Source organism: Aeromonas sp. S18(2024) (assembly GCF_041402525.1).
In the GTDB taxonomy this organism is placed as follows: Bacteria; Pseudomonadota; Gammaproteobacteria; order Enterobacterales; family Aeromonadaceae; genus Aeromonas; species Aeromonas enteropelogenes.
In genome coordinates this window covers 1-114,938 of the sequence record NZ_JBGLQV010000007.1, presented here as the reverse complement: position 1 = coordinate 114,938, position 114,938 = coordinate 1, and the positions used below count along the sequence as shown (strand labels likewise).

General features: G+C 54.5%; 98 protein-coding genes, 9 tRNA genes and 8 pseudogenes (1 of these 115 running past the window's edge). 56 read left to right on the top strand and 59 right to left on the bottom strand.

Going from position 1 to position 114,938, the window contains the following annotated elements; translation table 11 throughout:
• Positions 1-261, top strand: partial view of a DNA-binding transcriptional regulator OxyR gene (gene oxyR, locus ACB034_RS13420; RefSeq protein ID WP_371173020.1) — the end only. It extends 639 nt beyond the left edge of the window; 261 of the gene's 900 nt are visible here — the last part of the coding sequence; its start codon lies beyond the left edge, outside the window; the stop codon is at positions 259-261.
• A gap of 48 nt (positions 262-309) precedes the next feature.
• On the opposite strand, the gene ACB034_RS13415 is transcribed toward oxyR, so the two are convergent.
• Entirely contained in the window at positions 310-2,772 is a 2,463-nt protein-coding gene (locus ACB034_RS13415) for a penicillin-binding protein 1A (RefSeq protein WP_124239835.1), read from the bottom strand.
• 303 nt (positions 2,773-3,075) lie between these two features.
• Between ACB034_RS13415 and tapM the strand changes: the two genes are divergently transcribed.
• The 19 genes from tapM to ACB034_RS13320 all read left to right on the top strand — a co-directional run bounded on the left by tapM (position 3,076) and on the right by ACB034_RS13320 (position 21,329).
• Complete coding sequence (gene tapM / locus ACB034_RS13410) at positions 3,076-4,140, top strand: PilM family type IVa pilus assembly protein TapM (RefSeq protein WP_042072281.1); 1,065 nt, start codon at positions 3,076-3,078, stop codon at positions 4,138-4,140.
• A complete protein-coding gene (tapN, locus tag ACB034_RS13405; RefSeq protein ID WP_026455955.1) occupies positions 4,128-4,703 on the top strand; it encodes a PilN family type IV pilus biogenesis protein TapN in 576 nt (191 codons plus the stop codon). The genes tapM and tapN overlap by 13 nt, the downstream gene beginning before the upstream one ends.
• Positions 4,700-5,296: a PilO family type IV pilus biogenesis protein TapO gene (gene tapO / locus ACB034_RS13400; protein ID WP_026455954.1), complete on the top strand. Its 597-nt coding sequence runs from the start codon at positions 4,700-4,702 to the stop codon at positions 5,294-5,296. Before tapN ends, tapO begins: the two co-directional genes overlap by 4 nt.
• On the top strand, positions 5,296-5,829 hold the full coding sequence (locus tag ACB034_RS13395; RefSeq protein WP_042072277.1) for a pilus assembly protein PilP: 534 nt from the start codon (positions 5,296-5,298) through the stop codon (positions 5,827-5,829). Before tapO ends, ACB034_RS13395 begins: the two co-directional genes overlap by 1 nt.
• A gap of 16 nt (positions 5,830-5,845) precedes the next feature.
• The gene (locus ACB034_RS13390; protein ID WP_216992869.1) at positions 5,846-8,041 is read left to right on the top strand and encodes a type IV pilus secretin PilQ; all 2,196 of its coding nucleotides are present in this window, start codon (positions 5,846-5,848) and stop codon (positions 8,039-8,041) included.
• Between the two features lie 191 nt (positions 8,042-8,232).
• Complete coding sequence (gene aroK / locus ACB034_RS13385; protein WP_042025672.1) at positions 8,233-8,751, top strand: shikimate kinase AroK; 519 nt, start codon at positions 8,233-8,235, stop codon at positions 8,749-8,751.
• A 14-nt stretch (positions 8,752-8,765) separates the two neighbouring features.
• A complete protein-coding gene (gene aroB / locus ACB034_RS13380) occupies positions 8,766-9,845 on the top strand; it encodes a 3-dehydroquinate synthase (protein WP_042025671.1) in 1,080 nt (359 codons plus the stop codon).
• Positions 9,838-11,397, top strand: coding sequence for an SPOR domain-containing protein (locus ACB034_RS13375; RefSeq protein ID WP_371173019.1), 1,560 nt, complete (start codon positions 9,838-9,840; stop codon positions 11,395-11,397). The genes aroB and ACB034_RS13375 overlap by 8 nt, the downstream gene beginning before the upstream one ends.
• Before the next feature lie 70 nt (positions 11,398-11,467).
• Positions 11,468-12,340: a Dam family site-specific DNA-(adenine-N6)-methyltransferase gene (locus ACB034_RS13370; protein ID WP_371173018.1), complete on the top strand. Its 873-nt coding sequence runs from the start codon at positions 11,468-11,470 to the stop codon at positions 12,338-12,340.
• 183 nt (positions 12,341-12,523) lie between these two features.
• Complete coding sequence (rpe, locus tag ACB034_RS13365; RefSeq protein WP_371173017.1) at positions 12,524-13,198, top strand: ribulose-phosphate 3-epimerase; 675 nt, start codon at positions 12,524-12,526, stop codon at positions 13,196-13,198.
• Positions 13,185-13,853 carry a phosphoglycolate phosphatase gene (locus ACB034_RS13360; RefSeq protein ID WP_371173016.1) on the top strand — a complete coding sequence of 223 codons (669 nt, stop codon included), beginning with the start codon at positions 13,185-13,187 and terminating at the stop codon, positions 13,851-13,853. Before rpe ends, ACB034_RS13360 begins: the two co-directional genes overlap by 14 nt.
• A 42-nt stretch (positions 13,854-13,895) precedes the next feature.
• The gene (trpS, locus tag ACB034_RS13355; protein WP_371173015.1) at positions 13,896-14,900 is read left to right on the top strand and encodes a tryptophan--tRNA ligase; all 1,005 of its coding nucleotides are present in this window, start codon (positions 13,896-13,898) and stop codon (positions 14,898-14,900) included.
• Positions 14,901-15,020: 120 nt separating this feature from the next.
• Positions 15,021-15,236, top strand: a complete 216-nt coding sequence (locus ACB034_RS13350) for a hypothetical protein (protein WP_026455946.1) — start codon at positions 15,021-15,023, stop codon at positions 15,234-15,236.
• Positions 15,237-15,257: 21 nt separating this feature from the next.
• Positions 15,258-15,839, top strand: coding sequence for an aminodeoxychorismate synthase component II (locus ACB034_RS13345; RefSeq protein ID WP_371173014.1), 582 nt, complete (start codon positions 15,258-15,260; stop codon positions 15,837-15,839).
• 276 nt (positions 15,840-16,115) lie between these two features.
• Positions 16,116-17,333: an aspartate aminotransferase family protein gene (locus ACB034_RS13340; RefSeq protein WP_371173013.1), complete on the top strand. Its 1,218-nt coding sequence runs from the start codon at positions 16,116-16,118 to the stop codon at positions 17,331-17,333.
• A 75-nt stretch (positions 17,334-17,408) separates the two neighbouring features.
• Positions 17,409-18,428, top strand: a complete 1,020-nt coding sequence (gene astA / locus ACB034_RS13335) for an arginine N-succinyltransferase (RefSeq protein ID WP_124239825.1) — start codon at positions 17,409-17,411, stop codon at positions 18,426-18,428.
• Positions 18,429-18,498: 70 nt separating this feature from the next.
• Positions 18,499-19,968, top strand: a complete 1,470-nt coding sequence (gene astD, locus ACB034_RS13330; protein WP_371173012.1) for a succinylglutamate-semialdehyde dehydrogenase — start codon at positions 18,499-18,501, stop codon at positions 19,966-19,968.
• Between the two features lie 64 nt (positions 19,969-20,032).
• The gene (locus ACB034_RS13325) at positions 20,033-20,830 is read left to right on the top strand and encodes a DUF1338 domain-containing protein (RefSeq protein WP_201940365.1); all 798 of its coding nucleotides are present in this window, start codon (positions 20,033-20,035) and stop codon (positions 20,828-20,830) included.
• Between the two features lie 238 nt (positions 20,831-21,068).
• A complete protein-coding gene (locus tag ACB034_RS13320) occupies positions 21,069-21,329 on the top strand; it encodes a hypothetical protein (RefSeq protein ID WP_371173011.1) in 261 nt (86 codons plus the stop codon).
• A 64-nt stretch (positions 21,330-21,393) separates the two neighbouring features.
• Here ACB034_RS13320 and ACB034_RS13315 read toward each other — a convergent pair whose 3' ends face one another.
• Positions 21,394-21,990, bottom strand: coding sequence for an HAD family phosphatase (locus ACB034_RS13315; protein ID WP_042072264.1), 597 nt, complete (start codon positions 21,988-21,990; stop codon positions 21,394-21,396).
• A gap of 168 nt (positions 21,991-22,158) precedes the next feature.
• Here ACB034_RS13315 and ACB034_RS13310 point away from each other — a divergent pair, with 168 nt between their 5' ends.
• Positions 22,159-23,523: an MDR family MFS transporter gene (locus tag ACB034_RS13310; protein ID WP_371173010.1), complete on the top strand. Its 1,365-nt coding sequence runs from the start codon at positions 22,159-22,161 to the stop codon at positions 23,521-23,523.
• Positions 23,524-23,585: 62 nt separating this feature from the next.
• Here the strand turns inward: ACB034_RS13310 and ACB034_RS13305 are convergent, their stop codons facing one another.
• The 3 genes from ACB034_RS13305 to ACB034_RS13295 all read right to left on the bottom strand — a co-directional run bounded on the left by ACB034_RS13305 (position 23,586) and on the right by ACB034_RS13295 (position 27,033).
• Positions 23,586-24,725, bottom strand: coding sequence for an MFS transporter (locus ACB034_RS13305; RefSeq protein ID WP_371173009.1), 1,140 nt, complete (start codon positions 24,723-24,725; stop codon positions 23,586-23,588).
• A gap of 12 nt (positions 24,726-24,737) precedes the next feature.
• Positions 24,738-26,285 carry an ABC-F family ATP-binding cassette domain-containing protein gene (locus tag ACB034_RS13300; protein ID WP_371173008.1) on the bottom strand — a complete coding sequence of 516 codons (1,548 nt, stop codon included), beginning with the start codon at positions 26,283-26,285 and terminating at the stop codon, positions 24,738-24,740.
• 427 nt (positions 26,286-26,712) lie between these two features.
• Positions 26,713-27,033 (bottom strand): DUF1622 domain-containing protein, encoded by a 321-nt coding sequence (locus ACB034_RS13295; protein WP_371173075.1) that lies wholly within the window; start codon positions 27,031-27,033, stop codon positions 26,713-26,715.
• 233 nt (positions 27,034-27,266) lie between these two features.
• On the opposite strand from ACB034_RS13295, the gene ACB034_RS13290 reads away from it, so the two are divergent.
• On the top strand, positions 27,267-28,940 hold the full coding sequence (locus tag ACB034_RS13290) for an Hsp70 family protein (RefSeq protein WP_371173007.1): 1,674 nt from the start codon (positions 27,267-27,269) through the stop codon (positions 28,938-28,940).
• On the opposite strand, the gene ACB034_RS13285 is transcribed toward ACB034_RS13290, so the two are convergent.
• The 7 genes from ACB034_RS13285 to pnuC all read right to left on the bottom strand — a co-directional run bounded on the left by ACB034_RS13285 (position 28,937) and on the right by pnuC (position 36,123).
• On the bottom strand, positions 28,937-31,708 hold the full coding sequence (locus ACB034_RS13285) for a J domain-containing protein (protein WP_371173006.1): 2,772 nt from the start codon (positions 31,706-31,708) through the stop codon (positions 28,937-28,939). The two genes, ACB034_RS13290 and ACB034_RS13285, sit on opposite strands and share 4 nt — an antisense overlap.
• 3 nt (positions 31,709-31,711) lie before the next feature.
• Positions 31,712-32,461 (bottom strand): DUF1266 domain-containing protein, encoded by a 750-nt coding sequence (locus ACB034_RS13280; RefSeq protein ID WP_329602401.1) that lies wholly within the window; start codon positions 32,459-32,461, stop codon positions 31,712-31,714.
• 75 nt (positions 32,462-32,536) lie between these two features.
• Positions 32,537-33,457 (bottom strand): alpha/beta hydrolase, encoded by a 921-nt coding sequence (locus ACB034_RS13275; protein ID WP_371173005.1) that lies wholly within the window; start codon positions 33,455-33,457, stop codon positions 32,537-32,539.
• A gap of 86 nt (positions 33,458-33,543) precedes the next feature.
• Entirely contained in the window at positions 33,544-33,870 is a 327-nt protein-coding gene (gene yqfB, locus ACB034_RS13270) for a N(4)-acetylcytidine aminohydrolase (RefSeq protein ID WP_371173004.1), read from the bottom strand.
• 31 nt (positions 33,871-33,901) lie between these two features.
• The gene (locus ACB034_RS13265; protein ID WP_042025642.1) at positions 33,902-34,573 is read right to left on the bottom strand and encodes a Crp/Fnr family transcriptional regulator; all 672 of its coding nucleotides are present in this window, start codon (positions 34,571-34,573) and stop codon (positions 33,902-33,904) included.
• Positions 34,574-34,677: 104 nt separating this feature from the next.
• Positions 34,678-35,403 carry a nucleoside phosphorylase gene (locus ACB034_RS13260; protein WP_371173003.1) on the bottom strand — a complete coding sequence of 242 codons (726 nt, stop codon included), beginning with the start codon at positions 35,401-35,403 and terminating at the stop codon, positions 34,678-34,680.
• A 3-nt stretch (positions 35,404-35,406) separates the two neighbouring features.
• On the bottom strand, positions 35,407-36,123 hold the full coding sequence (pnuC, locus tag ACB034_RS13255; protein ID WP_042025640.1) for a nicotinamide riboside transporter PnuC: 717 nt from the start codon (positions 36,121-36,123) through the stop codon (positions 35,407-35,409).
• Positions 36,124-36,383: 260 nt separating this feature from the next.
• Between pnuC and ACB034_RS13250 the strand changes: the two genes are divergently transcribed.
• Positions 36,384-38,216 carry an SLC13 family permease gene (locus tag ACB034_RS13250; protein ID WP_224211245.1) on the top strand — a complete coding sequence of 611 codons (1,833 nt, stop codon included), beginning with the start codon at positions 36,384-36,386 and terminating at the stop codon, positions 38,214-38,216.
• A 345-nt stretch (positions 38,217-38,561) separates the two neighbouring features.
• On the opposite strand, the gene ACB034_RS13245 is transcribed toward ACB034_RS13250, so the two are convergent.
• From ACB034_RS13245 to lolB, 16 genes and pseudogenes are all read right to left on the bottom strand, one after another.
• Positions 38,562-38,644 (bottom strand) — tRNA-Leu (locus ACB034_RS13245).
• A gap of 38 nt (positions 38,645-38,682) precedes the next feature.
• A complete protein-coding gene (locus ACB034_RS13240) occupies positions 38,683-40,566 on the bottom strand; it encodes a reverse transcriptase domain-containing protein (protein WP_371173002.1) in 1,884 nt (627 codons plus the stop codon).
• A gap of 512 nt (positions 40,567-41,078) precedes the next feature.
• A tRNA-Met gene (locus ACB034_RS13235) sits at positions 41,079-41,155 on the bottom strand.
• A gap of 39 nt (positions 41,156-41,194) precedes the next feature.
• Positions 41,195-41,269, bottom strand: a tRNA-Gln gene (locus tag ACB034_RS13230).
• Between the two features lie 44 nt (positions 41,270-41,313).
• Positions 41,314-41,390, bottom strand: a tRNA-Met gene (locus ACB034_RS13225).
• A gap of 39 nt (positions 41,391-41,429) precedes the next feature.
• Positions 41,430-41,504 (bottom strand) — tRNA-Gln (locus ACB034_RS13220).
• Between the two features lie 41 nt (positions 41,505-41,545).
• Positions 41,546-41,620: transfer RNA gene (locus ACB034_RS13215), tRNA-Gln, on the bottom strand.
• Positions 41,621-41,661: 41 nt separating this feature from the next.
• Positions 41,662-41,736: transfer RNA gene (locus ACB034_RS13210), tRNA-Gln, on the bottom strand.
• A gap of 8 nt (positions 41,737-41,744) precedes the next feature.
• Positions 41,745-41,821 (bottom strand) — tRNA-Met (locus ACB034_RS13205).
• 712 nt (positions 41,822-42,533) lie between these two features.
• Positions 42,534-43,625, bottom strand: a complete 1,092-nt coding sequence (gene ychF / locus ACB034_RS13200) for a redox-regulated ATPase YchF (RefSeq protein WP_026457962.1) — start codon at positions 43,623-43,625, stop codon at positions 42,534-42,536.
• A gap of 60 nt (positions 43,626-43,685) precedes the next feature.
• Positions 43,686-44,276: an aminoacyl-tRNA hydrolase gene (gene pth / locus ACB034_RS13195; protein WP_026457963.1), complete on the bottom strand. Its 591-nt coding sequence runs from the start codon at positions 44,274-44,276 to the stop codon at positions 43,686-43,688.
• A gap of 201 nt (positions 44,277-44,477) precedes the next feature.
• Entirely contained in the window at positions 44,478-46,466 is a 1,989-nt protein-coding gene (locus tag ACB034_RS13190) for a bifunctional UDP-sugar hydrolase/5'-nucleotidase (protein WP_371173001.1), read from the bottom strand.
• 101 nt (positions 46,467-46,567) lie between these two features.
• The gene (locus ACB034_RS13185) at positions 46,568-47,515 is read right to left on the bottom strand and encodes a ribose-phosphate pyrophosphokinase (protein WP_026457470.1); all 948 of its coding nucleotides are present in this window, start codon (positions 47,513-47,515) and stop codon (positions 46,568-46,570) included.
• A 171-nt stretch (positions 47,516-47,686) separates the two neighbouring features.
• Positions 47,687-47,761: transfer RNA gene (locus tag ACB034_RS13180), tRNA-Gln, on the bottom strand.
• Positions 47,741-48,611: pseudogene (ispE, locus tag ACB034_RS13175) on the bottom strand (4-(cytidine 5'-diphospho)-2-C-methyl-D-erythritol kinase). The gene ACB034_RS13180 and the pseudogene ispE overlap by 21 nt, the downstream one beginning before the upstream one ends.
• Positions 48,611-49,189 carry a lipoprotein insertase outer membrane protein LolB gene (gene lolB / locus ACB034_RS13170; RefSeq protein ID WP_061475596.1) on the bottom strand — a complete coding sequence of 193 codons (579 nt, stop codon included), beginning with the start codon at positions 49,187-49,189 and terminating at the stop codon, positions 48,611-48,613. The pseudogene ispE and the gene lolB overlap by 1 nt, the downstream one beginning before the upstream one ends.
• A 126-nt stretch (positions 49,190-49,315) precedes the next feature.
• On the opposite strand from lolB, the gene hemA reads away from it, so the two are divergent.
• From hemA to kdsA, 6 genes are all read left to right on the top strand, one after another.
• On the top strand, positions 49,316-50,575 hold the full coding sequence (hemA, locus tag ACB034_RS13165) for a glutamyl-tRNA reductase (protein WP_042025634.1): 1,260 nt from the start codon (positions 49,316-49,318) through the stop codon (positions 50,573-50,575).
• Positions 50,576-50,626: 51 nt separating this feature from the next.
• On the top strand, positions 50,627-51,715 hold the full coding sequence (gene prfA, locus ACB034_RS13160; RefSeq protein WP_026456914.1) for a peptide chain release factor 1: 1,089 nt from the start codon (positions 50,627-50,629) through the stop codon (positions 51,713-51,715).
• 61 nt (positions 51,716-51,776) lie between these two features.
• The gene (prmC, locus tag ACB034_RS13155) at positions 51,777-52,628 is read left to right on the top strand and encodes a peptide chain release factor N(5)-glutamine methyltransferase (RefSeq protein WP_371143403.1); all 852 of its coding nucleotides are present in this window, start codon (positions 51,777-51,779) and stop codon (positions 52,626-52,628) included.
• Between the two features lie 58 nt (positions 52,629-52,686).
• Positions 52,687-53,070, top strand: a complete 384-nt coding sequence (locus ACB034_RS13150; protein ID WP_371173000.1) for a SirB2 family protein — start codon at positions 52,687-52,689, stop codon at positions 53,068-53,070.
• A 12-nt stretch (positions 53,071-53,082) separates the two neighbouring features.
• Positions 53,083-53,883: a SirB1 family protein gene (locus tag ACB034_RS13145; RefSeq protein WP_225633138.1), complete on the top strand. Its 801-nt coding sequence runs from the start codon at positions 53,083-53,085 to the stop codon at positions 53,881-53,883.
• Between the two features lie 73 nt (positions 53,884-53,956).
• Positions 53,957-54,811 carry a 3-deoxy-8-phosphooctulonate synthase gene (kdsA, locus tag ACB034_RS13140; protein ID WP_042025631.1) on the top strand — a complete coding sequence of 285 codons (855 nt, stop codon included), beginning with the start codon at positions 53,957-53,959 and terminating at the stop codon, positions 54,809-54,811.
• Positions 54,812-54,950: 139 nt separating this feature from the next.
• Here kdsA and grcA read toward each other — a convergent pair whose 3' ends face one another.
• Positions 54,951-55,331, bottom strand: coding sequence for an autonomous glycyl radical cofactor GrcA (gene grcA / locus ACB034_RS13135; RefSeq protein WP_042025630.1), 381 nt, complete (start codon positions 55,329-55,331; stop codon positions 54,951-54,953).
• A gap of 567 nt (positions 55,332-55,898) precedes the next feature.
• Between grcA and ung the strand changes: the two genes are divergently transcribed.
• Entirely contained in the window at positions 55,899-56,567 is a 669-nt protein-coding gene (gene ung, locus ACB034_RS13130; RefSeq protein ID WP_042025629.1) for a uracil-DNA glycosylase, read from the top strand.
• Positions 56,568-56,646: 79 nt separating this feature from the next.
• On the top strand, positions 56,647-57,198 hold the full coding sequence (locus ACB034_RS13125) for a hemerythrin domain-containing protein (protein WP_042025628.1): 552 nt from the start codon (positions 56,647-56,649) through the stop codon (positions 57,196-57,198).
• 82 nt (positions 57,199-57,280) lie between these two features.
• Here ACB034_RS13125 and ygjK read toward each other — a convergent pair whose 3' ends face one another.
• The 4 genes from ygjK to ACB034_RS13105 form a co-directional block, all read right to left on the bottom strand.
• Complete coding sequence (gene ygjK / locus ACB034_RS13120; protein WP_371172999.1) at positions 57,281-59,761, bottom strand: alpha-glucosidase; 2,481 nt, start codon at positions 59,759-59,761, stop codon at positions 57,281-57,283.
• A 196-nt stretch (positions 59,762-59,957) separates the two neighbouring features.
• Positions 59,958-60,758 carry a helix-turn-helix transcriptional regulator gene (locus ACB034_RS13115; RefSeq protein WP_371172998.1) on the bottom strand — a complete coding sequence of 267 codons (801 nt, stop codon included), beginning with the start codon at positions 60,756-60,758 and terminating at the stop codon, positions 59,958-59,960.
• An 11-nt stretch (positions 60,759-60,769) separates the two neighbouring features.
• On the bottom strand, positions 60,770-61,306 hold the full coding sequence (locus tag ACB034_RS13110; protein WP_338611903.1) for a YbhB/YbcL family Raf kinase inhibitor-like protein: 537 nt from the start codon (positions 61,304-61,306) through the stop codon (positions 60,770-60,772).
• Between the two features lie 198 nt (positions 61,307-61,504).
• Positions 61,505-62,761, bottom strand: coding sequence for an adenylosuccinate synthetase (locus ACB034_RS13105; protein WP_042072231.1), 1,257 nt, complete (start codon positions 62,759-62,761; stop codon positions 61,505-61,507).
• Positions 62,762-62,932: 171 nt separating this feature from the next.
• Here ACB034_RS13105 and ACB034_RS13100 point away from each other — a divergent pair, with 171 nt between their 5' ends.
• Positions 62,933-63,865, top strand: coding sequence for a LysR family transcriptional regulator (locus ACB034_RS13100; RefSeq protein WP_061475593.1), 933 nt, complete (start codon positions 62,933-62,935; stop codon positions 63,863-63,865).
• Positions 63,866-63,930: 65 nt separating this feature from the next.
• Here the strand turns inward: ACB034_RS13100 and ACB034_RS13095 are convergent, their stop codons facing one another.
• The gene (locus ACB034_RS13095; RefSeq protein ID WP_371172997.1) at positions 63,931-65,217 is read right to left on the bottom strand and encodes a TAXI family TRAP transporter solute-binding subunit; all 1,287 of its coding nucleotides are present in this window, start codon (positions 65,215-65,217) and stop codon (positions 63,931-63,933) included.
• A gap of 65 nt (positions 65,218-65,282) precedes the next feature.
• Positions 65,283-66,428, bottom strand: a complete 1,146-nt coding sequence (locus ACB034_RS13090) for a MalY/PatB family protein (RefSeq protein ID WP_371172996.1) — start codon at positions 66,426-66,428, stop codon at positions 65,283-65,285.
• Between the two features lie 184 nt (positions 66,429-66,612).
• On the opposite strand from ACB034_RS13090, the gene ACB034_RS13085 reads away from it, so the two are divergent.
• A complete protein-coding gene (locus tag ACB034_RS13085; protein WP_371172995.1) occupies positions 66,613-67,785 on the top strand; it encodes an MFS transporter in 1,173 nt (390 codons plus the stop codon).
• A 4-nt stretch (positions 67,786-67,789) separates the two neighbouring features.
• On the opposite strand, the gene ACB034_RS13080 is transcribed toward ACB034_RS13085, so the two are convergent.
• Complete coding sequence (locus ACB034_RS13080; RefSeq protein ID WP_026457839.1) at positions 67,790-68,680, bottom strand: LysR family transcriptional regulator; 891 nt, start codon at positions 68,678-68,680, stop codon at positions 67,790-67,792.
• 107 nt (positions 68,681-68,787) lie between these two features.
• Positions 68,788-69,543, bottom strand: a complete 756-nt coding sequence (locus tag ACB034_RS13075) for a YciK family oxidoreductase (protein ID WP_124240363.1) — start codon at positions 69,541-69,543, stop codon at positions 68,788-68,790.
• Between the two features lie 221 nt (positions 69,544-69,764).
• Here ACB034_RS13075 and sohB point away from each other — a divergent pair, with 221 nt between their 5' ends.
• Together sohB and ACB034_RS13065 are read left to right on the top strand one after the other, a co-directional pair.
• A complete protein-coding gene (gene sohB / locus ACB034_RS13070) occupies positions 69,765-70,772 on the top strand; it encodes a protease SohB (protein ID WP_201976888.1) in 1,008 nt (335 codons plus the stop codon).
• Between the two features lie 192 nt (positions 70,773-70,964).
• Positions 70,965-72,188 (top strand): MFS transporter, encoded by a 1,224-nt coding sequence (locus ACB034_RS13065; RefSeq protein WP_371172994.1) that lies wholly within the window; start codon positions 70,965-70,967, stop codon positions 72,186-72,188.
• Between the two features lie 4 nt (positions 72,189-72,192).
• Here ACB034_RS13065 and ACB034_RS13060 read toward each other — a convergent pair whose 3' ends face one another.
• Both ACB034_RS13060 and ACB034_RS13055 read right to left on the bottom strand, forming a co-directional pair.
• Positions 72,193-73,275, bottom strand: coding sequence for a protoglobin domain-containing protein (locus tag ACB034_RS13060; RefSeq protein ID WP_338611909.1), 1,083 nt, complete (start codon positions 73,273-73,275; stop codon positions 72,193-72,195).
• A gap of 181 nt (positions 73,276-73,456) precedes the next feature.
• Entirely contained in the window at positions 73,457-73,810 is a 354-nt protein-coding gene (locus ACB034_RS13055; protein WP_371172993.1) for a DsrE/DsrF/TusD sulfur relay family protein, read from the bottom strand.
• Between the two features lie 162 nt (positions 73,811-73,972).
• Here ACB034_RS13055 and ACB034_RS13050 point away from each other — a divergent pair, with 162 nt between their 5' ends.
• Positions 73,973-74,368 (top strand): DUF1090 domain-containing protein, encoded by a 396-nt coding sequence (locus ACB034_RS13050; protein WP_371172992.1) that lies wholly within the window; start codon positions 73,973-73,975, stop codon positions 74,366-74,368.
• A gap of 56 nt (positions 74,369-74,424) precedes the next feature.
• On the opposite strand, the pseudogene ACB034_RS13045 reads toward ACB034_RS13050, so the two are convergent.
• The 4 genes and pseudogenes from ACB034_RS13045 to ACB034_RS13030 all read right to left on the bottom strand — a co-directional run.
• Positions 74,425-74,490: pseudogene (locus ACB034_RS13045) on the bottom strand (ferredoxin); the annotation flags it as partial.
• Between the two features lie 150 nt (positions 74,491-74,640).
• Positions 74,641-74,889: a YfhL family 4Fe-4S dicluster ferredoxin gene (locus ACB034_RS13040; protein ID WP_017787727.1), complete on the bottom strand. Its 249-nt coding sequence runs from the start codon at positions 74,887-74,889 to the stop codon at positions 74,641-74,643.
• A 1-nt stretch (position 74,890) separates the two neighbouring features.
• Positions 74,891-76,255 carry a tRNA 5-hydroxyuridine modification protein YegQ gene (gene yegQ / locus ACB034_RS13035; protein ID WP_042024772.1) on the bottom strand — a complete coding sequence of 455 codons (1,365 nt, stop codon included), beginning with the start codon at positions 76,253-76,255 and terminating at the stop codon, positions 74,891-74,893.
• A gap of 230 nt (positions 76,256-76,485) precedes the next feature.
• Positions 76,486-76,599 (bottom strand): annotated as a pseudogene (locus ACB034_RS13030) (IS5/IS1182 family transposase); the annotation flags it as partial.
• A 90-nt stretch (positions 76,600-76,689) separates the two neighbouring features.
• Between ACB034_RS13030 and ACB034_RS13025 the strand changes: the two are divergent.
• From ACB034_RS13025 to ACB034_RS13015, 3 genes and pseudogenes are all read left to right on the top strand, one after another.
• Positions 76,690-77,715 carry an IS630 family transposase gene (locus tag ACB034_RS13025; RefSeq protein WP_371173074.1) on the top strand — a complete coding sequence of 342 codons (1,026 nt, stop codon included), beginning with the start codon at positions 76,690-76,692 and terminating at the stop codon, positions 77,713-77,715.
• A gap of 427 nt (positions 77,716-78,142) precedes the next feature.
• Positions 78,143-78,512: pseudogene (locus tag ACB034_RS13020) on the top strand (hypothetical protein); the annotation flags it as partial.
• A 257-nt stretch (positions 78,513-78,769) separates the two neighbouring features.
• Positions 78,770-79,768, top strand: a complete 999-nt coding sequence (locus ACB034_RS13015) for a DUF2860 family protein (protein WP_371172991.1) — start codon at positions 78,770-78,772, stop codon at positions 79,766-79,768.
• A 53-nt stretch (positions 79,769-79,821) separates the two neighbouring features.
• Here ACB034_RS13015 and ACB034_RS13010 read toward each other — a convergent pair.
• Positions 79,822-80,045: pseudogene (locus tag ACB034_RS13010) on the bottom strand (transposase); the annotation flags it as partial.
• A gap of 442 nt (positions 80,046-80,487) precedes the next feature.
• On the opposite strand from ACB034_RS13010, the pseudogene ACB034_RS13005 reads away from it, so the two are divergent.
• Both ACB034_RS13005 and ACB034_RS13000 read left to right on the top strand, forming a co-directional pair.
• A pseudogene (locus tag ACB034_RS13005) lies at positions 80,488-80,945 on the top strand (transposase); the annotation flags it as partial.
• 181 nt (positions 80,946-81,126) lie between these two features.
• Entirely contained in the window at positions 81,127-81,492 is a 366-nt protein-coding gene (locus ACB034_RS13000; protein ID WP_371172990.1) for a hypothetical protein, read from the top strand.
• 171 nt (positions 81,493-81,663) lie between these two features.
• Here ACB034_RS13000 and ACB034_RS12995 read toward each other — a convergent pair.
• Positions 81,664-82,266, bottom strand: a pseudogene (locus tag ACB034_RS12995) (IS630 family transposase); the annotation flags it as partial.
• Between the two features lie 472 nt (positions 82,267-82,738).
• Between ACB034_RS12995 and ACB034_RS12990 the strand changes: the two are divergent.
• A complete protein-coding gene (locus ACB034_RS12990) occupies positions 82,739-83,161 on the top strand; it encodes an ion channel (RefSeq protein WP_371172989.1) in 423 nt (140 codons plus the stop codon).
• Positions 83,162-83,428: 267 nt separating this feature from the next.
• On the opposite strand, the gene ACB034_RS12985 is transcribed toward ACB034_RS12990, so the two are convergent.
• The 3 genes from ACB034_RS12985 to ACB034_RS12975 form a co-directional block, all read right to left on the bottom strand.
• The gene (locus ACB034_RS12985; RefSeq protein ID WP_371172988.1) at positions 83,429-84,337 is read right to left on the bottom strand and encodes a helix-turn-helix domain-containing protein; all 909 of its coding nucleotides are present in this window, start codon (positions 84,335-84,337) and stop codon (positions 83,429-83,431) included.
• A gap of 208 nt (positions 84,338-84,545) precedes the next feature.
• Positions 84,546-84,830 (bottom strand): YgiW/YdeI family stress tolerance OB fold protein, encoded by a 285-nt coding sequence (locus ACB034_RS12980; protein WP_371172987.1) that lies wholly within the window; start codon positions 84,828-84,830, stop codon positions 84,546-84,548.
• 285 nt (positions 84,831-85,115) lie between these two features.
• On the bottom strand, positions 85,116-86,033 hold the full coding sequence (locus ACB034_RS12975; protein ID WP_371172986.1) for an IS5 family transposase: 918 nt from the start codon (positions 86,031-86,033) through the stop codon (positions 85,116-85,118).
• A gap of 289 nt (positions 86,034-86,322) precedes the next feature.
• On the opposite strand from ACB034_RS12975, the gene ACB034_RS12970 reads away from it, so the two are divergent.
• From ACB034_RS12970 to ACB034_RS12945, 6 genes and pseudogenes are all read left to right on the top strand, one after another.
• On the top strand, positions 86,323-86,817 hold the full coding sequence (locus tag ACB034_RS12970; protein WP_371172985.1) for a hypothetical protein: 495 nt from the start codon (positions 86,323-86,325) through the stop codon (positions 86,815-86,817).
• A 31-nt stretch (positions 86,818-86,848) separates the two neighbouring features.
• On the top strand, positions 86,849-87,955 hold the full coding sequence (locus ACB034_RS12965) for an HlyD family secretion protein (protein ID WP_371172984.1): 1,107 nt from the start codon (positions 86,849-86,851) through the stop codon (positions 87,953-87,955).
• Complete coding sequence (locus ACB034_RS12960) at positions 87,945-88,964, top strand: DUF2955 domain-containing protein (RefSeq protein ID WP_371172983.1); 1,020 nt, start codon at positions 87,945-87,947, stop codon at positions 88,962-88,964. Before ACB034_RS12965 ends, ACB034_RS12960 begins: the two co-directional genes overlap by 11 nt.
• 636 nt (positions 88,965-89,600) lie before the next feature.
• Positions 89,601-91,043: a GGDEF domain-containing protein gene (locus ACB034_RS12955; protein WP_371172982.1), complete on the top strand. Its 1,443-nt coding sequence runs from the start codon at positions 89,601-89,603 to the stop codon at positions 91,041-91,043.
• Between the two features lie 551 nt (positions 91,044-91,594).
• Positions 91,595-91,828, top strand: a pseudogene (locus ACB034_RS12950) (DUF4172 domain-containing protein); the annotation flags it as partial.
• Between the two features lie 66 nt (positions 91,829-91,894).
• Complete coding sequence (locus ACB034_RS12945; RefSeq protein ID WP_371173073.1) at positions 91,895-92,722, top strand: Fic family protein; 828 nt, start codon at positions 91,895-91,897, stop codon at positions 92,720-92,722.
• Between the two features lie 75 nt (positions 92,723-92,797).
• Here ACB034_RS12945 and ACB034_RS12940 read toward each other — a convergent pair whose 3' ends face one another.
• From ACB034_RS12940 to ACB034_RS12930, 3 genes are all read right to left on the bottom strand, one after another.
• A complete protein-coding gene (locus ACB034_RS12940) occupies positions 92,798-93,058 on the bottom strand; it encodes a hypothetical protein (protein ID WP_371172981.1) in 261 nt (86 codons plus the stop codon).
• 61 nt (positions 93,059-93,119) lie between these two features.
• Positions 93,120-93,527 (bottom strand): H-NS family nucleoid-associated regulatory protein, encoded by a 408-nt coding sequence (locus tag ACB034_RS12935; protein WP_371172980.1) that lies wholly within the window; start codon positions 93,525-93,527, stop codon positions 93,120-93,122.
• A 350-nt stretch (positions 93,528-93,877) separates the two neighbouring features.
• Positions 93,878-94,177, bottom strand: a complete 300-nt coding sequence (locus tag ACB034_RS12930) for a hypothetical protein (RefSeq protein ID WP_241324500.1) — start codon at positions 94,175-94,177, stop codon at positions 93,878-93,880.
• Between the two features lie 513 nt (positions 94,178-94,690).
• On the opposite strand from ACB034_RS12930, the gene ACB034_RS12925 reads away from it, so the two are divergent.
• Entirely contained in the window at positions 94,691-95,143 is a 453-nt protein-coding gene (locus ACB034_RS12925) for an antitoxin Xre/MbcA/ParS toxin-binding domain-containing protein (RefSeq protein WP_371172979.1), read from the top strand.
• Positions 95,144-95,516: 373 nt separating this feature from the next.
• Here ACB034_RS12925 and ACB034_RS12920 read toward each other — a convergent pair whose 3' ends face one another.
• Entirely contained in the window at positions 95,517-97,082 is a 1,566-nt protein-coding gene (locus tag ACB034_RS12920) for a diguanylate cyclase (RefSeq protein ID WP_371172978.1), read from the bottom strand.
• 837 nt (positions 97,083-97,919) lie between these two features.
• On the opposite strand from ACB034_RS12920, the gene ACB034_RS12915 reads away from it, so the two are divergent.
• The 3 genes from ACB034_RS12915 (at position 97,920) to ACB034_RS12905 (ending at position 101,037) form a co-directional block, all read left to right on the top strand.
• Positions 97,920-98,879, top strand: coding sequence for a sensor domain-containing diguanylate cyclase (locus ACB034_RS12915; protein ID WP_227095792.1), 960 nt, complete (start codon positions 97,920-97,922; stop codon positions 98,877-98,879).
• A gap of 188 nt (positions 98,880-99,067) precedes the next feature.
• Positions 99,068-99,820: a hypothetical protein gene (locus ACB034_RS12910; RefSeq protein ID WP_371172977.1), complete on the top strand. Its 753-nt coding sequence runs from the start codon at positions 99,068-99,070 to the stop codon at positions 99,818-99,820.
• A gap of 257 nt (positions 99,821-100,077) precedes the next feature.
• Positions 100,078-101,037 (top strand): sensor domain-containing diguanylate cyclase, encoded by a 960-nt coding sequence (locus ACB034_RS12905; protein ID WP_227095791.1) that lies wholly within the window; start codon positions 100,078-100,080, stop codon positions 101,035-101,037.
• 113 nt (positions 101,038-101,150) lie between these two features.
• Here ACB034_RS12905 and ACB034_RS12900 read toward each other — a convergent pair whose 3' ends face one another.
• Both ACB034_RS12900 and norR read right to left on the bottom strand, forming a co-directional pair.
• Positions 101,151-101,813: a response regulator gene (locus tag ACB034_RS12900; RefSeq protein ID WP_371172976.1), complete on the bottom strand. Its 663-nt coding sequence runs from the start codon at positions 101,811-101,813 to the stop codon at positions 101,151-101,153.
• A 124-nt stretch (positions 101,814-101,937) separates the two neighbouring features.
• Positions 101,938-103,464: a nitric oxide reductase transcriptional regulator NorR gene (norR, locus tag ACB034_RS12895; protein WP_371172975.1), complete on the bottom strand. Its 1,527-nt coding sequence runs from the start codon at positions 103,462-103,464 to the stop codon at positions 101,938-101,940.
• 170 nt (positions 103,465-103,634) lie between these two features.
• On the opposite strand from norR, the gene norV reads away from it, so the two are divergent.
• From norV to ACB034_RS12875, 4 genes are all read left to right on the top strand, one after another.
• Positions 103,635-105,116 carry an anaerobic nitric oxide reductase flavorubredoxin gene (norV, locus tag ACB034_RS12890; protein WP_371172974.1) on the top strand — a complete coding sequence of 494 codons (1,482 nt, stop codon included), beginning with the start codon at positions 103,635-103,637 and terminating at the stop codon, positions 105,114-105,116.
• Positions 105,113-106,282: an NADH:flavorubredoxin reductase NorW gene (gene norW, locus ACB034_RS12885; protein WP_371172973.1), complete on the top strand. Its 1,170-nt coding sequence runs from the start codon at positions 105,113-105,115 to the stop codon at positions 106,280-106,282. Before norV ends, norW begins: the two co-directional genes overlap by 4 nt.
• A gap of 62 nt (positions 106,283-106,344) precedes the next feature.
• Complete coding sequence (locus ACB034_RS12880; protein ID WP_075112420.1) at positions 106,345-106,686, top strand: DUF1971 domain-containing protein; 342 nt, start codon at positions 106,345-106,347, stop codon at positions 106,684-106,686.
• 108 nt (positions 106,687-106,794) lie between these two features.
• A complete protein-coding gene (locus ACB034_RS12875; protein ID WP_371172972.1) occupies positions 106,795-108,012 on the top strand; it encodes a 4Fe-4S binding protein in 1,218 nt (405 codons plus the stop codon).
• A gap of 139 nt (positions 108,013-108,151) precedes the next feature.
• Here the strand turns inward: ACB034_RS12875 and ACB034_RS12870 are convergent, their stop codons facing one another.
• The 5 genes from ACB034_RS12870 to ACB034_RS12850 all read right to left on the bottom strand — a co-directional run bounded on the left by ACB034_RS12870 (position 108,152) and on the right by ACB034_RS12850 (position 113,898).
• The gene (locus ACB034_RS12870; protein ID WP_371172971.1) at positions 108,152-109,012 is read right to left on the bottom strand and encodes a TIGR02285 family protein; all 861 of its coding nucleotides are present in this window, start codon (positions 109,010-109,012) and stop codon (positions 108,152-108,154) included.
• Positions 109,013-109,362: 350 nt separating this feature from the next.
• On the bottom strand, positions 109,363-110,688 hold the full coding sequence (locus ACB034_RS12865) for a hypothetical protein (protein ID WP_335855959.1): 1,326 nt from the start codon (positions 110,686-110,688) through the stop codon (positions 109,363-109,365).
• Between the two features lie 603 nt (positions 110,689-111,291).
• Positions 111,292-111,981: a hypothetical protein gene (locus ACB034_RS12860; RefSeq protein WP_371172970.1), complete on the bottom strand. Its 690-nt coding sequence runs from the start codon at positions 111,979-111,981 to the stop codon at positions 111,292-111,294.
• A 29-nt stretch (positions 111,982-112,010) separates the two neighbouring features.
• Complete coding sequence (locus ACB034_RS12855; protein ID WP_371172969.1) at positions 112,011-113,495, bottom strand: relaxase/mobilization nuclease domain-containing protein; 1,485 nt, start codon at positions 113,493-113,495, stop codon at positions 112,011-112,013.
• Positions 113,485-113,898 (bottom strand): hypothetical protein, encoded by a 414-nt coding sequence (locus ACB034_RS12850; protein ID WP_069555994.1) that lies wholly within the window; start codon positions 113,896-113,898, stop codon positions 113,485-113,487. The genes ACB034_RS12855 and ACB034_RS12850 overlap by 11 nt, the downstream gene beginning before the upstream one ends.
• Positions 113,899-114,938: the final 1,040 nt, after the last annotated feature.

Genomic DNA, 114,938 nt, shown 5'->3' with positions numbered 1-114,938 from the left:
GGCGAGGATCAGCGCTTCAAGGGTACCAGTCTCGAAACCTTGCGCAATATGGTAGCAGCGGGTAGTGGCATGACCCTGATCCCGCAACTGGCGGTACCGCCCAATCATGATGAGGGTGGGGTAAGTTACCGCCCGGTGATAGAGCCTGTGCCCGGGCGAACCATCGCCATGCTCTATCGCCATTACTCGGTACGCCGGCCTTGTTTCAACGAGCTGGCCGCCCGCATCATCAAATTGATGGCTGGGCAGTTGACCAAATAAAAAAAACCGGCAGCCAAGGCTGCCGGCTCTGTTTTTGCTATGCGGGGATCAGAAGATATCGTCGGTCGAGACGGGGCCTTCGCTGTTTGTGTTGTCACCACCATAGACCTGGTTGCCGTCCGAGCTGGGAGAGGCATAACGGGTCGGTTCTGTCCCCTCCTTGAAGTACTCATTCGTACCGCCACCAGCGGCCAGCAGGCCGGTTTCGCTGTCGATCCTGACCGTCATAATCCCCTCTGGCACAGGCATCTTGTGCTCGGGTACTCCCTTGAGGGCGACTTTCATGAAGTCGATCCACATGGGTTGGGCAGTACCGCCCCCGAACTCACCACGGCCAAGGCTGCGCTGATGGTTGTCAAAACCGATCCAGGAGGTGGCCACCAGCTCAGGGGTATAGCCGGAAAACCAGGCATCCCTGGATTCGTTGGTGGTCCCCGTCTTGCCGGAAATATCGTGACGTTTGAGGTCACGGGCAGCACGCCAGCCGGTACCACGCCAGCCATTGCCACCCCAGATGGCGCTCGTCAGGGTGTCGGTGATGAGGAACGCGCTCTCGGCACTGATGGTGTGGGGTGCCAGCATGGGGGCAAGGGGCGCCGGATGAGCGTCAGAGCCGGGCTGTTGTGTTGGCTGCGACTCGGGCAGCAGCGCTGCTTGTTGTTCGCAATCGGCACAGGCAATCACGGGGTTGGCCTGATAGAGGATGTGTTCCTGGCTGTCGGTCACCTTGTCGATAAAGTAGGGGGTGACCAGGAAGCCGCCGTTTGCCAGCACAGAGTAACCGCGCACCACCTCGAGCGGAGTAAATTCGGCAGCACCCAGTGCCAGCGACTCATGCGGGGAGATGAAGTCACGCGGGAAGCCGAATCGGGTCAGCCCGTCGATGTAGGTATCCAGGCCAATGGCACGCATCAGGCGTACTGACATGACGTTCTTGGACTTGGCCAGCCCTATGCGAAGGGGGGTGGGGCCTTCATAGATGGCGGGCGAGTTTTTCGGTTGCCACATGGGGCCCTTGGACGGATCCCACTGGTTGATCGGGGCATCGTTGATCAGGGAGGCCAGGGTATAGCCGTGCTCCAGCGCTGTGGCGTACAGGAACGGCTTGATGTTGGAACCGATCTGGCGGCGTGCCTGATCGACCCGGTTGAACTTGGACAGCTCGAAGCTGAAGCCACCGACCACGGCCTCCAGGGCGCCATTTTTCGGGTTCATGGCGACCAGTGCCCCGTTGACGTCCGGGATCTGCGCCAGCAGCAGCTCTTCGCCCTGCTCGCGCACCCAGATCTGGGCACCCACTTTCAGGACATCACGAGCCGATTTCGGTAGATAGCTCTGGCGATCGTCGGTGATAAAGGAGCGAGCCCACTTGATGCCATTCCAGCCAAGCTCTGCCTCCTTGCCATTTTTCAATACCAGGGTGGCATTGCGATCCCCGAGCTTGGTCACCACAGCGGCCATCAGCGGCTCGTAGGTGGGCTGCTTGGCAAGGTGTGCCACTATCTGCTCATAATCCCAGGCCGGTTCACCCGCTTTCCACAACTGTGCAGCCGGGCCGCGATAGCCGTGGCGCATGTCGTAGTCAAAGACGCCGTCGATCAATGCCTGTTTGGCTGCCCGCTGACGCTCCGCGCTGACCGTGGTGTAGACATGCAGACCCATGGTGTAGGCATCTTCGCCAAACTGTTCCACCATCTTCTGGCGAACCATTTCACCGAGATAGGGAGCGTTCAGGGTCACCTCGGCGCCGTGATAACGAGCCTTGATCGGCATCTGGGATGCTTCATCAAACTGGGCACGAGTGATCTTGCCAGTCTCCAGCATCCGGCCCAGCACCACGTTGCGGCGAGCAAAGGCACGCTCGGGAGAGCGGATGGGGTTCAGCATGGAGGGCGCCTTGGGCAGACCGGCAATGATGGCGATCTCGTCCAGCCCCAGATCCTTGACCTCTTTGCCAAAGTAGACCTGAGCCGCAGCCCCGACCCCGAAGGAGCGGTAACCGAGGGGGATCTTGTTGAGGTAGAGCTCGAGGATCTCGTCCTTGGTGAGGTTCTGCTCGATCCGCCAGGCCAGGAACACTTCCTTGATCTTGCGAACGAGCGTCTTCTCGTTGCTGAGGAAGAAGTTGCGGGCTACCTGCTGGGTAATGGTACTGGCACCTTGGCGAGCCTGGCCCGAAATGGCCCAGACAGAAGCAGCACGGATGATGCCAATCGGGTCAATCCCCGGGTGCTCATAGAAACGGGCATCTTCGGTTGCCAGCACGGCATCGATCATCTGCTGGGGGATTTCGTCAAGGCGCAAGGGAATACGACGAATTTCGCCATATTGGGAGATCAATTCACCATCGCGGCTGTAGACCCGCATCGGGGTCGCCAGCTTGACGTCACGCAGGGCGGTGACATCGGGCAATTGGGGTTTGATATAGAAATAGATGCCGATGAGGCTGGCAACACCCAGCACTGCACCCAGCATCATGACAATAAACAGGCGAACGAGCCATTTCAGCATGGAAGAACTACCAATCGTCTTAAAATTAGCCAACGGGCGCAGAGTATAGCCCTTTTGCCATCTGGAATTCGAGGTTTTCCTGTGGCCAGCGACCCACCTAAGAAGGGAGGCGAGAGGTTAGCATTACGGGGAACAATAACCAAGAATGGGATCCCCTCGGTCAGAAAGCGAGGTGGGTCACTTTTCGGTATAAACTTTATGACATTGATACTTAGAGCATTTAGGATTAATCAACCCGTCCTCTTGTGACGAGTGTCCTACACTCAATTCGGGAACAGAACCCCATAACGCATGGATGTGTATATGTTTGGGCTATTTAGCAAAGGCTCCCTCCTCCCCTTGGTGGGCGTTGATTTTGGCAATCAGACCATCAAGGCCGTCACAATCAGCGGACGTCCCGGCAAACTGCACATAGATGCGGTGGCCGATATCGTTACCCCGAAAGGGACTTTGGTCGATTATCAGCTGCAGGATATCGAGCGGGTCAGCCAATCCCTCAAAAACCTCAAACGCCAGCTCTCGGGCCACAGCGACTATGCCGCCACGGCGGTGACGGGCTCCAACGTCATCACCAAGGTGATCCAGATTGATGCCAGCCTGAGTGATAAAGAGCTGGAAAATCAGGTTCAGCTGGAGGCCGAACAGATCATCCCCTTTCCCCTTGATGAAGTGAGCCTCGATTTCGAGGTGCTGGGCACTACCAGCAACAATGAAGATCGCCAGGATGTGCTGCTCAGTGCAGCCCGCACCGAGAGCGTCAATGGCCGGGTCAGCGCCCTTGCCGAGGCCGGTATTGTCGTCAAGGTCGTCGATGTGGGAGCCCATGCGTTGGGGCGTGCCGTGTTGGCCTGCTTGCCTGAGTTGAAGGAGAGCGATCGGCCGGTCGGGGTGATCGATATCGGTGCCAGCGCCATGACCTTCGCCGCTTTGGTCAAGGGGGAGGTGATCTACTCCCGTCTGCAGAACTTCGGTGGGGATCAATACAGTCAGGCGCTCTCCTCTTTTTATGGGATGGCGCTGGATGAGGCGGAGCAGGCCAAGATCAAGGGAACCCTGCCGGTCGACCACGAACTCGATGTACTGATGCCTCATATCAATGCGCTGCTGCAACAGGTTCGTCGCAATATCCAGCTGTTTTGCAGCTCTTCCGGTTATCGCGAGATTTCGAAGCTGGTGCTGACCGGTGGGGGCAGCCTGCTGCCGGGTCTGTCACTACAGGTGCAGGAAGAGGCCAATTGCGAGGTGTTGCACCCGGATCTGTTTGCCATGTTTGGCAAACCCAAAGGGGAAGCCGAAGCGACCCACGGCGCTAAATATATGACGGCATTCGGGTTGGCTCTGAGGAGTTTCACGCCATGTCAAATATAAACCTGCTGCCATGGCGTGAAGCCAGGGCCCAGCGGCAGAAGAAAGAGTTTGGCGCCCTGCTGGGGGCATTTGTGCTGGTGACGGTGGCATTGGGATTTGGCGCCGACTGGTTGGTCAATCGTCAGGTCAGTGCCCAGCAACAGCGCAATCAGCGACTGGTGCAGGAGATGGCTATCCTGGATGCCCAGTTGGGCGAGATCCGCTTGCTCAAGGAGCGCCGCAAGGAGTTGATCGACCGGATGCAGTTGATCGAACAGCTGCAGATGCGCCGCAACCTGCCCGTCCGCCTTTTTAATCAGTTGCCCTCCCTGGTGCCCAACGGGGTTTACCTCAACACGCTCTCCATGCAGAACAACATCATCGATGTGAATGGCAAGACCGAGGCCTATGGTCGGGTTGCCAGCATGATGCGCCGTATCGATGGCTCGGGTTGGCTGAGCCAGTCGAAGATCAGCACTATTTTTGCGGCGGATGTCGCCCCCGTATCCCTGAGTCAATTCTCCATGATGTTTCTGGTGGCCAAGGCCTCCGCGACTGACGATGCGGCCAAGGAGGGCAAATGAATCTTCAGCAATTGAACGAGCTGGATATCAATGACATCGCCAGCTGGCCGAAATGGGCCAAAGGGATCTTCATCTTTTTTTGCTGTGCGTTGACGGGAGGCGCCCTCTATTACTATGTGATCGCCAATTCGCTGACCCTGCTGACTCAGGAGACCGACAAGGAGACCGAGCTGAAAGCCCAGTTTGAAAGCAAGGCGATGCTGGCGGCAAACCTGGGTGCCTACAAGGAACAAATGGTGACGCTCGAGCAGATGGTCGATACCCAGCTCAAGCAACTGCCCAATACCCATGAAGTGGCGGGCTTGCTGGACGATATCAGCTTTATCGCCACCGACAACGGTTTGAAACTCAACCGGATCAACTGGGAACCCGAGGTCAAGCATGAGTTCTCGACCGAGCTTCCCATGCGTATCGAAGTGGTGGGCAGTTACCACGAGATCGGCAAGTTCACCGCGGACATGGCGGCCTTGCCCCGTATCGTCATTCTCGACTCCTTTACCCTGGGACAAAACAAGGATGCAGGGGATCTGATCTCGATGTCGATGCTGGCCAAGACCTACAAGTACAACGGCAAGACAGGGGAGGCGAAGTAATGAGACGCATCTGCTGGTTGTTGCCTGCCTTGCTGCTGGCTGCCTGTGGTGGCCAGGAGGACATGGATGCTTATGTGGCTCAGACCAAGGCACGCCCTCCCGTCCCTATCGAGCCTCTGCCAGAACTCAAACCCTTTTCTCCCATGGCATACCAGCAGCGTGAGCTGCGCAGCCCCTTCATGGCACCGCAGCCGGAGGCGGCTGGCGGGGGGGACAACAGTGCCAAACTGCAACCGGATTGTGCGCTGGTGGTGAAGGATCGTGAAAAGGAGATGCTGGAAAATTACTCCCTTGCCAGTTTGTCGATGCAGGGTTCTTTGGGCAAAACAGGGCAATTGTGGGCTCTGATCCGTACGCCGGATGGTCAATCGGTACGGGTAGGCCTCAACCAATATATGGGTCTGGATCAGGGGCGCATTATCAAGATCTCCGATACAGCGGTGGATTTGCTGGAAACCATTCCGGATGGGAAGGGGTGCTGGGTAACAAGAGAAACCCAGTTGGCCATGGCCAATATGCAAGAAAAACAATAATCAGGGACGAACAGCAATGAAAACAACAAGAGAGTGTGTAACCAAAGTGGCTCTGCTGTTTTGTGCCAGTGCCTTCTTCGGCCAGGCCTGGGCGGTGGCAACCCTGCAGGAAGTGAAGGTGAATCCCTTGCTTGCAGACCAGTTGCAACTGGAACTCAGTTTTAGCGAGCCTGTCAGCGGCTTTACCGATCGCCTCTCCTACCAACCCAACCAGCTGTTGCTGCATGTGCCCGGTGCGGTGGGTGCATTGAAAGTGAACCCCTTGCCGATCCAGCGCCAGGGGGTTGACAGCATCAAGGTGGAAGGCAAGGGCGCCGGGCTCGACATCAAGATTGCTCTCGATCAGCTGGCGCCCTATCAGGTCAGGCAGCAAGGCAGCAAGTTGCTGGTGTCGCTGGGGGAAGGGGCATCTTCCTCCTCTCTTGGCAGCAATGACAGTGCATTGTTGGCACCCGCAGTCACCGCTTCGACGCCCGCTTCCTCCCCGTCGGCACTCATCAATACCCAGGTGGTCGCCAAGTCGATGCCGGCGACAGCGCCGGTGGCTGCCCCGACAGCCTCCAAACCCGTGCTCAACAGTTATCAGAGCAACGGCGGCGGAGCCTATTTCAACTCGGTGACCGGTGTTGATTTTCGCCGCGGCAAGGATGGCCAGGGTGAGTTTCTGGTGACGCTGGACAACAGCTCGGCGGCCGTGGATGTGAGCAGCCGGGGCCAGACGGTACTGGCCAAATTCCACGGCACCCGGGTGCCGGATGGCTTGCTCAATCTCATCAATGTGCAGGATTTCGCGACGCCGGTCTCCCAGGTGGAGGTATCGCGTCAGGGCAACGATACCCTGTTTGAGCTGTCGGTGAATGGCCAGTTTGACTATCGCTACGATCAGGCTGACAAGCTCTTCATCATCGAGGTGAAAAAGCGCGCAGCTACCGCTGCCAAGCAGTATCAGGGCAAGCCCATCTCCTTGAACTTCCAGGATATCCCCGTTCGTACCGTGTTGCAGTTGATCGCCGATTTCAACAATCTCAACCTGGTAACGACCGATTCGGTCGGGGGCAACATCACCCTGCGGTTGGATGGCGTGCCCTGGGAGCAGGCCCTCGACATCATTCTGAAAGTGCGGGGGCTGGACAAGCGGCTGGATAACAACATCCTGCTGGTGGCTCCTGCCGACGAGATTGCGACCCGGGAGAAACAGCAGCTTGAGAGCCGAAATCAGGTGGCGGATCTTGCCCCGCTCTACACCGAATATCTGCAGATCAACTACGCCAAGGCATCCGAGGTGGCTGCCCTGCTGTCATCCGACAGTACCAAGCTGCTCTCCCCCCGTGGCGCCGTGAGCGTGGATGAGCGCACCAACGTGTTGGTGGTCAAGGATACGGCGGATGTGATCAGCAGCATCAAGCGGATGCTCGACATTCTCGACATTCCGGTCAAGCAGGTGGTGATCGAAGCCCGCATGGTGACCATAGATGATGGCTTTGACGAGGCCCTCGGGGTGCGCTGGGGGGTAACCAAGAACGACGGGCACGGCAACAGCACCTCGGGCAGCATCGAAGGCAATGATAGCTCCGGCAACGATAACGGTGTGTCGGCCATCACCAGACCCGGCGCCGATGACAGGTTGAACGTCAATCTGCCGGTGACCAATGCGGCCGGTACCCTGGCCTTCCAGGTTGCCCGTTTGGCCAATGGTACTCTGCTGGATCTCGAGCTCTCTGCTCTTGAAAAAGAGAGCAAGGCCGAGATCATCGCAAGCCCCCGGGTTACCACGGCCAACCAGAAACCGGCGCTGATCGAGCAGGGTACCGAGATCCCCTATGTGGAATCCTCCTCCAGCGGGGCGACCTCTGTCACCTTCAAGAAGGCGGTGCTGAGTCTGAAAGTGACGCCGCAGATCACCCCTGACAACCGTGTCATTCTCGATCTGACCGTGACCCAGGATACCAAGGGTGAAACCGTGCCGACCGGTACCGGCGATGCCGTCTCCATCAACGCCCAGTCCATCACCACTCAGGTGCTGGTCAACAATGGCGAGACGCTTGTGCTCGGCGGCATCTATCAGCAGACCATCAAGAGCGATGTGACCAAGGTGCCGTTGCTGGGGGATATCCCGGGGTTGGGGGCGCTGTTTCGCAAGACCACCAGCGAAAACAAAAAGCGCGAGCTGCTGATTTTCGTGACGCCCAAGATAGTGACCGACGCTTTCTGAAGGCTTTACATGTGAAGGTAAAACACATATAACCTTACGCCCCAATGAGGCTGGGGCGTAAGGGCTGCGGTTGCCAGTCCTGATTTCTATTGAGATAATCCCCCTCCTGATCCATCGCAAGATAAGGTTCATAGGTACCCCGATCCAGCATTTATCGGGGTCGTACAGTTTGTAATTACTAACGAAAAGACATGGCTGAGAAACGCAATATTTTCCTGATAGGTCCCATGGGTGCGGGCAAGAGCACCATAGGTAGACATCTGGCAGAACAACTGCATATGGAGTTTTTCGACTCAGATCATGAGATTGAGCGCCGCAGTGGTGCTGATATCAGCTGGGTGTTCGATGTTGAAGGCGAAGAGGGTTTCCGTATTCGCGAAGAGAAGGTGATCGGCGAGCTGTCGGAGCAGCAGGGTATCGTGCTGGCGACCGGTGGCGGTGCCATCAAGAGCCGCGAAACCCGCAACAAGTTGTCTGCCCGCGGGATCGTGGTCTATCTCGAAACCACTATCGAAAAGCAGCTGGCGCGCACCCAGCGTGACAAGCGTCGCCCCCTGCTGCAGACCGAAGAGCCGGCACGTGAAGTGCTCGAGCGTCTGGCAAAAGAGCGCAATGCCCTGTATGAAGAGGTGGCCGATTTTGTGGTGCACACCGACGACCAGAGCGCCAAAATCGTTGCCAATCAAATCGTAAAACTGATCGGTATGTAATCTAGAGGACGTCCATGGAACGGTTGAAGGTCGAACTGGGTGAACGCAGCTATCCCATCGAGATAGCCGCAGGCTTGTTGCAGCGCCCCGAGGTGCTGGCATCGGCCATCAAGGGCAAGCGGGTGATGATAGTGACCAATACGGTCGTCGCCCCTCTCTATCTTGAACGGGTCAGCGCCCTGCTGTCGGATTTTCAGGTAGAACACCTGATCCTGCCAGATGGCGAGGCCTACAAGAACCTGGCGACCTTTGAGCAGATCATGTCTGCTCTGCTTGAAACCAACCATGGGCGTGATACTACGCTGATCGCCCTGGGGGGCGGTGTGATAGGGGATGTGGTGGGCTTTGCGGCAGCAAGCTATCAACGTGGCATTCCTTTTATCCAGATCCCGACCACACTTCTCTCCCAGGTTGACTCCTCCGTCGGCGGCAAGACCGCCGTCAATCATCCCCTCGGCAAGAACATGATCGGGGCTTTCTATCAGCCCAGACAGGTCATCATCGACACCGAGTGCCTGAGCACCCTGCCTGCGCGTGAATTTGCCGCCGGAATGGCCGAGGTGATCAAGTACGGCATCATTTGGGATGCCGAGTTCTTCAGCTGGCTGGAGCAGAACATGACCCGTCTGCAACGGCTGGACCCTGCCGCCCTCTCCTATGCCATCAAACGCTGCTGCGAAATCAAGGCCGATGTGGTCGGGCAGGACGAGACCGAGCAGGGGGTACGTGCACTGCTCAATCTGGGTCATACCTTTGGCCATGCCATCGAGGCCGAACAGGGCTATGGCAACTGGCTCCATGGCGAGGCCGTTGCGGCCGGCACCATGCTGGCGGCAGACACTGCGCTGGCCAGGGGGGAGATGACCGAATCACAGGTGGCACGCGTTCGCGCCTTGCTGCTGGCGGCCAATCTGCCCATCAAGGCCCCGGCAGAGATGGATTTTGCCGCCTTCATTCGCCATATGCGCCGCGACAAGAAGGTCCTCGAAGGCAAGCTGCGCCTGGTATTGCCGGTGGGTATCGGCCATGCACAGGTGGTGGCCGATGTCTCTGATGCCGAATTGTTGGCGGTGATCGAGTCTGGACGTGACTAATAATAAGCTGCTTAAGCTTCCTTCCCAGCGGCAGCTGGTTGACCGGCTGCTGCATCTGATTGAATTCAATCACCCTTTCATTTTTCTCTCCGGTAAACCGGGCAGTGGTCGCGGCACTCTGTGCGAGACCCTGATCAGCCAGTTGCCGGAAAAGGTACGTGTCGTCAGCCTGATTGGCACGCCGGCCATGAAGATGGCGGATGTGCGTCAGCTGCTGCTGCCCCAGGTGGTGGCCCGTCCCCTGTTTAATCCTCAGGATGCGCTGGCAGACAGCTTCTTTCGCATGCTGGAGGGGGCCAAGCCGGCGACCCTGCTGCTGATCATCGAACGGGCCGATGAGCTGCCCGCCGACGTGCTGGGCGAGCTGTGGGCCATCAGTCGTCACAACGATACTCTGGCAGCGCCGCACCAGCTGGCCATCCTGGTCTCGGGCAGTGACATCTGGTGTCGTAGTCAGCGGCCACTGCTCAAGGGACGCGCCATGCCGCCCCTCGAGCTGGAGGTCCAGCCTCTGAGTCCGCCGGAGCAACGCATCTTCTTGTACGAGAAGGCCAAGGAGCTCAAGATCCCGACAGCCCTCTTGCCCAAAGTGAAAGTGGAAGAGATCCTGACAACGGCAAGTGGACACCCGTCCACCATCATGCAGTTACTGGAGGATATCATGACCGACAGAAGGCCCAAGAAGCGTCAGGCAGAGCTGCCTGTCAAAAAGGTTGCCCTCTCTATTGCCGCGCTGGCGGCTGGCCTGCTGGCCCTGAGCTATTTGCTGCCGGCCCTGTTTGGTGGTGACACCTCCACCACCCCTCAGGAATCGACTCAAACGACGGCCCTGCCGCCTCCGGTTCCGGGCGATTCTCCCGTCACCACGGGTGGCGCTGATGACGGAGCCGCCAAGGGACAAGATGATGGCGCAGCTACGAATCCCAACTCCGTGGTCAAGGATTGGCAGCCGGAGGCGAAAGTGCTGCCCAAGTCGGTAGAGAGTGATACCGTCACTACCGAGTCCACCAACTATGAAGGGCGCCGGGTGGTGATCTCCGATGAAGTCGTCCAGAAGTTGATGACGGATCCCGGCGTGAGCGGTGCCCTGCCGACCGAGGTGGTCGACGAGCTGACCGGCAAGAGCACAGTAGCCAGCGGCGCCGTTGCCAGCGCGGCAAGCGGCGCACAGCAAAAGCCTGTCAAGGCAGCCGAGCCTTCGGCCACTACGAGCCAACCGGCCGTTCAGCCGGCGGCTGTGCCGGCTCCCAAGGTGGCCCTGACCCCGGTGGCGACCCTGAACAAGAAGGCACGCAACCACTACAGCATCCAGCTGATGGGGGCGAGCAACACCAAGGCGGTGGATCAGTTTGTTGCCGAACATGGTTTGTCCGGCAAGGTCTGGGTTTATCAGACCCAGTTCCGCGGCAGCCCCTGGTTTGTGGTGCTGCAGGGGGACTACGCGACCCTGACCCAGGCCAAGAGCGCGATCCGCAAGCTGTCGCCAGCCCTGCTGAAAGGGCAACCCTGGCCCAAGTCGTTTGCTCAGGTACAAAAAGAGCTGAAGCAATAGCCTTGATACCGGATAAGGGGGTAGAATCATCCCCCTTTTTGGGTCTTGCCTTCTTACACACCGGATTTCCATGAAGAAAACACGCGCTTTTTTAAAATGGGCCGGGGGAAAATACTCCCTGGTTGAAGAGATCGCCGAGCGCTTGCCGGCCGGGCGTGTGTTGCTGGAGCCCTTCGTCGGGGCCGGGTCCGTGTTTCTCAACACCGACTACGACGCCTATGTGCTCAACGACATCAATCCGGATCTGATCAGTCTCTACAATCATCTCAAGCTGACGCCGGATCATTTTATCGACGAGGCGCGCAAGCTCTTTGTAGCTGAACACAACCACAAGGCGGCCTATTACCGGCTGCGCACCCAGTTCAACCACACCGAAGACACCTTCGAGCGGGCGTTGCTGTTCCTGTTCCTCAACCGTCACGGTTTCAATGGCCTGTGTCGCTACAACAAGAAGGGCGGTTTCAACGTGCCTTTCGGTTCCTACAAGAAGCCCTATTTCCCGGAGAAGGAGCTGTGGGCCTTCGCCGAAAAGGCGCAGAAGGCGACCTTCATCTGCGAAAGCTACGCCGATGCCATCAAGCGGGCTGAGGAGGATTGGGTGATCTACTGTGATCCCCCTTATGTCCCTCTCTCCACTACCGCTAGCTTTACCAGTTATGCCGCCTGCGGTTTTACTCTGGACGATCAGGTGGTGCTGTCGCAGTTAGCTCGACAAACTGCTGCTGAGAAAGGGGTTCCCGTACTTATCAGTAATCACGACATGAAGTTGACCAGAGATCTTTATCGTGGTGCTAGGTTCGACGAGATCCTGGTCAAGCGCACCATCAGCCGCAACGGCGGTACCCGCAACAAGGTGGCCGAACTGCTGGCGCTCTATCCGCCCGGCATCGAGCCTGAGCAGGGGTATTACCCAAGCGACAGCGAGCTGCTGCCGCTGAGCTGATAAAACGGCGCCCGAGGGCGCCGTTTTTTGTTGGCGTTTTGTCATCCACCAGGGTGGCATTGGGATCGTGGAGGGGGTGGCGGGAAGGATTGCCCCCTTTCTCGGCCTTTCGAGTCGTTTTCACCGGATATTTACGCTAAAATTGCGCCGTTTTTTCTCCCTGGCTGCCAATGGATGATGCTGATGAAAGACTTTCTGATTGCCCCCTCGATCCTCTCCGCCGATTTCGCCCGTCTGGGTGACGATGTTGCCAAGGTGCTGGCTGCCGGTGCCGACGTGGTTCACTTCGACGTGATGGACAACCACTATGTGCCGAACCTGACTATCGGCCCCATGGTCTGTCAGGCCCTGCGCGACTACGGCATCGAGGCTCCCATCGACGTCCATCTGATGGTCAAGCCGGTGGATCGCATCATTCCCGATTTCGCCAAGGCCGGGGCTTCCCTCATCACCTTCCACCCGGAAGCCTCCGATCACGTTGACCGCTCCCTCGGTCTCATCAAGGAGCAGGGCTGCCAGGCTGGCCTGGTGCTCAACCCGGCCACCTCTCTCTCCTACCTCGAGTATGTGATGGACAAGCTGGACGTGATCCTGCTGATGTCGGTCAACCCGGGCTTCGGTGGCCAGAGCTTCATCCCCGGTACCCTCGACAAGCTGCGCCAGGTGCGCCGCCTGATCGACGAGAGCGGCCGTGACATCCGCCTCGAGATTGACGGCGGGGTGAAGGTCGACAACATCCGCGAGATCGCCGAGGCCGGTGCCGACATGTTCGTGGCCGGTTCCGCCATCTTCGGCAAGCCGGACTACAAGGCCGTTATCGATCAGATGCGTGCGGAGCTTGCTGATGTCCGTCGTTAATCGTGAATTTGATCTGGTGCTGTTCGATCTGGATGGCACCCTCATCGACAGTGCCGCCCAGCTGGCACTGGCGGTCAACCGTACTCTGGCCGACCTGGAGCTGGCCGAGGCCGACGAGGCGCTGGTGCGCACCTGGGTCGGCAACGGTGCCGACAAGCTGATCCAGCGGGCGCTTGCCCATTGCGAAGCCGATCCGACGCTGTTTGCCAAGGCCCGTGCCCTGTTTGACGGTCACTATCAGGCTTGCCTGCTGCAAGGACTGGACATGTATGAGGGGGTGGAGCAGAGCCTGCGCCGCCTGCAGAAACTGGGTTACCGCCAGGCGGTGGTAACCAACAAACCGAGCCAGTTCGTGCAGCCCATTCTCGATGCCCTCGGCATTGCCGATTGCTTCGCTCTCTGGCTTGGCGGCAACTGCGTTCCCCAGAAGAAACCCAATCCGGAGCCCCTGCTGCACGCCTGCCACGAACTGGGGGTGAGCCCGGCTCGCACCCTGATGGTGGGCGACTCCGAAAATGACGTGCTGGCTGCCAAGGCGGCCGGCATGAAGGTAGTGGGGCTCACCTACGGCTACAACTATGGCCGCCCTATCGCCGATTCCCATCCTGACTGGGTATGCGAGCAGTTTGCACAGCTCGATGCACTTTTGGTCTAATAGCGCAGCTGGGCTGGCTGAATAACAAGGATTACTACTCTCATGACTAAACCTATCGTATTGAGCGGCGCACAGCCCTCTGGCCAACTGACTATCGGCAACTACATGGGAGCCCTGCGTCAGTGGGTCAACATGCAGGATGAGTACGATTGCCTCTACTGCATCGTCGACCTGCACGCCATCACTACCCGTCAGGATCCGGTGGCACTGCGCAAGGCCTGTCTCGATGCCGCCGCCCTCTATCTGGCGGTGGGGATCGATCCCAAGAAGAGCACCGTTTTCATCCAGTCCCACGTACCGCAGCACGCCGAGCTGGGCTGGATCCTCAACTGCTACACCCAGATGGGTGAGCTGTCGCGCATGACCCAGTTCAAGGACAAGTCCGCCCGTTTCGAGAACAACGTCAACGTCGGTCTGTTTGGCTATCCGGTGCTGATGGCGGCCGACATCCTGCTCTATCAGGCCAATCAGGTGCCGGTCGGCAATGACCAGAAGCAGCACCTGGAGCTGACCCGCGACATCTGCACCCGTTTCAACAACCTGTACGGCGAGGTGTTCACCATGCCGGAGCCTTTCATTCCGAACGAAGGGGCGCGGGTGATGAGCCTGCAGGATCCGACCAAGAAGATGTCCAAGTCAGACGACAACGAGGCCAACTTCATCGGCTTGCTGGAAGACCCCAAGCAGATCGTCAAGAAGATCAAGCGTGCGGTCACCGACTCCGATGATCCTGCCGTGGTGCGTTTCGATCCGGAGAACAAACCAGGCGTCTCCAACCTGCTGACCCTGATGTCCGGGGTGACCGGCCGCTCCATCCCGGAGCTGGAACAGCACTTCGAAGGCAAGATGTACGGTCACCTCAAGACCGAAACCGCCGAGGCCGTGGTGGCCTTGCTGGAGCCCATCCAGGCCCGTTTCCACGAACTGCGTCAGGATGAGACTCATCTGATTGCTATTTTGGCGGAAGGCGCACAAAAGGCGCGCGAAAGAGCTGAAAAAACCCTGACCAGCGTATATGATGTAGTCGGCTTCGTTCCTCGAGCCTGACATACTGGGAAGGTGTAGTAGAAGAGAGCTGGGTATTTGCCTAGCTTTCTTTATTTTCCCTGCTGTTAATTGTTTAATTATTTCCCTTTTTCAACCCGGGTTATTTCCCCAAGAGCAAGTATGTCCGTTCAATCAAATGTCTCCGTTGAAGAGCTGAGTGACAAGGGTCACTGGCTGCGTAAATTCCGCAAGGCTAAAAACCTCAATACCCTGCAACTGATGGTTTCCAATGCCATCGACAAGCATCACAAAACTCCCGCCATTGCTGCCGCCATCTATCTGGCCGAATGCCAGCGTGAACGGGAAATGGAACAGGGTCGTTTTCTCGACCGTTAATTCTCGGCCACTGGTTATCACATGCTGTTATTGATCGATAACTACGACTCCTTTACCTGGAACCTGGTGCAATATTTTGGCGCCCTGGGACAAGAAGTAGTGGTCAGGCGTAATGATGAGCTGACTCTGACCGACATTACGCAATTATCTCCCCGCTATCTGGTTATTTCTCCCGGCCCCTGCACGCCCAACGAGGCGGGTATTTCCCTCGCCGCTATTACCCATTTTTCCGGCCGATTGCCCATTCTCGGTGTCTGCCTTGGTCACCAGTCCCTGGCACAGGCGTTTGGTGCCCGCGTGGTGCGAGCCCGTCAGGTGATGCATGGCAAGACCTCGCTCATTCGCCATCGGGGCGAGGGGGTCTTCAAGGGGCTCAAGGATCCGCTGCGGGTGACCCGCTATCACTCGCTGGTGGTAGAGCAGGCAACGCTGCCCGATTGCTTCGAGATCACCGCTTGGAGCGATCATGCCGATGGCTCGTTTGACGAGATCATGGGGCTGCGCCACAAGACGCTTGATGTCGAAGGAGTACAGTTCCATCCGGAGAGCATTTTGAGTGAGCAAGGCCATCAGTTACTGGCCAATTTTCTCGCTCGTTCGTAAAAATTCGTGATCGCCCTCTCAGAATCGAGAGAAGGCAAAAAAAATTTCCCTGATAGTTTATTCACTGCCCCTCCTGCCCAAATTATCTCTTGCCAAGCCCCCTTGATACGTTATGCAATGCGGTTGCCTAAAATCTCAAGGCTAATCGAAGATTGTTCCCCATAGTCCGTTTTGTTACAGACTTTTTACTTTATTTCTGTGATAATCCCGTCACGTTTACACGGATTTAACTTTTGAGCGGTGGATTATTCTGCTGCCAGTTCGAAGGAGAGCTATATGTCAGAGTTGTTGGCAGTGACACGTGAAGTGTTTGATGAAGTGATGGTTCCCAACTATGCGCCGGCCAAGATCATCCCGGTGCGTGGTGAGGGGTCGCGTGTCTGGGATCAGGAAGGCCGTGAATATATCGACTTTGCCGGCGGTATCGCGGTCAATGGCCTGGGTCATTGTCATCCCAAGCTGGTCGACGCCCTGAAAACCCAGGGCGAGAAGCTGTGGCATCTCTCCAACGTGATGACCAACGAGCCGGCCCTGCGTCTGGCCAAGAAGCTGGTCGCCGCCACGTTTGCCGACAAGGTCTACTTCTGCAACTCGGGCGCCGAGGCCAACGAGGCGGCCCTCAAGCTGGCCCGTCGTTACGCCATCGAGAAGTTTGGTCCCCACAAGACCCAGATCATCGCCTTCCATCAGGGTTTCCACGGTCGTACCTTCTTTACCGTGAGCGTGGGTGGCCAGGCCGCCTACTCCGACGGTTTCGGTCCCAAGCCTGCCGACATCACCCATGTGACCTACAACAATCTGGAAGAGCTGGCAGCCGTCATCTCCGACAATACCTGCGCCGTGGTTATGGAGCCGCTGCAAGGTGAGGGTGGCATCATTCGTCCCACCGACGAATTTGCCAAAGGGGTGCGCGAGCTGTGCGACAAGCACAATGCACTGCTGGTTTACGATGAGGTGCAGTCCGGTGTCGGTCGTACCGGTGAGCTCTACGCCTATATGGGCCTGGGCGTGACGCCGGACATCCTCACCAGCGCCAAGGCCCTTGGCGGCGGCTTCCCCATCGGCGCCATGCTGACCACTACCGAGATCGCCTCCCACCTGAAAGTGGGTACTCACGGCTCTACCTACGGCGGCAACCCGCTGGCCTGTGCCGTCGCCGAGGCGGTACTCGACGTGGTCAATACCCCGGAAGTGCTGAGCGGTATCAAGCAGCGCGAGCAGCTGTTCCGCGAAGGCCTCGAAGCCATCAATGTCAAGTACCGTTGCTTTAGCGAAGTACGTGGCCAGGGCCTGCTGCTGGGCGCCGTGCTGAACGAAGACTACAAGGGGCGCTCCCGCGATTTCCTGCTGGCCTCCATCGATCAGGGACTGATGGCGCTGGTCGCAGGGACCAACGTGGTGCGTTTCACTCCGTCTCTGGTGATCCCGGAAGCGGACATCAAGGAAGGGTTGGCCCGCTTTGAGAAGGCGGTTGCCCAGGTGGTTAACGCCTGATCCAAATTGAGGTGGGGAGTCCTCCCGGCTGGAGCCGGGGCCCCACCTGTCGTCAATGAAAGGGAGTTGTCATTTATGTTGGTTATCCGTCCCATCGAGCAAAAAGATTTTGCCGGGCTCAAGACCTGCGCCGTCGAGTCCGGCACCGGTATGACCTCGTTGCCCGTCAACGATGAGTTATTGCAGCGCAAGATCGATGCCTCGACCCAGACTTTTTCGGACAAACCGGCGGGCAAGGGGGATTGCCTCTACTTCTTCGTGGCCGAGGATCTGGAGACCGGCGAGATGGTCGGTACCTGTGCCATCGACGCCGCGGTCGGCCTGTCCCAGCCGTTTTACAACTATCACATCGGCAAGGTGGTGCACTCTTCCCCCAAGCTCGGTGTCTACAACGTGGTGGAGACCCTCACCCTCTCCAACGACTACACCGGCAATTCCGAGCTCTGCACCCTGTTTCTGCGTGAATGCGCCCGCGAGGGGCTCAATGGCCGCCTGCTCTCCAAGCACCGTTTCCTGTTCATGGCCGAGCACCCCGAATTGTTTGACGAAACCGTCTTCGCCGAGATGCGCGGCGTTTCGGACAGCGATGGCCACAGCCCCTTCTACGAGTGGCTGCAGACCCACTTCTTCTCGATGGATTTCCCTACCGTCGACTATCTGACCGGTATCGGCAAGAAGCGCTTCATCGCCGAGCTGATGCCCAAGTACCCCATCTACGTCAACTTGCTGAGCAAGGAGGCGCGTGCCGTCATCGGCCAGACTCACGAGAAGACCCGCCCGGCCATCAAGATGCTGCAGGACGAGGGGTTTGTGAACCGTGGCTACGTCGACATCTTCGACGCGGGCCCGGCGGTGGAGTGCGAGCTGAAGAACATCCGCAGTGTGCGCCGCAGCCAGAAGCTGCGCGTGCTGATCGGCGAGCCCATCGGTGGTCACCCTTACCTCCTTTGCAACACCCGCTTCGAGCAATACCGCGCCTGCTACGGCAATATCCGGGTCGATCACGACAAGCAGGAAGCCATCATTCCACCCAAGATGGCGGCGGCCCTCAAGGTGCAGGATGGCGACATGGTGCGAGCAGTCGATCTCGACTGATCCGGCTGGCGGCAATACCGAATATGAAACAGGCAGCCTCGGCTGCCTGCACACCACAGGGAGTGAATGGATGAGTCATTTAGTGCAGTTTATCGATGGCCAGTGGCTGGCCGGTGAAGGCAAGCCGTTCGAATCAAGGGATCCGGCCAAGAATGAAGTGATATGGCAAGGGGAGGCCGCCAGCCCGGCCCAAGTGGATGCCGCCGTCAAGGCCGCCCGCACCGCCTTCTACCATTGGTCTGATCTGAGCCTTGAGGCGCGTCTGGACGTTGTGCGCCGCTATGCCGACCTGCTCGGTGAGCACAAAGAAGCACTGGCGCTGACCATCGCCCGCGAAACCGGCAAGCCGCTGTGGGAGACCCGCACCGAAGTGGCCGCCATGCAGGGCAAGATCGCCATCTCCATCCGCGCCCATGACGAGCGCACCGGCACGGTCGAGAATCCCATGCCGGGTGCCAAGGCCTTCGTGCGCCACAAGCCTCACGGCGTAGTCGCCGTGTTCGGCCCCTACAACTTCCCGGGCCATCTGCCCAACGGTCATATCGTTCCGGCGCTGATCGCCGGCAACACAGTCGTGTTCAAACCCTCCGAGCTGACCCCCATGGTGGCCGAGGCCATGGTCGAGGTGTGGCAGGAGGCGGGGCTGCCCAAGGGCGTGCTCAACCTGGTGCAGGGTGAGGTCGAGACCGGCAAGGCGCTGGCGGGCAACCCCGGCATCGACGGTCTCTTCTTTACCGGTTCTTCCCGCACCGGCCACCTGCTCCATCAACAGTTTGCCGGCCAACCCGGCAAGATCCTGGCCCTCGAGATGGGCGGCAACAACCCGCTGATCGTGAAAGACGTGAGCGACATCGACGGTGCCGTCCATGCCATCGTGCAATCCGCCTTCATCACCTCCGGCCAGCGCTGCACCTGCTCGCGCCGCCTGTTTGTCGAGCGCGGTGAGCGGGGCGATGCCTTGGTCAAGCGGTTGGTGGATGTCGTCGGCCAGATCAGGGTCGGTCACTACGATGATGCGACTCAACCCTTTATGGGCGCCATGATCAGCGAGAAGGCGGCGCTGGGCATGGTGTCGGCACAAGCCAACCTGCAAGCGCTGGGGGGCGAGAGCCTGCTCACCCTCAAGCACCTGGAAGCGGGTACCGGTTTTGTCTCCCCGGGCATCATAGACGTCACCGGCGTCGCCGCACTGCCGGATGAAGAGTACTTCGGCCCGCTGCTGCAGCTCATTCGTTACGACGACTTCGATGCCGCCATCGATCAAGGGAACGCCACCAGTTTCGGCCTCTCGGCCGGCCTGCTTGGCGACAAGGAAGCGGACTGGCAGCACTTCTTCAAGCGCATCCGCGCCGGCATCGTCAACTGGAACAAGCCCATCACAGGCGCCTCCAGTGCCGCCCCGTTCGGCGGGATCGGAGCCTCCGGCAACCACAGGGCAAGCGCCTACTACGCCGCCGACTACTGTGCGTATCCGGTGGCCTCCGTCGAAGACAGCAAGGCGAGCATGCCGGAGCAGCTGTCCCCCGGCCTGACTTTCTGACAATAACGAAAAAGGGGCACCCTTTGGGTGCCCCTGTCTGTACCCGCAATCAAAGGAAAGAGAGATGCAAAAGGATATCGATACCCTGTTCAGTCATCTGTGGGACAACTACATCAAGGTGACGCCAAGCGCCCTCAAGGTGCACGCCCTGCTGGGTGGCGGCGAGCCCATCATCAACGACCACGTGGCGTTTCGCACCTACAACCTGCCCAAGCTGGGGCTGGAGAAGCTGGCGGCCCACTTCCTGGCGCTCGGTTACGAGCAGAAGGGGGAGTATGAGTTCAAGGCCAAGAAGCTCTACGCCAAGCACTTCGAGCATAAGGATCCGGATGCTCCCAAGGTGTTCATCAGCGAGCTGAAGGTGGAGGAGCTCTCCGAAGGCGCTCAGGCCATCATTCACAAGCTGGTGGATCAGGTGCCCGACCATCTGACAGACACCCATGCCTTCCTCTATGCCGGTGCCCCCTGGCAGGTCTCCTGGGCCGACTACCAGACCCTGCTGGCGGAGAGCGAGTACGCCGCCTGGATGGCTGCCTGGGGTTATCGAGCCAACCACTTCACGGTCAATATCAATCAGCTCAAAGAGTTCGACACCATTCAGCAGGTGAATGGGGCGCTGAAAGCAGCCGGTTTCGTGCTGAACAGCGTGGGTGGCGAAGTGAAAGGGGACCCGCAGGTGATGCTGGAGCAATCCTCCACCATGGCGGATAAGGCCGAGGTGGCCTTCAGCGACGGTGTACACACCATCCCGAGCTGCTTCTACGAATTTGCCCTGCGTTACCCGCAGGCCGACGGCACCCTCTACCCGGGTTTCGTCGAGGCGTCGGCCGACAAGATTTTCGAATCCACCAACGCCATGTAACGACGCTCTCGTCGCCCATGCGGCGATAGCCAGAGTGACATAAGCAACGCCTCCTTTCAGGAGGCGTTTTTGTTGCTGGCGATAGAATGGGGACAGTTGTCGAGAATGGGAGAGAGGGAAAGGCTCCTGCAAGTATGTCCATTTTGTTGGCCAAATTGTGAAGGGGATCACCAATTGCGTCCCGGGCAGGGATGGGAAAAGGGGTAGAATGGCGCTTTCTTTTTAGGGGGGTCGTTCGATGCCTTACTATCATTTTTTCAAGCAAGGTCAGGCTCTTACCTATCTCGATGCCAATGCGCCCAGCTATGGTGACGAGCGTGGCCAGCTGATTGAACAGGGTTTTGCCCCCCTCGCGGCCCCTACCTTTGCCGACAGTCCGGCAGCCGCCCTGGCGCAACTGCAAAGTCAGGAGGAGATGGAGAACGCACCCGGGGCACATGACGACTTTTATGTGGCCAACTCGCACCCTGCTACCATAACCGGCGTGTCGGGAGTCTGATCCCGCCTTCCCGGCCAACCGCCGCTCTTTTCCTCGCTTGTGGGGAAAGTTCGCTCAATCTGTACTATCGCGGATCCGGCTCTCCCTCAATCACCAGCATGGTTTCCATCCCTGCCGCCTTGCCGGCTTCGATCCCGATCCGGGTGTCCTCAAAGACCAGGCAGTTGGCCGGATTGACCCCAAGTTGTCTGGCCACCTCCAGGAAGGTGTCCGGATGTGGCTTGTGGTTACTCACATCATCGGCGCTCACCACCACCTGGATATAGGCATCAAGCCCGGTGCTCTTTAAGATCGACTCCGCCTGATTGCGCGGCGACCCTGTGCCAATGCCCATAGGTATCTTGCCGTGGCATTGCCGGACCAGCTCCCACATGGCAGGAAAGACGCTGACCCGGTCGATCTGTTCCAGATAGAGAGCAATCTTGCGCCGGGCGAAGGCCTCGACGTCGACCGTCAGCCCCTGCTGCTCGGCCAGCATGGCGATGATCTTGCGGGTCGGAATGCCACCATACTGGTAGAGCTGAGCGCGCTCGAAGGGGATGCCGAATTCGGCGCAGGTGAGCGCCCAGGCGTCCAGATGCAGGGGCATGGAGTCCACCAGGGTGCCATCCATGTCGAAGATCAGGGCGTCGTAATGAGCAAAGCTGTCGTAGGCATGCATGGTGGTTCCTCGGAGCAAATGGGGCAGACTAGCAGATTGGGTGCGGCATGAGTGGGATCTGCTTCATGGTTGTGCGGGGGAGGGCCATTTTTGTCCTCTTGCTGATTTGTGTGACAATGATCTGCCCGTGATAGGCCGAGTTGGCCAGCCTGAATAGCGAGTCGTTCCATGTCCCCAAAAACCATCTTCTCAAGCGTGGCGCTGGTGATCGCCCTGGGCTCACTGGAAAAGAGCATAGTCACCACGCCGCTGCCCATGATAGGCGCCGAGCTGAACGCCGGTGCCGCTCTCACCTGGGTGGTCACCGCCTACTTGCTGGCTGCCACCGCAGTGCTCCCTCTCTATGGCAAGCTGAGCGATCAGTTCGGCCGGGTGAGAATGCTCAACATCGGTATTGGACTGTTTCTGACAGGTTCCGTCGCCTGTGCACTGGCCCAGGATCTGCCGACCTTGCTGGCTGCGCGAGTGCTGCAGGGGATGGGAGGAGGGGGGCTGATTGCGCTCGCCTTCACCGTCATCGCCGACACCATACCGCCGCGGGAGGTGGGCAAGTATCAGGGTTATATCTCGATGGTCTATGCGATTTCGAGCATCGCCGGGCCCCTGCTCGGCGGCTATTTTACCGAGCAGCTGAGCTGGCGCTGGATCTTCTGGATTAACCTGCCTCTGGGGGTGCTCGCCCTCTGGCTCATCAACCGCAACCTCAAGCAGCTCAATGTGCGTCGCCACAGCCGCTTCGACTGGAAGGGGGCGGGCCTGCTCATCACGGTCACCACCCTGACTCTGTTGCTGCTGTCGCCCGAAACCGCCCTGCCCGCCATCTGGCTGGCCGCCGCCCTGGTGCTCGCCCTGTTGTTGCTGATCCTGATCGAACGCCGTGCCCACGACCCCATACTGCCGGCCCATCTGGCGCGGCTGCCCGGTTATCTGGTGAGCGTGCTGCTGGCGATGCTCTCTCAGCTGCTGATGTTCGCCATGCTGGTCTATCTGCCCCTCCAGATGCAGTGGCAAAAGGGGATGAGTGCCAGCGAGAGCGGGGTGAGCCTGGTGATCTTCATGGTTTGCATCACCGTCGGGGCCTTCGTCGGTGGCAAGCTCATTAGTCACACCGGCCGCTACAAGCGCTTCGTGGTGATCGGGTTTGCCCTGGCGGCGCTGGCTCTGTGGCAAATCCACTTCGACGCCTGGGTCAGGCTGGCCCTCGGCTTTGCGGGTTTGGGATTGGGACTGGTGCTGCCCGCCCTCTCGGTGGTGGTGCAAAATGCCCTGCCACGGGAGGATCGCGGCATCGGCATGTCGTTGTTCAACTTTGGCCGGGAGCTGGGGGGCGCGGTCGGGGTTGCCATCTGCGCCGTGCTGTTCCATTCCGCCCTGCCAACGGGCACCAGCCACAATCTGGCCAGCCTGAGCCCGACCGTGCTGGCCCCGGGTTTCAGCACCACCTATATCGGCATGGCGCTGATCGCCAGCGCCGCACTGCTCATCACGCTACTGGCCCTCAAACGCCACGAGCTGGCCGGCATGCACGCCTGATGGCAAGGCAATAGATAAAAAGGGCTCCCGCGGGAGCCCTCTTGTCATTGTGCCTGTTGTACTCAGCCCGGCAGCCGCACCGGGCGCAGGGCGAGGATGGCCCCGCCAAACAGCAGCAGGGCCAGCAGGGCCATGGCCATGGGGCCGGCGCTGTAGGCAAAGCCGGCGACGGCGGACCAGAGAGCCACCCCGAGGTGCATCAGGGTCATGGCCAGCGACATCAACATGCCGCGCTGGGCCGGGGCGAGCTGGGCGATGTAACCCTGCAGCGCCGGCGAGCCGATGCCGCCGGCCAGCGCCCACAGGCCCAGCGGCAGGGCGAGGCTGGCCAAGCTGCCGGCCGGATAGAGGTAGAAGAAGGCGCTGACCAGGGCGCACACCACCAGGGCGCCGCGCATCAGGGGACGGCCGCTCTCCACATAGCCGGCCAGGCGCGGCATCAGCACGTTGCCGACCACGCTGATAACGCCAAGGGCGCCATAGAGCAGCCCCACCGACCAGACGGGCAGCCCCTGGCTGTCGTGCAGGTGCTGGCCGACCAGGTTGAACAGGCCGATGCCGCCCCCCAGTCCCAATCCCATGGCGAGCAGGGCGCCGAGTGCCCCCGGAATGGCCAGCACCGAGCCTTGCGGCGCGGGTTGCGAGCCGCTCCCATGCACCTGCGGCGTGCGCGCCGTGAGCCAGGCCAAGGCCGCCGCCACGGCCCAGGCGCAGAGGCCGAGCACGATGAAGGGGGTGCGCCAGCTGCTGAGCTGGGCCAGCAGGGCGCCCACCGCCGGGCTCGAGATCATGCCGAGGGTGAGTCCCGACTGCACCCAGGCGATGCGCTTCATGGCGTCGGCCGGTGCCCCGTCTGCCGCCATGGCGAAGGCGATGGGGAGCATGCCGGCGCTGGCCAGCCCGGTGATCACTCGGGTCGCCAGCCCAACCTCGAAGTTCGCCACCAGGCCGGTGGCCACCGAGGCGGCGCCAAACAGCAGGGAGGCCGGCAGCATCACCCGCAGCCGGCCGTGGCGATCCGACAGGCCGCCGAGCAGGGGGGCGATGAGGGCCAGCGCCACGCTGTAGGCGGTGATGAACAGGGTCACCCGCTCCGGGGCGACGCCTAGCTCGGCGCCGATGGGGGCGAGCAGGGGGCCCAGCATCAGCTCATCGGCCCCGACCAGAAATGCAATCAAAAACAGCAGTACTTTCAGTAACATAATTTTTATTCCTTAAGCTTGGGTCGACACGGCGGCGAACTGCTGGATGTCCACCACCCGATCCGGCCAGTCGGCCACAAAGGCCGGCTCGTGGCAGACGGCGAGCACGCTGCCCGGGTAGTCGCACAGTGCCTGGCGCAGGGCGGCCTTGGTGCCGGCATCCAGGTGGGTGGTCGGCTCATCCAATATCAGCAGATGAGTGGGCTGCAGCGCCAGTCGGCACAGCTTGACCCGGGTCTGCTCACCGCCGCTCAGGGCACTGATGGGCTGGATGGCCAGCTTGCCGCCGATGCCAAGGCGCGCCAGCTGCTGACGGGCGCCCTTGTCATCCAGCCCGGGGGCGGCCGCCTTGACCAGAGCCAGCGGGGTGGCCGCGGGATCGGGCCAGTGCAACGCCTGCTCGAAGTAACCCGACTTGAGGCCGGGGGCCAGGGCCAGTTCACCGGCGAGCGGGGCGAGGCGGCCGGTCAGGGTGTTGAGCAGGGTCGACTTGCCGATGCCGTTGAAGCCGGCGATCACCACCTTCTCGCCGCGGCGCAGCTGCAGGCTGAGCGGCACCAGCAGGGGCTGGTGGTAGCCGATCTCCAGCTCGCTCGCGGTCAGCAGCTGCGGGTGGCCCCCCTGGGCGGCGCGAAAGCTGAGGGTGACCGGTTTGGCCTGCTCGGGGGGCGCCAGGCGCTCGATGCGCGCCAGCTGCTTCTTGCGGCCGTTGGCGATGCTGGCGTTGACCCCGGCCCCGTTCTTGGCGATGAACTGCTCGAGCCTGTCGATCTGCCGCTGCTGGGCCTGGTATTGACGGACGTGCAGCGCCTCGGCGGCGCCCTTCTGGGCCAGCGCCTGGTCGAGGTTGCCGCGATAGGTGTGGATCTGCTGGCGGTCGATGTCGGCGATGGCGGTGGCGATGCGATTGACGAAGGCACGGTCGTGGGAGACTACCAGGAAGGCGCCGGGGAAGCGCTCCAGGTAGCCTGCCAGCCAGTCGACGTGGGCTGTGTCCAGATAGTTGGTCGGCTCGTCGAGCAGCAGCACCTCCGGCGCGCGCAGCAGCAGGCCGGCCAGCATCACCTTGTGGCGCTGGCCGCCGCTTACATTGGCGAGCAGGGTCTGCATGCCGAGCTGGGTCAGGCCGAGGCCGGCCGCCACCTCGTCGATACGCGGATCCAGCCGGTAAAAACCCTGGCTCTCCAGGTGCGCCTGCAGATCGGCCGCCCGGGCCAGCTGTCGCGGCCCCAGTTCGGGGTCGGCGTAGAGGGCCAGCATCTCGGCTTCCGCCTCATAGAGATCGGCGAACACCGACTGCAGGTAGCCCCGCAGGGTGAGGTGGCCATCCCGCGCGGCGTGCTGGTCGAGATAGCCCGCCTTGATGCCGGGCTGCCAGAGGATGTCGCCGCCGTCTGGCAGACGTTCCCCCTGGATCAGCTGGAGCAGGGTGCTCTTGCCGGCGCCGTTGTGGCCGGTGAGGCAGACATGCTCGCCGGCGTTGAGACGAAAGCCCGCCTGCTGGTACAGGGTCTTGTCGCCGATGTGATAGGTCAGGTTGTGGATAGTGAGCACACTCATGGTTGTAACATCCATAAAAAACGGGGGGCAGGTACGCGACGTACCGGCCCCCCGTATCAGCAAGGTGAAACGCTGCCAAATGGCAGAGACAAAAAGGCCGGCGATGAAGTATCTCGCCGGCCTGTGTCTCCTGTTTTCATCAGATGCGGGGCGGCCTCCCAAAGAGAGGGCATTCGCGCAGCTGATGAAGATTCAGTCGATGGGCTCCGGGCAACACTTCATCGTGTTAGTGCACGGAGCACAGCCTCCTGACCGAGCATTTGAACAGGATGTACAACATTGAAAAGCGGTCCAACAAAAATTCTGGTCGCAAAATACCCAGCTTGCGCCCGTGCGTCAACCCGTGAGTTTTTTTGCCGCCAGGTTCGGGGTGGCAAGGCTTACCGCCAGCGCCAGGCTTCATCCCGACAACCGACGCGCCGCCATGTCAGGCTTTCTGCTGCTCGCGCTGCTCCTCGAGTTCCTTGCCGAGGAAGTAGTTGAGAAAGGTGCGGATCACCGCGATCACCGCCAGACGGATCAGCTCCTCCTGGCTTGGGGCTATGGTGGTGGCCAGGATGTCGGCGGCGAGCTGGAACTCCAGCGCCAGAATGAGCCAGCTGCCGAAACAGAGGCGAATGCGGGGAAAGCCGGGTTCATGATCCCGCTGGCGCAGGGCCAGCAGCAGGGTCTTGCCAAGGCCGATGACCACGCAGGCCACCGAGATAAGTTCGAGGGAAAACTGAACCAGCTCCACGCCGTGCAGCATGCCCTCCTTCCACTGGGCTAACGCCAACCAGTCTGTCACTTGGCATCCTCCTGATAAAAACGAGTCCCATGTTATTAACATATTGATCCATAAAGGCCAAATGCGTGCGGCTCGGAAATGGACAATGAGGATGAGCAAAAGGGCTCAAAGATAGAGTTCCACTTGACTGCGAACAATATCCATCGCGACAATCCAGATTCTGAAATGGACTCAACATACGTAGAGGTATCGTCATGACAGCGGTTCCGACGCCGGCCATCGGCATCGATCTGGGGACAACCAACAGCGCGATTGCCGTGTGGCGAGATGGCAAGGCTCACCTCATTCCCAATGCCCATGGTGAGGAGCTGACGCCATCGATCGTCTGTATCGGTGAGGACGATACCCTGCTGGTGGGCCAGGCAGCGGCCACCCGCCTGCTGACTCATCCCTCCAATACCGCCTCCCACTTCAAGCGATTTCTCGGCAGCGAGCGGCGCTACCGGTTGGGCAAGGAGCAGTACAATCCGACCGAATTGTGCGCCTTGATACTGGGTAGTCTGAAGGCGGATGCCGAGGCCTGGCTTGGCCACGGGGTACGCGAGGTGGTCATCTCGGTGCCGGCCTATTTTGGCGATCAGCAGCGCAAGCAGGTTCGGCTGGCGGCCGAGCTGGCCGGGCTCGATGCCGTGCGCCTTATCAATGAGCCGACGGCAGCCGCCATGGCTTACAGCCTGCACGAGCAACACAGCCACCGCTTTCTGGTGTTTGACCTGGGGGGCGGCACCTTCGACGTGACCGTGGTGGAGTATCAGGATGGCATCATGGAGGTACGCGCCTCGGCGGGGGACAACCGGCTCGGTGGCGAGGACTTTACCCAGGATCTGGTCGATGCGGTGCTTGGCAGGCTCGACACAGATCGCGGCGAACTGACGCTCTCCCAACTCGGGCAAGTTTATCTGGCCTGCGAGCGGGCCAAACGTCATCGCAGTGGTAGCGGCCTTGAGGTCGAGCTTGGTGCGGAGTGGAACCGGACGTTCGGTTTCTCCGAAAGCGAGCTGGCCGACATCTGGCGCGAGACCCTCAACCGGCTGCGCAAGCCGCTGAGCCAGGCGCTCTCCGATGCGCGCCTGCGGCCCGACGAGGTCGACGAACTGATTTTTGTCGGTGGGGCGAGCCGCCAGAGCGAGGTGCAGCAAACGGCGGTGCGCCTGCTTGGTCGCTTTGGCTGCCACGAACTGGATCCGGATCGGGTGGTCGCCATGGGGGCTGCCATCCAGGCAGCCTGCCGCCTGCGCGACAGCGCGGTGGAAGAGCTCATCATGACCGACGTCTGCCCCTTCACGCTGGGTATCGCAGTCAGCCAGGGTGACCAGCATGGTATCTTCAGTCCCATCCTGGAGCGCAATATAGTGGTGCCGGCCTCACGGGTAGAGCGCTACCGCAGTGGCCACGAACAGCAGAGCTCGGTGTGCATCAGCATCTATCAGGGGGAGCGGTTCTGGGTGCGGGACAACCTGCATGTGGACGATCTCGAGATCCCGCTGCCGACCGGCAAGGGCATTCAGGAAGTGGACGTGCGCTTTAGCTACGACATCAACGGCATGCTGGAGGTGGACGTGACCCTGGTGAGTTCGGGTGAGCAGTTCCAGAAGGTGATAGACCGAAGTCCGGCTGGCGTGACCGAAGAGGGCAAGCGGGAGAGTCGCGAGCGGCTCGCACGCCTCAAGCAGCATCCGCGCGATGCGTTGCCCAATCTGACCCTGAGCGAGCGATTACAGCAACTCTATGAAGAGAGCATCGGTGACGAGCGTCGCCAGGTCGAACAGTGGCTGCTGCAGTTTGAACGGGTCCTGGCCAGCCAGGACCCGCAAGTCATCAACTCGTTCCGCCAGCAGATGAACAAACTGCTCAAGCAGTGGCACTAGTCGAGGATGTCGCTCAGCGACATCCTGCCCTGCTTGTAGAACTCCTTGGGCCAGCCACGGCGCAGTGCGCCCGGTCTTAGCCGGCCGCTCATGACGAGGTGGCCGAGCCACAGGGGGACCGCCAGCCAGGCGCTGTTGATGTAGAACGCGATGGCTAGCCAGATCAGGCTCCAGATCAGATAGTTCCGACTGGTACGCGGACGTGTCTGGGCTCGGCAGATATGCCACATCAGATAGAGATTCATGAACAGCATCGCCGCCATATCCAGACCGAGGGAATAATATTCCACCCAGTAGGGTGAGCCGGAGGCGAGGACTTCGCGCAGGGATGGTTCCAGTGGAAACACGAAGTAGGGCAGGATGGCGGACAGTATGCTGACGAACATCAGCTGTGCACCGCTTTGTAGCCTGAAACGCTTTCTGGCGTGTGCCCTGTCATGTTCAAGCTGGGCGTTGAGCTTGTCCTCCAGATAGCCCTGCACCAGAGAGCGCACCTCCTGCTGGGCTGGCGTTAGGTCGTCCCGTTGCTTGTAAAGCGGGTCGAGCTGACGGGCCTGAAAGCCATTTCTGCCAAAATCATGAGCCAGCATGGCCAGGGCATAACAGACGGGATAGACAAACTTGGCCGCCGCTTCGTTCGGGTGGTGTTTCTCAAGTTCTTCCAGCGTGGTGATATTGTCGGGGTCCTGTTGCAGGTAAGCGTAAATCAGCGACTCTTCGGCGTAGGGGTAGACTTCCAATGCCAACCCCTGTGCCTGGCGCAGTTTTTCGAGCCGTTCGCGCAGTGGTGTCAAAATGTAGCCATAGGCCTCGTTGCTTGCCTTGTGGCTGAGCAGCAGGTTCCACAGCACTATGGTGCAGGCCAGATCCGGTTCGTTATCCAGTCGTCGGTCGATCAGGGCTGCCAGGGCGGGCAGTTCGTTCAAGCGGGCGCGTTCGAGAAGCGCCTCGTCGCCGACATCGGAGCGTTTGAGGAGTTCGGTCTGGTTGCGCAGCTCCAGCGACAACACGTACTGCTTCGGCCAGCGGGCGCAGGCGTCCATGATGGCAGCCTGGTATAGGGTGGGCTGGGCACAGAGACGCAGGAGGGTGGAGAGCGGCGTGTCCTCCTGACTGGCCGGCAGTGAGCCCATCGACTGGCGAATGGCGTCGAGATGCTGTTTCGGCGTCCAGGGCCGGGCATAGTAGAACTGCGCCCAGCGAAAACAGCCGGGCCAGCTCTCGCCCTGCCAGGCATCGCTGAGCACCGTATCGCTGTAGTAGCGTTGATGGGAGAGACGGGCGCCCAGATGCATCCCCTGCATCATCCGCTCATCCCATCCTTCATTGTTGGCGCGCTGGGCGATGGCCTTGAACCAGGCGTCGGGCAGCAGCGGATAGCGGCGCAGGCACTCGAGCCACTGCTCCGGCGTGGCGCAGGCAATCTGCTCGGCACTGGGGGGCGCGATACTCAGCCAGTCATCGCTGCCATAGCGGGCAAGCAGTGTGTCAAGCAGGGGCAGTGCTGGCCGCTCGGCCAGTTTGCGGTGAGCGTGGCGTTGCAGCAGGCGTGCGAGGTACCGCCAGCCGCCCTCGGCCTCGGCCAGCTCGGGCTGTGTCAGTGCCGCTTCCAGTGCCTGCCAGGTGCCGTATTCGCTGTGCCACCAGAGGCGGGCCAGGGCACCACGTGTGCCGGGTAGCGCGTCCAGCGCCAGGGCGGTGAGCGGCATATTGTCAAACCCCAGCATCTGGTCGTGCAGCCACTCTTCCACGGGGTCCGGTTGCTGCCAAGGCAGCATCAGCCACTGGGGCTCCCAATAGGCGCTGCGCGAAGTGGGCCACTTCTGGGCGGTGGCAAATGCCTGCAGCCAGCGGGACAGCGCCTGATCGCTGCCCAGGTGCCACTGGATAAGGTGATTGGCGAGCAGCGCCTCGTGGTCTTTTTCTTCCAGTGCCTCGGCAACCTGCATCACCAGCTGTTCCTTGCCGCAGCGCAGGCTGGCGTCGGAGAGCAGGTGCCAGTCATCTTCGCTGAGGTGATCCTGCTCGAGCAGAGCCAGGGTGAGCGCAAGACGGTGGGTGGCATCACCGTCAGTACCGGCGGCATGGAGCGCGCGCAACTGCAGCCGGAGCAGATCCGGGTGGTCACCGACGATGGGCAGGGCATAGTGATAAATGAGCCCCAGCACGCTGTTGCGATCGCCGGCCTCGAGCGATAGCAGCAGTGGCTGATAGAAGGCCAGCACGGCGCGCTGACGGGCGTGGTCCAGGGTGGCAAGCCACTCCAGAGGGGCTGCCAGCGGCGCCTGACGCCACCAGTCGAGAAATTCCCCCTTCTTTTGCATGTCGCCGGCGAGGCGCAGCAGTGACGCCCAGTCGAGGGCTTGCCAGAGCCGCTCGATCACCGGTGCCGGCAACCATTGCCATTGAAAGATGCGTTGCAGTACCTCGTCCGACAGCTGGCTCTGCTGGACCAGCGAAAGCGATTGCAGCGATGTCTGCCACTTATCCCACTCGGTCATGACAAAGCGCCGGCTGGCATCGCCAAGCAGTTCAAGCAGGGCGGTCAGTTCAGCGGCGTCGGCCGGACGAACCAGCTCGGTCTGTGGCTTCGAGGCGTCACTCATGGCTGGACGCGGCCGGCTGGCCTCTTCATAAGCCTCACGCAGCAGGCGGAAGCCTTCGGGATCGTCTTCCGGGTGGCAGTCACGCAATTTGATATGGTAGGCGCGCTTGATGGCGGCCAGATCGTCGGTCTCTTGAAGCCCGAGTCGTTGCCAGATATCCATGATTTATTCCTGCGGCTCGCTGTTGAAGAGGTCAATGAGGCTTTGGGGCTGCTCTATGTCGGGTAGGGGTACCTCGTACCAGCTCTGCCCGTGGATCGGGTTCTCCTTATCCCTGAGCGCATCGGCCAGCATTGTCCTCATCTCCCTGGCAATCCAGCCGTGCAGCAGAGCCTGGGCGGCTTGCTCCGGCTCCCCCTCTTCATGACTGAATTTCCATAGGCAGCGGCCGGCATACCAGGCCTGGGTGTACTGTTCCCAGGAGCCATAACGCCGGCGGGCCTGATGGGCGAGGTGGTTGTGGATAAAGCCGAACTCTTCCTCGCTTACCCAACCTAATCTAAGTCCTTCCCGAGTCAGATAGGATGCGCGCCCATAGTCCCACGCCTGCACACCATGAGGGCCGATATAGGGGGCGGTACGAGCCACGAAGTCGAGTGAGGCGCGGTGACGCGGCGAGGTTGCGCGCTCTCGCATGGCTTGCCACTGGCTTGGTTGCAGGCAGTGAAAGGCGCCGTACTCCTCGAGCATGAGATGCCCGTGACAGTCGCCAAAGGCCAGCTGACGGACCTGCCGGTGCAAGTCGAGACGATTCTCAATGCCCCAGTCCTCTGCGAGTGTATCGGGCTCTTCGAGCCCCTCTCGCAGGGAGGTGGGCTTGAGGTATTCCCGCCACTCGGTCTGGAAGGCGATCTGCGGTGAGGTCAAAGTCAGCCACCATCTTTCGTGGGGAGCAAGGTTGGCACTATTAAGCATGGTCGGAAGCCAGTCGCGTTTGGAACAAGTTGTAGACTATAAAGTCGGACCAAAATGGATGCAATTGCAGCTGTTTTATAACTCCTTTATCAGTGCCGCGAGCCGGGCGATAAGTTGGCGAGCCGCCGGACTGACTCCTGCCAGCTGGAAGAAACCATGAATCACTCCGAGTTGCCGTTGGCAAGTGGCGCTCACTCCTGCTTGCAGCAGCTTGCGATAGAGGGCCTCTCCTTCGTCCCGCAGGGGATCGTATTCGGCGGTCACTATATGGGTCGGTGGCAGACCTTGAAGGGCAGGGTAGTGGAGCGGACTCGCCTGCGGATCGCTGGCGGGCAGTTTGCCCAGATAGGCCTGAAAACCGCTTAACAGCATGTCGCGGGTGATGAGGTAGTGGTCACCGAATTGGCGATAGCTTTCGCTCTCTCCCAGGGCATCGAGCATCGGATAGATGAGGATCTGGGCGGCCGGCAACGGGGCGCCTCTCTTCTTGAGGCGCAAGGTGGTCACGAGGGCAAGATGGCCGCCTGCACTGTCCCCGGCGAGCACGATGCGGTTCGGGTCTCCCTGCCACTTTGTGATATCCCCCATGATGGCAAGGGTTGCCGCCAAGGCATCATCATGGGCGGCCGGATAGGTATGCTCGGGGGCGAGGCGGGTGTGTATGGCAAACACCAGCGCATTGGCCCGGTTGCACAACATCCGCATCTGGCGGTCGTGGGTTTCGAACTCTCCACTGACAAAGCAGCCGCCATGAAAGTAGATCAGCGCAGGAGAAGGGGAGCGTGAGGGAGCGACGGGCTGATAGAGGCGGATGGCATAATGCTCTGTCTGCCACTCCTCAATGTTGCCTACTTCCTCCCGCTCACCACCCAGTTCGGCAGAGGCGAGGTAGCCTGCCCGCCTCTCTTCCCAGCTCAGATCACTTGCTTTGGGGCAACCCGCTGCAATGAAGTCTGCCACCATGGCCGCAATGGCCGGTTCAAGTTGTTTCTCCATGATGCATAATACCTGTATATAAAAACAGGCATTGTGCGCTTCCTATTCGGGAGCACAAGCGAAGCGGCATGCGGCGGTTCACAAAATCAGGTTTCAACCAGTTTGAATTCAATCACATAGAGTGGCGGCAGCGCGGGATAGATGACGCGGATCACCTCTTTCAGTTCGGCCAGGGTCATGTTCTCCTGGCGGGCGTGTTCCTCGCTCAGGGCGTCGAAGGCCACCGGCGTGACCGACAGTACCTCTATGGTGCCAAACGGCTGGTGCTCCGGGTTGGTGAAAAGAGCGAGGCGCTGGCCCGGTTGCCAGCCCGCTTCGCTCTCGTCGCGGATGGTGATGGTCTTGCGGCCCGCCTGGATATCGGCCACGAAACGGCTGAAGAAGGTGAACTCGGGGTAGCTGGAAACAGACATGGTGACTCCGATGGTGAGTAACAAATAAAGGTCAGAGGTCGAGATAGGCACGCAGCTTGTCGAGATCGGCGATGGCGGGGCCGTCGGGCCCCTCGCTCAGGATCCCCTGCTCGATCAGCTCCTTGAGAGCGCGGCGATAGACCCGCTCCGTGGTGCCGAAACGCGCCGCCTCACGGGCCCGTTTGCGCGACCCCAGCATGGGGGTGCGCTGGCGCTCGCGCCATAGCTCGAAGGCGATGTTGTAGGCGATGGGGTGCAGCAAGCGGCTGGTGGTGATCTCCAGGGTATCCAGGTAGTCACTGGCCAGGGCCGAAGCGAAGAAAAGGGTCAGTGCGGGTTCATCCAGCAGCCGCTGGGCCAGCTTGTGAGCGCAGATCACGCTGGCATCCAGCTCGGTCTCGGCCACCACGCTCCACTGCACCGGGGTGGCGCTGAAGAACTCCATCTCGCCGAAGATCTGGTGATGGCAGGCGATTTCCCCGAGCTGGAAGATGCGCCCCGAGTGCACAGTGCTGTTGAGGGAGACTCGCCCACTCTCCACCAGATAGAGGCATTCGCTCTGCTCCCCCTGGCACATGATGGGTTCCCCCGGCAGATAGCGGCGCAGATGCAGGCTGCACTCGGCCAGCGCCGCGGCAAAGCGGGGTTCGAGGGCCTTGAGTTCGGCGTGAAAGCGCCCGATGGGGTAGGGCTGTCGCTGCATGGCAAACCTGATGAACCGGATGAAGGGGCATGAGGCTAGCAAGAGCGCGGGCCGGATACCAGCCCGCGTCAGGCGGGATGTGCCGCAGTTAACGGTTTGCGGCGTTATTGCACCAGTGCCTCGAGGGCGGCGGTGGCGGCGAGCCGCTCGGCAGCCATCATGGCCTGCTCGGCGCTGGCGTAGTCGCCCACCCCCTGCTGCACATCCTGTTCGAACGGTACCACGTTGCAGAGCACGGCGGCGACCCGCACCTGGCGAAAGCGCCCCACCGTCAGGAGCGATGCGGTCTCCATGTCGGCGCCGAGCACGCCCCGCTGATGCCAGTAGCGGCACACCTCCAGCTCGTCATCCCGGTAGAAGCTGTCGTGGGAGCGCACCAGCCCGTGCCAGTGGGGATGGCCGCTGGTGGCGATATGGTCGAGCAGGGTGGCTTGCAGCCGAATATCAGCGCAGGCGGGGTACTCGGCGGGCAGATAGGCCAGGGAGGCGCCGTCATGACGAATGGCCCCTTCCACCACGATAAGATCCCCCAGCGCTATCTTATGCTGCAGGGCACCGGCGGAGCCGACCCGGACTAGAGTGCGAGCGCCGGATTGCACCAGCTCCTCCAGGGCGATGATGGCAGAAGCCCCGCCGATGCCGGTACTGCAGACGGTAATGGCTTGCCCCCGGTAGTGACCGTTGAGCAGGCGAAATTCCCGATGCTGGCCGAGCGACTCGCACTGCTCTAGCTGGCTGGCGATGCGGTCGACCCGGGCCGGGTCGCCGCACAGCACCACCCGTTCGGCAATCTGATCCGGGCGGCATTGCAGATGGGGTAACAGGGTCATGGCTCAGGCCCCTTGTTGCTGGCGTTTGGCGGCCAACACCCAGAGGCGGGTGCCGTTGGCGGCGATGAACAGCAGGATCAGGTACTCCAGGGACATGGCGTAGACCCCCTGGGCGGCGTAGATGCCGACGCTGATGATGTTGATGACGACCCACAGGATCCAGTTCTCCACGTACTTGCGGGTCATCAGGATCTGGGCGACCACGGAGAGCACCGTCATGGTGGCATCCCAGAACGGGAAGGCGTCGGGCTGTGGCTCTGGCAGCGTCAGACCGGCGCCGAAGGCGTTGAGCAGGGAGACAGAAGTGCGAGCCAAAGTGGCAAAGACAGGGTCGATATAGCGGGTCAGCAGGGCGATGGCCAGCACGCTTACCAGCGCGGTGGCGATGAGCTTGGGTTTGCTGAGCCAGCGGATCTGCAGGTGGTCACCCTGATCGTTGGTCGGGCGGGTCCAGGCGTACCAGCCATAGAGGTTGGCGCAGAAGAAGAACAGCTGCAGCAGCAACAGGCCGTAGAGCTGGATCTGGAAGAAGATGATGGCGAACAGGGTGACGTTGATGAGACCGAACAGGTAGTTGATGGTCTTCTCCTGGCTGGCCAGCCAGATGCAGGCCAGCCCAAACAGGGTGCCGATAGCTTCGATCCATGACATGGCGTAGCCACCGCCCAGGGGGATGGTCACCAGGGTGTGATTGATACTGAACCACTCGAATATGCTCATTTGCTTGTCCTTGGCAGTGTGGAATGACGCGAGGTGGCCATTCTAGGGCCGATGCGGATCGCGGGGCAGGACTTTTGTCCGCCCCCGGCTTGCGTCATATCAAAGAAATCGCCAGTGATGTCCCTATTCAAGCCTTGATGAGTTATGGCTCATCAGGGGCCGGGGTTTATTGATATGTAACAAGACGATAGCGCTCAGGCTGTGGTCTGATAGAGTCCACTCTTCGGGAGGATAAACCGGGCGGTAAAATGGAGGTGTCATTGAATTCCGAGTTGATCTGGGTGCTCTGCCTGCTGGCCGGGGCCATCTATCTCTTCATGACCAACAAGGTGCGCATGGATGTGGTCGCCCTCGGAGTGGTCATCCTGTTCGTGCTGAGCGACACCCTGACCCTGCAGGAGGCGCTGGCGGGCTTCAGCGACCCCAACGTCATCCTGATCGCCGCCCTGTTCGTGGTGGGGGAGGGGCTGGTACGCACCGGCATCGCCTATCAGGTGGGTGACTGGCTGGTGAAGGTGGCGGGAAACAGCGAAACCCGTTTGCTGGTGCTGCTTATGGTGGCGGTGGCGACCCTCGGCGCCGTGATGAGCTCGACCGGTGTGGTGGCCATCTTCATCCCCGTGGTGCTGAGCGTGGCGAACCGGATGGAGATACCGGCGGGCCGGCTGATGATGCCGCTCGGCTTTGCCGGCCTTATCAGCGGCATGATGACGCTGGTGGCGACGCCCCCCAACATGGTGGTCAACAGCGAGATGATGCGCCATGGCATCCACGGTTTCACCTTCTTCAGCTTCACCCCTCTCGGGGCTCTGATCCTGGTGTGCGGTCTGGGTTACATGCTGCTGGTGCGCGGCTCTCTGGTACGGCAGGGGGAGTCCGGCGTCAGCAAGGGGCCGGGGCGGCGCACCCTGCGCGATCTTATCCGCGATTATCGCCTGACCGGTCGGGCTCGCCGGCTGGGGCTGAGACCCGATTCCCCCCTGATTGGTCATACCCTGGACGAGCTGCAGCTGCGCGCCCGCTTTGGCGCCAACGTCATCGGGGTGGAGCGCTGGCGCAAATTCCGCCGGGTGATGGTGCCCGTCTCCGGCATCAGCGAGTTTCAGGCCCGGGACGTGCTGCTGATCGACATGTCCGATCCCGGGGTAGATGTCCGACACTTCTGCAGCGAGGCGCGGCTCGAACCCATGATACTGCGCGGCGAATACTTCTCGGATCAGGCGCGGGAGGTGGGTATGGCGGAGGTCTCCCTCATCCCCGAATCCAATCTGCTGGGCAAGAGCATCCGCGAGGTGGCGTTTCGCTCCACCTATGGCCTGAGTGTGGTGGGGATCCGCCGCGACGGGGAGGCGCTGGCGGGCAAGCTGGTGGACGAGCCGCTGCTGATGGGGGATACCCTGCTGGTGGTGGGCAACTGGAGCCATATCCGGCAGTTGCAGACCCATAGCCGCGATTTTCTGCTGATGGGACTACCGGCCGAGGTGGACGAGATGGCGCCCGCCCGCAGCCAGGCCATTCACGCCCTGATCGCGCTCGGGGTGATGATACTGCTGATGGTGACCGATCCCGTGCCCAACGTGATTGCGGCCCTCATCGCTTGCCTGCTGATGGGCAAGTTCCGCTGCATCGACATGGAGAGCGCCTACAAGTCCATTCACTGGCCAACCCTGATCCTTATCGTCGGCATGCTCCCCTTTGCGCTGGCACTGCAAAAGACTGGCGGGGTGGATCTTATCGTCGATGGTCTGATGGCGCTGGTGGGCAACATGGGGCCCAGGGTGATGCTGGCCAGCCTGTTTGCCCTGTGTGCCGTGATCGGACTCTTTATTTCCAACACGGCGACGGCGGTGCTGATGGCGCCCATTGCGCTGGGGACGGCCCAGCAGATGGGGGTCTCTCCCTATCCGTTTGCCATGACCATCGCCATTGCCGCCTCGGCCGCCTTCATGACGCCGGTCTCGTCACCGGTCAACACCCTGGTGCTGGGGCCAGGCAACTACAGCTTCGCTGACTTCATCCGCATCGGCGTTCCCTTCACCCTGCTGGTGATGGGGGTGAGCGTGGTGGCGATCCCCTGGTTTTTCCCGTTCTGAACTGGAACCTGAACGATGGCGGCCTGCGGGCCGCTTTTTTATGGACAAGCCGGACGATGGGCGTCGTGACAATCGAAAAGGAGAAAAGAGAGAACAGGGGGGAAGAGGCAAATGCCACATACAAAAAAACCAGCCTAGGCTGGTCTGTTTGATGACGCTTTTCAATGGTGCGGAAGGAGAGACTCGAACTCTCACGCCTAGGGCGCCAGAGTAGGATCACAGGCCATGCCATGTCCAATTAAGGGGTTAGGCTACAGCAAGTTTCCTCCGAACTGTACGTGCGACTTTCATCGCATACAGCTCTCCAGTTAACACTTCGACTAGAGCAGTAATTAATAAACAAATTGGTGCGGGAGGTGGGACTCGAACCCACACACCAAAGGTACTGGCACCTAAAGCCAGCGCGTCTACCATTTCACCACTCCCGCTCTCATACCGGATATATATACCGTTGAGGTCGGTAATATCATATCACTGCGGGATTAAAGTGCAAGTCTTTTAATGCCTTGCCATCATATTTCCCGTTATGTATTTGAACGTGGCATTTGCGGCATACAGGAATCTGTTTCCTGTTGATGTCAGCCATAATGCGATTGAAGCCCGATACTACAGTCTTATTTCCTTTCCTAAGGTGTCTGACGTGATGCATGTTTATGTTGTCCGAGGAACCACATACACAACATTTCATCAGCAGCCTAGAACTGGTCTGTTTCGCATATCTTGTAAATAGCGAATCAGGGTCTCTAGGGTTAGTGTTAAAGACACCAACTGTTTTTGCGAATGAGCATTCCCAATAGTCGGTTACTTTTACTCTACCCTTGACTTCCCGAATGACCTTAAGGCTACGTCCCCTCTTCTGAAATTGAGCCTTCATGGAGGTTCTGTATTTGTGCGCCAGAGTCTTGGCTAGGGACATCCTTAACAGATAGTCCACATACGCTAGGAAGCGCAAATTCATCACAGGTCTGTAGTAATTTACCCAACCCCTCTTAATAGCGCTGTATCTCCTCACTATTTCATCAGGGTCGAGATGCACATAGCTTCTCTTAGATTGTGCAAAGGGTTTACCGTCCTTAATGGTGATGAATCTTTCCTCCTTGAGGGATTCCAAGAGTTCATCTCCATCTAGCCAGAGTCTTACATTGGAGTTTCCGACCCTTCTTCTGTGACTAAAGTCAGAGTATTCTGGCTCTATCTTCTGAATTAGGGCTTCCTTGTAATTAGCTACTCCAACAAGGAATCCCAAGAATTTCGCTTTGCCTGTGCTATGCGTAATTTTGGTTTTTTCCATGCTGAGTTCAAGGTTTAATGTTCCCTTAAGGAACTCTCCAGCTTGTTCTCTGACTTTGACGGCTAGTTCTTTACTGCCAGTGATCCCGATTAACCAGTCATCTGCGTATCTTATGTACCTGACCCTGACAAAATCTGGGTCGTATTGGTCATTTGACGGCAGTTGATCTAACCTGGCGCTCAGATCCTTAAATCTCTCCAAGTCTTTTCCTGCGGGTTTGCCTTCGCACTTGTTCAATAGGTAGCTGCGTTTTCTAACCACACTTCTGTACTCTGGATTAGGTTTTCTGCGGAGTCCTTTTGATAGGTCTGCACAGAGTTTTTCCGCCCATGTATCAAATTCGTGTAGATAGATGTTAGCAAGCATTGGGCTGATGATCCCACCTTGCGGTGTACCAAGTCTTGTGGACTTAAACTGCCCTTTTTCTACGTATCCGGCTTTGAGGAATTTCCTGATTAGACTGATGAATCGGTCGTCAGAAATCTTCCGTCTAAGCAATGAGATTAGAATTTCGTGGTCAATATCATCAAAGAAGCTTTTAATGTCTCCTTCGATAAACCATTTTGTTCCGCTCCACTTGCAGACTTCTTCCATTGCCGTGTGGGTGCTTCGACTTTCCCTAAACCCGTGACTGAGGTCACTAAAGATTGGGTTATTAGGAGCATCATAGATACATTCTAGGATCAGGCGAACGCTTTCCTGGACAAGTTTATCTTTGACGGAGGGGATACCGAGTGGGCGTTGTTTCCCATTTTTCTTGGGAATAAATACCCGTAGAGAGGGTGTAGGCTTGTAGCTTTCATCCTTAAGCTCGCTGATGGTCACTTCGATGTTTCTCAGTGACGCACCATCGATGGTTTCACCATCGATTCCCTTGGTCATGTTGCCAGGTGCAGATTTAATCTTCTCATAGGCCAAAATGTGAAGTTCTGGCTTGAGTAGCAGACGATATAGGTCTTTATTAACCCAATCTCTGCGGGCATTCAATTCCCGAAGCTTGTCTAATCTATTATAGGCTGTTGAGTCATCCGACCCACCTACAAATTTGATTTCGACCATTAACCTGCCCCCCTTCCAATAAATCTCCCGACTTTATGTACTATGAGGGCTCCGTAGTCATATCAGTTTCCCGACTTAGACTATCCCGCAGTTACCTGGCAAACGAAGTATTGGGTTAGGTGCTCTGTTCGTTCCTTGAGTCTCTTCATTAGAGCAGCGCATTGGAGGAAGTATCCGTCAACTGAGGTCCTATTAACGAATTCCAATGTAAAGGATTTCAGACTTGATTTCCTTAGGGGCCGCGACTCCCCCGCCTCAGAACTGGAGTTCAGGCAGTATAGCTTTCACCTTACCAATCTTAGCTCGCTACGCCTTTTCGAGGGCAAGTCTCCCTCTCAACATAGCTTTAACGACATGCTGTGTTCCCTTATGAGGTTTCCCTCTCCGGTAAGTCGTTGCTTTATACCCTAACTTCCAGGGCAGGGTAACGTTTTACCCATCGTTTTACCACGCCGCAGCGGCGCACACCTAAATCTGGTGCGTCTACCAATTTCGCCACTTCCGCAAATTGATGGTGGCTATGACGGGATTCGAACCTGTGACCCCCGCATTATGAGTGCGATGCTCTAACCAACTGAGCTACATAGCCGTTTGTTATCAACCACCTGAGTGGAAGAGAACATAAAAATGGCTGGGGTACTAGGATTCGAACCTAGGGATGGCGAGATCAAAACCCGCTGCCTTACCGCTTGGCGATACCCCAACAGCGTTCTTCACAATCCTGAGATTGAAAGGAACATTTTAAAATGGTGGCTATGACGGGATTCGAACCTGTGACCCCCGCATTATGAGTGCGATGCTCTAACCAACTGAGCTACATAGCCGTTTGTTATCAACCACCTAAGTGGAAGAGAACAGAAAAATGGCTGGGGTACTAGGATTCGAACCTAGGGATGGCGAGATCAAAACCCGCTGCCTTACCGCTTGGCGATACCCCAACAGTGATGCCTGACAGAGACTATCAAACATCTTTTAAAAATGGCTGGGGCACTAGGATTCGAACCTAGGTATGGCGAGATCAAAACCCGCTGCCTTACCGCTTGGCGATGCCCCAACAGCGATGCCTGACAGAGACTATCAAACATCTTTAAAAAATGGCTGGGGTACTAGGATTCGAACCTAGGAATGGCGAGATCAAAACCCGCTGCCTTACCGCTTGGCGATACCCCAACTAGAGATGGTGGCTATGACGGGATTCGAACCTGTGACCCCCGCATTATGAGTGCGATGCTCTAACCAACTGAGCTACATAGCCAACCTTGCTTCCGGTGAGTCGTTACCTCGTCACCGTGCGGGCCGAATTATGCGTATCTGGCTCTGGGGCGTCAACCCTTTTTTTGCCAGAAAAACTCAATTTGAGTGCGTTTGACCAGTTATTGGCCTCTGTTGCGCAAAAGCCCAACAATCTGCATTTTTTTAAATCATTCCCACTCTTTCGGCAAGCAGGATACAGTAAAACTCGGGCGTGGAATTGCTGCACTGTCATGAGGTTAGGGTGAAGAGAGCGAGCTTGCAGCCATTTGCCATGGATTCTGTCGTCACAATGATCATTCTCCATGAGTTGCATCGTTTAAAATCAGCCGTTTGGTGCCTCCGGCTGGAAGATAAATGCGCTTTGTATCGGGTTGCTGGAGGCAAATATGCTGTGAGGCCGTTTTTGCCTGCTTCAATCGGGCAGAGGGGGTGGGGATTTTCGCTGCTCCTCTGGGCAAGGTAATAGAGGGCTCAGTGGCAGGGGGGCGGATCCCGTGCTGGCCTGCTGTTGGATGTCGCTCTCATCCGTAGGGCTGTCCTCACAGTAAACGCAGGGTAGCAGGGGTTGCTCAAGGGGCTGGGGGATAGGGAGGATGGAGAAGAAACAGGGGGAATCGCTAAAGAAGAAGCCCATCCGTTGCCGGATGGGCTTCTGGTTGTCTGCCGTATTACCTTGGTCCGGGCCTGTTGACCCGTAGTAAAGGGAAACGCGATTAGACGTTGAACAGGAAGTTCATGATATCGCCATCCTTGACGATGTAGTCTTTCCCTTCGGCGCGCATCTTGCCCGCTTCCTTGGCGCCCTGCTCACCCTTGTAGGTGATGAAGTCTTCAAAGGCGATGGTCTGGGCACGGATAAAGCCCTTCTCGAAGTCGGTGTGGATCTTGCCTGCCGCCTGCGGGGCAGTGGCGCCGACCGGGATGGTCCAGGCGCGAACCTCTTTCACACCGGCGGTGAAGTAGGTCTGCAGGTTCAGCAGCTGGTAGCCGGAGCGGATCACCCGGTTCAGGCCCGGCTCTTCGATACCCAGATCAGCCATGAATTCGGCGCGGTCTTCATCATCCAGCTCGGCGATGTCCGCCTCGATGGCGCAGCAGACCACGACCACTACCGCGTTCTCGGCGGCGGCGATTTCACGCACCTTGTCCAGATAGGGGTTGTTCTCGAAACCATCTTCCGCCACGTTGGCGATGTACATGGTGGGCTTCAAGGTCAGGAAGTTGAGGTGGCTGACGGCGGCCAGCTCTTCCTTGTCCAGCTTCATGCCGCGGATCATCTGGCCGTTTTCCAGGGCCACCTTGATCTTCTCCAGCACTTCCACTTCCAGCTTGGCATCCTTGTCGCCGCCTTTGGCCCGCTTGGCCTGACGGTGGATGGCGCGCTCGCAGGCATCCAGGTCGGAGAGGGCCAGCTCGGTGTTGATCACCTCGATGTCATCGGCCGGGGAGACCTTGCCGGCAACGTGAATGATGTTTTCGTCGTCGAAGCAGCGCACCACGTGGCCGATCGCTTCGGTTTCACGGATGTTGGCCAGGAACTGGTTGCCCAGACCTTCGCCCTTGGAGGCACCGGCAACCAGACCGGCGATGTCCACGAATTCCATGGTGGTTGGCAGGACACGCTGGGGCTTGACGATCTCGGCCAGGGCATCAAGGCGGGGATCCGGCATCGGCACCACGCCAGTGTTCGGCTCGATGGTGCAGAACGGGAAGTTGGCGGCTTCGATACCGGCCTTGGTCAGCGCGTTGAACAGGGTGGATTTGCCTACATTGGGCAGGCCCACGATACCGCATTTAAAACCCATGGATTGTTACCTTATTGATGGATGCTGTAAGGGACGCCCGCAGGCGGCCCGTGTCATGCTTTATTCGGCCTTGAAGCTGTGCAAGCGGTTCATGGCCTTGGTCATATCTTGTTTGAACAGGATGTCGGTGGCGCGCAGGGATTCATCCAGCGCGGCGTCGATCAGGTTCTGTTCGCTGCTCGGTGCCTTGGTCAGCACGAAACCGGCAACTTGCTCCTTGGCGCCGGGATGACCGATCCCGAGGCGCAGCCGGAAGAAGTTATTGTTGTTGCCCATCTTGGCGATGATGTCCTTGAGGCCGTTGTGGCCGCCGTGGCCACCACCCTGCTTGAACTTGGCGATGCCCGGAGGCAGGTCAAGCTCGTCGTGGGCAACCAGAATGGCTTCCGGTTCAATCTGATAGAAGCGTGCCAGCGCGGCGACCGCCTTGCCCGAGAGGTTCATGTAGGTGTTCGGGATGAGCAGTCGCACATCCTGCCCCTCGACCTGGATACGGGCAGTGTGGCCGAAGAACTTGGGCTCTTCACGCAGGCTGGCATTGTGCCAGCGGGCCAGTTGCTCCACGTACCAGGCACCCGCATTGTGGCGGGTCTTGGCATACTCCGGGCCGGGATTGCCCAGACCCACGATCAGTTTGATTTGGCTTGTCACGCTTGATGTCTTCACTCGCAGCTGTCCTGGGTACACTACCCAGGGCAATAGGACGCAATATTCTAGCCGCCGAGTGGCGATCACTCAACCGATGTGCACGGGGTGCCCATGAAATGGCGGGATCTGCCCGCGATTTGGCGGCCAACGTTCGGCAAACGGGCCTCTTGCAAGAGGCCCGTGCCGGTTCATCTCGTGGCGCCTTTATTTGGCGCGCAGCAGGGTGACCGTCTCCTCGTCCAGGGCGGTCAGGTTGGGGCGCGCCTCGCGCACGTACTGCACGAAGGAGGCGGCGTCAGTGCCGCAATCCACCCCTTTTGCCTTGCAATCGAGCGCCTTGCCGTCGGCATAGATGGCATTGAGCCGCTCGCCGCTTTGCCCCACCTTGAGCACCGGGAAGGCGGCCAGCTTGCCGTTGACGCTGGCGATGTCGACCCGCTCGCTCTGCTGGCGCTGGGCATCGGCCAGGGCCTGCCAGCCATCATTGCCATTGGCGCTGTAGGCATTCATTACCACCCGGTAGCGCTGGTCATCCATCAGATCCTGCCACTGGCCATCGGCCGTCTGGTATTGCAGTTGGGTGAGGGTGCCCGCCTTGCCTGTCTCTGTCTCCTGGAAGGTGTAACGCAGGTGGCCGCCATAGGGGAACTTGCCGGCGTGGGCGCTGGCGGGCAGGGTGGCAGTGATGGTTTCGCTCAAGAGGGCACGCACATCGGCACCGGTCAGGCTCAGCACCGCGAGCTGGTTCTTGAACGGCAGCAGGGTGAGGGCACTGTCCCCTTCGCGCCATTCGCCGGCCGGCAGATCGGCGCGCACGCCACCCACCGCCACCAGGGCGAAATCCACCGGACCACCGGTCAGGGCTTGCACCGCCGGGGTGTTGGCCCAGTAATACTGCCCTTCGGCGACCAGGGGGGCGACATCCGAGCCGTGGCTGTCGCTGCCGTTGTCGCCGGGGCGACGGGCATTTTGCAGCTGGGCGGGGATGGTGCCGATCACCGGGCCATAGGCTTTATCCAGTGCCGGTTTGTAGTGGCTGTCGATGATGCCGCGCAGGCGCGGATCCTCATCTACGGTCACCAGGTTGGGCTGGTTGTCGATGAACTGGCTAGCCTTTTTACTGCCCTGCTTGTCGAGGGGTTGGCTGCGGGCCGGATCGGCGAAGAAGTCGTGGCTGGCCAGCAGGCTGTTGTTGCCCTGGCAATCCTGCACCTGCCCCTGGCTGTCGAAACTTACCTGGGCCAGACCGATGGCCTGGGCGTAGGAGCCCGCCTGCACCACGCAGGTCTTGCCGATGCCGTCCGGATTGGTCACCAGCTTGGCGTACTCGCCGGTTTTGCCCCAGCCGATATTGCGAAAATCGCCGAGCAGGCTGTGGGAGTGGCCGCCGACGATGGCATCAATACCGTTGACCTTGGCCGCCAGCGCCAGATCTCGCTCGTTGCCGATGTGGGTCAGGGCGACGATCTGGTGAATGCCTTTGGCCTGCAGCATGTCGACCGTGGCCTGGGCCGATGCCACTTCCTTGTCAAAGCGCAGTTTCCCCACGTTGGGGGCGATATTGCCCATGTCTTCCAGCACCAGTCCCATCACGGCGACCAGTTGCTTGCCTTGCGGCAGGTTGTCGAGATCGGTGACCGGGCTTTTCTGGTTGCCGTCGAAGGCATAGACGACAAAGGGCTTGAGATTGCTGACCTTGCTCAGGGCCGGATCGTCACGGGTATCCAGGTTGGCAGCCAGCACCGGGAAGTTGACCCCCTCGATGAAGCGGGCCAGCTTCTGGTTGTCGAGATCGAATTCGTGGTTGCCGAGCGCCATGGCATCAAGGCCGAACTGGCTTAGCAACTCGGCGTTGGCCATCCCCTCGTTGAGCTTGAAGTAGCCGCTGCCCTGCCAGGCATCGCCGCCGTGCAGCAGCAGCAGGGGCTGGTTCTTGGCCAGCGCTTCGGCCTGGTAGGCCTTTGCCATGGTGAGCAGGCGCGGATAGCCGCCAAAGCGGGTGTAGAGGGTGTCCGTCTCCTCGTCCTTGTTGAAGATATGTCCCGTCAGCTCGGCGTTGACCGGATCGAACTGGGAGTGGGTGTCGTTCATGTGTGCCAGGGCCAGCACGAAGGGCTGGTTCTCTTTGGCTGGCTGACAGGCGAACAGGGCGGAGGTGAGGGTTGCGAGCAGGAGAGGACGCAAGCAATTCATGGACAAATCCTTAATCCTGCCGGGGGCAGGGTAGTACCAGATATCAGGGTGCTAGAAAGACGAAAACCGCCGGTAGGCGGTTTTCGTTGATACAGCATCCATCAATGCTCGAACATGGCAGAGATGGACTCTTCGTTGCTGATGCGACGAATGGCTTCGGCCAGTACGGTCGAGAGGGTCAGTTGCTTGACCTTGCCAACCGCCTTCATCTCCGGGGTGAGCGGGATGGAGTCGGTGATGATCAGTTCGTCGATCACGGAGTTCTTGATGTTGTCGACGGCGGAGCCGGAGAAGACCGGGTGAGTCGCGTAGGCGAATACGCGCTTGGCACCACGCTCTTTCAGGGCTTCGGCGGCCTTGCACAGGGTACCGCCGGTGTCGATCATGTCATCGACGATGATGCAGTCGCGGCCGGCAACGTCACCGATCAGATGCATGACCTGGGAGACGTTCGGGCGGGGACGGCGCTTGTCGATGATGGCGATGTCGGTGTCATCCAGCAGCTTGGCGATGGCACGGGCACGGACCACGCCGCCGATGTCCGGAGAAACGACAACAGGGGCCTCGAGGTTCTTGGACTTCATGTCTTCCAGCAGCACCGGGCTACCGAACACGTTGTCTACCGGAACGTCGAAGAAGCCCTGGATTTGCTCGGCATGCAGGTCAACGGTCAGCACGCGATCCACACCGACGCTGGAGAGGAAGTCGGCGACAACCTTGGCGGTGATGGGCACACGGGCGGAGCGGACGCGGCGGTCCTGACGGGCATAACCAAAATAGGGGATAACGGCAGTGATACGGCCAGCTGAAGCACGACGCAGTGCATCCACCATGACGATCAATTCCATCAAATTGTCGTTGGTCGGGGCACAGGTGGATTGAATGATGAAGATATCGCCACCACGTACATTCTCGTTGATCTGTACGCTGATCTCGCCGTCGCTAAAGCGACCTACGGCAGCATTGCCGAGTTTGATAAACAGGCGATCTGCGATCTTCTGGGCTAGTTCCGGCGTTGCGTTACCAGCAAACAGCTTCATGTCAGGCACGGTTTGAAACCTCGGGGTTGCATCCAGTATGTGGGGGAGTCTGAAATCAGACCCGGATCGTTTGGGGGCAAACGATTTATCAAGATAACGAGCAAGATGTCTGCCGCAGTGAAACGGAGCACTTCAGGTCGGTGGGCGAGCACGACATCGCCCACGCTTCCTCGCTCAAATTGGCTGGGGTACTAGGATTCGAACCTAGGAATGGCGAGATCAAAACCCGCTGCCTTACCGCTTGGCGATACCCCAATCATTTGAACTGTTGCAAAGTGACAAAGAGTGGTGATATGTTCTCGCCCTTGGCGACAAACCCATCCAGCCCCTTCGGCACTTTGGCCAACACTTCCCGAGCAGTCACTTCGTCTTCAAACTGAGCAAAGACGCAGGCTCCTGTGCCCGTCATTCTTGACGGCGCGTATTCTAGCAACCAGCCGAGCGCATTGGCAACCTCGGGGTGGCGCTTTTTCACCAGTAATTCGCAATCGTTTTTCCACTCCCCTTCCAGCAGATTGTGCAATGCCATCTTCGGGGTATCTCTCGGCAGGTCCGGATCCTGGAACACGGCGGCGGTTGCCACATGGCAATCTGGCTTGAGCACCAGATACCAGGCAGAGGGCACCTCGACCGGTTGCAGCCGCTCGCCCACCCCCTCGGCAAAGGCGGCTCTGCCGCGCACAAACACCGGCACGTCGGCTCCCAGCTGGACGCCGAGATCCGCCAGCTCGTCTTCGTTCAAACCTGCCTGCCAGAGATGGTTGAGGGCCACCAGGGTAGTGGCCGCATCCGATGAGCCGCCGCCGATGCCGCCGCCCATAGGCAAGACTTTTTCCAGCCGGATATGCGCTCCCTGCGGGCTCGGCAGTTTTGCCTGCAGCAGGCGGGCGGCGCGGATGATGAGGTTCTGTTCATCGGGTACGCCGGGAATGGCCGGGCTCAGGGTCAGCAGAGTGGTGCCGGGGAGCGGGTCGAATTCCAGCCAGTCGCCGTGATCGAGGAAGATGAACAGGGTCTGCAGTTCGTGATAGCCGTCCGGACGACGGCCATTTACGTGGAGAAACAGGTTGAGTTTGGCCGGTGCAGGCCAGCGGGTCGGGTTCATCAGCGAGCGAGGGTCCATTGGTTGATCTGAAGCTTGAGGCGGCTGCCCTGGCCGGTCATGGTGAGCTGGTGCGGCAGACGGTAGCCATCCTGATCCCGATAGTCGCCGTAGGTAATCTGCCACAGGCCGTCACGGACGCTGGCCAGGCTGGCGTCGGGATTGAGCTCGAACTCGGCCTGGCCCGGCAACCCCTTGATCCACTCAGGCAATCCGGCGACCGGGATGTGCCAGCCGGTGAGCTGATAGACCAGCGCCTCGGCATCCTGGCTCTGGTGGCGGTTGCCATCGCTGTCGAGCAGGGTGATCTCGCCCTTGTTGCGGGAGAGCTCCAGAATGCTGGTGCCGATCAGGCTGGTGAGGTTGAGGCGATAGTCGTCACCGTCCTGCTGCCAGTTGAGGCGGGCGCTGCCCTTCTGCTGGGGGGTGATGATGGCCATCTTGCCGGAAAGCTGCCAATGGGTCAGCTGCTCGAGCCGGGTACGCTCCTGGTTCCAGTTCACCTGGTCCCGCTGGGGCTGGGTGGTGGCACAGCCGCCGAGGATCAGCAGGCAGGCGAGGGTGAAAATACGTAGCAGCAAGGCAAGGCTCCAGAGAGGGGAATTTGCCACAGTATACGGGGCGGCCGTATTGCTTTTAAAGACTTACCCTTTCTCGTACAATTGGCAGCCTTTGCACCCAGCGTATGAAATGACCGTCGCCCACTCATGAGTTTGCTTGCCCTCGGAATCAACCACAACACCGCCAGTGTCGCCTTGCGAGAAAGGGTCGCCTTTGGCCCGGACTGCATCGATCGCGCCCTGCGTGAGCTGGTGAGCCAACCCGGCGTCAGCGAGGCGGTGATCGTCTCCACCTGCAACCGGACCGAACTTTATTGCAATCTGGACGGGGAGCAGCAGGAGGCGGTATTGCGCTGGTTGCAGCAGTTTCACGGGCTGGATGCGGCCGAACTGGTCAGCGCCATCTATCAACACCATGACGAAGAAGCGGTGCGCCACCTGATGCGGGTGGCCTGCGGTCTCGACTCCCTGGTGCTGGGAGAGCCGCAGATCCTGGGGCAGATCAAGCAATCCTACGCCCATGCCCAGCAGTCTGAAGCGATCAAGGGAGCGCTGGAGCGTCTGTTCCAGAAGTCCTTCTCGGTGGCAAAACGGGTGCGCACCGATACCGAGATCGGGGCCAGCGCCGTGTCGGTGGCCTTCGCTGCCGTCAGCCTGGCGCGGCGGATCTTCTCCGATCTCTCCCAGACCAAGGTGCTGCTGGTCGGCGCCGGCGAGACCATCGAACTGGTGGCCCGTCATCTGCGCGAACAGGACGTCACCCAGATGATGGTGGCGAACCGCACCCTGCAGCGGGCCCAGACCCTGGCAGCCGAGTTCGGTGCCCAGGTTATGACCCTCGAAGAGATCCCGGATTACCTGCACGAGGCGGACATCGTCATCAGCTCGACCGCGAGCCCCTTGCCCATCATCGGCAAGGGCATGGTGGAGCGGGCCCTCAAGGCGCGCCGTTTCAAGCCCATGTTCCTGGTGGATATCGCCGTGCCGCGGGATATCGAGGCCGAGGTGGACGAGCTTTCCGACGCCTATCTTTACACCGTGGACGATTTGCAGGGGATCATCGAGCAGAACCTCGAGACCCGCAAGCGGGCGGCCGCCGAGGCGGAGCTCATCGTGCAGGAAGAGCGCGACGAATTCATGGGCTGGTATCGCGGCCAGAATTCGGTGGATCTCATCCGCGACTATCGCCAGCACTCCCAGCAGGTTGCCGACGAGGAGCTGCAGCGGGCCCTGCAGGCCCTGGCCCAGGGCGAGAGTGCCGAGCAGGCGCTCAAGGCGCTGGCCCATCGCCTCACCAACAAGTTGATCCACGCGCCGACCCAGGCCCTGCGCCAGGCGGCCTCCCAGGGTGACGAGAGCGCCCTGTCCCGGTTGCGTCAGGCGCTGGGGTTGTCACAAGAGTCATAGTGTTCGGGCGGCCAGCCGGTCGTCCTCTCCTCCATTGAGATTGCAAGAGTTATGAATCCGTCACTGATCAGAAAGCTGGAAGGCCTCATCGAGCGCCACGAAGAAGTACAGGCCATGCTCGGCGAGCCGGACGTGGTCTCGGATCAGGAGCGTTATCGCGCCCTGACCCGGGAATATGCCCAGCTGGAGGATATCGTTCACGCCTTCCAGCGTTTCCGTCAGGCCCAGGAGGATCTCGAGACCACCCAGCTGATGCTGGAGGAGGAGGATGCCGACCTGCGCGAGATGGCGCAGGAGGAGCTGCCGGTCGCCAAGGCGGCGCTGGAGGCGCTGGAGCAGGAGCTGCAGGTGATGCTGCTGCCCAAGGATCCCAAGGATGACAACAACTGCTATCTGGAGATCCGCGCCGGTGCCGGTGGTGACGAGGCGGCGATCTTCGCGGGCGACCTGTTTCGCATGTATTCGCGCTTTGCCGAGCGCCAGGGCTGGCGCGTCTCCATCGTCAGCTGCAACGACGGGGAATATGGTGGCTACAAGGAGGTGATCGCCAAGATCGATGGCGAGCACGTCTACGGCCGTCTCAAGTTCGAGTCCGGTGGTCACCGGGTGCAGCGGGTGCCGGAAACCGAATCCCAGGGGCGGGTACACACCTCCGCCTGTACCGTCGCCGTGCTGCCCGAGGTGCCGGAGGCCGAACAGATCGAGATCAACCCGTCCGAGCTGAAGATCGACACCTTCCGCGCCTCCGGTGCCGGTGGTCAGCACGTCAACAAGACCGACTCCGCCATTCGCATTACCCACCTGCCGACCGGCCTGGTGGTGGAGTGCCAGGACGAGCGCTCCCAGCACAAGAACCGCGCCAAGGCGATGTCGGTGCTCTCTGCCCGTCTGCAGGCGGCCGAGGATGAGCGCCACCGTGCCGCCGAGCAGAGTACCCGTCGCAACCTGGTGGGGTCGGGGGATCGCTCCGAGCGCATCCGCACCTACAACTATCCCCAGGGGCGTCTCTCCGAGCACCGCATCAACCTCACCCTCTATCGCCTCTCCGAGATCCTGGAAGGGGATCTGGACTGCGTCATCACCCCGCTGGTGCAGGAGTATCAGGCCGATCAGCTCGCCTCCCTGGCCGAGAGCAATTGATGCAAATGCAGATCCGGCAAGCTCGCATTCAGAGTGGGACGAATAAGGTGGGGGGAAACTGATGCAAATCCAGCAAGCCCGCGCCCACATCATGGCGACCCTGGCGGGGGGGGAATCTCCCCGCGCCGATGCCGATGTGCTGCTCTGCCATCTGCTGAAGTGCCGGCGCAGCTACCTGATGACCTGGCCCGAGCGCGAACTCGATGACGCCCAGCAGGCGACCCTGCAGGGCTGGCTCGCCCGTCGCCTCAATGGCGAGCCCATCGCCCACCTGCTGGGGGAGCGGGAGTTCTGGTCGCTGCCCCTCAAGGTGAGTCCGGCGACCCTGATCCCGCGCCCCGATACCGAGGTGCTGGTCGAACAGGCGCTGGCACGGTTGCCCGCTGGCCCCTGCGCCCTGCTGGATCTGGGCACCGGCACCGGCGCCATCGCATTGGCGCTCAAGTCCGAGCGGCCCGATGCCGATGTATGGGCGGTGGACAGGATGGCGGATGCCGCGGCCCTGGCCCGCGAGAACAGCGCCGCGCTGGATTTGCCCATCCAGGTTCGCGACGGCAGCTGGTTCGCGCCGCTTTGCGATCCGCTCTTGGGTAAGGCCCCCCGTTTCGCGGTGATTGTCTCCAACCCGCCCTACATCGACGGCGCCGATCCTCATCTCGAGCAGGGGGATGTGCGCTTCGAACCCCGTTCGGCCCTGGTGGCCGACGAGGCGGGGCTGGCGGATATTCGCCACATAGTGGCCGAGGCGCCTGCCCATCTGCTGGCGGATGGCTGGTTGCTGCTGGAGCATGGCTGGGAGCAGGGTGCCGCCGTGCGTCAGCTGCTGCTGGCGCGTGGCTATCGCGCCGTGACCACGGTGCGCGATTACGGGGACAACGAGCGGGTCACCCTGGGTCAGTGTCCGGCCTGCTAAATCCTTTTAACCGGTTTGACGAGTCGCTGGGTGATGACCCAGCGGCCAAGGATTGAATATGTATTTTGTGCTCAAGCATCTGCACCTGACCCTGATTGCCGGGGCCGTGCTCTTGTTCATGGTTCGCTTTTACTGGGTTCAGGCCGGCTCTGACCGGGCCTATAGTGTCCCCGTGCTGAAGGTGAGCGGCCTGCTCAATGGCCTGGTAGTTCTCTCGGGCGTGCTGCTGTGCATGGTGCTGGATCTCAACCCCTTCAACAACGGGACTCCCTGGCTCAGCGAAAAGCTGATGGGCATCCTGGTGCTGGTGTTCCTGGCCGCCATGGCGTTGCGGCTGGCCAAAAGCAGCCTGGTGCGCTGGTGCTCCTTTCTCGGGGCACTGGGATGGATCTATTTTATTGCCAAGCTGGCACTGCTCAAACAGGCGAGTTTGTTCGGTTAAGGCATGAAGACGATGTTACGTATAGACGAATGGACCGACTTTGAAGCCCATGACCTCACCGAGCTGGCGCTGGCGGTGAGTCACGAGGTATATGGCTCGGCCGGGCAGGGGCTGCGCGAGCTGGACTTGCTCGAGGAGTGGCTGGATGAACAGATAGCCGAAGGCACCTGTGACGAGGTGCGCCAGCAACTGCTTGAAGGCTTCTACCACCGCCTTGGCTTTTACGGCGACTGGCAGGATTATTTCTCGGCGCAGAACTGCGACATCAACCAGGTGCTGATGCAGCGCAAGGGGATCCCGGTCAGTCTCGGTATCCTCATCATCCAGCTGGGGCGCAAACTCGGGCTGGATGTGGAGGGGATCTGCTTCCCCGGCCACTTCCTGGTGAGCTTTGCCGGTGGTGAGGGGGAGGTCTATGTCGATCCCTTCACCGGTGACGAGCTGACCCTGGCCCGTATCGAACTGCTGCTGCGCGGCGCCCTGGGGGATCTGGCGACCCTGACCCCGGACTATTTGCAGCCCTCCGGTCAGTGGGAGATCATCGAGCGGTTGCTCAACGTCAGCAAGGGAGCCCTGCTGCGGGAAGATCGCATGGCCGAGGCCCTGCGCTGCAGTGAACTGCTGCTGCGGATGAAACCCGGCGATCCCCTGGAGACGCGGGATCGCGGCTTCATCTACGAGCAACTCGACTGCCCCCGCCAGGCGGCGGAAGATTTTGAATATTTCATTGAACAATGCCCGGATGATCCGGTGGCAGATGTGCTGAAGGCGCAGCTGGCCGCGCTGGATCTGACTCCCAAGCCCCTCCATTAAGGAGGCCTGGGAATTGAAACAGAAGAATATCAAGGCCTGTGTGCCCAAGCCTCTTCACTTAAGGATGCCCGAGATGGAACAGAAGAATATCAAGATCAACCAGATCGACGTCGCCAACGACAAGCCGTTCGTGTTGTTTGGTGGCATGAACGTGCTGGAATCCCGCGACATGGCGATGGCGGTGTGCGAGAAGTACGTGGAAGTGACCAGCAAGCTGGGCATTCCATTCGTGTTCAAGGCGAGCTGGGACAAGGCCAACCGCTCCTCCATCCACTCCTACCGCGGTCCGGGTCTGGAAGAGGGGATGAAGATCTTTGAGGAGCTGAAAGCGACCTTCGGCATGCCGGTCATCTCCGATCTGCACGAGCCGTGGCAGGCCAAGCCGGTGGCCGAGGTAGTGGATGTCATCCAGCTGCCCGCCTTCCTGGCGCGCCAGACCGATCTGGTGGAGGCCATGGCCCGCACCGGCAACGTCATCAACATCAAGAAGCCGCAGTTCCTGAGCCCGAGCCAGATGAAGAACATCACCGACAAGTTCGAGGAGTGCGGCAACGATCGCCTGATCCTGTGCGAGCGCGGTGCCAACTTCGGTTACGACAATCTGGTGGTGGACATGCTGGGCTTGGGCGTGATGAAGAAGAGCACCGGCGGCTACCCGGTCATCTTCGACGTGACTCACTCCCTGCAGTGCCGCGATCCCATGGGCGCCGCGTCCGGTGGCCGCCGCGAGCAGGTGACCGAGCTGGCCCGCGCCGGCATGGCGGTAGGTCTGGCGGGTCTGTTCATCGAATCCCACCCGGATCCGAAAGTGGCCCGTTGCGACGGCCCGAGCGCCCTGCCGCTGGAGAAGCTGGAAGGTTTCCTCAAGCAGATGAAGGCTATCGACGATCTGATCAAGGGTTTCGAGCCCCTCGATACCTCTGCCTGATACTGGCAATGGATAGCAAAAGGCCCCGCGATGCGGGGCCTTTTGGTTTGGCGAGTCTGGCTTGTGGCCATGAAAAACGGCCCCCGGGGGCCGTTTTTGAGGGCAGGCTGTGCAGCCCGCCGTCACGACAGAGTGTGGATCACAGGCTCTGGGTGAAGGTACGGGTTACCACGTCACGCTGCTGTTCCGGGGTCAGGGCGTTGAAGCGCACTGCGTAGCCGGACACACGGATGGTCAGCTGCGGGTATTTTTCCGGGTTGGCGATGGCGTCTTCCAGGGTTTCGCGACGCAGCACGTTGACGTTCAGGTGCTGGCCACCTTCAACGGCCGGCTCGGCCTGAACCGGCAGCTCGCGGTATTCGAACTGGCCCAGCTCGGCGATCTGGACTTCCTGATCGGCAGCGAAGGCATCGCCTTTGGCGCAGATGCAGCGAGCCTGTTGCTTCTCTTCGTCCAGCAGCCAGAAAGAGTTCAGCAGAGCGGTGTTGGCGGCCTGGGTGATTTGAATGCCTTTGATCATGGTATGACTCCTCAATGGGAAGCGGATCCGACTGTAAGGAAATTACCCTGATGTAGTTAAGCTACCGCGAATTTCGATGGCTTAAAGGGGCCTTGCCTTACACCTTTACTTTGATGAGGTCATATATACCACGGTGGGATTATTACGAAAATTGATCCAAATCAATAAAATCCAACTTAGCTTGCGCCAGGTAGGATTAAATTATTGAGTTGAATCAAAAATAGGTCATTTTTCTGATTTCGTAAGATATCCAAATCATACATCTTTTGTCTATTTAATCTAGTAATTTAACTACATGTTTTGTCTTGTTTTTAAGATAAAACGGGTAGCTGGCAGATGGCTGATGGAAAGGAAATTGACGGTGAAGGAAACGGCTGCTGCGCGCGACTCCATCTGCAGCAGTTGCCAGGGAGCAAGCCCGATATCTCCTGATCGGATGGGGCCTGTGTGTGGTGATGTCATGTGATCGCAGGCAAATGATGCTGTCCATCATGCCCTGCCACGGTTGCGTCTTGCGGGCTGGCCCCCTATCCTGAGCCCTTCGCCGTATCAAGTGAGGAGTTCGGGGTGCTGACCTGGAGTGATGTGATTGGCTCGGAAAAAGAGCAGGACTATTTCAAGAGTACGCTGGCGACGGTGCGCAGTGAGCGGGAAGCGGGCAAGGTGATCTATCCACCCGCTGCCGATGTCTTCAACGCGTTCAAGCTGACCGAACTGGATCAGGTCAAGGTGGTGATCCTGGGCCAGGATCCGTACCACGGCCCCAACCAGGCCCATGGTCTCTGTTTCTCCGTGCTGCCCGGGGTGCGCACCCCGCCCTCGCTGGTCAACATCTATAAAGAGATGCAGCGGGATCTGCCAGGGTTTGTCACACCGGATCACGGCTTTCTCGAATCCTGGGCCAAACAGGGAGTGCTGCTACTCAATACCGTGCTGACGGTGCAGGCCGGCCAGGCCCACTCCCACGCACATCTGGGCTGGGAAACCTTCACCGACCGGGTGATCGAGCAGATCAATGCCAGCTGTCAGGGCGTGGTCTTCCTGCTCTGGGGCGCCCATGCCCAGAAGAAGGGGCGTTTCATCGACCGGCAGCGCCATCACGTGCTGACCGCCCCCCATCCCAGCCCGCTCTCTGCCCATCGTGGTTTCATCGGTTGTGGCCATTTTTCCGAGACCAACCGGCTGCTGGAACAGCAGGGCAAACAGCCCATCCAATGGAATTCAGTCTGCGGCTGACTTGATTGAGTGCAAAGTTTGGTCGGCAGATGACCGTATACTCAGGGAAGTGACAGTTTATTTCAGCGAAGGAGTGCCTATGTTATCCAGTCTGCACAAGGATCATCTCAACATCGCCCGGCTACTTGGGCTGCTCAAGCACAAGCTGGCAGCCATTCAGGCCGAGCAGCCCATCAGCTACTTTCTGATCCGCGATGTCATCGACTACCTGCGGGAAGTGTCTGACAAGTACCATCACCCCAAGGAAGACATGATCTACGAGTACTACCTCAAATACCGGGTCGTGGAGGGAGAGGTCGCCAATCGTCTGCAGGAGGAGCACGCCAAACTGCTGGAGGCGGGCACTGAACTCAAGGAGATGGTGGAGATGATCCTGATGGATGCGGTGATCCCGCTCGACCAGTTCACCGGCAAGCTGGAACGTTTCGTGGCGCTGCAGGAGGCGCACATGAACTACGAGGAGGGGGTGATCTTCCCCCTGCTGCGGGACACCCTGACCGAAGATGACTGGCGTCATCTGGAGCAAAACTGGCAGAACCGTGCCATCGGTGATCCCCTGTTCGGGGCCGAGGTGAGCCAGAACTTTCAGGCGCTGGCCCAGCGTCTCTCGCTGCCTCCGGTGAGCGTGTAATAAGGCCAGGTTGCACCATCAACAAATAGATAAACGGCAAAAGGCCTCCATCCGGAGGCCTTTTTTCATATCCGTGGCCGACTCAGGCCTGAGGTTTCAGGAAGTTGCGATAGAGCATGTAGAGGTGGGCCGAACTCCAGCTGAAGTTGCTTGCCCCCTGCATGGCTCCGTTGACCGGGTTGTAGTTCTCGCGGATGGGTCCGCTGCCGGCAAGCCCTTCGGCATTGTTGAACAGCTTGTTGACCAGCGCCTCGGCATCCTCGCGATAGCCGTAGTTTTCGAGCCCTTTCACCCCGAAGTAGAACTGATCCAGCCAGACCCGGCCACGCCAGTAGATGTCCGGATCGTAGGCCGGATTGGTCAGCGCCGCGGTACCGAGGGGGACCTTGGTGTTGAACTCCCCCGGGTTGAGCATGATGTCGCGTACCCGCGCCGCTTTCTCCTTGTCCGCAACCTCGGCCCACAGCGGGCTCCACCCTTCCGGACCGCGACCACGGGCGGTCAGCAGTTTGCCGACGCAGCCGTTGCCGTCGGCCACATCGCCCTGGGCGATCTGGCGGTCGTAATAGAAGCCGGAGGCCTCGTCAAACATGCAGCTATTGATGTAGCCGGCGAGTTTGCTCGCCCCCTCGCGGTAGCGGCTTGCCTCCTCCGGTTTGCCCAGCAGCTCGGCCATGTCGGCCAGGATGCGCTTCTCCTTGGCGAGGAAGGCGTTCAGTTCTACCGACTCCTGATCGATGGAGAAACCGATCAGATCGCCGTTGTCCTGATGGTTCTCGAAGAAGAACACATTCCAGTCCTGGCGGGCTTTGGCGAGATCGCCGCCATAGGTGTTATCGGCATAGCGTTGCAGCTGATCCGGATTGATGAAGCCGAAGCGGGCCGCGTTGTCCATGCCGGACTCCCAACCTGCGCCATGCTGGGCACCTATGTCCATGTCGCTGTAGCCGCCAGTGGCCAGCACCAGCTGATAGAGCGGCATGCCGGCGCAGGCGTACCATTTGTCCTGCTCGGGCGTGCAGCTCGACAGATCCAGTCCGAATGGAGTGTCATTGGCGTACTGCACCTTGAAGGTGATATTGCCGAACTCGTCGTTGTGCTCGACATGCTTGGTTGCTCCGTACTCAATGATGCCGTTGCGGTTGTTGTCCCGTGCCCGGTACCACCAGTCGTGATAGGCCTGGATCTTCGGATACATCTCAGCGATGAAGGCCCGGTCTTTGGTCGCGCTGTAGATCTCCCAGATGGCCCAGGCGGAGAGGGGCGGCTTGGTGTCCCGTTCGTTCCAGTTGCCGCCGTCACCACCGCGATCCGCCTGCTTGTTGTAGAAGACCGCATCGATCACCATGCCGGCGTCTTGCGGGCGCACCGGATCATCCGCTTGAACCTGATAGTCATACATGGCGCGCACGTTGTTCTTGGCTACCTCGGGGTTGAAGTGGGCCATGGCATAGGCATGTTTCCAGCTGTCCCAGGCCCAGACTCCGTCGAACCAGCGGGCGGTGTTGGAAGGGGTCACGCCGTCATGAAGGATGGCTCCGGCCGGTGAGCGCCAGTTGCCGTTGAGGGTTTCCATCGCCTTGACCGCGATGCGGCGCTCCGACTCGGCGATCCCCTTGTTGGAGAGTCCGTGCTCGAGGTACCCCTCCCAGCGGCGGATAGAGTCGGCGAAGTAGCTGGCCGGGTTGGCCAACAAGGCCTGACGGCTCTGCTGGTAACGTTTGGCCTCATCAGCTGAGTGCAGATAGCTTTGCAGGGTATAGATGTCCTCGCTTCCTTTGGCTGCCAGGGTCAGGGTGGCATCGCTCTGGTAACCCAATGCCTTGTCATCAAGCGTGGTGCGGGTTGGCAGGGTGCGGTCGATGCGATAGCGGGCGCTGCCGCTTTGCATGATGTTCCAGGTGCTGCGCAGTTTGCCGAACTGGAACTCGACTCCCTTGTCGCTCTCGCTGATGGTGCGGGTCCAGGTTGGGTATTTACTGGCGACCGTATCCTTGGCATCCCACTGGTTGAGCAGTTCGCCCTGCCAGTTGAGGTTGAGGGTGAGCGGGGCATCAGTGTGGTTCTGCAAGCGGGTGCGAATGAGCGCCGTGCGGGAATCGCCGTAGCGCAGCTCCAGCTCCAGGGTGAAGGGCTCGAACTCGAAGCGCTGCACCAGAGCGCCGGGAATGGCGTAGCTCTCCTGCTTGCTGGCGGCCGTCAGCGGGTAGGGGCGGCCGCTTTCATCGCTCAGGGTGAGCTTGTCCAGCTCGCTTGCAAAGAACAGGCTGTACTCCTCCGAGATCACCATGGGGCCGGTAAAGCCACCCCATTCGTTGTCGCTGGCCGGCAGCAGGAAACCATGCCAGGCCCCCAGATCCAGCAACGGGTTGTATTTGAGGTTGGAGTAGCTGTCAAAGTCGCGGAATTGGGTCGGCGTGCCCCGGCGGTCGATCACATCCTTGTACTGGACTGCCTGTTCCGGCTTGGCTACCGGCGCGCTGCCTGAGTCATTGTCATTGCAGGCGGTCAGGCCAAGCAGGGCGGTGCCAAGGGCAATAGAAAGTAAATTTTTACGAAACATTCTTCGCTCCAATTCCATTTTTATCGGTTGAGTAGAGGCTGTCGTTCACTTGTTTTAGTGAAAGCGTTTGCGCAGGCCATTGTATGGCAAGGGAAAGGAGCGGCCACGGGGCAAGATCACACTATTGCCAGCCTGATACGTGAGCAAGATCACCAGGTTACATCAGGTTACACAATATGAATATTTAGTAATCTTTTTACTTGGTGTTAGTGAGCAGACCAGGGGGACAGGTTTGTCGATATTGGTGCGGGGTCAGGCCGAACTCCTGCTTGAAGCGGGCGGCGAAGCGACTGGGGGAGTCGTAGCCGCAGGCGAGGGCAACCTCCAGCGGAGTGAGGGATTGCTGCAGCAAGGTGAGGGCATGACTCATGCGCACCTGGGCCAACAGTTGACGAAAGCTGCGTCCTTCGCTGGCCAGCTTGCGTACCAGAGAGGCGCGGCTCATGGCGAAGTGGGGGGCAACCCCCTCCAAGGTATGGGCGGCGCCGGGCTCCACGCCGAGATAGCGGGCCAGCCGCTCCCCCAGCGTCATGGGGCGGGCCGGATAGAGCAGATCGAGGGCCCGGGCGGCGTGCAGTTCGGCATAAAAGCCCTGTAGCAGCTCGGCCTGGGTTGCCTCGCTCACTCCCCGCTCGGCCATGGTGGTGACCAGCTCGAAGCAAAATGCCAGCCCGGGGGTCACTTTTACCCTGGGTTCTCGCAGCCTCTGTGGAGCCGCGGCGATGGCCGATAGCCAGGCATCGGGCGGCGGCGCCAGCAGAGTCAGGGCATGGGAGCGAAATGTGCCCTGCTCCGGCTGGTTGACGAAGGTGAGCTGGTGGCCCGCCGGGATCAGCAGCCAGCTCCCCCTGTCAAACGTCAGGCGCCGCTCTTTCCACCACAGCTGTTTGTTCCCCTGTTTCACCCAGATGAGGGTTGGGGCATAGATGAGCACCCGGTGCAGGGGCTGCTGGCGGATCCCGAGGTAGTGCTGCTGTTGCAGCAGGGGCGTGCTCATCCGTCGGGCTCCTAGTGGGTGACGAAGGTGGCGGTCAGGGTAGCCTTGCCAAGGGCCATGGCGTTGAGCTGGTAGCCTACCATGGCGGGCGGGGTATCTGCCTTCACCTCCAGATCCTGGGGCAGGGCCCAGGCGGTGAACTGGTAGCGGTGCATGCCGTGGCCTGCGGGCGGGCAGGGGCCGCCGTAGCCCTGGCTGCCGAAGTCGGTTCTCAGCTCCAGCCCCTGCTTGAGCTTGCCGGAGGCGTTGGTCGGCAGCTCGCTCTGGCTGGCCGGCAGATTGACCACCAGCCAGTGCCACCAGCCGCTGCCGGTGGGGGCATCCGGATCATAGGCCGTGATGGCGATACTCTTGGTGCCGGCGGGCAGATCCTGCCAGCTCAGCTGGGGCGAGCGATTCTCGCCGCTGCAACCAAAGCCGTTGAAGCTGAACACCTTGTCCATCGGCTGGCCTTCGCGGATGTCGGTGCTGCTCAGGGTCATGGCGCCGGCAGGCAGGGCGGCCAGACAGAACAGGGGCAGCAAAGCGGAACGCAGGGGTAATCTCATAAAGTGACTCCTCGTGTGGTAACGGGTTCACTTTAGCCAAACAGGGATAAATGAAAGTCACGTAACGGCTCAATGAGGCGCTCTCCAGGCCATTATATGAGTCGATATGTTGTTTGTGAGATTGGTGAGAGGGAAAAGAGAGATAAAAAAAACCGGCATCCAAGATGCCGGTTTTTATGTGCCGAGAGGGCGGGCGACTTAGCGCAGGATCATCTCGTCACGACCCGGGCCGACGGAAACCATCGGAACCGGTACGCCGAGCAGCTCTTCGATGCGCAGCACGTACTGCTGGGCAGCCTTGGGCAGCTCTTCGAAGGTGCGGCAGCCGCTGATGTCTTCGCTCCAGCTCTCCATCTGCTCGTAGACGGGCTTGAGGGCGGCAGTTTGCGGCCAAATCGGGTTTTCGGTGTGGGCACCTTCGTAGGCCACGCAGATCTTCAGATCCGGCAGACCGGTCAGGCAGTCCAGCTTGGTCAGGGCCACTTCGGTGGCGGCCTGCAGCTCGACACCGTTCTTGGTGGCCACGGCGTCGAAGTAGCCGACGTCACGGGGACGGCCGGTGGTCGCGCCGAACTCGTTGGTGATCTTGCGGAACTCGTCCTGGTTCTCCATGGCGGTCAGCAGGGTGCCGGTACCGACGGAGGAGCTGAATGCCTTGGCCACGGCGATGACGCGCTCCGGGCGCAGACCCGGCAGGCCGCCACCGATGCCGGCGTAGGCGCCGGAAACGTGGGAGGAGGTCACCCAGGGATATTCGCCGTAGATGAGGTCACGGCCGGCGCCCAGCTGGGCTTCGAACAGCAGGGTCTTGCCTTCGGCCTGCAGGGCCTTGAGCGGCATGCTGACGTTGCAGACGGCGTCGATCCAGGAGGCGGAGACTTCCAGCAGCCAGTCGGCCATCTCCTGGGCGGTCTGGGCAAATTCGAAGTCCGGATAGAGGGCCTTCATCTGCGGCAGTTTCCAGTCCAGCATGAACTGGATGCGCTCGACCAGCACGTCCGGCTGTTTCAGCCAGCCAACCAGGATCGCTTTCTTCATGACGCGATCGCCGTAGGCGGGGGCAATGCCCTGACGGGTGGAGCCATAGGCACCGTCACCCAGACGCTGCTCTTCCAGGGTATCTTCCAGTGCGTGCAGCGGCAGGCACAGGGTTGCGCGGTCAGAGATGGCCAGCTTGGGAGTGATGCCGGAGGCTTTCACTTCGTCGAGTTCGACGGTGAGCTTCTCGGGGCTGATCACCATGCCTGGGCCGAGCACGACCAGGCAATCCGGGTTGAACACGCCACTCGGGACCTGGTGCAGCTTGAAGGTGCCAAGATCGTTGACCACGGTGTGGCCGGCGTTGTTGCCGCCCTGGAAGCGAATGCTGGCACCGGCTTGGCCCGCCAGATAATCCACGATGCGGCCCTTGCCTTCATCACCCCAGTTGGCACCTACGACTACGATAGACGACATGACTCTTTCTCCTAAGACGTTAGGCATCCATCCTAGGAGTCTGATGTGGATTAGAAAAATTAATTATCTTTATAATTTCGATAATAAAACCATATAATTGTGGCCGTTGTAGCGGCAACCTCTCCCGTTGTTGCCGTGCAAAACCCCGCAAGACGGGAGTGGAGGAGCCACATGCTGGATATTCACTGGCTGCAAACCTTTGTCACCCTGGCCCGGTTGCAGCACTTTGGCCAGACCGCCACCGAGCTGCACATGACCCAGCCCAACGTCAGCCTGCACATCAAGCGGCTGGAGCAGGCGACCCGGGTACGACTCATCGAGCGCAGCCCGTTTCGCCTGACCCAGGCGGGGGAGCGACTGCTGCAAAGCGCCGAGCGTGCCATCGCCGAGTTGCAGCTGTGCCAGTCCGACCTCAATGCGCTCAATCAGTTAAGCCAGGGGACGCTCGCCATCGCCGCCAGCGACATCATCTCCCGTCTGCTGCTGATCCAGCCGTTTCAGCGTTTCAAACGGGAGTTTCCCGGCATCGACCTCACCCTGTTCAACACCACTTCGGATCAGGCGGCGGAGCTGGTCAAGGCGGGCAAAGCGGATCTCGGCTTCGTGATGGCGCAAAAGCGCAGCGAGCCGCTCTTCTATACCGAGCTGCAACAGGTGACCTGGTGCGCCCTGGGTCACGGGCTGGCCCGTTGGCAGGCGCGGGCGCAGGTCGGGGCTGGGGGGGATGAGAGAAAGAGCGATCCCCTCGACGAGCCGACCCTGATCCTGCTGGGGCACGATACCCGCACCCGGGCGCTTATCGACCCCTCCCTGCCGCTGCTGGGGTTGCCCCCCTGCCGCATCATGGAAGTTGGCAGCGTGGATGCCCAGCTGGATTGGGCCGAGGCGGGGTTTGGCGTGGCCATAGTGCCCGACTTCTCGCTGCACCCCAGGCTCAACCTGACCGCTCCCGTCACCAGTCTGACCGATTTTCCCGGTACCAGTCTGGGGTACGTGGTGCGTCAGAATCAGGTGCTGTCGCGGGCCATCAAGCAGTTGCTGGTCTGGGTGGAGGAGGAGATCCAAAAACCCAACCCTTATCTGGCGCGGGAAGCCTCGCAGTGATGCGAACGTCATAAATCAAAGGGGCAGCTGCGGCTGCCCCTTTGATTTTGTTGGGTTTGCCCGTTTCAGGGCTGCGACGGCGTCGTGTCGCCGGCGGCCGCTTCCGGCACAGATTCATCTGCGGGAGTCGTCCCTTGCGCCGCGCTGGTGGTTGCTTGTTCCCTGTTATCCGGCGTGACGGCCTCTGACGGCGTCGCTGCCGACACCGTATCCGGAGCCTCGGTATTCGGTGCTGCCGCGTCCGGGGTCGCCCGGGTTGGTGAGGTGTCGCTGGCGGGTTCGGTGGCAACGGCGGCGCTGGCGACATTGCCTACGTCGGCAGGGGGTTCTGTGGTGGCCGGTTCGGGAGTATCCCTTTTCGGGGCATCCTGCAGCGAATCATCCGGCATCAGCAGTTCAGGGGCCAACGGCAGGGGCTCGGGCGCCTGATCCGACATGCCGGCATGGAGGGGCAGCTCGGTCTGCGCCTGCAGACGCTCCACTGTGATCTTACTGAGGGCCGGGTGCAGCCGGCTGAACTGCTTGACCCGTGCCAGCAGGGTGTCGCGCACGGTGCGCACTATGGGATCCGGCAGGCTGGCCAGCGCCACCAGTTCGGCGCTCATGCCGATGTTGTTGATGGCGGTGATCTGCCCCGGATAGAGGTTGGCAGCGATGCGGCTGCGCTGGTAGTAGGGATGCTCCTTGAGCAGGCGATCGATCTGCTCCCCTTCAATGGGGATGAGGCGCACCTTGCAGCGGCCGGCCAGATCGCCGATCGCCAGGCTGGGGTGCCCGGCGACGATAAAGGCGGCATCCAGACTGCCATCGCACAACCCCTCCAGCGGATCCCGGCCCGGGGTGAGCTGATAGGCGGCAAACTGGCCGGAGTGCCACCCCATGGCGTTCATCAGGGCCTGGCTGGTAGTGGGCTCGCCGGCGCCGGGTTCACCCGGATAGACCCGCTTTCCTTCGATATCCGCCAGGGTGGTGATGCCGCTGGTGGGGCTGGCCAGCAGGGTCAGCGACTCCTGATAGAGGCGAAACAGGCTGCGCAGTTTGTGGTTGGCGCCTTGTCCGCTGAAAGGCCCGGTGCCGTGCAAGGCGTGGTGGAGAATATCGGACTGCACCAGCGCCAGCTGCACATCCCCCTCTTCCAGCGCCTTCAGGTTGGCCAGAGAGCCGTGGGTACTCTGTACCGTGCAGCGATCGCCGCGTAGGGCATGGTCTGCATTGAGCACCCGACAGATGGCGCCTCCGGTGGGGTAGTAGACGCCATTGACCGGCCCTGTACCTATGGTCAGCGCCTGGCTGGTGACAGGCAGCAGGGCGCAGAGGGGGAGCAGAAGGTGACGCAAGATCCGTAAATGCATAGTTGACCGTCAACTGGGGAGTGGGATGAAAGGGATGGGCCATGCCCATCCCGCTTGCTGGGGTATCAGGCTTTGCCGCGACTTAGGATCGCTTTTTCCATTCGGGCCAGCGCCCTGGTCAGGGTGACACGGGTACAGCCGAAGTTGAGACGCACGAACTGGCCGTCGCCAAACTGTGCGCCCGGCGAGAGCCCAACCCCGGCCTGCTCGAAGAAGGCGATGGGATCATCGAGCCCAAGGCCACTGACGTCGAGCCAGGCCAGATAGGTGGCCTGATGGTTCGCCAGGGTGACACCGGGCCAGCGGGCGACGGCCTGTTCGATCAATGCCAGGTTGGCGGCCAGATACTCGATCTGCTCGCTGAGCCACTGCTCCCCCCCCTCGTAGGCGGCCTCGGCTGCCACGAAGCCCAGCAGGTTCACGTCGGCGCTGATGCCGCGCATTGCCTGCTGCAGCTTGAGGCGCAGACGGGCATTGGGCACCACGGCAAACGAACAGCACAGACCCGCGATGTTGAAGGTCTTGCTCGGGGCCATCATCACGGCCGAGCGTTTGGCGGCATCCGGGCTGATGGTGCCGTAGGGGATGTGGCGGGCGTTTTTATCCAGCAGCAGGTCGCAGTGGATCTCATCGGAGCAGATCACCAGATTGTGGCGCGCGGCGATGGCATCAATGGCCAGCAGCTCCTCGCGAGTGAAGACGGAGCCCCCCGGGTTGTGAGGGTTGCACAGCAGTAGCAGATCGGCGGAGGGGGCCTGACGCTCCAGCTCTTCCAGATCCAGTACCCAGCGGCCCGCCTCTTCCACCATGGGCACGGTGAGCAGGGGACGGTCATTGAAACCGGGGGCCTGCAGGAAGGGGTAGTAGACCGGCTTGGGGGTGATGATGCCACGGCCATGCTGGCTCCAGGCCTTGCAGGCGAGGTTCAGTCCCGGCACTACGCCGGGCAGGAACACCAGCCACTCTGGTTGTATGGTCCAGCCGTAGCGGGTTGCCAGACGTTCGATGATGAGTTCGATCAGGCGGGGCGAGGGGCGTGAATAGCCGAAAATGCCGTGGGCGACGCGCCGGGTGAGCGCCTCGATGACGGCGGGAGGGGCGGAAAAATCGGTGTCGGCAACCCACATGGGCAGCACGTCCTGACCCTTGTACTTGTCCCATTTCAGGCTCATGGTGCCACTGCGGTCTATTTCCCGATCAAAATCAAACATGCGAACTCCTTGTGCTGGCCGGATGGGCTTTCACTCTACGGGGTCGCGGCCTTGCTCGCAAGGCACAAGCGGCGGGAGGCAAGCCTTGAGCCGGTTGTTGATAATGGCATAAGATGACTGGCGTTATTTTGAACGGCGATAGTCGTGAATCCCTTCCTTACATTCTCCAGCCAGTGGTAATGCTATGAGCTTGTCGATAGCGGCGGTTAAGCGCCCGGATCCCGTTTCCCTCTCGTTTCTGGCCGTGACCTTCATGACCGGGGTCGCCGTCGCTCTGCAGGTGCCGACCCTGAGCCTGTTTCTGGCCGAAGAGGTGCAGGTGCGCCCGTTTCTGGTGGGGGCGTTCTACACCGTTAATGCGGTGATCGGCATCCTTATCAGCCAGTGGCTCGGCCATCGCTCCGACAACAGGGGGGATCGCAAGCAGCTGATCCTGCGCTGCTGCTTCGCCGGGGTGGCGCTCTCCTTGCTGTTTGCCTGGAACCGCAACTACTGGCTGCTGGTGAGCCTGGGGGTACTGCTCGCCAGTCTGGCCGCCACCGCCAGTCCCCAGTTGTTTGCCCTGGCGCGGGAGTATTCCGACAGCCGCAACAAGCGGGCCGACATGTTCAGCTCGGTGATGCGGGCCCAGTTTTCCCTGGCCTGGGTGATAGGGCCGCCCATCGCCTTTGCCCTGGCCATCGGCTATGGCTTTGAACTGATGTACCTCGCCTCCGCCCTGGCCTATCTGCTCTGTGCCCTGGTGGTGTGGCGATGGCTCCCCTCACTGCCCCTGCCTGCCGCGAGCAGTGACCAGGAGCGGGTGAGAAGCTGGCGGGATCCGGCGGTGCGCGCACTCTTCATCGCCTCCACCCTGATGTGGACCTGCAACAGCATGTACCTCATCAACATGCCGCTCTACATCACCCGGGAGCTGGGGCTGGACGAGAAGCTGGCCGGCATCCTGATGGGCACGGCGGCGGCGCTCGAAATTCCCTTCATGCTGCTGGCGGGTTACTACACGACGCGACTGGGCAAGCGTCCCATGATGCTGCTGGCGGTAATGGCTGGCGTCGCTTTTTACGGCGGACTGGTGACCCTGTCCGGTCAGTACGCCCTGATCGCGCTGCAGCTGTTCAACGCCATCTTCATCGGGATCGTCGCCGGGATCGGGATGTCCTACTTTCAGGATCTGATGCCGGGGCGGGCGGGGGTGGCGACCACCCTGTTTGCCAACAGCATACGGACCGGCTCCATCATGGCGGGGGCCATCGCCGGTACGGTGGCGGAGCTGTGGGGTTTTCACGCCGTCTTCATGGTGGCGCTGGGATTGGCGCTGACGGCGCTCGCCGCCTGCTGGCGGGTACCCGAGGTCTGAGGGTTCAGCCCTCTTGCCGGGCGTCGCTCTGGTATTCACTGCGCAGGCAGCGCAGCAGCAACTCGGTGGCGGGGCCCAGGGAGTCGGGAGAGAGGGTCAACAGATAGGTGTAGAGATGGCGCTCGCCGCCATTTTCCAGATCCAGCTGTACCAGGGATCCTTCGCTTAGTTCGCGTTCCACCAGATGGCGCGGCAGCCAGGCATAGCCCAATCCCTGGTGCAGCATGGCGATCACCTCGTGGTAGTGGGTCGCATTCCAGCCGGTATCGTCTGCATCGTTCCAGTCCACCGAGCGGTGAATGGGCGGATGCAGGCTGATCCGGTTATGACCGGTCAGGGCATCGTTGCCCAGTGGTTGTGGCAGCGTGGCCAGGGGGTGATGGGCGGCGCACAGAGGTAGCAGGCAGATCTCATCGAGCAGCAGACCGGTGCGATCGCCGGGCAGGTGCTCTGAAATCATCAGATCGCCGGGTTGCAACGCATTGAAGTGACAGTGAATACGCTCATGCAGGTTGACGCGGCAGCCGCGGCTGCGGGGGTAGAAGTGGGCCAGTGCCCGGTAGAGCCGCTCCCTTGGCTGCAGCGCCGAGACGTAGAGGTTGATCTGCGGCTCCCACTGGCGCTCCAGGTTATTGGCCAGGTTCTCCAGCTCCTCCACCTGCTGGCTCAGCTGGCGGGCACGCTTGAGGAAGATCTCCCCCGCCGCGGTCAGCACTGCCTTGCGCCCGCGCACCTCCAGCAAGGGCACCCCCAGACTCTGTTGCAGCTTGGCGACTGCATGGTTGAGGGAGGACTGGCTCTTGTTCAGGGCTTCTGCGGCCTGGGCGTAACCACCACAATCGACCACTGCCTGAAAGATCCGCCATTGCTCAAAGGTGCTTTTGGGACGAAACATAGTTCAACCTGGTTGGGATGGAGTTGCCGGGGAAATCACACAGGGGGCCGTGACCCCCTATGGAATTTAACCCCTACAACAAGTATGGCTCCGGATATTGTATTGATTTATTTGGGTTGGGCCACGAAGGTCTGGCCGGTTTGACCACGGCTGTCCGGCCCCATCAGGTAAAGATAGAGCGGCATCAGGTCGGCCGGGGTCTTGAGGGTCTGCGGATCTTCCGCCGGGAAGGCGCTGGCTCGCATCCTGGTGCGGGTGCCGCCCGGGTTGAGGCTGTTGACCCGCACCGTGGTGTTCTCCAGCTCGTCCGCCAGCACTTCCATCATGCCCTCGACGGCAAACTTGGAGATGGCGTAGGTGCCCCAGTAGGCTCGTCCCTTGCGCCCCACGCTGGAGGAGGTGTAGACGATGGAGGCATCGCCGTGCTCCTTGGCGGTCTGGCGAATGAGGGGCAGCAGCGCCTGGGTCAGCAGGAATTCGGATTTGACGTTGACCTGCATCACCTCGTCCCACTCCTTCTCCTGGATGTGTTCGAACGGTGACAGGGTTCCCAGCAGGCCGGCGTTGAACAACACGCCATCGAGGCGACCAAACTGCTGGGCAAAGGTCTCGGCCATGCCGCGATAGTGGGCGGCGGTGGCCCCTTTCAGATCCACCGGAACGATGGCGGGCAGGGGATAACCGGCGGCTTCAATCTGGTCATACACGGCCTCGAGCTTGGCGCTGGTGCGGCCGAGCAGGATCACGGTGGCGCCGTGAGCGGCGTAGGTGAGGGCCGCCTCGCGGCCGATCCCGTCTCCGGCACCGGTGACCAGAATGACCCTGTCCTTGAGCAGATCGCGGGGTGCCTGATAATCGAGCATGACAACTCCTGTTAACAAATTCTGGGCATAAGTGCATGGCAATCGGGGGCAAGTGTACTGATCCGGGCGCCTGTTTGGCCAGTCGATGACAAGAAAAATGTGAAGAAAATAGAGAGGTTGTGTTGGTCAAGTTGGTTTTTTGACGCGCTGGCCCAGAGTTTTTGCGCCGCTCCCGCAAACTCCCTAGAATGTGACAAAACCGATCCCTTCTGGAGTCCATAGTGACATTTTTGACCGAATACGGCCTGTTTCTGGCCAAGACAGTGACCTTCTTGCTGGCCATCGGTGCCATCATCCTGATGATCGTTGCCAGCCGTCAGCCCAAGGCGCGCAAAGGGGAGCTGGAGGTGACCGATCTCTCCGCCGAGCTCGAGCGGGGGCGTTTTCAGCTCAAGAGTGCCCTGGCTGGCAAGGCGGAGCGCAAGTTGCTGGAGAAGCAGCAGAAAGAGGAGCAGAAGCAGCGCGCCAAGGCTGGCGATGAGCGTAGCCGTCTGTTTGTGCTCGATTTCCATGGCAGCATGGATGCCAAGGAGGTCGCCTCCCTGCGTGAAGAGGTGAGCGCCGTGATTGGCGTGGCCCAGCCCGGTGACGAGGTGTTGCTGCGACTCGAATCCGGTGGCGGCGTGGTGCACGGGTATGGCCTTGCGGCCTCCCAGTTGCAGCGTCTGCGCGACAAGGGCATCAAGCTCACCGTGGCCATCGACAAGGTGGCAGCGAGTGGCGGCTACATGATGGCTTGCGTGGCGGATCAGATCCTGGCTGCTCCCTTTGCCATCGTCGGTTCCATCGGGGTGATCGCCCAGATGCCGAACTTCAACAAGCTGCTGAAAAAGCACGATATCGAATTCGAGATGCACACTGCGGGTCAATACAAGCGCACCATCACCATGTTTGGTGAGAATGACGATCTGGGGCGCGAGAAGTTTCGCGAGGAGCTGGCCGCCATCCACGAGCGCTTCAAGGCGTTTGTGGCCGAGCATAGACCCGCGCTCGAGATCGACAAGGTCACCACGGGCGAGCACTGGCTGGCGAGCCAGGCCAAGGGGCTGGGATTGGTGGATTCCCTCTGCACCAGCGATGACTATCTGCTGGCGCAGGCCGGTCACCACAAGGTGGTGGGCATTCGCTATCGCAAGCCCAAGAGCCTGACCCAGAAACTGGGTCAGCAAGGCGCGCAGGCGCTGGAAGCGGGCCTCGGCCGCCTCTGGCAGCAGAGTCCCTGGCGCTAGCTCGGGTGCTTTGCGTGTGCGTCTGAGGGGCGGACACGCGGGCCAACCAGCAGGCCAGTCGGAGAGATCCGGCTGGCCTCTCTTTTTATTGAGGGAAAGCTGGGAATGAAGTTGCCTCCATTGAATCCCCTTGCTACAACTGAACGCTTTCCTCTCTTCATCGTTGCCCCCGTGGGGCAGGGAGCATAGGCCATGCAATGGAGCCCCTTCAGGCAATTTTCCCCTCTGGTCTGGATCGTCATCTTGGGCACCTTCATGGTACGCACCAGCTACTACATGGTGTGGCCGTTTCTCTCCATCCTGTTCTATCGGGACTACGCGCTGTCGGCCACCCTGATAGGTTTGCTGCTGGGGGGCTCGATGGCGCTCTCCACCCTGGTCAGCTTCTACGGTGGCTGGCTCTCTGATCGCTTCGGGCGTCGCAGCATACTGCTGGCGGGTTGTCTGGTAGCGATGAGCTGCTTCGGGTTGCTCGGCTTCTCCCACGCCGTCTTCTGGCTCGGTGTCGGGGTGATGGGCAGTGGTCTGGCATCAGGGCTCATCGATGCCCCCGGCAAGGCGCTGATGGCCGACAGTCTGGCCTCGGCCAAGGCGCGGGAACTGGCGCTGCATCTGCGCTACTTCCTGCTCAACCTGGGGGCGGCACTGGGGCCGCTCCTGGGGGTGACTCTCGGCATCAACGCCCAGCAGGAGACCTTCGTGGTGCTGTCGCTCAGTTATCTGCTGCTGGGGCTGGCCTTTGTCTGGGGCTTTCGTCAGGTGGCCACCACCGGCAAACGTAGCACCGGTGGTCCGGGTCTGCGCGATGCCATCAGGGTCTTGTTGGCGGATCGGGCCTTTTTGCTGCTGGTGATGGCCAACCTCCTGATGGTGCTCGTCTACTCCCAGTTTCACTCGCCACTGGTGCAGTATCTCACCCGTGCCGGCATGCCCGAGGTGGCGGAGCTGGTGGCCCTGCTGGTGACCACCAATGCCTTGACCGTGGTGGTGCTGCAGTTCCCGCTGCTGCGGCTGCTCTCGCGCTGGCCAGTGCGGGTTCGGTTGCATATCGGCATGGCCCTGTTTCTTGCGGCCCAGCTGTTGTTTGCCATGGGGGATCCCCTGGTGCGCAGCCACTGGTTTGCGGCCGTGCTGCTGCTCAGTCTCGGTGAAACCATCCTGTTTCCGCTGCTCAACGTGCTGATCGATCAAATGGCGCCCGGCCACCTCAAGGGCAGCTACTTCGGGGCCAGTGCCCTGGCGGGGTTGGGCGGTGCGGCGGGGGCCTTGCTGGGGGGCTGGATCATCGAGCGGTGGAGCGGGCAATGGCTCTACCTGCTGATGACCCTGCTCTGTGTCGTGACCTTCATGCTCTATGAATGGGGAGCCAGGTTGCAGGGGCGCAGGCCGTCGTCCCCCGTGCTGGAGCAGGGCTAAGAGATCAGTGGGTGTTGCCCGGGGTGACCTCCTTGAGCGCCTTCTTGGCAGCATACATGCGTTCGTCGGCAAGGCGGATGAGGCTCAGGCCATCGTCGTAGCGCTCTGGGCCTGTTTGCACTATGCCGATGCTGAGGGTGATGTCTTCCAACTGTTCCTTGAGAGTCTTGGTGAGCCGTTTGAGGTAGATGTCGCGGGCCTGTGATTCGCTGCAGTTGGGCAGGATCAGGCAGAATTCGTCCCCGCCATAGCGAAAACAGCTGTCTTCGGTACGAGAGACCTTGCGAATGCAGTTGCCCACGACCCGCAGGATCTCGTCCCCCCGCTGGTGCCCCTCCGTGTCATTGATTTGCTTGAAGTTGTCTATGTCGAGATAGGCGATGGCCACGGGCTCGGCCCGGCGCTGGCAGGTGCGCAGGGTCAGTAGCAAACGCTCCTGCAGATGGCGCACATTGAGCAATCCGGTCAAGGCATCGGTGCGATTGAGCTCCTCCAGCTGCTGGGTACGCTCGCGCACCTTCTCCTCCAGCAGTCTGGCGTAGTTGTCCGATTTCTCCTTGGAGGATTCGATCTCCGATACCAGGCTGCGGATATAGGTCTCGAATACCAGGGTGATGTCGAACAGAAACAACTTGTCAAGAGCGGTCAGCATGGCGACGCGATCCGCCTCTTCGCTTATCTGGTCGAAGATGTCTTCAATGAGCAGCGCCTTGAGGGTGTTGATGGCGGCAAGGTAGAGCTTGGGTTCCACCCCGATCCGCTTGTGTACCAGTCCGATCCGCAGCCGGTTGTTGACGTACTCGAGATCGTAGAGGCCGCTGAACAGGTCGAGGATGTAGCGGCGCTGGGCCGTGCGCAGCCGAGTCAGGGTATCGGCGTCGCCGATCAGCAGGGCAATCTCGGTGATGGCGGTCTGTTGCTGGTAGAACTGATCCACCAGGGTATCGATACGGGGTTCTATATTGCCGTGATAGCTGCCGAGCAGGTTGGCATCCCGTTCGGTGAACAGCAACAGCGCTTTGCGATGGGCAATTTCGAATTCGGTGATGCGCATCTGTTCGAGCAGGGTCTGTTCGGTTGGATTCATTGTTGTCCTCTGTCCATGGCGACGCCGTCGTCCGGCGGGTAATGCGGTGCGGATAAAGCTGTGATGGCAACTGATATTGTAGTCAGTTGAATGAGAAGGGGCCTTAATGACCCCCAAACTATGAGGGTCATGGTATGGACTATGAGTCGATAGAGGATAAAAAGTAATTAAAAACAGAGCATTAGAAAGTAAGGACCTTATCAGCGGCGAGCGTCCACTGGGCCAGCATCGGCAGGGTGCCCACCTCGATCCCTTTGATGAGCGGCAGCGCCGTGATGCCGCGCGCATCTGTACAGGTCTTGCACAGCCGTATGGTCACCCCCTGGGCCAGCAGGATCTCCAGCATCTGGCGCAGATTGTACCCCTCGGCCGGGGTCTGACCCGCCAGGGCTGCGCTCACCGCATCCGACATCAGAAACAGTTTCAATGTGGCGCCACCCTGTTCATTCAGGGCGATGGCCAGTCGCAGGGCATTGAACAGGGATTCGCTGCCGTAAGGGGCACCGTTGGCGATCACGACAATATCTTGCTTCATAACAGACTCCAGCTTGCAAAAGCGACATTGTAGAACCAATGGGAGGGGGATGGCGTGACACAGTACAACTTCTGTCGCACCTGTTTCCCGTCGCCTTGACCCTGCGGCAGAACGACGCTTTTATTGGCAGCTCGAAAAGCAAACATAACCGGGTGGATCCTGATGTGGAAGATGATAGGTGCGAGCCTGCTGTTGCTGGCGGGCCAGGCCTATGGCAGCCAGGCTGTCGGCTGCAAGGCTCGTTTGCAGGCGGTTGATGAACAACTGGTTGAGGCCAGGGCCCAAAAAAATGGCGACAGAGTAGCTGGGCTGGAGCGGGCAAAACGCAATATTCAGGCCTACTGTAGCGACAAAGGGCTTTACCGGGAGCAGCAACAACGGGTGGCAAAGATGCAGCAAGAGGTGGATGCGCATCTGAGCGAACTGCAACAGGCGCGTGTTGCCGGCAGACCGGACAGGGTGGCCGACAAGCAGGGCAAGCTCGATGCTTCCCAGCTTCGTCTGCTGGAGGCCGAACGCGAGCTGCTGGCGCTGCAGCAGCTGATTGGAAAGTCCTGAGCAGTAGCCGAAAGACACAATGAACAAGGCCGGGATATCCCCGGCCTTGTTGCATTCTATTGCCTGTGCATCCGCACAAACTTTTCCATCAGCTGATCTTCGGTCTCCACATGAGCGGGGTCCCGGATGATGCGGTCCGTGAACTGCAGACGCCGATGAAGGCGCTACTGCTGGTGCATCCGCACAAACTTCTCCATCAGCTGATCTTCGGTCTCCACATGAGCGGGGTCCCAGATGATGCAGTCCGTGAACTGCAGACGCCGATGAAGGCGCTACTGCCGGTGCATCCGCACAAACTTTTCCATCAACTGATCTTCGGTCTCCACATGGGCGGGATCCCAGATGATGCAGTCGATAGGGCAGACGCTGATGCAGGTCGGCTTCTCGTAGTGGCCGACGCACTCGGTGCAGCGACTGGGGTCAATCTCGTAGATCTCCTCGCCCAGGCTAATGGCCTGGTTCGGACACTCGGGATCGCACATGTCACAGTTGATGCACTTGTCGGTGATGAGCAGGGACATCTCAGGCGGCCGAGTGGGGCTGACGGGTGTCCTCGCGCTCGCCGAGGTTGCGCAGCAGGATGCCGTAGTCAACGTCCACTTCCTTCGGTACCGGCACATAGACCACGTGGCCGTTACCCGGCGCTGTGTCGATGAGCTCGCCCTTGCGGTTCTGCATCTGCTCCAGATTGAAGCTGAGGTTGCCCTGCGGGGTCATCAGTTCCAGGCTGTTGCCCACCAGGAACTTGTTCTTCACCTCGACTTCCACCATGTCGCCGTTGCGACCGGTGATCTCGCCGACGAACTGCTGGGTATCGGAGACCGAGTAGCCGTAGTCGTAGTTCTGGTATTCGCTGTGGTTGTGACGGCGCAGGAAGCCCTCGGTGTAACCGCGGTGGGCCAGATTTTCCAGGGTGCCCATCAGGCTGCGGTCAAACGGCCGGCCGGCAACCGCATCGTCGATCGCCTTGCGATAGACCTGGGCGGTGCGCGCGCAGTAGTAGAAGGACTTGGTACGGCCTTCGATCTTCAGCGAATGGACGCCCATCCTGGTCAGCCGCTCCACGTGCTCGACGGCGCGCAGATCCTTGGAGTTCATGATGTAGGTGCCGTGCTCGTCCTCGAACGCGCTCATGTACTCGCCCGGACGGTTGGACTCTTCCAGCAGCACCAGCGCATCGGTCGGTTTGCCGGCACCCAGGGTCGGGTCCACTTTCTGCACGGCGATGGGCTCCTGGCGGTGGACAATCTGGCCCACCTCGTCCTCCTTGCCCTCATGCACCTTGTACTCCCAGCGGCAGGAGTTGGTGCAGGTGCCCTGGTTGGGGTCGCGCTTGTTGATGTAGCCGGAGAGCAGGCAGCGGCCGGAGTAGGCCATGCACAGCGCCCCATGGACGAACACTTCCAGCTCCATCTCAGGGACCTGCATGCGGATCTCCTCGATCTCGTCTAGCGACAGCTCGCGAGAGAGGATGGCACGGGTCAGGCCCATCTGATGCCAGAACTTCACCGTGGCCCAGTTGACCGCGTTGGCCTGCACCGAGAGGTGAATGGGCATGTCCGGGAAGGCTTCACGCATCATCATGATGAGACCGGGGTCTGACATGATCAGCGCATCCGGGTTCATCTCCACCACGGGGCGCATGTCGCGGATGAAGGTCTTGAGCTTGGAGTTGTGGGGCTGGATGTTGGCCACCACGTAGAACTGCTTGCCGAGGGCATGGGCTTCGTTGATGCCGAGCTGCAGGTTCTCGTGATCGAATTCGTTGTTGCGCACCCGCAGGCTGTAGCGGGGCTGGCCGGCATAGACGGCATCGGCGCCATAGGCATAGGCGTAACGCATGTTCTTGAGGGAACCTGCGGGGGAGAGCAATTCTGGTTTAAACATGTCGGACTCTTATGTCTGATTGCAAATCAGGACGGGGATACCTAATACCCCCTATAAAACAATGACTTATCACTCATTATTTAGAGTGTATAGCCGTGTGTAGTTAGGTTTTCCAAACTATAAATATTTTACCACCAAACCCAACAGTACACAGCTTTGCTGAGTTGATTTCGGTGCAACTGTAATAGCAGAGCGTTGGGTCGCAACACAACATGAGGTGTTTGGTTTACGTGAGTCTCGTTTGGGGGATTGTGGCGATTCACCCAGAAAGTGAGAGAGCCACGGTTGATCAGAGACCTGTTGTATTGAGGCCAATTGGTGATGTGGTGAAGCGCTTTACCCATGATGCAGACTTGAGGGGGATGGTGGTGATCAGATGACTGGGTTTTCAATTAGTTCCATTCAAGCTGCATCGATTTAGGAAACAACACCCTATCCTACTACCCCTACCACGACCACAACGGCGCCGCATTCACAAAATCATCGATGCCACGCGTGATAAAGGGCATGCTCGTCGCTTGATGGCCATCTTGCTGTTACATGAAGGCCGCACGATCACTGATGTTCATCACCTTGCCGGCGAGGCTCGCTCGACCATCGGCCGTTGGCTTCGGTGGTATCGAGATGCAGGTGTGGGTGCGTTAGAAGCCTTACCGGCTGGCCGTGCCCCGGTCTTACCTGTCGCCAAGATTGTCACCTTACTGATGCTGCTCATGCAGTTTTCTCCGCAAGATTTTGGTTATCAGCGCAGCCGCTGGTGTACCGAACTATTGGCTATCAAAATCAATCGGTTAACAGGCCTCAATATGGCCGCCTCCACGCTCCACCGATGGTTACCTCGTATGGACATTGTCTGGCGAAGGGCCGTGCCGACCTTGCGGATAAAAGACCCAACCTATCAGGAGGAAATGGCGGATATCGACGCTGCGCTGGCCCGCTGTGATGCCGATAATCCGGTGTTTTATGAGGATGAAGTCGATATAGACCTTAATCCCAAATTAGGGGCCGACTGGATGTTCAGAGCGCAGCAAAAGCGGGTTGTCACACCGGGACGGAACGCGAAACATTACCTGGCAGGCGTTCTCCATGCAGGCAACGGAAGAGTGCTTTACGTCAGTGGGATAAAGAAATACTCATCGCTGTTTATCGCCATGCTGGAAAAGCTGCGTCGCCACTACCGACGAGTCAAAACCATCACGCAGATCCTCGATAACGACATCATTCACAAAAGCAAACAGACCGAGCGATGGTTGAAGAAGAATCCCAAGTTCTGCTTGGTGTTCCAGCCAGTTTACAGTCCTTGGGTTAATCACATAGAACGGTTGTGGCACAAGTTAGATGAAACCGTCACGCGCAATCATCAATGCAGAGGAATGGCCAGCCTGCTGGCCCGAGTGAAACACTTCATGGATACCGTGTCTCCTTTCCCGGGGAATGGCTATGGCATAGCGAAGGTGTAGCACTATTGGGACCAGTTATTTAGCCCTCTCTGGCATCGTTGTGTTCGACGAGCATCGAGTGCCGCGTAAAGGGGGTAGCAATAATCGGTCCGTTGAACACGAGGTTATGCATTAAATGACACTATTTTTTGAATTCGATAGTTTATTTTACATGAAAGGTAAAGAGTACATTCTCAAGCCCTATTGCGGGCGTATGGGTGCCCACGTAGCACCATTTTTTGCCCGCCAAAAGGGAGTGGTAAACGCCCGCTACATGGATAAATCATTATTTTGCTGTTGCGCAAGGAGATTCGGTGCATTCGTCGATTTTTTAATCTTTGTGAGGGAACGGTAATCCTGACCCCTGCGATGTACTGGGCAAAAGAGAACACCGACAATGTGTGCTAGCCAGCACCGCCCGATGTACCACTCCTAATATCCGCCGCGGCCACCCTTACTCAATCGACTATGGCGCAAGCTGGGGCGTGTTTATGCAGATGGCGCCTATGACAGCAAAGCCAGCCATCAGCTGATAGTGCTCAAAGAGACGTCCGAGAAATGAGGCGGTGTTGGTGATGCGCAATGAAGGGCTGGCGCATTGGAAGAAGATATCGGGATATCACCGTCGCTCGGTCGCAGAGACGGCAATATATCGATTCAAGCAGTTGATGACGGGCCAAATCAGTCTGCGAACATACAACGGTAAGGCGGGGGCAGTGATGGTGTATGTGAGCGCAGAACAACCCTTAGGCTGCCTGTCAGGAAGCGCTAAGTGTAGCGGTTACTTGGGGCTGGGGAAGCTGCGTTCTTACAACTGACTTGAGGAACAACGCCTTTTCTAGGTATAAAATCAAATTTTTCATTACTTAAAAATTTGATTCAAATTAAAACGTGTCATTTTTTATGACATGAATGATAAATCGCCCACACTTATCAACACCGGTGAGTATCGTCTGTCATAAGAGAACAGTAATATAGGTTTAAATTTAATCATCAAGTATCTAGACGGTTGATTGTAGCCTATTCAAGTTGATAGCAACTATATATAAACGATAATATTGGGATATTTAAGTAAATGAAGAAACTATCAATTATTGCAGTGACAATGCTTGCAACAACCTCTGTTAATGCTGAGATCATCCAGATCCCAACTCAATCTGGTTTCTCTGGTTTTGTCATGGGGGGAGTTGGCACTCTTGAGTACAAATCGAATATGTACAAAGGCCCGAATGACGATAATGATAGTCATTCTGGATTGTTCAACTCACCAGAGAACTACTCTTCTGTGACACCTCTTTTAGGTGCAGATCTTCGTTATACATTTTCAGATACTCGAACTCAGCTGTTCTTCGGTAACCTGATCCAAGATGCTGTGCGTTTTGACTTCACTCAGCAATTAGGTGTACGTCAGCAGATAGGAGATAAAGGGATTGTGGCTCTGGGTTATGTTTTCCCAATGCTCGCAACAAAAACTTGGTCTGATCCATATGTGGCAGGAAGGCGCAATGAGGTAGATATGAAATCTAATGGTGCCCGTTTAGCATGGGACCAGATTTGGGGAACCAATTTTAACACTTCATATACAGTGCGTAAGTTCGATATTTCTGAAGAGCAGAGCGGCAAGAGTGTTTGGTATATCAACAACGCACAACGTGACATGTTAGATCGCAACGGCACCACAAGCGACATCGCCTTGTCCTATGACTGGAGTTTTAGCAAAGGACACGTACTGCGCCCAGAGTTGACATATAGCAAGGGTGACTTTGATGGCAGTGCTATGAGCTATGACAAGACCCAAATTCAGCTCTCCCATGGGTACAATAACAGTCAGTGGTCATTGGTTAGCAATATCTATCTTGGCAAGACAAGTTACGATGAAGCCAACCCTATTTTTGGTAACAAGGCTGATTCAGATGAATTTGGTATCAGCAGCACTTTCTTCTGGCATCACTTATTTAATGTGAAGGGGCTTAATGGATTAGTTAGCGCCTCTTATAGCAAAAGTGACTCTGATATCAACTTCTATGATACCTACGTAAGCAGCATTAATACCGGTTTGGTTTATAATTTCTAATTACAAGAGGTTCTGAAAGGGGCCTCTTCAATCAAGAAAATGTCAGCAGCACCCGCGTAATGGCCATTATCCAACGACACTTGTGCCGCCACGATGCCGGGTCTACCGCCAGATGCAACTTGCGCCAGAATCGCCGTTTCTCGGCGCTGTGCTTTCTGACTTTCCAGTTGCCTTCACCAAACACCTTCAGGCTGATTGAGTCGATAACTAGGTCGGTGATGTGCCCCTTGGAGGGCGGTCGATAGGCAACGTTCATAGTACGGGCGCGCTTGCTGACACTGTGTTCGACGAGCATCGAGTGCCGCGTAAAGGGGGTAGCAATAGTCGGTCCGTTGAGCACGAGGTTATGCATTAAATGACACTATTTTTTGAACTTGATAGTTTATTTTACATGAAAAGTAGAGAGTACATCCTCAAGCCCTATTGGAGGCGTATGGGTGCCCACGTAGCGCCATTTTTTGCCCGCCAAAAGGGAGTGGTAAGCGCCCGCTACATGGATAAATCATTATTTTGCTGTTGCGCAAGGAGGTTCGGTGCCTTCATCGATTTTTTAATCTGTCTGGATTTGAACAAAAACCGGACAAAACGCACATCGACTAGTTGAACATGGCTTAACTGCCTGGTGCACCGCTTGTCCGCCTTGTGCCTGACGTCGTGCCACCCGCGAAACACGTGACTGCGATAACCATGCGTTCGGTGCCATGGCCAATACGGGATATGATGCACAGACCCATGCCATCGTTGCAACGGAGAAGTCGTTGGATAATGGTCATGATGCGGGTGCTGTTGACCTTACTCAATCGACTGCGGCACAAGATCGAGCAGGTTAGTGCCGATGGAGCCTATGACACCAAAGAGTGCCATGCCCTCCAGAAGAAGGAAAGCGCTAGGGCAACGATCCCGCCGCGAAAAAATGCCGCGTTACGGGAGGAAGTGCATTCCCGTAATGAAGCGGTGAAGACACTCAAGGCTGGCAACCTGAATGATTGGAAAGGGTCGTCTGGCTACCCCATTAGCGTTCAGAAGCCGAGACAGCGATGTATCGTTTCAAACAATTCATCAGCTCGAATTTGAGTTTGAGGAATTACAATGCTCAGGTCGGTGAAGCGCTGGCAGATGTGAAGGCGATGAAAAAATAACGGAGTTTGGTATGCCAGTCAGGCAGCAGGTGAACTGAGTAGAATAAGCCGCTTGGGGAAAGACTTCCCCATTTTTATTTAACCAATACGCCAATTTAGCTACAACTCACCAAGCTGAAAATGAAGTAATCAAGACATGTTGTCAAGGTGTTTTATATATATTTTGCAACGTTACTACGGACAGTGTCTTTAGTTTTTAATTATCTTTATGAGGTTGTTATGAAAAGTAAATTTATGCTTCCGCTAGTCGCTGCGTTATCGTTTTGTGTAATGTCTACCTCTGCATTTGCTGGTTCTGTCGATGGAAAAATCACAAAAATTAGAGCTTATGAAGAAGATAGCAAAATTCTGTTTAAGTCTCGCTTCCCAAATGTGAGTTATGGTCTTCGCAAAGGTGATATTCTTAAGGTAATGACTCGCCATGGAAAAACTCGAGCGACTGCTGATTTGGAAAAAAATGGTATTATCGTTAAAGCAGATCGTCGCGTTCGCGTCACTTTAGATCGTGTAGGTGATGGGCTTTATATTCGAGGGAATACTCTGACGATGTTTGTTTCCGAACGTGAGTTGGATAACATTCGTTAAAAGCTTACCTGCGTGCGCACAGGGCCTTAATGAAAATGTCTGCTGACATATATTCCAAGGCCCTGTTCGTATGTATTTTATTTGTGACGTTATCGTTTGAGATGACATAAATTTTGGCGTGTGATTCATAATGAATAATTTGACTGCGCTAAATAACTGTTCCCAATAGTGCTACACCTTCGCTGTGCCATAGCCATTCCCCGGGAAAGGAGACACGGTATCCATGAAGTGTTTCACTCGGGCCAGCAGGCTGGCCATTCCGCTATATTGCTGATTGCGCGTGATGGTTTCATGTAACTTGTGCCACAACTGTTCTATGTGATTGACCCAAGGGCTGTAAACTGGCTGGAATATCAGGCAGAACTTGGGATTCTTATTCAACCATCGCTCGGTTTGTTTGCTTTTGTGAATGATGTCGTTATCGAGGATCAGCGTGATGGTTTTGGCTCGTCGGTAGTGGCGACGCAGCTTTTACAGCATGGCGATAAACAGGGATGAGTTTTTCTTTATCCCACTGACGTAAAGCACTCTTCCGTTGCCTGCATGGAGAACGCCTGCCAGGTAATGTTTCGCGTTCCGTCCCGGTGTGACAACCCGCTTTTGCTGCGCTCTGAACATCCAGTCGGCCCCTAATTTGGGATTGAGGTCTATATCGACTTCATCCTCATAAAACACCGGATTATCGGCATCACAGCGGGCCAGTGCCGCGTCGATATCCACCATTTTCTCCTGATAGGCAGGGTCTTTTATCCGCAAAGTTGGCACGGGCCTACGCTAGGCAATGCCTATACTAAATAACTGATCCTAATAGTGCTACATCTTGCCGGAAGCCTTGTGGCGTAGGGAGTTTGTGCAATCTGACGGCAACGCCTGAGGTGACAAGGCTCAGCGACTATGTGTGCTCCATGTCACCTGTAGAAGCGATATGAGTGCAGTGATCTACTTAGGTAACCATCGACGGAGCATGGAGGCAGCCGCATTGAGCCATGCTAACAGATTGATTTTTGCGAATAATCAGATTTTATAAATTTGTCTGATTCATTTCCGATAAATCTACTATCTAGGACAGCTGAGTTGAGCCAAAATATCTATTTATCGATTGGTGGTTAGAAAGATAAAAAACATTACCGCCAATAAATAATTAATGTTAATTTGGCGTGCTTGTATGAATATAAATCCACATTGTATGTCAAGATGCATATACATCAGTATTTCATCTATAAAGAATTGCTAAGAGGAAGTTAACATGTTCGATGTGCTTTTGGTTGGTATGCCTATCATTTGGGGAAATATGTTGTTACAAACTAACATCAATGTTTGGAGCGTTCGTTACTATCTTCGAAAAAGTCATCAACAGGGTGGACACACAAAAGGGGCATGGCCCCTTTTTGGCGTAATCACTATCTTGATGCTTGGAAGTTTCCTACAGATCGCGCTCTGGGGTACGCTCTTTTTACTGCTGGGAGAGTTTCAATCTATCGAGGTTGCAATTTATCACTCGGGAGTCAACTTCTCGACGCTAGGCTACGGCGATTTGGTTATGAGTGAGAAATGGCGATTGTTAGGTCCTATCGAAGCGATCAATGGGGCACTGATGATCAGCCTCTCTGGTGCAACTATGTTAGCCTTACTGCATCAACAACTAAAGGGTAAATTCGAAGGCTTGTAGTGATGTGATGGACGCCCCCTCCCGGCGCGGTCAGTTTCATACTTAGGCTGACAGCGTTCAACTTGGGGGAGCACCACATGAACACGATCAAAGTAGTTGGAATCGATATTGCTAAGTCTGTTTTTCAGGTGTGTGTATGGATGGCTGATGGTGGTCGCCTCTCTCATCAGTAGGAACGTACATTCGCCACTTTGGCACTCAGATGCCGTTTTGGGGAGGGGCGACCATCCCATTAACGCCATGCAAGCATTGAACAGAAGCCATGTGTTATTTAGCGTAATCACTAATTACTGTAGTGGGCGATTCAATCGGTATGTAGTGCTCACAAGAGACTTTGGGATGCTCATCGAAAATGTTGCGCGTAAAGTGAAATAACTCGATATCATACCCCTCTCTGCGCTTGAGTTTTAGTTGAGGCAGTAAGTGTCTATATATGTCAATGTTATGCGTAGCATAATCACTAAATAGACCATAGAAGGGGCAGCAAAGGTAGCACCCGTTGGGGAGGTAGGTAGTTACGCCCTCTGCTATATCAACGACTTGGCTTGCAGGCATTATATTGCCCACAATACAGTTGACCATGATGACTCCATGTCGGGATTGGAACGTCGATGTATCGCGATCCACTTCAGAGGCTATGGCCAATCCCCCCCTGCTGTCTTGGAACCAAGCTCGCAATCGTTGTAGCTTTATTTGACCTCCAATCGAATTTGAGGCGCTGAACTTCTCTTCATACCGAGAAGTTGTGCCAACCAAGAGTGTATTCTCTAAAGTAGTAATGCTGTAAGCGATTGGCTTTCTATAGTTTACCTGAGGCAGTTGCAGGCTTGGTAAGAGGTGGAGCTGGAGTGAACGGAAGGCGAGAGGGGAACAATTGAGTTTATTTCGAAAGGAGCGGCAAAAGTTATTGTGGTTGCAAAAGTGAAGTTGGCTTGCGATTTCACTGACACTCAGTTTGGTCATGCGCAATAATACACTGGCGATGTACAGTCGCCTGTTTAGAATGTAGGACCCGATTGTTAGACCGTGTATTTGTTGGAAATGCTGTTGTATGTGCCGCTTGCTGTAGCCGATCGCAGCAGCAAGGTCATCAAGACGGGGTTGCCCTGGCAACTCCTTCTCTATCCAGTCTAGTATTTCCTGTTCATAGTCATTGATCGCTAATTTTTTGGTCATATCCGTTCCGGTATATTTCAAGATGGTTGTCGCGTAAACCGGCTTTCTGCTCTTGCTCTTGCTCTGGCCGTTCCGCGGAACCAGCATCACAGCACCGATTGGCTGCCTTTCCCTGTCCACATTGATGGATAGGCAGGAGCAGGCGGCTGATGGTGTTGGGCGCCATTGGTATTCTCACCGAGCAATGCTTCCAGCGCTCTGAGCTTGGTTACTTGACGCTAAAACCACCGAGGTTAACTGGCATTCCCCCTACTTTACTCAGCGATGACACATCGACTTTTACGTCACTCCAATCTTGGTCAACTTCCCCGCTGATACGGACTGTATCGTTGGGGGAGATCTCTTGGCCAACCCATGACTCATCATCAATCTCTACCATTATTTCGCCAGTAGAATCGCGGAACATGAAGCTATCTTCGCCTAAGCGCTTGGCTAATTTCCCCTGCAAGGTGACCCAAGACTCATCTCGCTGAGACTTCACTTGCAGACACATTATGCTCCGGACCATTGTAAGCCGCAAAACTTGGCAAGCTTAAAACAGTTAACATCGTCAACGTAGCTACAGTTATTGCCTTCATGTTACTTTTCCCTAATCAGTTTTTCTGTTTGAATAATTTCATTATTCCCACTCTCGCGTGAAACATTTGTGAAATAGCCGCAGACCGTTGAAAGCGCAGACGCCGGACGCTGGCTTTTTTCAAGGTAGTTGTCGCGTAAACTGGGGCGTTGTTTCCCAAATCCCCCATCAAGCCACAACTGCCCCAGCCCCAAGTGACCGTCACACTCGGGGCTTTCTGACAGGCAGACCAAGGGGGTTCAGTTTGTTGATTGCACCAACATACGCCATCACTTCCCCTACCTGACCGTTGTATGTTCGCAGACTGATTTTGCCCTTCATCAGCTGCTTGAACCGATACATTGCCGTTTCTGCCAGCGAGCGACGGTGATATCCCGACATCTTCTTCCAGTGCGCTAGCCCCTCCTTACGCATCACCAGCACCGCCTCATTTCTCGGATGTCCCTTTTCCCATAACCCCGCTTTCTTGCGAGGCGGGATACAAGCAGTCGCCCCTTTACGCGAGATTAGCTGATGGCTAGCTTTGCTGTCATAGGCACCATCCGCATAAACACGCCCCAGCTTGCGCCGCAGTGGATTGAGCAAGGTCGGCAACACCTGGGCATCTTGGACGTTCTCCAGCGAGACTTCCGCCGCCACGATATCGTGGCTCACCGGGTCTACCGCCAGATGCAACTTGCGCCAGACTCGCCGTTTCTCAGCACCGTGTTTTCTGACCTTCCACTCGCCTTCACCAAATACCTTCAGCCCGGTTGAGCCGATAACCAAGTCGGTAATGCGTCCCTTTGGGGGCTGTCGATAAGCGACCGTCACTGTGCGTGCTCGCTTGCTGACACTGCTGTAATAGGGGGCACAAAGCAGAACGTTCATCAACTCGAACAGGGAGTCGAGTAGTCCTTGGGTGGCCCCCAGTGTGAGGTTGAAAATCCCCTTAAGCATCAGGAAGGTACAGATAGTCTGGTCAGTGTAAAGCTGGCTACGCCCCCGCCTCCCATGATGGTCGTGGTGAAACCAGTTGTTCATGGCCTCGGCATCAACCCAGAAGGTGAGTGAGCCACGGCTAATCAGAGACTTGTTGTATGTAGGCCAGTTGGTGATGTGGTGAAGCGACGTGCCCATGATGCAGACTTGAAGAAGATGGTGGTGATCAGATCCCCAAATCCTCAGTTAGTTCCATTCAAGCTGCATCGATTTGGGAAACAACGCCATGGATCACGATTAAGAGTCCGCAAGGGTATCATTTGATGCATTAATTTGATATCTCCATGGCTTCTAGAGGCTTAAAACTATAAGATAATCAACAGTTAGCATGACCACAGCATAACGTTAAACCAGTCGGTCATGCTTATAGTAGATTGATTTATTTGAATTTATTCGTTTATCTATTGTTTTTTAAGGAATGTATGTCATGTCACAACCCAGTATCAGACCCCAAGACTCCATTGTTGCAGGCTTGATTAATGGTGTAATTAATGGGTTAATTGCATATTGGCAATTTAAAAACTTCGATACAATTCCACTTTCTGTTAACTCAATTTCAAATAATGAAATCTCGGTATGGGGAGAGGCCATATCTCTTACTTTTGGTCTAGGTATTATTTTATCTTTAATTACAGCCAAGTTATTTATTAAGCAGTTGAATAAAACACGTCAAACAGAGCAATTTAACATTAAGTCACGACTTTTTATTAATTTACTACCAGCTGCTATCATACAGTCAGCGATCCTCTTTGGCTGGTTTATCACGCTGGCAGTTATCTGGACAAAGTATATGGGGGAAGTATTCGTATCAAATACTTTAGCTGCGATGTTGGTTGGTGGATTCGCATTTATCATCACCCTATTCATTGAGTATCGCACCAAACAAAACTTGATATTTAAAAAAGTCAGCATCTTTAATTGATTCTATATCGCTAAACACAGGAACATAGAAAATGAGCGACTCTAAAGCGGTAGAACAAGCGCCGTCTATAAAAGACAAGACGGCACAAGCTCGTTCAATTACATATTTTATTTTCTTAGCTGTTTTTCTCCTTTGGGTCTATAGCTTGTGGGCAGATCGGGTCACTCCGATGACCGACCAAGGACGAGTTAATGGGGATGTCATTCGCTTAACTCCACAGGTATCGGGGCCTGTTGAAAAGATATATGTAGCCAATAACGATGTGGTGTCAAAGGGACAAATCTTGGTTACTCTTGAAAAACAACCTTTTGAACTGGAAGTGCAGGCTGCCAATCTGGCTCTACAGCAAGCAGCTCAAACTTATCATGCAGACTCAGCATCCGTTAATGTCGCCAAAGCTAATGAAGAGTCAGCTCGTGCTACTGTGAATAATGCCAAACGCCATGTCGAGCGATATAGAGCTCTGCTGAAAAAAGGTACGATTAGTCAATCAACGATGGATGATAGCCTCGCTGAATTGCAGACTGCCGAAGCCAATTTAGCTCAGACTATCTCTGCGTTGGAAAAGGCTCGTTATGAAATCGGCCCTCGAGGTGAGGAAAATCCAGAGATTCAGGCTGTTTTGAATAAGCGAAAGCAGGCTGCTTTGAATCTTGGGTATACTGAACTAAAAGCACCAGCAAACGGAGTAATAACCAATCTGATGCTAGCAAAAGGTGATTATGCCAGTGCAGGTCAACCATTGCTGACATTTATTAATACAGAACAACTCTGGCTTACTGCTATGGTGAGGGAAAACTCACTTGCACATTTAAATAAAGGCACTTCTGTTAAGATAGTATTGGATGCTTATCCTGGACAGGTTTTTACGGGTCATATTACGTCAATTGGCTTTGGTAGTAGTGGTAATGGTGGATTACAGGTCAATGCAAACACGGGCTTGCTAGACTCTCCGACAGCAAGTGCGAATGCACAGCGTTTCCCTGTGAATATTCAGTTCGATACATTACCTCCAGGAGTTAGTCCCCGTTATGGTGGTCGTGCTGTTATCGCTTTCTACCCAGGGCAGACCTATATTGGTGAGCTGTTATCTGACCTGTGGATATGGTCGTGGAGCTATATAAGTTATGTTTCATAGTCCAGTCAATGCTCTCATTAGAGTCGCCTTATTCCCCGTATTATTGCTGTTTTGGCAATATGTGTTTGGTACTGATTTGCCGTTGCTAGCACCAGCTATGTGTGCGGTATTCTTGACCACTACGCATACGCCACCACCATTGATCATGGTGTTTCTGATGGCTGGGGTTCTATTCGTCACATCTTGGCTGCAAGCGTTGTTGGGTAATTTATTGCTTGATTATCCACATGTATATTACTTGGCACTCTTAGGTGTATTTTGTTGGTGCATGGATAGGACGCGAAAAAATCCACAAGACTTGGTTGCAATCCTACTCATTGTATCCACAGCGATGATTGCTGTATTTATGAAGCAGAAAGAGGTTTCTGTAGACCAGATACCAGGAGCATTGCTTAAAAATATATTTATTGCTGGTTTTACAGCCTATTTGGCTTACTTTATTTTCCCTGGTGGAGTACCGTTAACTGGTACTTCTGCTAACGCAAGTAACAAAAAACGACCACACAAGCCTTGGCATACGTTGTTTAAGGCTTCGCTGGTGCTGGTTACATTATATATTGGCATTGTTCTTAATCTTGCACAGAGTACCATAATAGCAATCGTTGTAGCGCTTATAATTAAAGACCCAAACCCCGAGTTGGGTAATGATTATGGCATCAGACGTCTACTTACAACCTATGCAAGTTTACTTTATGCAGTTCCTACATTGTTAATGTGTGTGTTTCAGGTAAATCTGATATTGCAAATAGGCGTAAGCGTTATCTGCGCTCTATTTATGGGCATCAGTGCTGTTGAAAAGAATGCCAGTTATAACTCAATTCAATTACTATACTCTAGCTATGTGGTCTTAATATTTTATGCAATCACCTCGACCAGCATCAATGCTATTGGTGATGAGTTGGTTCGGTTTTTTTCAGTAATGATGGCAGTGTTTATTGGTGTAATGGCGTTGATTGTTATGCAGCCAAAAAGTGATGCCAATGTTTTGGCTAGAGAGTCAAATACATAAAGCAGATAAGTTTTTTGATATCAGAGAAATTATTATTGTAATAATTTAAGTTTATTTTTTTATAAAGGTTGCATCATAATAATGAAGCAACCTTTATTTTTAAATTAAAATGGAGAAATTAAAGGGGTTAATAGTTGCATCGGTTAATCCGTAATGCGGCAACTGGTCATGGTAAGCTAAAGCGGAAGACTCCTCCTTGTTAGCCCTCTTGACCCGAAGCAACAACTTGAGGGTCTTGTGGCTCTGCGGTGACAATTACTGGTGCAGTACAGATATCAAGATTATCCTTATCTAGAAGGTTATGTATGGGAAGTGCCTGCTGGTAGAAGGAAGTCGGGTGGCGATGTTGTCGGATCAAGCCGCTGGATGGTAAGGTCGGGTATCAGTTGATCTGTTGCTGGTTTGCCGAGGAAAATCGGTTCTGCTTATCGCAGGTGTAAACGCACAACAAGTTCAAAGGGGTTGTGACAGGGCGGGAGAGAGCCATGGCAGCACCAAGCAGATAGACTCGATTCAGCATAGGACAGTGGAAATTCATTTTAAATGACTAATCGCTCAAGGCCTATACAGAAATAACAGATAAACTGCTATTTTAAATAGATATCAAAACCACTTTTTAAAAGACATGGTTATTAAATGTTGAGATTGTGGAAATGGTTTATTCCAGGCATGCTGGCGGTATGTGGCTTAGTTATTGTTATCTATTCTTCATATCAATCACTTATTCGCAGCATGGATATCATTACATTAAAACAAGGGAATGTATTTGATGTTTTTTATCACCGGGCTAATATCCTTGATATTAACAGGATGGTTCGTTACGCTAATGATTATAAACACCAAGAAAACTGTAAGATTAATAGCCACAAAAATCCTGATTTAGGTTATATTTACAGCTACGATCTCAACACAAAAAAACAAGATTATAAAATCAATCTGTCATGTGGCCCGGCCAAGGTTCTTAATGGGTTTAAGTATGTTGTGTCTTACCCTGAAGTAATAAATGCATACGTCATTTTAAATGATTATAAGTTAATCGGTATTGTTGCCGATGGAAATGAAGCAATTTTGCCTAATAAGCTTCGTATGAAATCGCCAGCTCTAATAGGTATGCCATCCTGGCAGAACTATTTCGGGTGTTCAGCGTTTACTAATGATAAGAGTTTATGCAGCGATGCTGATGCTTATATTTCAGATGTTGAAATTGACGATTTTAGTGGGAAAAATATAATAACTATGTATTTTCCTTTCATAAATATTGTAGATGGAAAAATTTTTCGTTATGGATTGTTAGGGTTTGACATAGATATTGATGTGGCATTTAAGGATGTACTTAGACCATTTAACTATGCCAATCCTACGCGCACCAGTATTTCCATGCATTCGCCAGAGCCTTGTGGAACGTATGAGATTTGTGTAAATAAATTAGTTATGCACACTAAATCCAGCACTCCTGTCTATCTAAGCTGGATATATTCTGTTAATGACTTCATATGGTTTGTGTTGACTGGGATTTCTTTTCAAACATATTTATTTCTGCTGTTGTTGCTAACAACAATATGGCGAATAGTTTATCCGAGTATTCAGCGAATTGCCTATGTAGACCGTTTAACCAATCTACCTAAGCGAGATTTTCTTACTAAATCCATACTACACAAATATGACTATTTAATGATATTGGATGTTGACAACTTTAAAGCTGTTAATGACCAGTATGGTCACAATATCGGTGATAAAGTGCTTGCAAGCTTTGCAGCTAATTTAAAGCTTAACACTCGCAAAGTTGACATTGCTATACGCTGGGGAGGAGAAGAATTTATCGTGCTTTATCGAGGGATTACAGATCAAGATATGATGACCTATATTGCTGGTCGATTATTAGAAAAACCATTACATATTGATGAGTTACCTACTCCAATCACTTTTTCTGCTGGGATTGTGCGTATTCGTGACTATATGGATATTCATGAGTTAACCAAGTTAGCTGACGAATTACTTTATTACGTGAAGAAGAATGGCAAAAATAATATTGCTTACTATGATAAAGACGCAATTAATTTAATGAGTTTGGATAAGTAGATTGTATTCATATCATAAGCGTCATGTCTATGGTGCTCTACCTGATATAGGTAAGAAGTTAACGTGTGTCCTCTAATTGTTTAGGTCTAGTTGGCGTTGTTGCCCAAATCAGTCATCAAGTTATGACTTTCCCAGCCCCAAGTGACCGCTACACTCGGGGCTTTCTGACAGCGAGTGACGGTGATACCCCGATATCGTGAGTCGTGGGGTCTACTGCCAGATGCGCCCAGAAGGTGAGAAAGCCACGGTCAATCAGAGACTTGTTGTATTGAGGCCAGTTGTTGATGGGGTGAAACGACGTGCTCATGATGCAGACTTGAAAGTGATGGTGGTGATCAGATCACCGCGCCCTCAGCTAGTTCCATTCAAGCTGCATCGATTTGGGGAACAACGCCCATTAGATCCAGTATGAGATTTTCAGCCTAGATCTCCATCCTCATTACCAGCTCTGCTGGTCTGCTGCATGTGTTATATTCGGCTCAAACATTGAGCCGAATGATGGGCTGGGTCGGCTCATTATTGATGACCCTAGCACGTTGGATGAGGAAATAATGGAACCATTTTGGATTTGGCAACAAGCCGACTGGCCCCATTTTCGTTGGCAGGATAGCGAGATATTGCCCAGATTACGGCATGCTCAACGCAGGCTGGGAATGCTAATAGGTAGTCATTCCAGATTGGGGAACTCCGACCAAACGTTGGATACGTTACTGGCTAACATCATCTCCTCATCCGCTATTGAGGGTGAGCGTCTCAATGCCCAATCCGTGCGTTCCTCCTTGACTAGGCGGTTAGGGGGATCAGAAACTCCGTCCTATCCCGTGTCAGATCGCTCAGAGGGGCTCGCGGCCATGATGTTGGATGCCATCGACAACCATGAACAACAGTTGACGATTGAGAGGCTTTACCAATGGCATCGTTGGCTGTTCCCTGCCAACGAATGGTCGGTGCAGCCAGTGAATGTAGGACAGTTGCGAGGAGATGAGCCGATGCAGGTTGTCTCTGGACGTGTTGATCGCCCCACTGTGCATTTTGAGGCACCGCCCAGAGCAACTCTGGACGATCAACTGGCCGAGTTCATGCTCTGGTTTAACCAGACTCGACATGACCCCACGATGGATCCCCTTCTTCGTGCGGCAATCATCCATTTCTGGTTCGTGACCCTGCATCCCGTTGATGATGGTAATGGGCGGCTCACGCGGGCACTGACCGATCTCGCGCTGTCACAGGCTGACAGCCACAGCATCCGACTGTATGCCATGTCAGTTGCCATTCTAGAGCTGCGGGGTGACTACTATCGAGCGCTTGAGTCAGCGCAGAGGGGCTCGCTAGATATTACTTCCTGGATCTGTTGGTTCCTCGACACACTGGATTACTCCATAGAGCTGGCATTACAGGTTATTGATCGTTCTCTCGCCAAGACATTTTTCTGGTTGTGGCACTGTAATGACGATCTGAGTCCAGAGCAAACCAAAGTGCTGAATCGTTTACTGGATGGCGGCGAACAGGGTTTTGAAAATGGCATCAACGCCAGTCAATATCAAAAAGTCGCCGGAGTCAGCAAGGCGACTGCCACACGCCATCTGGCTGAACTGGTGGAGAGGGGATGCATTGAGAAATTACCTGGTGGCGGACGCAATACACGCTATCAGATCTGCTTACACACCGAGGGAGTTTGAAAAAACATCGCCATGGGGCGTTAATTTTATTTGGTAGATAAAATCTGCGATTAACGTACCAATGATGATCTTTAGTTAAATATTGACACCATGATGAGTTCCGTCAGGCATATGAACAAATAAACTCAACCGGCAGTCATGGCTCTCAACTGATTTTTTGAGCGACAACAAACTATCGAGAACATCGGGATCTATTGCAGAAACATCACCCGTCCCGAGATTTGAAAGCAGTTTGGTCACACTGAGACGTACCAGTTGCTCTTCGGCCAGCGCCTTGGCTCTCTGGACAACCTCGGGTGATTCGGATGAAATCATATCCTCCAATGTCCTCCCCATACGGTGCTCCTACTACAGATAGAATTAAAGGCCCACGCCGAGCAGGCATGGGCTCTGTGCATTAGATCAAGAAGTCATCCAGTGATTTGCCAGCCGCTACAGCTTCTGCGATGGCCTTAGGCATGCGACCTTGGCCAGTCCAGGTCTTCTCCTGACCATCCTCGGTGTAGCGATACTTTGCAGGACGAGGAGCGCGCTTGGCTTTGACTGAACCCTCGGATTTCGCCGGAGCGGCAGTGCCAACCAGCTCACTCGGATCGATGCCTGCGTCTCTCAGCATCTCGGTAAACTCAGCCAGCTTTTGCAGGCGCTCGGCAGATTCGGCTTTGATTTTGTTTTCTTGCTGCTCACGCTCAGCAAAAACCTCATCCAATTTCTCTTTAACTTCGACCAACTGCTCAAATGACAACTCACGCAACGCAGCTCGCAGACTACGAATATTCATCAGTGTTTTCAAAAAATCGTTCATTTTTATCCTCATGTATCACATTTTTATATCAGGAAAATTATCTCTCAATCCCAGCATCAGCTCCACTGTTTTTGGCACCAAGATGATTCGAAAAAGCATCATTTAAAATTCGTGAGCTAAATTGCGTTTGGATCTACTTATTGGCCTAGCTCCAATCTGCTATGAAACTATGTAGCTAAAAATTAAATCCAAGTGGTAGTGAGCGTTGAGACAACCTCACCAGATGAGCCGATGAAGGATCTTGTTCGGCTCACGAAATGAGCCGATTGAAAAATATCATTGGCTCACAGAATGAGTCGATGATAAGAGATTTTTATCTCCACACAAACTAGAGTATGGGAGCATATTACTCATATTATTTCCCTATTAGAATAATCACGCCCAAATGTGTCTGGGTTTGCGGCCTCATAGTCATCGTCACACATATGATCTCCACGATGCATCTCCCTCACTGTTGCGAGTGTACCGAAAAAACACATTTCACAAAGATGCACCTGATAACGCTCACCATCGTGACGGGAACCATAGCCAAAATCCGCCGATAACGAGCCGTATTGGTTGGTTCCAAAATTCGTTTTTGTACTACGACCACAGACATCACAGAGAATGTCAACGACCTGTTCTGTTGGCACAATTTCTTTTACGAGCATGCTAAGCTCCTAATCAGATGAGAATAGGAGTTATCATACGCGGACTGACTATATATGGTGCAACCTGTTTTTGGTTACTTTTTGGTATCCATGCGAATAAGGGTTTTCACCTCAACAACAGTGGCTCCGATAGGAACACATATCGAACTCAATAACTCGCCATTTTCAGTCCTGGTAACCTCGGGATCCCCCTTATACCAACACCATTCTCGGCCAGTTTTTGTGTCGGCTGCCTCTAAGATGCCACAACGATAATCAAAATTGATGGTCACTGAATGTTCTCTCGGCTAGCTTGGTTATAGCATAGTAAATATATGAGAATTCAAGTCTCATAAAGACCCCAGATAGAATTATGCCCAGAGATTCACGAAAAAGTTGGTATTGCCCGAATGGGGCGCTTCAACCTCTGTATCCTGTGCCTCATCCAACAAAGTCCTCAGACCCATCGCCATCGCCACATGGAACAGATAGGATAAGGTAATCTTGTATCGTAGGTTCAGGGGAGATTTCATCATGTCCTATGCGAGTTATCATCCAGGTAAGGCTACGGCCTCTACTAAGACAATATTTGACTCTCTTGGCATACCGAGTGACCCGTTGGGGGCACATCTATGGATCGTGGCTGGCGTAGCTCCTGGCAGCATTCATCGACTGGCTGAATTGATGAGTGCAGACATAGGTTTGATATGCCGCTTAGCAGGCATGAACCGGAGTACTGTTGCTCACAAGCTTAGGATTGGAGCTCTTCTATCAACCGCTCAGGGCGCCAGGGTATACGGCGTTGTGCAGGCCCTCGATGCGGCACTATCCCTCAACAAGAACGATACTGCCAAGGCGTTGTCATGGCTAAACAGACCAGCCTGGAGCCTCGGTGGCGTGGCTCCAGCCACATTGCTGAATACACCGATGGGGGTTCAGGCTGTTGTGAATTTGGTGGGACGGATTCAGCATGGGGTGTGCAACTAAATCGAGGGTTCTGATAGGCGAACCCCCACGGAATGCTTAAAAAAACAATCAACTCCATCATTTTTTGAAATTTATTTCATTTACCCCACTTGAAAAATTCGGAAAACTGTCCATTTACTAATTATGAGAGCTTCAATTAAATTTAAGCAGCTCACCATTATTCCGCTGCTACGCAGCGAAGATAAACCAGTTTTGTACACCCACGGCTATTATTTCATCAATAAACACTCATAATTGAAGGTCATAACAATCTAATAACGAATTCTATCGAAGGAGATACCCTTACAATAACTGGTTAAATTAGTGCCTAAGGCACTGAATAGTAAAACTTCAATTTATTTCTTGCATATATATCAATCATATGGGATTCACGCTACATGGTGTCATGAACAGTAGTTATTGATATGCACTCGTAAATTCGATTCTTACCATCGCGTTTAGCGTTGTAAACCTGAATGTCAGCTGCATTTATAAGCTCTTTTGCACTAATATGTTTTTTACTAACAGCAACCCCACCACTGAGTGTTACTCGAAGAGCATCTTCACGCCAGTCCAGATGCTCAACACCATGCCTTAATGCCTCCAGTAAAGATATCGCTAAGTTCCCTGAGCCCACTTCAAACAATACAGCTAATTCTTCTCCACCATATCGACAGAACCAGCCATGCTCATAAAAAATTGAATTGCCAAGTTTCGCTACTCTTTTTAATACAGAGTCACCAGTTTGGTGTCCGAACGTATCGTTCACTTTTTTAAAGTCATCTAAATCTAACAGCGCTAAATAAAATGGCTCTTGCTTTTTTAACAGCTGAGAAAGCTTTATGTCAAAAAATCTACGGTTGTATAAACCTGTCAGTTGGTCAACATTAGCCTGTAAGCGAGCCTCTGATAATTCATGTGTCGATTTTGCCACTTCCTCATACACATGTGATAACTCAACCATTCTATTTTTGGGTGTTTTCAATGAGCTATTACGACTTGACCTAATAACACCATAAAGCTCATTGAGCATACGTTGAAAATAACGAGACCATGATAGCGCGAGCAATAGATAAAGGATGCAGGTTAGTGCGATGATCCCTTGAACATTAAGTGATACACTTTCAATGACACCTTGTAAGGTAGATTCTGGAACAACACTAACCAAGATCCAGTCTTGACCATCGACTTTATTATATGCCACAAACATCCCAGATTCTTTATCATGGAATACGCCTTTGTCTTTTGTGAACTTCGAAAGCCAAGTCATATCTTTCATGGGCGTAAACATTAGCTCTTTATCTGGATGAACTAACATCTTACCAGCCCCATTCACCAACATCTGATACCCAGCATCTTGCTTATAATTAAGCCACTTTGATATGGGTTGAAGTAATGTATCAATTGAAAAAACACCAACTAACTTCCCTGTCGGATCTTCAATTGTTTTAGCTAATGAGAGGGATAGCGTTCCGTAAATGTAGTCGTAATATGGTTCAGTCCAAACCATCTTGCCTTTATCTTTAACGGCAAGTTGATACCATGGCCTTATGCGTGGGTTAAAATTTGAGTCTGGTTGCCATTCAGGATGAACAAGCAATTGTCGATGCTCTGTGCCAACATAGATGTATTGTAGCCCAGCAGTTTCCTGATAACGCCGCCAGTCCTTTAAGTATTCAGACTGATGTTTGATCTTGTTATCTATAAAGTCTTTATAATCAACATTGCGATAGATAAGCTCAAACTGTGTTGTGAGGGTATCAATATATGGCTTAATCAAAACATTATGAAGTTGATCATTCTTGGATACTAACTGTTGCTGTAAATCACGTTGCAGAGTGACGGTCATATGATAGTAATAAATGGCCCCGAGAATTAATATGGGGACGAAAAGCAGAACTAACCCAAGACTCATGCGGGAAATCAATGACCATGTTTTCCACTGGGTTTTATCACTCATTACACCGACATCCTGTCTGAAAAAATCTGATGGGCTAACCATACCAGAAAGCTTTAAATGAGCCCATCATTGTGATCACCCTCCTCGAACCTGAACGAGCCCCCTCAGGACGACTTGCTCGATAACTACTTACTACCGTTCATACAATCTGAACGTTAAGGTTTGTCTACGATGAAGACGATGGCCTGAGCTTTAAAACCATAAGTGTCTGAATATATTATATTTTCAATGGTATGTGTCACACTGCATCAAATTTATAGTAACAATAGCCAAAGCCCCGAACACATCTACAGAGACACCTTCAGGCACAGTGTTCAGATCTAATCGCCTGGCCTCCCCAAACAACCTAGTGGTGTGCTGTTCGAGAATCTCATCCAGCTCTAAAGATGAGATGGATCTTCTCCAGCGAGGGTGAGCCTTAAAGTCCTCTATAACGCAGTGTTGCAAGCATAAATGTGGGACTTCGACCCACCCGCCTGAGTCAACGGAGGTATGTACCTTGGCTTGAAAAATGACTCTGACCATCGTGAAACATCCAGATGCAAAAACTGGGAGACTTGATGATATGAGGTTAGTTCATTAATGACAAACAAGTTAACTGCGGAATGGCTTTTTGCTAGGATGGTCGAATAAAACTAGGGGGATTCTAGGCGAGCTCTTGTTTGTCGAGCGAGCGACAACCACGCTACCAAGAGTGCAAACACTGCTCCTGTCATCAAAGATGAGATTGCTCGAAATCATAGGTCTACCTACTGTAATATACTGTCAGTACATCAGATCTACAGATGCACAGTATATGTTGGCAGCGTACAGTGCCCACACAACAAGGAGATGTTGATGCAAAGCCCTGTAGTACCGGATAACGAACGGCTTCGCTTAGACGCATTGCGCCGTTTAGCGATACTTGATAGCCCCGCAGAGGAGCGTTTTGACCGGATTACCAGGATGGCTCGCAACATGTTTGATGTGCCCATCGCATTGGTTTCATTGGTGGATGAAAACAGACAGTGGTTCAAGTCATGTTGTGGGTTGCCGGTATTGGAGACACCGCGAGACATTTCTTTTTGTGGTCATGCAATTCTCGGTGAAGAACTGTTTGTAGTTGAAGACGCGGCCCAAGATCCACGATTTTCTGACAACCCCTTAGTCACGGGGGAACCACACATTCGCTTCTATGCAGGCCATCCACTAGAAGTTGGGAACGGTTTGAAGCTGGGTACATTGTGCATCATAGACTCTAAACCCAGGGGTTTTAGCCCACGAGACCAAGCGCTGTTAGCTGATTTGGCATCCATGGTTGAGAGTGAGTTACAAGCCGTTCAGAGAGCAACCATAGATGAATTGACGGGGATAACTAACCGTAGAGGATTCATGCTGCTCGCCGAAAAAAGTTTGAAATATGCATTTCGTGTAAAACACCCAGCGGCCTTACTTTTTTTAGATCTAAATCACTTCAAACTAATTAACGATAAGTTTGGTCATGACATTGGCGATGACGCGTTGCGACATATGGCCGAGTTGTTATGCCGAGTATTCCGCGATGCTGATATATTCGCTCGCCTTGGTGGGGATGAATTCGTTGTCCTTTTACCTGGCACTGGTAGTGAACATTGTCAGAGAATTAAAGAGAGACTGAATTATGCAATAAGTGACTTTAATGATCATAGTGGTAAACCATACCAACTGTCATGCTCCTTAGGAATTGTTATTTACGATGCTAGTATTCCACCTGATTTAGATCAACTACTCCGGCAAGCAGATGAGGAGATGTATGTATGCAAAGGGCAGCGTTCATAATAGGCATCGATTCATTCTATGTCGTTCGGCGTTGTAACTCTAGATACAGGGCGTGCGAGTAATCTTTAAAGTTAAATATGTAAATATTACAAAGCAATCCAGTAGTCATCATATATTTTTCATTTAAAAATGAAGAAAGTTTAATTTTGAGCTATATTGAGCGTATGATATGTCAATGTGAGATCTATATGTTTTCACAAAACATTATAAAAAACATATTTTATATTTTTTTCATTATATTCTCGCTAGGTGTAAGTGCTGTTGAAAACACTATAGTTTTGGTGAGTTCAGATGACACCTTCAAATCAAGGTATGGATGTTGGCTTCATAATATTTACAGCGAGGCATTCTCCAGACTAGGATATAAACTAATTTATCGTGGCGTTCCTGGTGGACGAGCCCCAATTCTGGCTGAGAATGGAAGTGTCGATGGAGAGATACATCGACCATTAGAATATCAGCAACAAACAAAAAATATGATTAGAGTGAACGAGTCACATTTTTATGTGACTATCGAGGCATATGTATATGATAAAAAGTTAGAATTTAATTCTTGGGATGACTTAAACAAAGATGGTTTAAAGATTGAGTTTAGAAGAGGTTCTAAGCGCGCAGGAGAGGTTCTCTCAAAGTTGATTAAACCATCTTTACTTACTGATGTGAATACGACAGAACAGGGATTGAAAAAACTGATAAAAGGGCGTACAGATATATTTATTGAGCAAACCCTTGTATTTGATAAAAACAAAAAAGACCTACTTGAAAGCTCACCAGAGTACGAAAAAATACATTCGGCTGGCGTTGTAGATAAATTAGAAGGCTATGCCTATCTTAATAATAGGCATTTTACGCTAGCACAAAGATTAGCCTCTACGCTAAACATGATGAAAGTGGAAAATAAGATTGAACAGTTGAAAGATAAATATTGCTACCATGATTAACTAGAAATATTTTTTGCCGCGCATTGTAATATCATCCTCCATGGTCTCCCCTTAGCCGCAAGGCTTCCATTGAGGCCGCTCATGATGTGATGCTGGCTTGGTCTCCTGTCGAGTTGAATCCCATGCGAGAAGCTAATGTGTTAACGATCACACTACAACTAAAATCCATCATATGTAATGCTACATTCCATTCTGTTGCATCTCAAAGAATGCCATACTATTTGCGTTTAAAACCGATATGAAAAAAGGAAGCAAGGATGCAACCTCTTCATGAAACCTCAGATCCCGACTTTCTACGCCTAGATGCGTTACGCCGTCTTCAAGCACTTGATTCCCCTACAGAGGAACGTTTCATTCGTATAACAAGGATGGCTCGTAATATTTTTGACGTGCCTATTGCCCTAATATCCTTTGAAGATAATGAGCATGGATGGGCTAAACCTTGTTATGGTCTAAACATGCATGAACCACTTCCGAATATCTCCTTTTGTAAAAAAGGGTTTCTCACAAAGAGCATGCTTGTTATAGAGGATACAACTCAAGATCCCCTATATGCTGAGAATCCGATGGTTATTGGGGAGCCATATATTCGCTTCTATGCTGGACACTCATTAGTCATAACGAATGGACTGCACATTGGTTCCTTGTGCATTATAGATCGGAAGCCAAGGGTTTTTGGTGACAAAGAGAGACTTTTATTTACTGACTTAGCATCTACAGTTGAGAGCGAGTTACGTGCTGTACAAATGGCTACAATAGATGAACTTACAGGGATCACTAATAGACGAGGGTTTATTCTTTTAGCTGAGAAATATTTGCAGCATGCATTTAGAACAAAGAGAAGTCTTTCATTATTGTTTATCGATTTGAATAATTTTAAATCGATAAACGATCGCTTTGGTCATGATGTGGGAGATGATGCATTGTGCCAAGCTGCCAGACTAATAAATATGGTTTTTAGAAACTCTGATATTTGTGCAAGATTAGGTGGTGATGAATATGTAGTTTTAGTTCCTGAGACAAGCAATGAGTATTTACAATATATGCGTAGTAGGATAAATATCTCATTTGATGAATTCAACTTACACAGCGGAAAAGCCTACACCCTATCTTGCTCAGTAGGTATAGTGAGCTATAATCCCACGACTCCACCAGATCTAAACATGTTACTTCGATTAGCAGATGACGAAATGTATCGTTGCAAGCAAGATGGATAAATTAGATGCTAGCCATGGGTAAATTAATTATGTGATCTCAGCAGGAGATTAATGAGTTATAATGATAAGTGCAACATGAACTTTTTTATCTGTGCTCATTCAGATTATTAAATCTACTTAATAGTTCTGTTGTGCGCCCATACAGTGACGGCGACTCTTGATTTTAGATTAAGTTTTCTTAAAATATTTTTTACATGTATTTTTACAGTCCCTGGTGATATGAATAAAAGTTTGGATATAACTTTATTCGAGTGGCCCTCAGCAAGAAGCTTTACTACATCAATTTCCCTATGGCTTAATGATTCGATAATGCCAACATTTATTTCTGATGATAAACTTAACATGGGTTTATTTTTTGGCTGAGGGCTTTCAACTGATGCATCTGCACATATACTCTTAATGCAGCTGATTAAATCAAGCGGTTCAATATCTTTTGAAAGATATCCATTGGCTCCGAACCTAAACGCTTCTACAACATCAATTTCCAAATCTGACTCGGTGAAGATAACAACCTTGCTTTTTATTTTCTTTGCTCTGATTCTTTTCAGCGTTTCTAATCCATTAAGTACTGGCATTTGAAGGTCAAGCAATATTAAATCTGGTTCATATTCTACGGCTAGCTCTAATCCTTCTTTACCATTGCTGGCCTCTGCAATTACATTCATACAGTAATCTGTTGATAGCGCAGATTTGACTCCTGCTCGCAATATAGAGTGATCATCTACCAGCAATACTTTTAATGTTTGTATTTTTTCTATTGAAGCTTTGTTGTCCATAACCACTTCTCAATGTGATTCTAGTTTCACTGTACACCACAAACGCATAAAAAACACTATAAATCAATACCTTAACAAATATGCTGGATGCAACTATATCATGACCCATAGCTATGTATCTTTATCATTTTAATCCCAGTCGTTTGGCTAGACGATGTAAGTTACCACAATCAATATCTAAGGCTCGTGCTGTTGCAGCCCAATTATCATTATGATCTGCTAGTACCTTTGTAATTAACGCAGACTGAAATGCATCAGTGGATGCTCTCAAACCCATTTGGTTAGTAGCGAAGTTATCAATATTTTCGGTAGGACTTATGCCAGATTGAAGCATTGGTGGTATATCTATAGTGAAATGATGGGTTGCAAGCGTCAGAACCGGACTTCGTTGCTCTGCTCTAGCCAATACGGCACCACGATGAATGGCATGCTCCAGTTCGCGCACATTACCAGGCCAGTCATAGCCCTTCAAAAGATGCAGTGCTTGAGGTTGGATCCGCAGTTGCTCTAACCCCATACTCACTCGACAGCACTCGCAAAAGTAACCGGCCAACAAGGAGATATCATCCTCTCTGTCTCTCAAGGCTGGTACATGTATAGGGAAAACACTCAGGCGATGATAGAGGTCTGCTCGAAACTCGCCATCGATGACCGCTTTCTTCAAGTCTCGATTCGTTGCAGCAAGCACACGTACATTGACTTTTAGTGGGGTGTCATCACCAATCCGCTGCAAGTCTCCATATTGAATGACACGTAGCAATTTTGCCTGCAATGATAAGGATAATTCACCAATTTCATCCAGGAACAACGTGCCCTTATCCGCTAGTTCAAATTTACCCGCACGGTTATGAATAGCGCCTGTAAACGCTCCCTTCACATGTCCAAATAGTTCACTCTCTGCTACGGATTCCGGTAGTGCTGCGCAATTGAGATATACCAATTTGCGATCTGCCCGTGGCGAGCCAAGATGTACTGCTTTTGCTATTAACTCCTTACCTACACCCGTTTCGCCCAAAATCAGGACGTTTAAATCAGTGTTAGCAACTATATCTACCTCATGCTTTAGCTGCTGCATCGCCTGAGAATGCCCGATTATCTCGAATCTATCTGCACCTGTTGGTGTTGAAGGTATTAATGGCTCACTGCTCTGGCGAGCTAAACGCTCTAGTAGTAATGAGTTACTTAACGCCGCTGCCGCTAGCGCACCAACTAGACGCAACTCTTCATCGCTAATGTCATCAAACTGAGCAGGATTCATTCCATCTATGGTCAATGCACCAATCAAGACTTGATCGGAGAACAGAGGCAAACCAACACAAGCATGCACCTTAAATTCTGCATGATCAGGGATCAAGCCATCATAGGGGTCTGGCAAGCTACTATCTGCCGGAAAGCGTACTACGTCACCAGCACGGGCAATTGCCTCCATGCGTGGGTGCTCCTTGATGGCGAAACGGCGTCCTAATACGTCCTGCATTAAACCATCGATGGCGAGCGGGATGAACTGGCCTCCTTCGTACCGTAGCAAGGCTGACGCATCTGAGTTCAGTAGGCTGCGAATACTCTGGATAAGGCGGTGGAATCTGTCTTGATGTGAAATCCCCAGCTGTATGTCTATAGCAATACGAGCCAAGCTGTCTGTCGAAATCATCGTTAGTGTCCAAATGACAATAATCTTGTCATTTAAACAATATCAAAACAATGTCATTTTAACAAACGAATAAATTAAATCATCTAAAAACAATATGTTATGAGTTGGCACGTTAGCTGCAATAGTTGATATCAAGAAATACCAACTATTACATACTGAGGAATTGCCAGATGACCATTCACGTCAAAAACAACATTCACTGGGTCGGCCAACGGGATTGGGAAGTTCGAGATTTTCACGGTACTGAGTACAAGACAATCAAGGGGACTAGCTACAACAGCTATCTCATTCGCGAAGGAAAGAACGTACTGATTGATACCGTCGATCATAAGTTCAGCCGAGAGTTCGTTCAAAACCTGGCAGCAGAGATCGACCTTAACCTTATCGATTATGTGGTTATCAACCATGCTGAGGAAGATCACGCAGGGGCACTGACCGAATTGATGGCTCGTATCCCAGGCACTCCGATTTACTGCACTCACAACGCCATCGACTCAATCACGGGACACCATCATCATCCTGAATGGAACTTCCATCCAGTCAAAACAGGCGACAGTCTCGACATCGGTAATGGCAAGCAGCTGGTGTTCATTGAAACACCTATGCTGCACTGGCCCGATAGCATGATGACCTACATGACCGAGGATGCAGTGCTGTTTTCTAACGATGCCTTCGGTCAACACTACTGTGATGAACATTTGTTCAATGACGAAGTAGATCAAACCGAATTGATGGAGCAGTGCCAACGGTACTATGCAAATATCCTCACCCCATTCAGCCCACTTGTGACAGCTAAAATCAAAGAGGTGCTTGGATTCAACCTGCCAGTAAGCATGGTGGCAACCTCCCACGGTATTGTCTGGCGTGAGGTTCCGACCCAAATTATTCTCAAGTATCTGGAGTGGGCTGACCACTACCAAGAAGATCGTATCACCCTGTTCTATGATTCCATGTCAAACAACACCCGTATGATGGCCGATGCCATCGCACAGGGTATTCACGAAGTTGACCCTGGAGTCGCGGTCAAGATCTACAACGTAGCCCGCCACGATAAGAACGAGATCCTGACACAAGTGTTCCGCTCCAAGGGAATACTCGTGGGCTCATCCACAATGAACAACGTCATGATGCCTAAGGTGGCAGGCATGCTGGAGGAGATCACTGGCCTGCGCTTTAGAAACAAGCGCGCTTCTGCATTCGGCAGTTACGGTTGGACAGGTGGTGCAGTAGACCGCATCCAGACCCGACTGATGGATGCAGGCTTTGATATCAGCATTTCTCTGAAAGCCAAATGGCGGCCAGATGGTTCTGCACTGGCAGAATGCCGCGAGCACGGACGCCAGCTCGCACGTCAATGGGCGTTACATCCGATTGAGATGCCTCGCCCAGAAAAAGCAGCCCATCAAGAAACATCAACTGTTGATATCTCCCCTGTAGAGGAGACCACCCAGTCAGTTGTAGCCGGAGTAGACGATGATCAAGCAATGCTATGCACTGTCTGCCAGTGGGTTTATGACCCCGCCTTAGGCGAGCCGGATCAATTGGTTGCGGCTGGCACTCCCTGGAGCCTTGTGCCGGAGAGTTTCCTTTGCCCTGGCTGCGGCATCGGTAAAGAGGTATTCGAACCATGCGCAGTGGAGGCATGTGTATGAGCGCCTTAAATGAGCGTGATGTTGGTTCCTGCCAGGATATAGTCATCATCGGCAGCGGCTTTGCCGCTCAGCAGTTGGTAAAAAGCTTGCGTAAATTAGATGGTGAAAGACCGATCCGTCTTATTACCGCTGACAATGGCAATGAATATAACAAACCAGACTTGAGTCATGTGGTCAGCCGTGGCTACACAGCCAACGCAATGACAAAGTTGACGGGGGCTCAATTCGCTGAACAACAACGTATTATTCTGTCACCAAATACGGTTGTGCATAGCATTAGTCCGACTAAACAAATTATACACACAGATCATGGTGATTTTTCATATGGCCAGCTAGTGCTGGCAACGGGAGCCAGTTCTATACGGCCTTCCATACCAAACTCAGATCAAATGGTTACCCTCAATAGCCAAAATGATTATGCCAATGCCGAACAATTAATTAAGAATGCAAAACGCATTATGGTACTCGGAGCAGGTTTGATCGGCTGTGAGTTGGCTATGGATATGGTGGGTCAAGACCGAATTGTGACGCTTGTAGATCTGGCGGACAGCCCACTAAGTACATTAATGCCAGCCGCATTGAGTCAACCGTTACTGCAAGCCTTACGGGAGCAGGGGGTTGACCTTAAACTTGGTCGAGGTATCAAGTCGATACAAAGAAGAGATGCCAACGAATCCTTTATGATAGAGCTCACTGACAGCAGTTTCAGTGAACAGGATCTTGTCATTTCAGCTATAGGTCTACAACCGAATCTATCCTTAGCGATGAATGCAGGACTGGCTGTTAAACGCGGAATTGTAATAGATGATTACCTGAGAACATCGAGTGAGCACATTTATGCTCTTGGTGATTGCGTTGAGTGGAAAGGTGAATTGCGACCCTTTTTGCAGCCAATTGTTCTCGGTGCCAATGCATTATCTAAAACTCTGATTGGTAAGCCAACACCACTAACGCTTCCTCCAATGCTAGTGAAGGTAAAAACACTTCAATATCCTTTGCAGTTAGCTGGTAGAACCAAAGGTGCAGACCTTTCATGGCAGTTTAAGTGGAATAAAAATGGAATGGTCGCAGAAGCTCGCAGCGAGGATGGTGAAATGTGCGGCTTTGTCGTAGGTGGAGACCAAATGGGCGCTGCATTCCCACTTTTACGCCTTCTTTCTAGATGAATAATTGCTGGCTGAGCATATGCTCAGCCTTACTTAATTTCATAGGTTATTAAGGATAAAACATGTCGCTACTGCATAGTATACCCGCTCATTGGGTTGTTCGCCGTTCAACCCCATTCTTTACAAATGAAAACGTACCACAGGCTCTATTAACCCATCACAATACAGCTGCTGGCGTATTCGGTCAGTTATGTGTAATGGAAGGGACGGTAACATATTACGGTTTTGCTGATGAAACAGCAGAGACACCTGAAATTACGCTTGTAATCCGAGCCGGAGAGTTTGCAACCAGCCCACCTCAGTATTGGCACAGGGTTGAACTGTCTGAAGATGCTAGATTCAATATCCATTTTTGGGCTGAAAACGTAAGCTCAGACACCCCACTCATTAAGACAAGAGAATAAATTACAATCTTGTCATCGCCACAAACCAGGCCAACTGCCCATCCAGATCAAAATGAACAACTGTAATGTTGTTTATGATTGGCTGTTTTTGCGATGGGGGTTGGCTAGATGAGTGGGATTGAAACCATAACCATGCTGAGTGGCTTGGTGTATCTGTTGTTGTTCCAGTGGCATGAGCGTTCAGGCTGGTCTTGGCAGCTGTTCATGATGCTAACCGCTGCTGTATGGTTGACGGTAGCAGCCAAGCCACCACTAAGTAGTTTAATCGTGCTTGCTGTCGCTATTGGCATGCTTTATAGATATAAATTGATATCCGTATTATATGATTCGGGAGATCAACAACTTCGTAGTTTAGTTAGATATTTCTTAGTTATATCGTGGGGATTTGTAACAATACAGTATGGTGTTTATATTTTTCAACTCCACCAGGATGACCTACCTTGGCTGTCTAGACCTGATATTGTAGATGGCTTTCTACCTATAGCGGGCGGTCTTGGCTTGCGGGCGTTGTTGAGTTTGGGCATTACTGATTACCATCACCCAGCTGCAACAATCACAGTCTTGGTTATTTCCTTATCTGGACTCATTTTAGGTCGTGCCTTCTGCTCATGGTTTTGCCCTCTTGGGGTTGTCGGTGAATGGCTGTATCATTTTCGATATTTGATGCTACCTGGTGAGTGGACTCCGCCAAAATGGTTAGACCTACTGCTCAAGTCTCAGAAATTTCTAGTTCTATCATTTCTGATGTTCATAGTTATTCTTGCTGTTCCAAATGTCGCACTGCCAGGGTACTTGATGAGTCAGTATCACCAAGCTGCTGACATGAAAATGGGAGCCTTCTTTTTCAACTTGAACTTCATATCAGGTATTTTTGTTGTCTGGGTATTAAGTGTCACGATGTTTTTCAAGCAAGGTTTCTGTAGATACCTATGCCCTTATGGTGGATGGCTTTCCTTGCTGGGACTTCTGACACCATTACGTATTCGCAGGTCTTCCAGCAGCTGTTTACGAAGCAAGGGATACGATTGTGATAAATGCAGTAGAGCATGTCCATCAAGGATACAGGTTCATGAACTTATATCTGTCAGAAATATTGAGTGTACAAACTGTTTAACTTGTATCTCTGCATGCCCAAAACAAGCTAATGCGATTCATTTTGGTACTGCGAATAAAAAGGTTTCAGCAAAGAAACTGCTTGCAATGTTGTGTGTTTTACTTCTCTTAATGCCATTGCTAGCTCATGTGATTTTCGATTTTTGGACAAGCAAAACACCATTAGAACAACGCCGCTACCTATTGGATATTCTGTCGAGTCTTTCACATTAGAGTTGATGTCTTATCTCACAAAAGCATAAATAATCAACATTGATGAAATAAGGTGTATCCAGGTTAGGTTGCGATAGTTGGTATATGAACTTAGATAGCGTTAGGGTATATGTATTCAATGGATAGAATCACTATATACCTAACGCATATCATGGTTAGGTAAGTTACGCCACATATAGTTCTCGTTAATATATGCTGGATTTGATTTTAGTTTTGATAGTGCTTCATTGATATCAGATATGACTTTATCACCCCACTCGGTTTTCGGTGCGGCAACATAAGTTGATATTTCTTTTGGCTGTCCAGCTATCGGAAGAACTTTGAACTTCCCTAGATAAGCCTTTTTATTTAAATCAGATACTGTTGATGAGCCATACCCAAACTTACTTTCTGTGTAATAGATAATTTCCTCTGGGTATGCAACGGTAAAACCATTTACATCTTTTAATAGCATATCCAGGACATTACCCATCGGAGCATTGAGAGAGTAGTTAACTCTCTTATTTGTTTTATCTTTAATTGCGAGGTCAAATTTACTTCCATATGAACGAGATGCTATGAAATAGCCAAGTTTATCCTTCGATTGAATCAACCGAAACAAATCAACACCGTCTCCATCAATTATATACTGCTTATAAGTGTTAAGCTCACTGGATGGTATGATTACATGTGGTGCAGTTGATAGTGTTTTATGAAAAGTAGAAAATGTTTGATACTTCTCTCTTTCAGGTGTCTTTATCATATTTCCACAAACAACTTTCTGTCCTTGCTCCATCATATGCCGGATCCTGGCGATGTTAGCCCATATGATCACATGGTTATACTGGGGCAATTCAGCTCTGATCATAGCGTCAGTAACATCAACCACACCTCTACCTGAATAGCTACCATCCTTAATATAAAATGGAGGGATATCATATTGAACCCAATGGATTGTCTCTTTTGCAGTTACATCGACAGATATAATAAAAGAGATGAGTATTAGAAGAATCCTTTTCATGGCAATTTCACCTCTCTATTATACTGATATAAACCATAGTGCGGCGATTAGTCAGCAACACTAACATCTCCACAAGAAAATATTGGCATACGTATGCGCTTTCGTAAACCTACTAACGTAGAAATTTCTGGTTTTCTGTATCGTCAAGGATGGTGCTGAACGTTGATACGCCGAACTCTCCCGCTTGTCGCCATACACGGCAGCATGAGGCTTGATTGTTGCTGTCCCATAGAGCCCATAGAGCTTGTACGCTATGTGGCGTGCTCTTGAGATCAAGTGCTGTCAGTCAATGGTTAGATAAAAAATGGTTTTCAGGTGAGAACCACACCTACACAATCAGTATTTGAAAATCATGGAATTTTGATATATGAACTATATTTTCGCCTTAAATCATCAATATCTTTTTTTGCTTTCCTTTCTTTTTCCTCAAGAGCTTTTATCTCATTTGCTTTTTCTTTCAGTAACTGCTCAAACATTACTTTAGCCTGCTCGCTTGATCTAATCTCCACGATGCTTACCAAGTCTTTGGATCTTTCTGTTAGAGCATATTCTCGTTCTTGTAATGAGATGAGGCTATCATTTAGATTTTTTTGTATAAGGTTTAACGAGGCTGACCGCCTGCGTATTTCGACTTCACTAGCTTCAAGCTGAGCCTCTTTGGCTTTAATGGTTCTATTTATATCATCAACCTGTGAATAAAACTCAGCCTTAAGTTCATCTAAATTAAGAAGGTCACGTAGTAAATCTTGCTTTTGATCAACTTCATCTTGTATATGATATAGACGGTCTTTCAATTCCATTTCAAAGCTTCTGTATTGATCTTCCAATAGGATTATTTTTTCCTGTGCCTCTAAAATGGACGACTCTTTTTCTTTTAACACTCTCTCCCATCTTTTTAAAATGGCGTTAGCCTTGCCTTCTGCATGCCGAGACTGTTGAATCACTCTTTGCATATCGCTTAGTTCTGATTCGCGAGTATTTTTTATCGCTTCGAATTCTGCATTAAGTTTTTTAACCTCTGTCTGGTGCTTTGAACTCAAAGATGAATACTGATGCTGTAAAGATAATAATTGTTGTCTATTATGGGAGTAAATCATTTCGGAGAAGTTGCCTACAGGGGCTACAGACACCCATTTTTTGGGGCATTTTTTTAGATAATCTCTTATCTCTTCTTTTGATATTATCTCTCCTTTCACACGAAATCCACTCAGGTCAAGTTCAATGCAGGTTGCATTCACCCTCTTTAATTCTTTAACTTTCCCTCGATCACAAAAATGCGTAACTGCAATTTCGATGAGAACCTTCTCTCCCTCGATGAACCCAATAACATCAGGTATAACTCTGCCTTCATAAACCTCACATACCATCTCATCAAAGGCTATATTTTGATGTATTGGATTTATAGTTCCAATAGGCAGTAACAACTGCCTATCCGTTGCTAAAACCTCTTTAGCTAGGATATGTATTTCCGTTTCCGGCTTCCAGGTACAGGCATTCTGTTCGACTGAATTAGGCTCATGAGAGAAATAATGGGCTTTAACTTGCCCCTTCATTGCCCAGACAGCGCCCTGACAACCTATGCATGTGCAATTGCATCCTTTGCCACTAACAACGTCTTTGACATCAACGATATGGCCGTTGTCATCAAGAGCACGGGTCATCAGGATTCTTGCCATCTCTATCCTACCTACAAATGGATCTATGTATAAAAGCGCATCATTTTATTCAGCCCACGTAGATGCGTACACTACATCAGTTACTACAACATTTTCATGAAAAATCATACACTTCCATTTGATTGTTTTGAACTTAATCAAGATTCAATCGGATTCAGAGATATGATCACTCCCCAGGCGAGCTCATTGGGCTTTAGAGGATGCGTAGGAGCGGACTGACCATCAAGGAAGGATGATACAAGGGAAACCTCACAGTATGTTGAAGACGGCTCTGAAATTGATACCAAAGGAAGGGCGCACGAAAGTAGCGTAAAGAAGACACCGGTTTGAGGCCGGTGTCAGGTAATAACTAGGTTTGTACAGTCAGAGGGGCGCGATCAGTGCCCCTCTGATAAATGAGGGTAGCTAACAATCGCCGTCTGTCAGCTGAATAGTGGGCAAGTTTTGACGCTATGCCCACAGTGTAGAATTTTTTAAATTGCCGTTAGTCAACGGCAGGATGCCAGTATAATAAAATACTTTTATTTTAATATGCCTGCGTACATACAATCCGTTGTTCATCATTTTTTAGTTTTTAGACCGACCTGTGATCAGTATTTACTATCAAAACTTACCGTTAGTTTTATTTTTTAACAATGATATAGTTTTTGCTCTGTAACTAGGAGGTAGTTTTTTTTCTAGGTCGGATTGTTTAAATCCAATAACCTCAGTTATCAGGTAGGTAATGGGTTTCAATCCCTGGAAAATATTCTTAGCCTCCTCTATGTTTAATTTTGTTTTTTTGTGAGATCTGATGATTTCATCACACAACGGACTTAGCATGTCGACCAGTGTCCCATCCTTACGTATAAGTTGGAAATTTAATGAATTATCCTTGTCTGATGTCGAGGGGAGGTGGTTTATTTTTATCGGATCAGCGATAACGCCTATGAACTCACCTATACGTCTATTTTGAATAAACCCAAATTCATCGCGATACTTTTCATCATCGGAAACTGATCTTTTTATAACGGGGTAACCACCCCAAAAACCTCTGGCATGATTCGCGAGATAGGAATTTTTAACGTCAATTTGTTGCTGTTTAGCCCATTCGGTAAATTTTATCACTTCATTCTGTGTTAGACTTGAAATGAGTGAGTAATCAGAATCTATATCAACAGTGCCAAGGTGCTCATGTTTGGATTTATATATTGACCTAATGGTTCCGTCCTTGAGTTCTAAATTTTCTTGAATGCTGATTGTTGTACTGAATGTAATTGTTTTTAAGTTTGAATTCAATCTTGCTATTGCCATATTACTAACCTCATAATTTATTGTTTTAATTATTTTATCTTTAATAACTCAATGCCATTTGGGATGGTTCTTCCAGTCCAATCATCAATCCATTTGTTAACGTTGTGAATTGACGTGACTAACTCCTCCTGATTGGATGATGTAATCACAACGATGTTTGGTGCCTGTGCCTCTGTATCCATAACGTACCCATCGGGTAGGTTTGGTTCCAATCCGTGATTAACTGACTCAAAACCATTCTTGAATATACGTTTTAATGCAGCCGTTATCGCGGCTAAGAACTCCTCAATCACTGAATCGGAAGGTTTTTCTTTCCATTCACATGAGAAATTAAGTTGTAGCAGGTTATGAGCGTTAAATCGTTTATCCCTGTATATGTATGACTTAACCCTACCTATAATTTTCTTATATTGCTTTTGAGTACAGCGAACCAATGCTATGAAATTTTCTATATATGTGTCACATTTAGATGTTAGTGATTTTTGGTTATGTTTTCTTTCATTTAAACTAACCTCTGATGCTATAGGGATGGTTTGTTTTAAATGTAAATTTGGCTCTGGTGAAATTTTGTTGTATTTATGAAGTTCAGTTATTATTTTTTGTTCCTCTAAATTGTGAGTACGTAACTCTAAAATTTTATCATCTCTAGTTGGTGAGTATGTAATACCCTGTTCTAGTAGCCTGCCCCAGGCCGCACGGCGGCGTTTAACATGCGTTCCTGAAATCCATATCAGTCCATCAACACTGTACATAATGCCTGTTGGGACACCATTTTTTCTACGCACGGCAACCATCACATTATAGCCCCGCAACTTTTTTACGAGTCCAGAGATGGTTCTCGGTCTACATTCAAACACTCTATCTAAAACAGATCTTATAAGATTTTTTGGATCTTGCTGGGCTGACAACGTTCCTCTACCAGTGCCGGTTTTCATGTCTGTGATAGAATATTCAATTCCCCAGTTTTCATTAGGATTTTTTTGTTTAACGAGGCCAAGAATTTTTTCTATATCTCGTACCGCCTGTATGCAACGGTCATAATCGTTGTAGGTATTGACTAGAGTGCGATCTAGTTTTACGCGACATGCAACGATATGGATATGTTGGCAATGAGCGTCATTGTGTATTACAGAGGTCCATTTCGTGTCATTTCCATATCCCATCCGATCCATGAAAATTCGAGCTGACACGAACCAGTGATATGGGCTGAGGCTATCACCAGCAGGTAACGAAATTGAATAATGCGCACATTTCATTTCTCCAGAACCCAAATACAAATTCGCCTGCTGCTCTAGTTCTGTGAGCAGCCCACTGACATTATAATTTTTACCGCTTTCAGTGAGCGCCAACTCTGGGTAGCTGAATACATTTCCGCCAAGATAATTTATCTGTGTTGGGGCCTGTTTTTTATGGTCTTTCTTTTTGTTGTTAGGATTTTTGAATGGAGAATTCCTGAATATATAATTTAGTCTCCCAGAAAAACCTGGCGTCAGATCAAAAACCTCACCGATCATGTTTGCCCTCCGCATGTGCTACGCCTGAAATATTTATCAGTAATTTATAGACGGATTGGATTTTCTGGAGGATCAAAACATTTTTGGAGTGATTATTTTTGACCTCATCAGAATGTAAATGGAGTCTACACTCCAAAATGAATTCGTTGATATCTGCCGCCAGCCTATTTAGCTGAGCTAACCAATGGATCAATTCTACATGACGGATAGCTGGTTCCGAGTCTATGTGTTTCTCGTTGAGTGCAATTGCGCGAACGAGTTCGCTAATTTTAGCTACCCCGGATGCATGGCATCGTGCCTGTAATTTCTGATATTCGTCCGCTGTAAACGAAACTCGAACTCGCAGGGTGCGTTTGTCTGAGTCTATTTTTGGGGGTCTACCCCATTTTTGCCTTTTTATCATAAACACCTTCTTATAGTTGTTATTAGTGTTTTTGTGCCTATCTGTGAACAATAAGACCAGATAAGTAGCCACCTAAATATAGCTGGTAAGGAAAATTATCAAGAACATAATAATTTAAGTGTAATCTGTCATAAATATTGATGTTAAGCTACAAGGAAAAGTCTAAATCAATAATCTTGTTTTAATTATTGCAAATTATAAAAATGATATCAACCCTTCCAATGAAATTATTATTGATTTTTGAAAAGTTATTTTTGAGTAAATTTCTAGGTTCGTAATTTTAGTTTTGATGATAGCTATGTCAGTGGCGTGAACACTCATTTTTTGACCGTAATAAATGGTCATTTTTAAATTGATTTTATCGGTAAGGATGGCGAAAACGGTTACAGAGAAATTTTGATCTGATAGCGGGTATTTCTACCACCCTCAGGCATTTTTTCAAGGCAGCCCGGGAATTCAGATAATAAGTGCGACACTCATGGTTAAGCGGTGAGAGGTAGTCAACTGCTGACGGTGGTACGCTTCAGCTCGCCAAAGTAGAAGCAGTATCACCATGAGTTATCAGCAGGTGACTGAAGGGCAACGATACCAGATATCGGCAAAGGATATCCGTTGCCGCCATGGCTCACTCCATTGGTGTTATCGTTCCACTGTCTATCGGGAACTGCGGCGTAACGCCTGCTAAGATAGCTATCAGCCTGGCTGCTGGCCGATCTTCGGCTCGGTGCTTTCTGGCAGATGGATTATCGGTAGCGTGAAATGGAACTCGGCTTGTCCAGCGATGGCGATTGTCAGCTGACAACGGAGTGATCAGTACATCAGTGCCCGCAGTCATCTGCATTATAAGTATCGTGAAATGGAAACCAAGCTGCTGGCTGGCAGCGATTGTCAGCTGACAACGAGGTGATCTGCGCCTCAGTAGCCGCTGCAAACCGCATTATCGGTATCGAGAAATGGAAACCAAGCTGCTGGCTGGCAGCGATTGTCAGCTGACAACGAGGTGATCTGCGCCTCAGTAGCCGCTGGAAACCGCATTATCG

What these genes read in the sequence shown, in the direction of transcription:
- grcA (WP_042025630.1), bottom strand. Translation starts at nt 55,331, where the DNA reads ATGATCAAAGGCATTCAAATCACCCAGGCCGCCAACACCGCTCTGCTG.
- ACB034_RS12900 (WP_371172976.1), bottom strand. Translation starts at nt 101,813, where the DNA reads ATGGACAACAAAGCTTCAATAGAAAAAATACAAACATTAAAAGTATTG.
- ACB034_RS12930 (WP_241324500.1), bottom strand. Translation starts at nt 94,177, where the DNA reads ATGCTCGTAAAAGAAATTGTGCCAACAGAACAGGTCGTTGACATTCTC.
- prfA (WP_026456914.1), top strand. Translation starts at nt 50,627, where the DNA reads ATGAATCCGTCACTGATCAGAAAGCTGGAAGGCCTCATCGAGCGCCAC.
- ACB034_RS12905 (WP_227095791.1), top strand. Translation starts at nt 100,078, where the DNA reads ATGCAACCTCTTCATGAAACCTCAGATCCCGACTTTCTACGCCTAGAT.
- ACB034_RS13040 (WP_017787727.1), bottom strand. Translation starts at nt 74,889, where the DNA reads ATGTCCCTGCTCATCACCGACAAGTGCATCAACTGTGACATGTGCGAT.
- ACB034_RS13190 (WP_371173001.1), bottom strand. Translation starts at nt 46,466, where the DNA reads ATGAATTGCTTGCGTCCTCTCCTGCTCGCAACCCTCACCTCCGCCCTG.
- ACB034_RS12880 (WP_075112420.1), top strand. Translation starts at nt 106,345, where the DNA reads ATGTCGCTACTGCATAGTATACCCGCTCATTGGGTTGTTCGCCGTTCA.
- ACB034_RS12955 (WP_371172982.1), top strand. Translation starts at nt 89,601, where the DNA reads ATGTTGAGATTGTGGAAATGGTTTATTCCAGGCATGCTGGCGGTATGT.
- ACB034_RS12860 (WP_371172970.1), bottom strand. Translation starts at nt 111,981, where the DNA reads ATGGCAATAGCAAGATTGAATTCAAACTTAAAAACAATTACATTCAGT.
- aroB (WP_042025671.1), top strand. Translation starts at nt 8,766, where the DNA reads ATGGAACGGTTGAAGGTCGAACTGGGTGAACGCAGCTATCCCATCGAG.
- hemA (WP_042025634.1), top strand. Translation starts at nt 49,316, where the DNA reads ATGAGTTTGCTTGCCCTCGGAATCAACCACAACACCGCCAGTGTCGCC.
- ACB034_RS12940 (WP_371172981.1), bottom strand. Translation starts at nt 93,058, where the DNA reads ATGGGGAGGACATTGGAGGATATGATTTCATCCGAATCACCCGAGGTT.
- ACB034_RS13310 (WP_371173010.1), top strand. Translation starts at nt 22,159, where the DNA reads ATGTCCCCAAAAACCATCTTCTCAAGCGTGGCGCTGGTGATCGCCCTG.
- ACB034_RS12980 (WP_371172987.1), bottom strand. Translation starts at nt 84,830, where the DNA reads ATGTGTCTGCAAGTGAAGTCTCAGCGAGATGAGTCTTGGGTCACCTTG.
- ACB034_RS13095 (WP_371172997.1), bottom strand. Translation starts at nt 65,217, where the DNA reads ATGCATTTACGGATCTTGCGTCACCTTCTGCTCCCCCTCTGCGCCCTG.
- ACB034_RS12935 (WP_371172980.1), bottom strand. Translation starts at nt 93,527, where the DNA reads ATGAACGATTTTTTGAAAACACTGATGAATATTCGTAGTCTGCGAGCT.
- ACB034_RS13300 (WP_371173008.1), bottom strand. Translation starts at nt 26,285, where the DNA reads ATGAGTGTGCTCACTATCCACAACCTGACCTATCACATCGGCGACAAG.
- yqfB (WP_371173004.1), bottom strand. Translation starts at nt 33,870, where the DNA reads ATGTCTGTTTCCAGCTACCCCGAGTTCACCTTCTTCAGCCGTTTCGTG.
- ACB034_RS13065 (WP_371172994.1), top strand. Translation starts at nt 70,965, where the DNA reads ATGCAATGGAGCCCCTTCAGGCAATTTTCCCCTCTGGTCTGGATCGTC.
- ACB034_RS12850 (WP_069555994.1), bottom strand. Translation starts at nt 113,898, where the DNA reads ATGATAAAAAGGCAAAAATGGGGTAGACCCCCAAAAATAGACTCAGAC.
- ACB034_RS13325 (WP_201940365.1), top strand. Translation starts at nt 20,033, where the DNA reads ATGCAAAAGGATATCGATACCCTGTTCAGTCATCTGTGGGACAACTAC.
- ygjK (WP_371172999.1), bottom strand. Translation starts at nt 59,761, where the DNA reads ATGTTTCGTAAAAATTTACTTTCTATTGCCCTTGGCACCGCCCTGCTT.
- ACB034_RS13240 (WP_371173002.1), bottom strand. Translation starts at nt 40,566, where the DNA reads ATGGTCGAAATCAAATTTGTAGGTGGGTCGGATGACTCAACAGCCTAT.
- ACB034_RS13055 (WP_371172993.1), bottom strand. Translation starts at nt 73,810, where the DNA reads ATGAAGCAAGATATTGTCGTGATCGCCAACGGTGCCCCTTACGGCAGC.
- ACB034_RS12985 (WP_371172988.1), bottom strand. Translation starts at nt 84,337, where the DNA reads ATGACCAAAAAATTAGCGATCAATGACTATGAACAGGAAATACTAGAC.
- ACB034_RS13115 (WP_371172998.1), bottom strand. Translation starts at nt 60,758, where the DNA reads ATGAGCACGCCCCTGCTGCAACAGCAGCACTACCTCGGGATCCGCCAG.
- ACB034_RS13350 (WP_026455946.1), top strand. Translation starts at nt 15,021, where the DNA reads ATGTCCGTTCAATCAAATGTCTCCGTTGAAGAGCTGAGTGACAAGGGT.
- ACB034_RS13150 (WP_371173000.1), top strand. Translation starts at nt 52,687, where the DNA reads ATGTATTTTGTGCTCAAGCATCTGCACCTGACCCTGATTGCCGGGGCC.
- ACB034_RS12945 (WP_371173073.1), top strand. Translation starts at nt 91,895, where the DNA reads ATGATGTTGGATGCCATCGACAACCATGAACAACAGTTGACGATTGAG.
- astD (WP_371173012.1), top strand. Translation starts at nt 18,499, where the DNA reads ATGAGTCATTTAGTGCAGTTTATCGATGGCCAGTGGCTGGCCGGTGAA.
- pnuC (WP_042025640.1), bottom strand. Translation starts at nt 36,123, where the DNA reads ATGAGCATATTCGAGTGGTTCAGTATCAATCACACCCTGGTGACCATC.
- ACB034_RS13320 (WP_371173011.1), top strand. Translation starts at nt 21,069, where the DNA reads ATGCCTTACTATCATTTTTTCAAGCAAGGTCAGGCTCTTACCTATCTC.
- ychF (WP_026457962.1), bottom strand. Translation starts at nt 43,625, where the DNA reads ATGGGTTTTAAATGCGGTATCGTGGGCCTGCCCAATGTAGGCAAATCC.
- ACB034_RS12925 (WP_371172979.1), top strand. Translation starts at nt 94,691, where the DNA reads ATGTCCTATGCGAGTTATCATCCAGGTAAGGCTACGGCCTCTACTAAG.
- aroK (WP_042025672.1), top strand. Translation starts at nt 8,233, where the DNA reads ATGGCTGAGAAACGCAATATTTTCCTGATAGGTCCCATGGGTGCGGGC.
- ACB034_RS13125 (WP_042025628.1), top strand. Translation starts at nt 56,647, where the DNA reads ATGTTATCCAGTCTGCACAAGGATCATCTCAACATCGCCCGGCTACTT.
- ACB034_RS13080 (WP_026457839.1), bottom strand. Translation starts at nt 68,680, where the DNA reads ATGTTTCGTCCCAAAAGCACCTTTGAGCAATGGCGGATCTTTCAGGCA.
- ACB034_RS13085 (WP_371172995.1), top strand. Translation starts at nt 66,613, where the DNA reads ATGAGCTTGTCGATAGCGGCGGTTAAGCGCCCGGATCCCGTTTCCCTC.
- ACB034_RS13285 (WP_371173006.1), bottom strand. Translation starts at nt 31,708, where the DNA reads ATGGATATCTGGCAACGACTCGGGCTTCAAGAGACCGACGATCTGGCC.
- ACB034_RS12870 (WP_371172971.1), bottom strand. Translation starts at nt 109,012, where the DNA reads ATGAAAAGGATTCTTCTAATACTCATCTCTTTTATTATATCTGTCGAT.
- norV (WP_371172974.1), top strand. Translation starts at nt 103,635, where the DNA reads ATGACCATTCACGTCAAAAACAACATTCACTGGGTCGGCCAACGGGAT.
- ACB034_RS12915 (WP_227095792.1), top strand. Translation starts at nt 97,920, where the DNA reads ATGCAAAGCCCTGTAGTACCGGATAACGAACGGCTTCGCTTAGACGCA.
- yegQ (WP_042024772.1), bottom strand. Translation starts at nt 76,255, where the DNA reads ATGTTTAAACCAGAATTGCTCTCCCCCGCAGGTTCCCTCAAGAACATG.
- kdsA (WP_042025631.1), top strand. Translation starts at nt 53,957, where the DNA reads ATGGAACAGAAGAATATCAAGATCAACCAGATCGACGTCGCCAACGAC.
- ACB034_RS13110 (WP_338611903.1), bottom strand. Translation starts at nt 61,306, where the DNA reads ATGAGATTACCCCTGCGTTCCGCTTTGCTGCCCCTGTTCTGTCTGGCC.
- ACB034_RS13360 (WP_371173016.1), top strand. Translation starts at nt 13,185, where the DNA reads ATGTCCGTCGTTAATCGTGAATTTGATCTGGTGCTGTTCGATCTGGAT.
- ACB034_RS13305 (WP_371173009.1), bottom strand. Translation starts at nt 24,725, where the DNA reads ATGTTACTGAAAGTACTGCTGTTTTTGATTGCATTTCTGGTCGGGGCC.
- ACB034_RS13265 (WP_042025642.1), bottom strand. Translation starts at nt 34,573, where the DNA reads ATGCAGCGACAGCCCTACCCCATCGGGCGCTTTCACGCCGAACTCAAG.
- ACB034_RS12910 (WP_371172977.1), top strand. Translation starts at nt 99,068, where the DNA reads ATGTTTTCACAAAACATTATAAAAAACATATTTTATATTTTTTTCATT.
- ACB034_RS13295 (WP_371173075.1), bottom strand. Translation starts at nt 27,033, where the DNA reads ATGCTGCACGGCGTGGAGCTGGTTCAGTTTTCCCTCGAACTTATCTCG.
- ACB034_RS13390 (WP_216992869.1), top strand. Translation starts at nt 5,846, where the DNA reads ATGAAAACAACAAGAGAGTGTGTAACCAAAGTGGCTCTGCTGTTTTGT.
- norR (WP_371172975.1), bottom strand. Translation starts at nt 103,464, where the DNA reads ATGATTTCGACAGACAGCTTGGCTCGTATTGCTATAGACATACAGCTG.
- ACB034_RS13090 (WP_371172996.1), bottom strand. Translation starts at nt 66,428, where the DNA reads ATGTTTGATTTTGATCGGGAAATAGACCGCAGTGGCACCATGAGCCTG.
- ACB034_RS12990 (WP_371172989.1), top strand. Translation starts at nt 82,739, where the DNA reads ATGTTCGATGTGCTTTTGGTTGGTATGCCTATCATTTGGGGAAATATG.
- ACB034_RS13415 (WP_124239835.1), bottom strand. Translation starts at nt 2,772, where the DNA reads ATGCTGAAATGGCTCGTTCGCCTGTTTATTGTCATGATGCTGGGTGCA.
- ACB034_RS12920 (WP_371172978.1), bottom strand. Translation starts at nt 97,082, where the DNA reads ATGAGTGATAAAACCCAGTGGAAAACATGGTCATTGATTTCCCGCATG.
- ACB034_RS13340 (WP_371173013.1), top strand. Translation starts at nt 16,116, where the DNA reads ATGTCAGAGTTGTTGGCAGTGACACGTGAAGTGTTTGATGAAGTGATG.
- trpS (WP_371173015.1), top strand. Translation starts at nt 13,896, where the DNA reads ATGACTAAACCTATCGTATTGAGCGGCGCACAGCCCTCTGGCCAACTG.
- ACB034_RS13000 (WP_371172990.1), top strand. Translation starts at nt 81,127, where the DNA reads ATGAAAAGTAAATTTATGCTTCCGCTAGTCGCTGCGTTATCGTTTTGT.
- ACB034_RS12960 (WP_371172983.1), top strand. Translation starts at nt 87,945, where the DNA reads ATGTTTCATAGTCCAGTCAATGCTCTCATTAGAGTCGCCTTATTCCCC.
- ACB034_RS13395 (WP_042072277.1), top strand. Translation starts at nt 5,296, where the DNA reads ATGAGACGCATCTGCTGGTTGTTGCCTGCCTTGCTGCTGGCTGCCTGT.
- tapN (WP_026455955.1), top strand. Translation starts at nt 4,128, where the DNA reads ATGTCAAATATAAACCTGCTGCCATGGCGTGAAGCCAGGGCCCAGCGG.
- ACB034_RS13075 (WP_124240363.1), bottom strand. Translation starts at nt 69,543, where the DNA reads ATGCTCGATTATCAGGCACCCCGCGATCTGCTCAAGGACAGGGTCATT.
- ACB034_RS13050 (WP_371172992.1), top strand. Translation starts at nt 73,973, where the DNA reads ATGTGGAAGATGATAGGTGCGAGCCTGCTGTTGCTGGCGGGCCAGGCC.
- ACB034_RS12975 (WP_371172986.1), bottom strand. Translation starts at nt 86,033, where the DNA reads ATGGGCACGTCGCTTCACCACATCACCAACTGGCCTACATACAACAAG.
- prmC (WP_371143403.1), top strand. Translation starts at nt 51,777, where the DNA reads ATGCAAATCCAGCAAGCCCGCGCCCACATCATGGCGACCCTGGCGGGG.
- ACB034_RS13260 (WP_371173003.1), bottom strand. Translation starts at nt 35,403, where the DNA reads ATGACCCTGTTACCCCATCTGCAATGCCGCCCGGATCAGATTGCCGAA.
- ACB034_RS13060 (WP_338611909.1), bottom strand. Translation starts at nt 73,275, where the DNA reads ATGAATCCAACCGAACAGACCCTGCTCGAACAGATGCGCATCACCGAA.
- ACB034_RS13105 (WP_042072231.1), bottom strand. Translation starts at nt 62,761, where the DNA reads ATGTCGTCTATCGTAGTCGTAGGTGCCAACTGGGGTGATGAAGGCAAG.
- ACB034_RS13015 (WP_371172991.1), top strand. Translation starts at nt 78,770, where the DNA reads ATGAAGAAACTATCAATTATTGCAGTGACAATGCTTGCAACAACCTCT.
- astA (WP_124239825.1), top strand. Translation starts at nt 17,409, where the DNA reads ATGTTGGTTATCCGTCCCATCGAGCAAAAAGATTTTGCCGGGCTCAAG.
- ACB034_RS12875 (WP_371172972.1), top strand. Translation starts at nt 106,795, where the DNA reads ATGAGTGGGATTGAAACCATAACCATGCTGAGTGGCTTGGTGTATCTG.
- ACB034_RS13345 (WP_371173014.1), top strand. Translation starts at nt 15,258, where the DNA reads ATGCTGTTATTGATCGATAACTACGACTCCTTTACCTGGAACCTGGTG.
- ACB034_RS13145 (WP_225633138.1), top strand. Translation starts at nt 53,083, where the DNA reads ATGTTACGTATAGACGAATGGACCGACTTTGAAGCCCATGACCTCACC.
- ACB034_RS13315 (WP_042072264.1), bottom strand. Translation starts at nt 21,990, where the DNA reads ATGCATGCCTACGACAGCTTTGCTCATTACGACGCCCTGATCTTCGAC.
- ACB034_RS13370 (WP_371173018.1), top strand. Translation starts at nt 11,468, where the DNA reads ATGAAGAAAACACGCGCTTTTTTAAAATGGGCCGGGGGAAAATACTCC.
- tapM (WP_042072281.1), top strand. Translation starts at nt 3,076, where the DNA reads ATGTTTGGGCTATTTAGCAAAGGCTCCCTCCTCCCCTTGGTGGGCGTT.
- ACB034_RS12965 (WP_371172984.1), top strand. Translation starts at nt 86,849, where the DNA reads ATGAGCGACTCTAAAGCGGTAGAACAAGCGCCGTCTATAAAAGACAAG.
- ACB034_RS13100 (WP_061475593.1), top strand. Translation starts at nt 62,933, where the DNA reads ATGCTGGATATTCACTGGCTGCAAACCTTTGTCACCCTGGCCCGGTTG.
- ACB034_RS13290 (WP_371173007.1), top strand. Translation starts at nt 27,267, where the DNA reads ATGACAGCGGTTCCGACGCCGGCCATCGGCATCGATCTGGGGACAACC.
- ACB034_RS12855 (WP_371172969.1), bottom strand. Translation starts at nt 113,495, where the DNA reads ATGATCGGTGAGGTTTTTGATCTGACGCCAGGTTTTTCTGGGAGACTA.
- ACB034_RS12970 (WP_371172985.1), top strand. Translation starts at nt 86,323, where the DNA reads ATGTCACAACCCAGTATCAGACCCCAAGACTCCATTGTTGCAGGCTTG.
- rpe (WP_371173017.1), top strand. Translation starts at nt 12,524, where the DNA reads ATGAAAGACTTTCTGATTGCCCCCTCGATCCTCTCCGCCGATTTCGCC.
- ACB034_RS13275 (WP_371173005.1), bottom strand. Translation starts at nt 33,457, where the DNA reads ATGGAGAAACAACTTGAACCGGCCATTGCGGCCATGGTGGCAGACTTC.
- norW (WP_371172973.1), top strand. Translation starts at nt 105,113, where the DNA reads ATGAGCGCCTTAAATGAGCGTGATGTTGGTTCCTGCCAGGATATAGTC.
- ACB034_RS13280 (WP_329602401.1), bottom strand. Translation starts at nt 32,461, where the DNA reads ATGCTTAATAGTGCCAACCTTGCTCCCCACGAAAGATGGTGGCTGACT.
- ACB034_RS12865 (WP_335855959.1), bottom strand. Translation starts at nt 110,688, where the DNA reads ATGGCAAGAATCCTGATGACCCGTGCTCTTGATGACAACGGCCATATC.
- tapO (WP_026455954.1), top strand. Translation starts at nt 4,700, where the DNA reads ATGAATCTTCAGCAATTGAACGAGCTGGATATCAATGACATCGCCAGC.